Below are 110,373 nucleotides of genomic sequence, written 5' to 3' on the forward strand. Positions count from 1 at the left end.
ACTATCTGGCCTATGAGTATTTCATCGCCCACTGTTACTATGGCTGCTTTCATGGCAGTTGGTAGTCTTTTTTAAGTTCTTTCACCGTAAGCTTTACGCGTTCCTTCAGGCTCTTCACAATTTCTTTTACTTCCTTTTTTTTGCCTTCGGCACGGGTCCAGGCCTCTATCGCAAGCACGTCCTCATACGCCAGGTCCATACCAAGCAGGTCGAGCGTAGGCTTTATCTTATGTGCGGCATGGTAAACTTTTACATGATCCTTGTCCTTGAAGCCACTCTTTATATTCCTGATCTCAGCAGGCACTTCCTCAATGAAAAGCACCACGATCTGCCTGGCAAATTCCACATCATTGTCAGAGATAGCATAAACTTTCGATAAATTGTAATTGATAGCCATTATTTCACCTGTACCTTAAACAATTTCCTACCCTGAAGCGAACCTTCCAGCACATCGCCTGCACTTACCTTTGCCACACCCTCGGGCGTTCCCGTAAAAATGATGTCGCCCGTGCGCAGCGTAAAATATTGCGACACATAAGCAATGATCTCGTCGATCTTCCAGAGCATACTGTGTGTATTGCCCCGCTGCACGACCACATCATTATTTGTCATTTCAAATTCGATGTTATCAAGCTCGCCTAATTCTGATCTATGGATGAACTCCCCCACTACTGCCGAACCGTCGAACGCCTTGGCCTTTTCCCAAGGCAGGCCTTTTTCCTTGAGCTTCGACTGCAGGTCGCGTGCGGTAAAGTCGATACCCAGCCCAATTTCGTCATAATATTTATGGGCGAATTTCGAGTCGATATACTTGCCGACTTTGTTAATCTTCACCAATACCTCCACCTCGTGGTGCACGTCATTACTAAATTCCGGTATTACGAACGGGAACTGCTTTTGCACCACAGCCGTATCGGGCTTCATGAAAATAACAGGTTCTTCGGGCCTTTCGTTCTGTAGCTCTTCAATGTGCTTAGCATAATTCCTGCCAATGCAAATGATCTTCATATCGTATTGGATTTAAGCCAATTTATTATTTAATTTCCGGAGTTTTATCGCCGTTAGTACTTTTTTAGTATAGAGCGGAAAGTCAGCATTCTGGATCCAGCCGTAATAGCCCGGCTCCTGATCAAGCACCTTTTCTACTTTAGCACCTTTGTGTTTCCCAAAGGTAAAGATCTCCTCACCATCCTTATCTTTTGCAATAAAGCCCGCAAAATCCACATTCACCTTTCTGGTAGTGTATTCCGCCAGCGATCTTATGTCATTTTCAAGGTCATCGTACCTGTCTAACTGCGACTTGAGTATCTCGTAAGTAGCATTGGTATCGGCTTCTGCGCTGTGGGCGTTCTCAAGGATCTGCCCGCAATAGAACTTATAGGCAGCACTCAGTGTTCGCTCTTCTTTTTTATGGAAGATCGTCTGCACATCTACCGAAACACGGTTCTTCATATCAAAATCCACTCCTGCCCTCAGCAGCTCTTCGGCCAACAAAGGGATATCAAAACGGTCTGAATTGTAACCCCCAAGATCAGAGTCCTTTATAATATTGTGTACCTGGTGCGCAAGTTCCTTAAATGTTGGCTCATTAGCTACCTTTTCATCAGTAATACCGTGAAAGACTATCGTTTGCGGCGGTATCGTCCTTTCGGGGTTTACCAGCCAGGTGCGGCTTTCCTTATTTCCGTTGGGATATACCTTTAGTATCGATATTTCCACGATACGGTCCTTACAGATGTCGGTACCCGTGGTTTCCAGGTCAAAAAAGCAAATCGGCCTGTTCAGTTTCAGTTCCATATAAAAAAATTAGGAAAACAAAGATACGGGCAAAATTTTAAACCATATCAAACTGTTTTCTTTTCTTTGAACAAATCGGGCAAATGCATAATTTATCGATAAAATTTGTAATATATTTACTTACAAAAAATTAACGCTATGAAATTGAAAATCACTCTTCTCTCTGCATTATTTTGCTCTGCCTTAGGTTATTCCCAGGCTGAATTTGTCAACACCGGCTTCGGGAACAATGGCGTAACCTGTGTAGACATTCCCGGGTTGACCATAAAAATGGCTGATATCAAAAAGATAAACGACACCTATTACGGACTGACTAATTTTACTAATATCAGCCTTGTAAAACTATCATCGAATGGTGACCTGATATCGTCCTTTGGCAATAACGGATATCTCCCGATGAATATTGGCCCTACCGGGGGAAGTGTGTATGGAAAAGACTCTGACATCCTCATTACTCCAAATAATGAACTTATTTTGGTGACTACCCCCAGCGGTATTATTCAGGATAACTTTATGACCAAAACCGACCTGAACGGTACTATTATAACTTCATTTGGAAATAATGGATCCATACCGAATTGGAATAGTGATTTTATATATTATATGTCGGCAGAACTAATAAATAATGAGATCGTATTGGTCGGGGCCGGAGCAATTATTACAGATCCACAGAATATCCAGCGGTACATTTTTGTACGGAAATATGACATTGACGGAGAGCCGGTAAGCTCATTTGGTAACAACGGATCAATAACCGCGCCTATTGATAATTTTGTGTCTCCAAATGGAGCGCATTATTTTCAGGACACCAACCGCGTTGCCATCATTGCCAATTATTTCGATAATGTTCAATATCACGGGATCATAGCAATGTATGATATGAACAATGGTATTGCCGATCCTGCATTTGGCACAGGAGGCTTCATAAATCTTTATCCGACAGGCGATACGACCATTTATCCGATGGTATTACACTGCGACAATAATAACATTTATGTATCCGGAAGGATCAGTACGCCCCCTGTAGAGACCCTATTCGTTAGAAAAATGGATCTTACAGGGCAACCTGACCTAACTTTTGGCTCAGGGGACGGCATATACGAGCGCACAATAGGCAATACCCCTTTTCGATATGTCAGTTCGATAAATGAGACTCAGGGGAAGTTTACGATCACCGGAGCCTTATCATACGAAGGTACAGACTATGATAAGATATTTTTACTAAGGCTTAATGAAAATGGCACTGAAGATACAGGCTTTGGCAACAACGGAATGATCGTTAACCCAATGGATCTTGCTCATATCGGAACAGGTTATGCAACACTGATCGAAGAGCACCATATAACGGTGGCAACACTTTCCCTGGAGTGCACATCTGATGACCAGCCTAAACCGGCTGTTGTACAGTTCCTTGCCGAAACTGAATTAAATAACGAGCAGCATCTTGCCTCTGTGCATTGCCTTTACCCAAACCCGGTCAAAGACATATTGAACTTTACCGCGCCAATTGAAAAGGCAGAAGTGTACGATCTCACCGGAAAGCTTGTCATTTCCAAGAACAGCACCGCAAACAGCATCGACCTTTCACAATTGCAAAAAGGCCTTTACATGGTACGCGTTTCGCAAAATGGCGTTATAACCAACAATAAAATAATAAAGGAGTAATTATTATGGGCAATCCCAAATGAAACTGGCTGTCTCATAGCGCACTTTCTTATGATCGAAGTGCCACCATTCACTGGAAAGCGGGGTAAAGCCTGCTTTCTTCATTATGTTGCGCAGCAGCCTGCGGTTCTTTTTTCCGATCTTAGAAACATTATCACTGTTATAGTGCGATATTTCAGTAAAGTCGTCAAACGTGCCACCCATGTCGAGGAGTTCGCCGTTCTCATCTGCAAGTGCTATATCTACCGCCGCACCACGGTTGTGGTTGGAGCCTTTGCCCGGTGGGGCCACGTAGCGCGGATCGTTAACAATGTCATACATTACCTGCTGGAAAGGATACGGCCTGTAGCAGTCGTATATTACAAGTCTCAGACCTTTATCTTTCGCGATCTCATTCGCCCTTCCTAATGCCACGGCCACTTGAGGACGGAGAAAGCAGCGGGCGCAGGGATAAATTTTGGCATGCATAAAGTTGGCGGTATCGGCATAAGCCATCCGGTTGAGCATCCGGGATGCTTCAAGATCCACCTCTGCCCATTCCGGGTCCACAGAGTCCTTAAATACAGCAATGTCATTTTGAGAATGGAACTTAATGCCCGGGGCTTGCATTCCCGCAGAACAAAGCATGAGCAACAGGCAAAGAAATGACAGGGCTTTAAAGATCTTCATCAGAAATATTTTTGTTATAACAAAGATAGTAGATCGCTATCTAATCCTCATAACCACAAATAGTTTTACCCTGCTTCTCTGCCTCCGACAATTTTACTTTCACGATCTCTGCTTTACAGTTGGACAGGCCACGGCGATCTTTTGTAAAATGGTATTTCTTTCCACCCTTGCTTTGGCAGATGTACACCTCTTTCTCAACGGTAATTGATGTAAGCAGTATGAATGCGACAAGAAGGATAAGCTTTTTCATATCAGGTCTTAGTATGATCAAATATAAAAAGAAAACGCTGAATGTTAATTAACCCTCCACCACGCTCGATCTTCATCATCCCTCGCTATCTTTACACTTTAAACGCTTTCCATGAAAACATTATATATATTCTTTACACTGCTATTGCTGGCAGGCTGCAACGCCGCTTCAACATCTGTTGCCCCACAGTCTTTTTCTTCAGCATCTGAAAAAGGCCTTGCTATAGGCACAATTACTTTTGAGGGCGATACTCCGGTAAACGATATTTATAGATTCTTCTATGGCCCTATATCCGGTGATAAAAAGTTCATCAAACGAAATTCCGGCAAGGTCATGATGCAGTCGGGTCGCGACAATGGCCGGCAATTTACCGGCGACTTTAATAACAATAAGACCTATATGTTCATCATTGAAGCAGAACCCGGAAATTACGCTTTCACCCAATATAATGTACTGGACCACATAGGCCCTACAGGTATGGTACGCTTCAGTAAAAAATTCGCGATCCCATTTGAAGTAAGAAAAGGTGAGATCACTTATATAGGTGAGTTCAATTTTAAGGATAAAGTTGAGGAAGGTTCCCCAAAAATATTCATATCAGGCGCTTACGAACGCGACCTACCCGAATTTAAGAAGAAATTTCCGCATATAGATTGGGATAAAGCTGTTGATAAGACAGTTACCTCAGGAGATAAGGGTGGAGGAATCATAGAATTCTTGTAAGAATTAAGATATTAATTACCTAAATTTAACAAGAATTAAGATATTATTTCAAACATTTTTAGTATACAATGTTAAAATATTAACTTTTAACACTTTTTATTGTAATTATCTCAAATGCACTTCCTACATTTATCACACTAAACTTATATGTGCTTATGGAAAAAATTACTTACGACGGAATGAGGAATTTTATTATCGAAAGAGAACTTACTGACAGTGTTGCGATTGCGCTTCACCCGGACAGTTTCGATGATCTTGTGATGGATTACCTTGACTTTAACGGCAACCAGATCGAACGCCCATTTGAGATCCTTGGCATCGAGATCGTGCAGGATAACAGCGGCAGCGTTCCTAAAAACCTGGTACAGGTGCTGGATATGGCTGAGTAACCTCCAATTCCCATCAAATTACAATAAAGGTCCCGGACGCAACTCCGGGATTTTTTATGAGAAATTTTGTAAGTATTCTGACTTATTGCATAACACACCCCTGCTATAATTTAGCCTTCTTTGCACCTGCTTACTCTCAAAAAAAAGTATTGAATGCACAGCAGATTGATGAGTTTTGACGGAATGCAGGAGTTTATAATTGACAACGAGCTTACCGACAGCGTAATGATCACACTTCATCCTGACAGTTTTGATGCCCTTGCGCTCGATTACATTGGGATACACGAAACCATACAGCGGCCTTTTGAAATACTGGGCATTACCATAGAAGAGGACACTACTGGGGAGGTCCTGAGAAATGTGGTACGGATCGTGGAATTATAAGGTCTTATAAGTTCTCTAAACTTATTGCTTTACCAACTTAGAAACAAGCAGGCCTGTATCGGTCGTAGCTTTAACAAAGTACACCCCAGCTTCTAAGCCTGCAACATCAATGGGTTCAGTGTTTCCTGAACTGATGCAGAGCCTGCCGTTAGTATCATGTATGGCAACCGACCGCAATGAAATATCAGTAACATCTATATGCAGTAGATCCTGAGCGGGGTTAGGATAGATCTTTATTTGCTTTTTTGGAAGGTCACTATTACCCAATGTGCTTTTAATTGAAGCATTATCTATAAGCCAGCCATCACCTCCATTGGTATTCATCCTGAATGCCATATAGATTTGCTGCCCTGAATATGAATCAGGAATAGGCACGCTTACCAATGTATACTCCGCCTGCACAGGATTAAGCTCAGTCTCCGTCCATTGTTCAATTAGCGTATAAGCCTGCGGGTATAATTGTACGTTATGTGTTGATATATAAACTCCGTAGATACTCCCCTGGTCTCCCTCTTGCAGCAATCTGGAATAGAACTGAAGCTGCCTGCCGGCTACAGCTGTAAAGCGCGGGGTCATTAGCCAGTCATCTGTTACTTCTCCCTGAGGCATAGTACCCGGCGGTAGGTATATTGCCATTTCTCCCTGATAAGGGGGCTGTCCCGCGTTCCCGGGTTCAGTAGGCATCCATTTTTCATTGAAACCGGCATCATCCATTAACCCCCATTCGTTGGGAAGCAGTATAAAGTTTTCAAAATCCTGATCAGGAAATTGAGCAAGAGCGCCAAAAGGCAGGAGCGCCAGTGATAGGAATAACTTTATTTTCATGGCTTAAACTTTAAGTTTATTTTATCTTCTCAGCAAATTCCGCCAGGCTTACGCTTTCCTGCGTGCCCGAAGCCAGATCCTTTAGGGTAAATGTCCCGCTTTCCATCTCGGCATCGCCGGTAAGCACCACGAACGGTATACCACGCCTGTCGGCATGTTTAAATTGTTTGTCACGTTTGGCTGCATCCGGATACATCTCCACTTTTATCCCTGATCGCCTAAGTTCATTAATGGCTTTCATACTATAGAGTGCTTCCCTGTCACCTGCATTAAAAAACAGCGCCCTAGTAGCTTCGGTGACCGTAGCCGGAAAGAGACCAAGCTCCTCAAGCACCAGGTAGATCCTGTCGAGCCCGAAAGAGATACCCACGCCGCTCATATTCTTCAGCCCGAAAATGCCGGTAAGGTCATCATACCTTCCGCCACCGCCAATGGAACCCATGGCGACTTCCTTTGGTGCGGTAACCTCGAATATGGCACCTGTATAGTAGTTCAGACCGCGGGCAAGGGTTACATCGAGGTCGAGTTCGCTTTTGCCAAGGCCTATTTCCAAAACATTGTCGCAGATGAAACGCAGCTCTTCCACACCTTTCAGCCCTTCTGCCGAAGAAGCGAGAAGGGTTGCTAGCTTGTCCAGCTTTTCATTTATAGTACCGGTAAAACTGAACAGCGGCTGCACTTTTTCGATGGCTTCCGCAGAAATGCCTTTTTCGGTCATTTCCTTTTTTACGCCGTCCTCGCCAATTTTGTCCAGCTTGTCCAGTGCCACAGTAAAGTCGATGAGCTTGTCCTTTGCCCCGATAACCTCGGCAATGCCCGAAAGCACCTTGCGGTTGTTGATCTTGATGGTTGCCCCGACAAGCCCAAGGGTAGTGAACACACTGTCGTATAACTGCACCAGTTCCACTTCCTGCCAAAGCGAGGTTGACCCCACCACATCGGCATCGCATTGGTAAAACTCACGGAAACGGCCCTTTTGTGGACGGTCGGCGCGCCATACCGGCTGTATCTGGTAACGCTTGAATGGGAATTCGATCTCGTTCTGGTGCTGTACCACATAACGCGCAAAGGGTACCGTAAGGTCATAGCGCAGCGCTTTTTCGGAAATGCGCGATGTGAATTTATTAAGCTCGATAAGCTGTTCCGTTGAGATCGTTTCTGAAGAATTGACTAATAATTCCTCCAACGATAGCGGCAGGTCAATTTTCTTTTTGTCAAAAAAGAAATTGCCGGAATTCAATATCTTAAAAATAAGCCTGTCCCCTTCCTCGCCATACTTACCCATCAGGGTTTCTGAATTCTCAAACGTAGGCGTTTCGATAGGCTGGTACCCAAAAGTCTCAAAATGATGCTTTATTGCCGACATTATGTATTGACGCTTAGCCACCTCTGCTGGTGAAAAATCTCTTGTGCCTTTTGGGATGCCCGGTTTCTGTGCCATTTTTTCTAATTTACGTTTTATGCAAATATACGGAGGCGATTTCAGATTTCAGATTTTAGATTTCAGATTGAGCTTCACTCCTACCCTTTAACAAATATTATGGGATTGAGTGGCAAATCTGAAATCTGAAATCTGAAATTTGAAATGAAATATGTACTTTAGTGCCATAAAAACCATTTCCTATGCTTAGCCTGGCCAGGGAGAATTCCAAAATAGCCTTTGATTCGATTAAGACCCAAAAGCTCCGCACTGCGTTAACCGTGCTTATCATAGGCATCGGCATCTTCGCATTGGTGGGGATCCTTGCCGCAGTGGCGGTGCTTGAAAGCAGCATTACCGGTAACTTCTCTTCTATGGGTGCTAACACTTTCTCTATATCCCGCTATGATTTTTCGCAGCAGATCGAGAATGACCAGATGAAGGTCAACCCCATTATCAGCTACCCGCAGGCTAAGGAATTCCAGGATAAGTTTACCTATCCGTCGGCAGCCACGTCGTTATCCTTTACTGCCGGCAGCAACCTTGAGGTAAAATATGCCGACAAAAAGACCGACCCGGAAATTACCGTTGTAGGCGCCGATGAATACTTCCTGCCCAACTCGGGATTGGAAACAACAAAAGGCCGTAACTTTAATAGCTTTGATATAAGCAACAACAACTATGTGTGCATAGTGGGCTCCGATTTTGAGAAAGGGCTTTTTAAAGATGTGAACCCCATTGATAAAACAATATCCGTAAGGGGTGCGCGATTCAAGGTTATTGGCGTGCTCAAGGAAAAAGGGTCCACCTTTGGCAGCCGCCAGGACCTGAGGCTTATCATCCCGATACAGGTAGCGCGCTCGCTTTTTACTGCTCCCAATATCGACTATGAAATAAAGGTTGCCATAGGCAACAAAGACATGCTTTCGTCATCAGTAGATGAAGCAGAACTGACCATGCGCCGCGTACGCAGGCTCAACCCCGTACAAGAGGATAATTTTGGCATCGAGCGCAGCGACGAGCTTTTACGCCAGATGCTGGAAGAGTTGGAATTCCTGGGCATATCAGCATGGGTTATTGGCATCATAACTATTTTCGGGTCTTCCATAGCGCTCATGAATATCATGCTCGTATCGGTAACCGAAAGGACACGGGAGATCGGTGTGCGTAAATCTTTGGGCGCTACCAAAATGACTATTGCCATGCAATTCCTGACCGAAACGCTCATCATTAGCCTTTTGGGAGGGGTCATAGGGATCATTCTTGGACTTCTTGTAGGCGGCGTGGGGGTTTCTTTGATTTTCGGCATTTCGTTCCCAATGCCATGGGAAGCTATATTATCGGCACTCGCAACCATTCTCATTGTCACGCTGGCCTCAGGACTTGCACCATCAATTAAAGCTGCGGGACTGGATCCTGTGGAGGCGTTACGTTATGAGTAAAGAGAATCCGGATCATGAATGCTGATACCGCAGGTTTATCCTAAAGCCGACACCATCCTGTCATTCCCATAAATATCCTTTTTCAGCGTTACATTCTTATAACCGTAGCTTTCCAGCATTTCTACGGTCTCATTGCCCAGGTATTGGTTGATCTCGAAGTAGAGCATGCCATTTTGGGCAAGGCCAGCTTTCGCCAAAAGCGCTATTTTCCGGTAAAATAAAAGTGGGTCGGTATCTTCCACAAACAGCGCAAGGTGCGGCTCAAACTCCAGTACGTTAGGGCGAATTTCGGCTTTCTCCAGCTCGCGCACATAGGGCGGATTAGAAACAATGATATCATAAGTACCTGGAAGTTCCTCTGTTTCCAGAATATTTTTCAAAAGGAAATGCACTGTAACGCCATTAGCCTCCGCATTTTTTTCGGCTACAGCCAAAGCCTTTTCCGAAACATCTATGGCCGACACTTCCGCCATTAAGAGGTTATTTGCTAAAGAAATGGCAATGCACCCACTGCCAGTACCAATATCGAGTACCTTTATCTTTCCTTTATGCTGGTTCTCTTTAATGATCCACTCCACTAACTCTTCGGTTTCGGGACGCGGGATCAGCGTGTTCTCATTTACTTCGAACTCCAGTCCGTAAAAATGCGTTTTGCCAAATATATACTGTATTGGCCGCTGCTTTTCCAGCTCCTCCAGCACATCGTTCCACTTTGTAATTTCTTCATCAGACAAAACCGCATCGGGGTTCAGCGCCACATCGCTGCGTTTCCATCCTTTAAGTTCGCTAAGTGCAATGCTGAAAAAGCTTTCCGCCTCCATGGCATCATAGAGCGGGGTTAATGTATTGAGGAAATGGGTACGATAGTCTTTTAGTTTCATAGGTCAAATTCAGGGTTTCGGGTTAAGCGTTCCAGGTTCGCACTTCAACCTGAAACTTTAAACCTGAAACAAATTAATCCAACAATTTTATCATCCACACCGGACACGAGCTATGCCCCGTATCGCCCATCGGCGCATCGAGGTAGGTAAATCCGTTCTTTAGATACAGCTTTTGCGCGGCCTGCATGTAGGGCATGGTCTCGAGATAGCATTGTGCAAACCCAAAGGCTGTTGCTGACACTAAGCACTTGTCGATCATTTTTGAGCCAATGCCGAGCCCGCGCACCTCTGCCAAAAAATACATCTTTTGGAGCTCGCAGGTATCTGCCGGGCCATTATCAAGCGGCGCGACCCCAGCCCCGCCAATGATCCTGCCCTCTCTTTCTACAACAAAATATACGGAATTGGGTTTGGTATATGCCTCAAACATGCAGTCCAGCGAAGCATCGGCATAAGCCGTACCTACTTTGGGCACATTGTGCTCAACCAGCACATCTCGTATCACTTTCGCAACAGCGGCATCGTCTCCTTTAGCGATCTTTCTAATGATATAACTCATGATGCAAAACTAATGAATTTGATAACGCGCCGAAACTTTGTAACTTTGAGACTTTATAACTTATGAGCGTGAACCACGAAACCTTTATGCGGCGCTGCCTTGAGCTGGCGCAAAACGGACTGCGTGCCGCAATGCCTAACCCCTCTGTTGGGGCGGTGCTGGTGCATGAGGGCAGGATCATTGGCGAAGGTAATACCTCCCCATACGGCGGCCCGCACGGTGAAGTGAACTGCATAAATTCGGTAACCGAAACTGACAAGCACCTTATTCCCGAGTCGACATTATATGTAAGCCTGGAACCCTGCAGCCATTATGGCAAGACACCCCCCTGCTGTGACCTCATTATCCGCCACGAGATCAAAAATATCATTGTTGGCACTATCGACCCAAATGAGAAGGTAGCGGGTAACGGAATCCGGAAGCTGGAAGAAGCAGGAAAAAATGTGATCGTTGGCGTGTTGGAAAAAGAATGCCGTGAGATGAACAGGCGCTTTTTTACTTTTCACGAAAAACAGCGTCCTTATATTATACTTAAGTGGGCAGAAAGCGCGGATGGCTTTTTAAGTCCGAATCGAATGTTTGATGATCCAACCAATGCATCATTGGAAGAGAAGAAACCGGTATGGATCACCAATCCCTATTCCCGACAATTGGTACACAAATGGCGCAGCGAGGAAGCTGCGATACTGGCAGGGACCCAAACTGTGCTTGACGACAACCCCCAACTTGATGTACGCGACTGGACCGGGCCGGACCCTGTGCGCATCATACTCGACCGGACAGGAAAGATATCAGACAGCCATTCTGTTAAAAATCAAAAAATAAAGACAATTGTCTTGACAGAAAAAACTGATCTCGCTAACTTAGATAACCTGCTTTATGAAACCGTGGCTTTTGACAGCAACCTGCCGACAGCTATTTTGGAAGTGCTGTACAGGCACAACCTGCTATCGGTAATTGTAGAAGGCGGCAGGAAAACACTGCAAACCTTCATTGACGCGGGGTTATGGGACGAAGCCAGGGTTTTTAAAGGCAAAGCTATTTTTAATGAAGGAACAAAAGCACCGGTTTTCGATGTCGTTCCCTATAGAAAGGAGCGCATACTGGATGATGAACTATTAATTTTCAGGAGTTATGGTCAACACGATAATATTTGATTTCGGAGATGTATTTCTAAATAAGAATGGCGAAGCCAAAGAAAAGGCGCTTGCCAAACTGGGGCTGCACGATTGGAATGATGACCTGGAAAAGCTGGAGAAAAAACTGGAAACGGGTAAGCTCGACGAAGAAGGCTTTTTGAAAGGCATCCAACCGTATACAGACAATGCTTCATTAGACCAGATACGTGATGCCTGGAACATGGGCATTGCCGACTTCCCGTTGTACCGACTGGAGTTCCTTCAAAAGCTGGCTGCCAATTACCGCCTGTTCCTGTTAAGCAATACCGACCCGATACATATGGAAAAGTTCGAACAGGATGCGGGCGCATCTTTCTACAGCGATTTTTACCAGTGTTTTGAGCGCATTTACTTTTCGCACGAAATAGGCTATCGCAAACCAGCCGCCGAGGCTTTCAATTACCTTATCAACAACCACGACATACAACCCAAGCGCACACTGTTCGTAGACGACAAAAAGTTCAATACCGATGCCGCCGAAGCTTTAGGCTTCCAGGTTTGGAACCTGCAGGCGGGTGAAGAGGATGTGGTGGATATGTTTGAAAAGAAGATCATTACCCAGGAGGAAATGTAGTTTGAATTTCAGATTCATAGATTAGAGAATCGCAATTGCTAATTTGACGGTCTTGTCAAAAAATAATTATTGCAATGACCAGAAGCATAATTACAATCCCAGCCACCGCGAGATACATCCTGTTTACCTTCCTGCTAATTTCAACATCATACATACCGATCGTATCGGTTGGCGCAATAATTCCCGTACCCATTAAAAAATTATCAATCTGCACTTTATTGCCATCGGGGAGGAAATAACATATACCGCTACCTACTGTAGCCTGATTATCGTCCGTATGGAAAGGAATACCCTCCGCCGATTCAAAAGATATCTTATCTTTCACGCTTACCCATAACTTAAAATGCGGCGCAAGCTTAATATAAAAGGTGTTTATATCCAAGATAACAACCTTTCCACAAGTATAACCATTTCTCATTTACCAACTGAAAGCTAAGTGTAAAATCTTTTTATCTTTGCCCCCCTATGGAAAATGACACCTATAAAACCCTCGCCGCACCATCTGAAGAAACCATGTTCAAGGAAAAGAACAGTAAGTTTTTTAGTTTGGCATTCCCTGTAAGCAGTGAGGAAGAGGTAAAGGCCATTCTTGAAAGTGTCAGGAAACGCCACAGTTCTGCGGGACACTGTTGCTACGCGTTCCAACTGGGCACCGATAAGCTATACTACCGCGCTAATGACGATGGCGAACCTTCCAACACGGCCGGCATGCCCATTTACGGCCAGATACAATCGTTTGGCGTGACCAATGTACTTGTCATTGTCGTGCGCTATTTCGGGGGCGTAAAGCTGGGCGTTGGCGGGCTCATCTCAGCCTACAGGACAGGCGCCCAAATGGCGCTCGAAGCTTCGGATGTCATTGAGAAAACCATAGATGTACATTATACCGTAAAATTCGGGTACCAGGACATGAATAAAGTAATGCGGGTCATTAAGGAAAAGAACCTTGACATCATTTCCCAAAAAATGGACATGGACTGCGAAATTGTCGTTGGCACCCGCAAAAAAAATGCCCCTTCAGTAGAAGAGGCTTTTGGGAATTTATATGGGATCTCCGTTAAGTAAGGGATAGCATTTTGAGGATCGCTATACAGCTATTAACAGAACTATTTTTCACCGGAATTCACCTTCTCAATGATATGGTCGGGTGGCGGGACAGGGCGCCCTGTCTCCATGTTCACGAACACCAAAATGGAGTTGCCCGTTGTTAATAACTCATCGCTTTCGTTGTAAATTTCGTAGTCGAATTCTATCTTAACGGAAGTTAATTTTTTCATAATGGTGCGCACTCTCAAAAGGTCGTCGTACCGGGCCGGTTTTTTATAATTCATTGTCAGGGACACCACCGGCAGCATTATCCCGCTCTTCTCCATATCACTATACCTAACTCCCAGATCTCTAAGCCATTCAACCCTTCCCATCTCAAAATACTGGGCGTAATTTCCATGATACACAACCCCCATCTGGTCGGTCTCTGCATACCTGACACGTACATTAAATTCGTGAAAATTCATAATTCTGAATTGTTAATTTTCTATTAAATTAATCTAAATAATGCTTACAACATTTTTTACTTAAAATCAATACGTCAACAATTTTTTTTTACAATTAATTGTTATCATATTTGTTCTCCCGAACGGATCGAAATTCATTCTTTCCTTTTTGTAAGACAACCTTTTATAAACATCTAAAATTCAGTGTATGACGAAAACTGCGCAATCGGTATGGGAAAACTGTCTTGTATTCATAAAAGACAATATTCAGGATCAGGCCTACAAGACCTGGTTCGAACCGATCAGGGCAGTCGAGTTGACCGATAATGCACTGTACATTCAGGTGCCCAGTAAATTCTTTTACGAATGGCTCGAAGAGCACTATGTAAAACTGCTAAAAGTCGCACTTACCAAAGAACTAGGGAACAGCGCAAAGTTACTGTATAAAATCAAGATGGAAAACACTTATGGCAATAAGCAGCCCTTCACGGAGCAATTGCCAAGCGCCCATCGACAGCCGGTTAAGCCGCAGGAGGTTGACGTACCTTTACAGAACAAGAACCCTGAACTTAAAAATCCTTTTATCATACCGGGCATAAGGAACCTGAAGATCGAATCACAGCTGAATGCCAACTATAGCTTTGACAACTTTTTCGAGGGCGACTCGAACAGGCTGGCACGTTCGGCAGGTTTGGCCGTTGCCAACAAGCCGGGCGGTACATCCTTTAACCCACTCCTTATATTTGGCGGGGTAGGTTTGGGGAAAACCCACCTTGCCCACGCCATTGGTATCGAGATAAAAGACAAATACCCTGAAAAAACAGTGCTGTATATTTCTGCCGAAATATTCACGCAACAATATATCGACTCCGTTAAAAGGAATACCCGTAACGACTTCATCCACTTCTACCAATTGATAGATGTGCTTATCATTGACGACGTGCAGTTCCTTTCGGGCAAGACCGGTACGCAGGATGTGTTTTTCCACATCTTCAACCACTTGCACCAAAACGGCAAGCAGGTGATCCTGACCTCGGACAAAGCGCCGGTAGACATGCAGGACATCGAGCAGCGACTGCTATCCCGCTTCAAATGGGGGCTTTCGGCCGAATTGCATCAGCCTGATTACGAAACAAGGATCTCTATCCTTAACAATATCCTGTACCGCGACGGTGTAGAGATGCCGGCAGAGATCATTGAATATGTAGCAAAAAATATCAAGAGCAATGTGCGCGAACTTGAAGGCGCCATTATATCGCTCATAGCGCAATCATCATTCAACAAGCGTGAGGTTACGCTTGAACTCGCCAAAATGGTGGTTGAGAAATTCGTTAAGAACGTAAAGCGCGAAATATCTATCGACTACATTCAAAAAGTTGTTTCGGATTATTTCCAGCTTGATGTGGATACACTGCAGTCAAAAACCAGGAAGCGCCATGTGGTGCAGGCCAGGCAGCTTGCCATGTTCTTCGCGAAGAAGTTCACCAAAGCATCGCTGGCCAACATCGGTTCACAGATCGGTGACCGCGACCATGCTACAGTACTCCACGCCTGCAAAACAGTAGATAACCTAGTGACTACCGACAAGCAGTTCAGGAAATTCGTAGACGACATCAACAAGAAACTCTCCATATAATTCATGGTTAAGGTATTGATGGTTTGCCTCGGGAACATTTGCCGCTCTCCGCTGGCAGAAGGCATACTGCGATCCAAATTACCTAAGGATAAATTTTTCGTCGATTCTGCCGGAACAGGCAACTGGCATGAAGGCCACCAACCCGACGAACGCTCCATACTTACCGCAAAAAACCGTGGCCTGGACATCAGCTGCCAGAAAGCAAGGCAGATCAAGCGATCAGATCTTTCAGAGTTTGACCATATTTATGTAATGGACAGCTATAACCTGCGTGACGTTACCCAACTTGCATCCGATGCGGAAGCAAAGACAAAGATCAAGCTGATGATGGACGAGATATTCCCCGGACAGAATATTGATGTGCCCGACCCATACCATGGTGGACAGAAAGGTTTTGATAAAGTGTATGATATGCTTGATGAAGCCTGTGAACTGGTCGCAAACAAACTAATAAAGGAACACGCATGACAACATTTGGAAAGCTTTACCTTCTCCCCGTGCCGCTTGGCGATGATGCGGACCCGAAGCAGGTGCTTCCGGATACGGTGGCGCGTACTATTCAGTTTATTGACCATTACATTGTAGAGAATGAAAAGACCGCAAGGCGTTTTATTAAGGCGATACTTCCCACAAAAAAACAGCCCGGGCTTAAGCTCTCATTACTCAATAAGCATACTGAACCGTCAGAACACCTTGACTTCATAAAACCTTGTCTTGAAGGTAAGAATGTGGGCCTGATGTCTGAAGCCGGATGCCCCGGTATTGCCGACCCAGGTGCGGTTATTGTTAAGCTGGCACACGAAAAAGGCATACAGGTAGTACCTATGGTAGGCCCCTCCTCCATCCTGTTGGCCATGATGGCATCTGGCATGAACGGACAGAATTTTGCTTTTAACGGCTATCTTCCCATAGAGAGATCGGACAAGAAAAGCGCGCTGAAAAATTTGGAAAAGCTTTCGCAGGACAAACAACAATCACAGATCTTCATGGAAACGCCGTACCGTAATAATAAATTCCTCGAAGACATCGTAAATACCCTACAGCCGAATACCCATCTTTGCATTGCGGCAGACATTACACTTACTACAGAGTACATTAAGACCAAGACCATTTCCCAGTGGAAAAAAGAGAAAACAGACCTGCACAACAGGCCATGTATTTTCATACTGCATAAATTTTAGAATTGCTAAATGCGAGGCATAATGCCCTACTATATAACAGGTAAAAAGTTATTATTAAAATAACCTGGTCTTTAGGAAACGGAAACATATTTTATGTTAAATTCGTATTCCCAACCTACATCTAAATATGCAATATTTACCTGAGACCTTGATAGCTGTCGCAATACTGCTATTTTTAACTATTTACTTTTTAGCTAAAAAGCCTTTATTCCCAAGAAAACGAAATGCACTGCTAACCACTTTCAAAGAGGTCAGGGCGCGATCATTAAGCCTTCAGGAAGCCCTGTTAAAGCATATTATGGATCACGATGCGCTAAATGAAAATCTCACCGGAACATTAACGTATGGACAGGTCCTCAAGCAGATCAAGAAAGACCATATCACCTATCTTTCGGGGAAAAAGCAGGCCCGGATCTTGGTTACAAACAATATTTTTAAACTAAATAAGACCCAAAATATATTGAAGGAACTGGATAGTTCACTTACCAAAACAGAAAGGGATCTAAATAGCCTCAAAAAATAAGCCCCGCAATTGCAGGGCCTGTAATTAATTGAGCTTTACTTTCGGCTCAGGATGGGCAATGATATTCGAAGTATCATATCCACCGAATTTCTTTATATAACTCTTCAGCGAAGTTCCAAAACCATCACGGAAACCATTTTTACCATTGCTTTTCAGGAAGGCTTTTACCGAACCCGCACCGGCAAGATGCGCTGCTGCAAGCAGTCCTGACTCAGTTATTTTTACGCCTTTAATAACCTTTCCTTCAAACCGGCTTATTTCTTTGCGAAGTTCCCACTTATTCTTAGAAAGTAAGGCTTTGAAAGCACGTTCCTGCAAGTGGGGGTTGTTTAGGAAATCTTTGGTATCGGTGATACCCAGGGCGCGCAGGGCAGACTTACCAAACTGGTACTTGCCCATGTATCCGTAGCGGTTCACAAGCTTATATAATCCTTGCGATTCCTTAATGGCTATTGCCTGTTTAAAACCTGTGTACGATTTTCCGGTAAAAGGGAAATTGAAATTGACGTTTACCGTTTCGTCTACGGTAGGCACGGTATAATTGGTGATCTCGTTTTCTGCTAAGTGAAAACCTTCTATTCTGCCAAATTGTTTTGGATCTTTGGGTTTGAAACCCGAACTAACAACCGCTATGAAAAGCGTTAAACCTGAAAAATATGCCCATCGTTTTATCATGTAATTAAATTTCTCATAACCTGTCACATTATGAATTTCACAGACTGCAAATATACGGCAAACATCCAGTTGATTTACAAGGACTTACAATTTAACCAGACTTTAACAGAATGTTAAGTGTCAAAATTTAAGAAAGAAAATTCCGTAACATCCCTGAAACAAAGGGATTACCCAACAGTTCTCAAGCGAACTACGCACATAAAAAAATCCCGAAAAAAAGTTCATTTTCTTCGGGATCCATCACTAAATAGTGTAAGATTTTACCTCTTTATCCCCATTTTTTCGACCCATGCAACATACTTTTGGCGATTCACCTCATGCTGGGCAGCTGTAACTGCGAACTCATGATAGCCAAAATTGGTCACGCTGGCGCAAAAGTAGATGTAGTTGTGCTTTTCAGGATTAAGTACCGCATCGAGGGCTGTAATATCGGGCATAGCGATAGGCCCCGGGGGAAGCCCTGCATATTTATACATATTGTAAGGAGAGTCGATCACAAGGTCTTTATACAAAACCCTTTTAATAACCTGGTCAAAGTCGCCCGATTCCTTTTTGATGGCATAGATCACTGTGGGATCGGCCTCCAGCTTTATACCTTTTTGAAGGCGGTTGAGGTACACTCCCGCCACACGCGGCCTTTCGTCGGTCTTAGCGGTTTCCTTATGTACGATGGATGCCAGTGCCGATACCTGAAGTGGTGTAAGATCGAGGGCCGCAGCTTTGGCCTCCCTTTCAGGGGTCCAGAACTTACGGTACTCCTTTGCCATTTTATCCCTTACTTTGGTCGCCGAAGTATTCCAAAAGAACTCATAAGTATTAGGGATCATAATGCTTAGTACATTGTCTTCCGTAAAACCGTTATCCTGAAGGAATTTCTTATCGGTAAATGCCTGTAGCAGTGCGAGGCTGTCCGGCTCAAGTTGTTGCGATATCCTGCCCACAGCGCGTTGCAGGGTTTCCTGGTTATTAAAGGAAATGTTCACCGTTACCGGCTGGCGCAGCGAATTGATAATATCATTGGTGTTCATACCTTTTTTAAGGATGAACTTACCTGCTTTTACATTATCGGGATACGATTTTTTGTCGGCTACGGATTCGAACCTGTCCATATCCTCTATGTAAGGAGCTACCAGCTTTTGCACTGCAGCGAAGTCAGAACCTGTAGGAATGAATACTGCCACACGGTCCTCGCTGAATTTTGTATTGGCAGAAAATATCTGCTTGTAGATCATATAACCGTAAATGGTCCCCGCGGTCACCACGACCAACGAAAAGATGCCTATTATCTTTCTTGCTTTCAAGGTAAAGTAATTTTTAATTAACGTATAAGCTGGTATAAAGCCTCGTCATAATAAGAGTTTTCCCTCCTTATCCAATGCTTTTTAATACCTGCCGATCGGAAGCCAAAATTAGCAAAAAGCGATATACTTGCAACATTTGCAGTATCTATATTTGCGTAAAGCTGGTGCAGTTGCAATTTTTGGAAAGCATATTCTATCAAAAGCCCTAGCGCTTCTTTCCCAAAGCCAGCATTGCGGTTATTTTCATCTTCAATGATGACCCCAACACCTGCCCTTTGGTTCACCGGATCGAGATCGAAAAGGTCGATAAGCCCGATGGCATTAAAGCTGTCTTTTTTGCAAATGGCCAGCCTGAGCTGTTTTGCTTCATATATGTCCTGGTGTGCATTCTCAAGGTATTGGCGTATCAGGAAGCGGCTGTAGGGAGTTTGCGTGTTGCTTACCTCCCAAATGCCCTCATTGTTCTCGAGACGGTAAATGAATTCCAGGTCCTCCGGTTCCAGCGCCCTCAGGTAAATGGTATTTCCTGTAAGGGTTACCATTCGATGTCGCCGTTAAAAACAAATGTCGCAGGGCCTTTCAGGTATATTTCCCTGAACTGTTTACCTTCTTCCTGAACGAAGGACACCTCCAGTTCGCCGCCCTGCGTATCCAGTTTTATAGCATTTGTAACTGCTTTACCGAGCACTTTCATGGCAATGGCTACGGCTGTAACACCTGTCCCACAGGAAAGGGTTTCATCTTCTACACCGCGCTCGTAGGTACGCACTGCAAATTTGTCAGTCCCTATTGGCACAACAAAATTCACATTTGACCCTTTGTCGCCATAAAGCCCGCTGTAGCGGATGCTGGCGCCTACTTTTTTAACGTCCAGCCCCTCCAGGTCGTCTACCAGTTCTACATGGTGCGGTGAACCCGTATCCAGGAACACATAATTTTCATATACCGAGATCGTGTGAACGTCCTTCATGTGCAATGAAACGGTATTTCCGGCAATTACCGCATGGTGACGGCCGTCGATCGCAGTGAACTCGGTTTCATTCTCTATAAGCCCGAGCGCATTGGCGAAGGCTACTATGCACCTGCCTCCGTTGCCGCACATGGTACTCTCATTCCCGTCGGAATTGTAGTATACCATACGAAAATCGGTAGCATCGTCGTTCTCCAGTAGTATCAGCCCGTCTGCACCGATGCCAAACCTGCGGTCGCACAGGTGCCCGATGAGTTTGGTATCATTTTTGGGAAATATATTATCGCGGTTATCTACCATCACAAAGTCGTTGCCCGTGCCCTGGTATTTATGGAATGTAAGTTTCATTTATACGATTGTTACAACAAAAGTACGAATATTAATGACATCCCTGATGGCCGGACAGCCGCATCACTATATGTTTTATTCAATAAAATTAAATACTGTTTCACTATGAAGAAATTTTCAGGCTTATTGCTTGTAGGGCTGCTTAGCGGCGCTACTACCCTTGGAGCTTACAAACTGGTATTTGATAATGACACACCCTCATCTGCCTTATCAATAGCTCCTGAACATTATACCCGCACCGTTGGCTACGGCGGCGGTGCAGAGTCGATCGACTTTACCGCGGCTGCTGATAAAGCCGTACACACAGTAGTCCATGTTAAGAATACCTCTTATGCCACAAGGGCAGCCAGTCCATGGGACTTTATGTTCGGTGGCGGTGGCGGTGGCCAGCAATACCAGCAGGTGGGCACCGGGTCGGGAGTAATTATTACCGAAGACGGCTATATCGTGACCAATAACCACGTAGTGCAAAACGCTTCAGAGCTGGAAGTTACACTTAATAACAACCAATCGTATAAGGCTACATTGGTAGGCACTGACTCTAAAATGGACATTGCCCTGCTGAAAGTAGAAACTAAAGACAAACTCCCATTTGCTACTTTCGGCAATTCGGATGATATTAAGGTAGGCGAATGGGTGCTCGCCGTGGGCAACCCTTATAACCTTACCAGTACGGTGACGGCGGGTATCGTTTCGGCGAAAGCCAGGAACTTAAGTAAAGATGGCATACAGTCGTTCATACAGACCGACGCGGCCGTTAATCCCGGCAATAGCGGTGGCGCTTTGGTAAACACCCGTGGCGAACTCGTAGGCATTAACACCATGATCTCGTCCATGACGGGTTCGTATGTAGGCTATTCGTTCGCGGTGCCTTCCAATATCACAAGAAAGATCATTGAAGACCTGATGCAGTTCGGTAACGTGCAGCGAGGAGCGCTGGGTGTAAAAGGCGGCGAGCTGAACAGTGCCCTTGCCAAAGACCTGCGCATTAAAGAGACAAGAGGCTTCTATGTGAATGATGTAATTGCCGAATCGGGTGCGAAGAAAGCCGGCATAAAGAAAGGCGACATCATCACAAAAATTGAAGATAAAGAGATAAACGGGTTCGCTGACATCAACGCTTCTATAGTGACCAAACGTCCGAACGACGTGGTGAAAGTTGCCGTGAACCGTGATGGTAAAATGATGACTATCCCTGTGAAGCTCTCTAAAAATGAGATCAACAGCTTTACCTATGACGGCCTTGAACTGGAGGATGTGAGCGACTCCGAAAAGAAACAGCTTAAAATAGATTATGGCGTAAAGATCAAGGAGATCACCGATGAGGAATGGATGCCGTACTATGACGAACTGAAGGATGGCATCATACTACGCATCGGCAACATGAAGGCAGTAGACATTGAAAGTGTATCTAAAGTATTGGATAATAAAAGGCCCAACCAGAAGATACGGGTGGAAATGCTAACGAAAGCCGGCAGGGTCGTGCAGTTTTTGATATAATCTCTGATGAATTTAAATAGTGAGCCCCCGCATAACGGGGGCTTTATTATTTTAGGCCTGTTGCCAATTGCTGTTTGAATTCCTGAATGTCCTCATATTTAGTAATTCCCAAAAGCTCTATGAGATGAAGGAAATGGAGTTTGCCTGCGATGTGATACGAAATAAGCTGGTCCTTTATCTCCTTAATTTGGCCTTTATAAAGGAGTTGAAATTGATACGTCAACTGCTTATTATCCACCATAAAACTGAATGTATTCCCCACTCCCTGTGACTTCCTGCCCTCAAGTCCTCCCCGGCGTCCAATGTAAAGGTCTTTATGATCGATAATTGCAAAATTGATCTTTGATATGTCATCCAGTTCAAATACCCTATTGTCTACCGAAATACTGTCATTTTCAAAGATGACCTGACCGCTAAGGTCTCCATAAAGCGGCTGATACTTAAAAACGGCCCTTATAGCCAAACCAACACATACCAGAAAACTTAGTATCAAGCAAATCAGGAATACCATTCCTATGATCAGGGAGAGATTCCTGCCAATCAAATTGGAAATCGCAAAACTCGTTACACTCAAGACACCAAAACCAATTAACAAATAAACAATAAGATCATTACTCCGGTAAAACTTCTTTACAGGCGTATAGATCTTAAAGGTATTATTGTCGGTTTTCATCCCCATCCCAATCTTCATCTTCTTCCTCTTCCTCGCCGTCAAACTCATAGAATAATGGCTCGATCATGATCCTGTCGGCAAGCGATTCCACCCTGTCGGTAATGGTGTTGGTAAAGAAAAGGCGCTGGGTTTTGGCAATGCCGTTCGATATCCTCTCAATACGGGTATCGTGGCGCAGCTTTAGTATCTCGTCGGCATCGTCAATGATAAACATTTTTAGCTGGTTAATGTCATATCCCGCAGAGGAGAACATTTCGCCCAGTCGTACCGGCGTACCTACAAGCACGTCGATACCCAGCGATATCTGGTTTTTGTCATAGTCAATATCGCCTTTATCGTGCACTCCGTAAACACGAAGGTCGGTATGGTCGCCATAGGTTTTAAACATTTCCAGCACTTCAAGCACTTTAGCCTTATCCTGCACAAAAATGAGCGCGCGGGGCGATTCCTGGAACTCCTTCTCCAGCCTCTGGATCACATGGATAACCATAGTTGTAGTCTTGGCTTCCTCACGGCCTGCCACGATTACAAGGTCGACGCCACTCTTTATGGTACCGAAGGTTTCTTTCTGCAATGCTGTAGGTTCTGTAAGGCCGGCTTCTTCAAGCGACTGGGCGAGGCCCGGATGTATCTTTTTTAATTTCATTTTTTCATGTAATGTTGAGCCAGGATTTTTATCACAAGGTTCATAAAGATTTTCGCAAAGGTCACAAATTTGAATGAGCAATACAAGGCCACAACGATCTCATTAATCGTTATTATCTTTACGCTCAGGTTTGAGAACTTTGTGTATCCCATTGTGCACCTTGTGTAAAAAAGATCAACCATAAGTGGTCAGCAGATTCCTATTTCCACCATTCTTGCGCTTCCTCCTTTTTGGCGGCTATTGACCTCGCCAGCTCGGGATCACAGCAATAGGCGTCATAATAGCTCTCCCACCCGTTGCCTTTAAATTTTTCGTTAATCATAAATTCACCTGCCCCCAAATCGAGATCGCCGCTTTCAGGTATCCGGTAGTCACCCCAATTGCATTTTTTGGAACGGCCAGTCTTGTAACTGGTCCAGGTCCCGGTAAACTGGTTGTTCCTGTAGCTGTCCGACATCAGCATTAGCGCGTTGTATTCTGCTTTAGCCTTACCATTAAAAATGGCATCGGTAACTAAAACACCCTTAATAATTCCGGAACCGGGTTGCGACTTGTCTTCATATAGTATGACATTACTCACAATAGCAATACCCCGATAATCTGGATCCATAAACTCCTGAATCGAATCGTCATGTTCTACCGCAGTAATTTTAAAAGTACCAGTAAAGCCGCATATATTTCCCTTAACCCTTGTTTTACCTTTCACATCATATACCAACGGATCGGCCTTGCTCTTTTTGAATGAGGTAAAATGAATTTGGAAGCGCTGAAAATTATCGCCAATGTAGCCATAAGGGTCAACGTGCGCTATCATCTCACGGCTGTCATCGCTTATGCTATCGGGATCAATGACTTTCGAAAGGTCGTACCGCTTCATCTGCTCCAGGTAGTCCTGGGCCATTGCGGCATCCGCGAACAGCAACAGCAGGAACAGACATAAAACGGCACCGGTTTTCATACTATCATTTACTTGCAAACAGCTTTACATCGGTTTCCGAAATTTCGCTGCCTCCGAGAATTATAAGGCGCTCCACTACATTACGAAGTTCACGTATGTTGCCTGTCCAGTCGTATTCCTGTAACAGCTTTATGGCATCCGCCGAAAACTTCTTCGGCGCGCTGCCCTGCTCGATAGCTATTTTTTCGGCAAAGTGATCGATAAGGGTCGGGATGTCATCCCTGCGGTCATTGAGCGCCGGGACTTTTACCAGTATTACTGCAAGACGGTGGTACAAATCCTCACGGAAACGGCCTTCGGCGATCTCTTTTTTGAGGTCTTTGTTGGTCGCCGCTACTACACGCACATCCACCTTAATATCCTTCTCAGCACCTACGCGTTGTATCATGTTCTCCTGAAGTGCGCGCAACACCTTTGCCTGTGCCGGCATGCTCATGTCGCCTATCTCATCAAGGAAAATCGTTCCCTTATCTGCAGCCTCAAATTTACCGGCGCGATCTTTCACAGCACTGGTAAACGCGCCTTTCACGTGGCCGAACAATTCACTCTCGATGAGTTCCGAAGGTATGGCCGCACAGTTCACCTCGATGAAAGGCGCAGCAGCACGCTCACTCTTTTCATGAAGCCAGTGCGCCACGAGTTCCTTACCTGTTCCGTTTGGTCCGGTAATGAGCACGCGTGCATCGGTCGGCGCGACTTTTTCAATGATCTCTTTTATGTGGTTGATGGGTTCGCTGCTCCCTACCATTTCGTAGTTTTTGCTTACCTTCTTCTTCAGCATTTTGTTCTCCACCACAAGCACCTTGCGATCCAGCGCATTTCGCACGGTATTAAGCAGGCGGTTCAGGTCGGGAGGTTTCGATATGTAATCGAATGCCCCCAGGCGCATCGTATTAATGGCGGTCTCGATGTCGCCATGCCCCGAGATCATTACAAAAGGTATCTCCGGCTTTATTTTTTTCACGGCCTCCAGCACTTCAACACCATCCATCTTCGGCATTTTGATGTCGCACAGCACCAGGTCGTAATCATCGTTCTTTATTTTTTCGAGTCCTGCGTGCCCATCTTCGGCTTCCTCTACTTTGTAGGTATCGCTCTCTTCAGATAGTATTTTTCCGAGTACCCTGCGGATAGCGGCTTCGTCTTCTATGATAAGTATTTTGGACATCTTTGAATTTTTTATTTTCCATTGGCTATTTTCTATTGCCAATCTGTATAAATTTATTTGATAAACAGGACAGTCCCTAAACCATTAACAAACAATCGCATTTTTTTAACGACATCTCGTAAGTTCTCCCTTTGGGGGTTAGGGGGCTTAATACTTCAGCCACTTGAATATCTCCTTATACGTAGGCTTCTTGCCATACATCAGTATACCGATGCGGTATATTTTCGCCGCGAACCATACTACTCCAAAAAAAGTCATGAATAATATTGCAACCGATAACAGGATCTCCCAAAGTGGTACTCCGAACGGTATGCGCATAAGCATTACGATCGGCGAGGTCAATGGTATCATTGAGAATACCGTTGCCACCGTGCCATGCGGTTCACTGATCACGCTAAAAAAGCCAACGTAAACACCAAGCATTAGCGGAAGGATGATAGGCAGCAGAAATTGCTGGGAGTCAGTCTCGCTGTCTACCGCCGCGCCGATCGCAGCATAAATGGAACTGTAAAGGAAAAACCCGCCTATGAAATATACGAGGAATGAAATGAACATCGTGGCAAGCGGCAGCTTAAAGAATTCACTGATGTACAACTGTGCACCGCTCATTGCCTCCTGTGACGCCTGTTGTACTGCAGCCGTGTTCGATGCAGCACCAACCTGTATGTTAAAGACCATGGTAAGCACTAAAAATAACGTTACCCCAAGTACGGCCCAGATAACGAATTGAAGGATCCCTGCCAGCGATGTACCTATGATCTTGCCCATCATCAGCCTGAAAGGCTTTACAGAGGAGATAATGATCTCGATTATACGGTTGGTCTTTTCTTCTATAACACTGCGCATTACCATATTGCCATAAATGATTATGAACATCATGATCAGGTAGCCCATCATGGCTCCAAGGCCCATTTTCAGGTAGCTGCCTTCCTTATGGCTCTCTTCACCGGAGAATTTGCTTAGGTGCAGTTTCGACTCCGCTTTCGCATTCTCGATCTTGTCATAGTCGAAATTAAGCTCTTTGAGGTTATACTTTGTGACTTTGTCGTCTATCGCATCTTCAATGCCGCCGACCAATTCAAGGTTTGGCGATTCGTTAGACAGGAATTCCACTTTTGAGGTCAGTAGGCTAATGTCTTCCACGGGTGGTACATAAACAAAACCTTCATACTCTTCCGAGGCTGTTTTTTTGGCTACATCCAGCGGTAAGGCGGAAAGATCCGTATATTTAAGTTTGTCGGTACTTTTCAGTTCGTCATGCAGCCAGCCTTTGGCATCGTGTATGGCTACTTTGTTCACCACATCGTTGTTCACGCTGGTAAGGTAAGCAATGAGGCAGCCCATTCCAACAAACAACATCGGGCTCAGGAATGTCATTACTATGAACGACTTATTACGCACTTTGGCGTTGAATTCTCGTTTTATTATAAGGGAAAGGCTCATTATCTTTTGCTTACTGTTTGGATGAATATATCGTTCACGCTCGGTATCTTCTCAACAAAGTAGGTCACGTCGCCATGCCTCAGCAGGTAGTTCAATAATTCTTTCGGGGTAGAACCCTTTGGGACAGTTATCTGTAGTTTCAGTTCGTCGTCAAGAGTTTTAAAGCCGGCCTTTTCACTCGTGTATTGAGTGTTGAGCGCCATGTCGGCAAAGAACTGCTCAATGTTGTTTGGAGCTATGCCAACTTCGAAGGTATTGCTTCGGTATTGCTTCTTCACATCGATAAGGTTGCCCTCAATGAGCTTGTTGGACTGATGGATAAGCGCAATGTTGTCGCACATTTCCTCCACGCTTTCCATGCGGTGCGTAGAGAAGATAATGGTCGCGCCCTTATCGCGCAGGCCGAGTATCTCGTCTTTAATAAGGTTTGCATTCACTGGGTCAAACCCGCTGAACGGCTCATCGAATATCAGCAGCTTGGGCTGGTGAAGCACCGTTACCACGAATTGTATCTTTTGCGCCATCCCTTTGGAAAGCTCCTGTATCTTTTTATTCCACCAGCCTTGTATCTCGAGTTTTTCGAACCAGTATTCCAGTTGGGCTTTGGCTTCTTTTTTAGAGAGGCCTTTCAGCTGCGCCAGGTAAAGCGCCTGTTCCCCTACCTTCATGGATTTATACAGGCCGCGCTCTTCGGGCATGTAACCGATGTGGCTGATGTGGTGCGGGGCAAGTTTTTCACCATCAAGCAAAACTTCGCCGCTGTCGGGCATAGTGATCTGGTTAATGATGCGTATGAGAGAGGTCTTTCCCGCGCCATTAGGGCCAAGCAATCCGTAGATGCTGCCACGCGGTACCTGTAGCGAAACGCTGTTGAGCGCGGTGTAGTCACCATATTGCTTTACAACATTCCTTACTTCTAAAATTGGTTCCATTCCGTTTTATTGATTGTGATGGTAAAAATACCACTATATGATGAATAATGTGGGAAAAAGTTACGCAACAAGGGATGATTATTCCACAAGGTCCGCTAAGAAGGACCAACGTTTTATTATTCACTTCCATGCTATTGTTTACCCGATAGTCTTTACGGTCTTTATGTAATAAACATAATTTAAAGGAAGATGAAAAAAATTTTAAAAAAACTTATTTTTTCAGGTAGGGTAAAACAACTTTCAGCTGTTTAATAAAAAAACCCACCCTTATCTTGCGATGAGGATGGGAAAAATTGCTATGAAAAAGAAAAATTCACTACTTGCATAGTGAATTCCAAATGTATAATAATTTCTTAAATTATGAAAACATATCCTTAACTTTTTCAAAAAAAGATTTTTCTGATTTTTCCGGATGCGGGATAAAGTTCTCATCTGTAAGGGATCTCTCAAAGAACTGACGCTGCTCTTTTGTCAAAGTCTTTGGTGTCCAAACATTTACATGCACAAGCAGGTCGCCCGTACCATAACTGTTCACACTCGGTATACCCTTGCCTTTTAGCCTTAAAATTTTGCCTGACTGGATGCCTTCCTCCAGTTTTATCCTCACTTTACCATTCACAGCCTCAATATCTTTTGATGTTCCAAGCGCTGCTTCGGCAAAACTGATATAAAGGTCCAGGTGCAGGTTCTCACCCTCGCGTTTTAATGTTTCGTGCTCAAGTTCCTCAATAGCCACGATCAGGTCGCCCGGAATACTGTTGCTGCCCGGCGCATCGTTACCTTTGTTACTCACTTTCAGCTGCATACCATCTACAACGCCCGCAGGTATCTTGATAGATACGGTATCGTCCTCCATGATCATGCCCTGCGCATCGGCCTGGCTTGGTTTCGACTCGATCACCTGGCCCGTGCCACCACACTGGTGGCATGCAGTAGCCGTTTGCATACGGCCTAATATGGTGTTGGTTATCTTCATGACCTGGCCCGCACCATTACAGGTCGGACAGGTTTTGTACGTTACACCCTTGGCTTGTACCTTCCTTTTAACCTTTACTTTTTTCTCAACGCCGTTAGCGATCTCATCAAGGGTCATTTTCACCTTGATGCGAAGGTTAGACCCCTTCATTCTGCGCTGGCCTCCGCCGAATCCACCACCAAAACCACCGCTAAATCCGCCGCCGCCGAAAGCACTGCCAAAAATATCACCGAACTGGCTGAAGATGTCGTCCATGTTCATGCCGCCACCGTTAAATCCGCCGCCGCCTTCAAACGCTGAATGGCCAAACTGGTCGTAGCGTGCTTTTTTGTCGGCATCGCTCAGCACTTCATAGGCCTCAGCTGCCGTCTTAAAATTCTCTTCGGCCTGCTTGTCGCCAGGGTTCTTGTCAGGGTGGTATTCAATGGCTTTTTTGCGGTATGCCTTTTTTATTTGCTCCGCGGTAGCGCCTTTCTCTATTCCCAATATTTCGTAATAATCTTTTTTCATCTCTGTCTGTTTTAAATGGCTTAGTTGCCTATCACTACCTTAGGGAAACGGATTATCTTATCACCCAGCTTGTAGCCCTTCTCCAACACGTCCACGATCTTGCCTTTAAATTCCGGCGATGGCGCAGGGATCTGCGTGATCGCTTCGGCAAAATCGGCATTAAAAGCATCACCTGCTTTTACCTCGACCTGCTCAAGCCCTTTGGACACCAGCGTATCTTTCAATTTATTATGAATGAGCTCCACACCTTTCAAAAGCACCTCATCTTCAGACTTGGCAATTTGGGCCAATGCCCTGTCAAAATCGTCCATTACCGGCAAAAGCGCCTGCAAAACTTCCTGGTTGGCAGTCTTAAAAAGCTCCAGCCTTTCTTTAGATGTCCTTTTCTTATAGTTCTCAAATTCGGCAAACAGGCGTAAAAACTTATCTTTTTCCTTAGCTACCTCTTCCCTGAGCTTTTGCTCTTCGGTCAGTTCATCGGCAGACGGTATGCCTGGATCGGTAGTAGTTTCGGTGTTTTCTGCATCATTGATCAATTCTTCCTGCGTTAAGTCTTTCTCCACATTTTCAGAATTCTCCTGGCTCATATTTTTAAAAATTTTCTTAAACATTAAATTTTCGAATGGTTCGCTAAAGCGAAATGCAAAAGTATTGCCAAAAGGAATAAAATGTCAAATTGTCACATTTTATTTTCTGACTGAATAGTACGAAAATTTTATAAAAGTCATCTTGAGAAGTAACGACAAAGCGATCTTCCTTTCAAAACTTGTAAAGAAGATCGCAGAGACTGTAAAAACGTCATTGCCGAAATTTATAAGGTCATCCCAATTCCTGCCGCAACGCTTTTTCTAAAGAAAGGTAGCGGAACTGGTAGCCTTCGCCAATGATCTTTTTGGCGCTAACATTTTGGCTGCTATAGAGAAGTTCGTGCATGTCGCCCAATACCGCCTGCATTATAAACCTCGGGATCCCCGGAAGGAAATAGGGTACATTGAGGGTATTGGCTATTTGTTTTAAAAGCTGTTCCTGAGCAACAGGATAAGGGGCTACCGCATTATACACACCCTCTAAATGATGTGTAAGTACAAAGTGGTAGATACCTACAAGGTCACGAAGGTGTATCCACGACTGGGTTTGCTGCCCATTGCCAAATGCGGCACTAAGCCCAAACTTTATCGGGCGCGTGAGTTCCTTCAGCACACCACCCTTGCCCGAAAGCACGAGTCCCGTCCTTATTTTTGCTACGGAAATGCCCAATTGTAAAAAATGATCGGCGGCCTGCTCCCATTTGGTGACTACCTGCCCGAGGAATGACCTATCTGTTTCAGGACTATCTTCTGAATATATTTTTTCAACGCTGTGAGGGTAGATACCTATGGCTGATGCTGAAATGAAGTGCTTTACAGTATGCGGGTTATTTTTTAGAAGAGTGTAAAGCAGGTTGGCAGAGACCACACGGCTCTCTACTATCTCTTCTTTATAGTTATCGGTCCAGCGCTTAGAGATAGATGCACCGGCGAGGTGGATGATGGCATCGACACCCTCAATGCAGTGCACGTCGATATGGCCTTGTTCAGGATGCCAAAGGAAACCCCTATATTGTGTTTCGTGCTGTATCTTGTTCTCGGACGTGGTCAGGTAGTGTACGTGGATGCCGTTCTTGAGCAGCAGCGATACTAATTCACTCCCTACAAGCCCCGTTGCACCGGTTATTAAAACTTTCATGGCTTTACTTTTTCCTTATTAGTAAAAGTACTGCTTGCGATACTACAGTATTGAAAAACATTAGCGTTTAACTAATGTTTGTGATGCGATCAAATGCTTTTTACCTTAATGCTCCACTCAAATTCCATCTCTGACACCTGGTCGCCGTGTGCATCCGTGCCTATTGACTTCATCCAAAACGTTTGGCCGTCACCTGTTGCTATCGCTTTTTGTATAGCTTGCTCGATCAGGTGGCCTTCATTGCAGGTAAAGATTATCCTCCCCCGCGCCTTTTTCGAGAAATTGCCTTTATTGTTCGCTACAAGCATCGATATCTTTTTACCGCTCTTCTTTATGTGGTACATGACCAAAGCCCCCGTGGTAAGTTCGGCAGCCATTGCCTGTACTGCAAAATACATGGAGTTGAAAGGATTTTGGTTAAACCAGCGGTGCTTTACGGTTGCCACACAATGAGTGGCCGATATTTCCTTTACCCTTACACCACTCCAAAAAGCCGAAGGAAGCTTAAAAAAAAGAAATGTATTGAGCTTTGAAGGCGTGAATTCCATTGTTTACTATATTTTCTGCTAAAATACAGATAATTATCCAAACTCATAAATGTTAATATTTTGTTAAACATAAGTACTTTGTATTGCATAATACCATCCAATAGATATATATTTGCATAGGATATTAACTGATATAAGCATATACTATGGAAACCATCACAAATAAGAACACATCGGTACTGTTACAGCTAAGCGCTTTAACGCAGTATATCTTTCCTTTAGGTAACTTTATTTTTCCTACCCTCATATGGAGCATCAAGAAGAATGATTCTAAATTTGTAGACGAGAACGGTAAGCAGGCTATCAATTTCCAGTTAAGCCTGTTCCTCTACTCTTTGATCATGGGTATCATTGCCGTGCCGATCTTCCTCTACACATTGTTCAGTGATGTAAGCATTCAAATGGTAAATGACAACGACTGGGTTATCGACCAGCTGTCGACAGGAAAGATAACGGGGCTTGTAATCATAGGTGCAGTAGCGGCATTCATTTTCTTCCTGCTCAAGATCGCCGAGTTCTTCCTGATCATCTACGCGGCAGTTAAGAACAGTAATGGAGAACACTATAAATTCCCACTAACAATAAACTTCCTGAAGTGATGAAAAAAATAGCAGCATCAGTAATGCTTCTCTTAGCTATTACCGCCTGTAATTCCAGGTATGAGCAGGAGAATGACGATAAGGGGAACATTGTCCGCAGAACAAGTGAGAGATCACCCTTTTCAGAATATGATTTCGAAATGAAAGGTACTTTTACCTTTGATGAGGACGGTACTGCCATAACAGGGATACCTGCCCAGGGCTATGCGGAGTACAAGTATAACAACATCACGATAAATGCCCGCCCGGCGAAAGATGGCACCCCCATAGTAACCATATTTGAGAAAGGTGAAAAAGTGGAAGCAGGATCTGATAAAGGGAAAGAATACCTTGAAGATGCCATAGGGCGCATGCAGAAGCTGCAGGCAAAATTTAAATAGGATCAGCCGACCGATCATAGTTCAATCATCATCAATCATCATCAATCATCATCAATCATCATCAATCATCATCAATCATCAATCAATCATCGATCAAAAAATGGACAGTTTAATCACATCAAACACGAAAGCTTATGAACATTGAGAATACCAAGGCGCAGATGCGAAAAGGGGTTTTGGAATTCTGTATACTATGCGTGCTCAAGCAAAAGGACGCCTACACATCAGAGATCCTCGACACCCTTAAGAACGCAAGGCTGCTTGTAGTGGAGGGTACTGTGTACCCCTTGCTTACACGATTAAAGAACGATGGCCTACTGAGCTACCGTTGGGAGGAATCTACATCGGGCCCGCCGCGAAAATATTATGGCCTGACCGATGAAGGGCGCGAATTTTTAAAAGAATTAAACGTAACGTGGACGGAACTATCCGACGCAGTAAACATAATAACCAGTCAAAAAGCATAAGTCATGAACAAAACAGTAAGTATAAATTTAGGAGGCCTTTTCTTCCACATCGATGAAGATGCCTATCAGAAGCTGAATCACTACTTCGACGCCATTCGCCGTTCCCTGTCGACAGACGGAAGGGATGAGATAATGAGCGATATTGAAGGACGCATTGCTGAACTTTTGACTGAAAAGCTTAAGAATGATAACCGTGTGGTGAGCCTTCGCGAAGTTGAAGAGATAATCGCAGTAATGGGCCAGCCCGAAGATTACAGGATCGACGATGAGTCGGCCGAAAAAACAAGCAGCAATAGCTACTCCGGCTTCAATCCCAACTACGATTACAACTACAAGACCAGGAAGTTTTACAGGGATGGCGACCGTTCTATTGTAGGCGGCGTATGCGGAGGCATCGCACATTACTTCAGGATCGACCCACTGTGGATAAGGATCATTTTCATCCTGTCGTTGTTCATTACCTTCTCTGCCAGCCTTTTTGTGTACATATTGCTTTGGATACTGATCCCTAAAGCGGTAACAACTACAGAGAAACTGGAAATGACCGGAGAGCCCATCAACATTTCGAATATCGAAAAAAAAGTAAAGGAAGAAATAGGCCAGTTTGGCGAGCGCCTCAAATCGATGGATTATGAAAAATTTGGTGCTAACGTAGGTTCAGGTGCCGAGAAGGTAGGGAACGGTATCGCTACCGTATTCATGGCTATATTTAAAGGCCTTGCCAAAGTTATAGGCGCGGTAATTACTATTTGTTCCGCTCTGGCACTAGGCGGTTTGGTAGTCTTTTTTGTAACAACCTTATTTACATCGGCACTGGTCAACACACCATGGCTTTCCTCAAACCACATCTTTAATTTTACCGACATACCATTTTGGGTAGTAGGATTGCTTATGCTGTTTACTTTCGGTATACCTGTGTTCTTCATGTTCCTGCTGGGGCTTAAGATCATGGTCGAAAATCTCAAGCCTGTAGGCAACGTGACACGTTACACACTACTCGCATTGTGGATAATAGCACTGTCGTCCTCAATATATCTGGGTGTGAGGTACGCTACCGAGATAGCACATGAGGGTAAGGTAATGAAAGAGCTGGCTATAAATCTTCCTCAGGAGGATAACACGCTAAGGGTAAAGCTGCGCCACAATTCGCTTTTCTCAAAGTCGGTAGATAATCGTTACGACTTCCGCATCACCCAGGACTCAACCGATAATGACGTGATATACTCGAACAACGTTGAGGTGCATTTCATTAAAACCGATAAAGAGAAACCATATGTTGAAATAGAGAAACTTGCCGAGGGAAGCTCTCCGTCGGAAGCAAGGAAAAGGGCGGAAAAGATAAATTATAATTTTGATTTTAAGGGAAATACCTTAACTTTAGACAATTATCTGCTTACCGACCTTGACAGCAAATTCAGGATGCAGCGTGTAAAGGTATATGTATACCTTCCGGAATACAGCGTACTTGAGATCGACAGGAATATGAGGGATTATATCCGCAGCGACTATTCTGAGCTTTCTATAAATTACAGCGACAAAGACCAGATGTATCATTTGGAGAATGATGAATTAAAATGCCTGAATTGTGAAGACAATATAGAAGAACCGGTCGAGGTTGAGGCAATTGTCGAAGATGCCGTTAACTTTGAAGTGGACTCGAATGATGAGAACGGCAAGCGCGAGAATGTAAAAGTAAAAATGAAGGCCGACGAGAACGGCCTGCAGATCGAAACTGAAACCAAGAGGAATTAATTAAAGTCGCGCGGTAACTTTACTGTGCCGCGCGGCATACCAATAACAAACAAAAATCCAACCACCATGATCAAAGTTATTGTACACGTGACAAAAGCCATAATTACCGTTGTAGCTTCACTACTGTTATTTTCCTGTAACCTGGACTTTAAAAAAATAGATGGTGACGGCAATGTTGTGACCAAAGAGCGTAAACTGCTAGGCAATTTCACTAAAATATCAGCAGGGACAGGCCTCGAAGTGATCATAGAGCAAGGCAACGGGTATGCCGTAACGGTTGAGGCCGACAGCAATCTCCAGCAGCACATACTGACAGAGGTTAAGAATGGCGAATTGGAGATAAGATCGGATGTGAACATTGGCAATGCGACCTCCAAAAAGGTGATCGTAAGGCTTCCTAAAATTGAAAGTATCGAGTCCGGTAGCGGATGTGCCGTTTCCAGCAGGAATACGCTCAAAGCAGACTCTATCATACTCACTTCCGGCAGCGGCAGCAGCATGACCGTAGCCATTGAGGCTAAAAATGCGACATTAGAGTCAGGAAGTGGCAGCAGCCTTAAAGTGACCGGCAAAGCAGAAAGCCTTACTACAGACTCAGGAAGCGGAAGTACACTTACTGCAAGGGAACTAACAGCACGAAAAGTAACGGCAAAAGCATCGAGCGGCAGTACAACCGTTATAAATGCTACAGAGAGCCTTACCGCAGATGCATCGAGCGGCGCCAGCATCAGTTATGTATCGACTCCCTCTAACCTGAATAAAGAAACCTCTTCAGGGGGATCTGTGGGTCAGGAGTAAAAAACGCCGGGACGCGCATCAGACGACATTACTGTAGACCTTTAGGCAAATTGATCAGAAAAGATCTTTGCATGCATGTGATCCGCGTTCCTTTTAATCATCAACGATCATCGATCACATCACGAACCATGAAACATTTATTCCTGGCTGCCCTGCTATGCCTTTCGTCCATTGGCTACAGCCAAAAGGACCCCGCTTATCCTACAAGCCAAAAAGATCTTGAAACTAAGATACTCGCTCTCGACAAAGAGGTTTTTGAGGCCTACAACACCTGCAACATCGAAGCTTTTAGGGAATTCTTTACCGAAGACCTGGAATTTTACCACGACAAAGGCGGCATGACCAACACCCGCGACGAAATGATCGCCCGCACAAAACAGAACCTGTGCAGCACGCCGGGTTGGAAAATTCGCCGCGAAACCGTACCCGGGACTTTAAAAGTATATCCGCTGGAAGGCTATGGTGCGATACTTACAGGCGAACACCGGTTCTATGTTACCGAGAAAGGCAAAGAAGCACTGGCAGGGCAGGCCAAATTTACCCACGTATTCCTGCTGAAGGACGGGAAATGGAAAATAGCCCGCATACTTAGCTACGACCACGGATAATCAAAATAAACTTCTGATTTTTTTATACTTAGGCCCTTCCCCTATTGCCATTGGGGAGGGGTTTTATTTTTTATAGATCAACAAAATGTCACATTCCGACTGCGCTCGACGTGACATTTTGTTATTTCCAAATTCACATCCCTATTTTATAAATGCCTGTATATCCGTCATAACCGAAGTAGTTATAATGATTAATGGCAAAGTATTTCCCGTCGGGCGACCATACCGGCATCCCGAAAGAAGTGCTGTCAGTCTTGATGTTGTTCATCAGCAGCTTTCCTGTAGCCACTTCGTACACCGTGAGCTTGTCGAAAGACACTACTGTAATATACTTTGCATCGGGGCTAAAAGCCAGCCTGCTGGTGCGCAGGGCAGTATTAATGGTGTGGACGCGCTCTAACGTTTCAGTATTCCAGATGTCCACAAAATGGTACGAGCCGCCACCCATGGCAACCAACTTATCATCTGCTGAAAAGGAAAAGGCCTCCACACAGCCGGGCTGCTCAATGCTGCGGCCGTCGCCAAAGTCGAGGAGGTCATCTTCCCCATACTCTACCGCATATTTTCCGGTACGCGAAAAGCCGCGTGCTGCCGTTTTTGGTATTTTATCCGAAAGGGCTCCTGTGGCAATATCTACCACGCCTGCAATTTTATTATAGCGCGTGATCCATACGATGCCCTGTTCGTCGTCGATCTTCATGTCGCCGAACATATCCTCGAACTTCTGCCTCCAAAGCTCCTGCCAGGTAGCGGTATCATAGCACACGATCTCGTTCTCTGAACTGGAAGCAATGAGTTTCGATGCATCTTTAGTAAATACAAGTACCTCAGTGCCCTGTTCAATACCGGGGAATGGCTCCAAACGGGCGACTTGCGAATCAAAATTCGGCATAAAAGGTGCTGCCACCCCCGGATGTACGTAGGAAACGGTTTGGTAGCTTGTTGTCCCCCAGGACTGCCCTACCTCCAGGTGCTCGAAAAGGCGGGCATCGTGTACGTACACTTCATAATCGGCCTGCACGAGTTTTTCCTCGTCTTTCCAAGGGCCGTCACCGTAATAGAAGTCATGGTAGCCTGTATAATCCTTAAGCGGATGGTTCCTAGTGTTAAGCTGCTTTATTTGGTCGATGTACTTGTAGGCATTTGCATTCACCCAATCTTCATCGAGGAACTCGTCCATCGATATTTTTGTCGCAATGTAAGCATCGCGGTCCCACAGCACACGCAGGAACATGCTCTTATCCGTAGGAAGGGGTTCGTGGCTTTCGTAGGCCACATCATAATATACCACGATCACTTTCATGGTGATCTTCTTTTGGTCCGGCTCCTTTTTCAGGATGCGGATGCCGTAGAGGTCTGTTGACATAGGTTTTGTGTTTGTTTTGGTTGATGGCAAATATATGGGAATTGAGAGAAGAATTTATAGGGTAAGGAAAAGTAGTGTTTTGACATTTCATCATCAGGCTTTGGGTGATAAACCTAGGCTACCCGTTCTTCAACTTTCAAGAATCGCCTTGGGTTTATTTACCACCCTGCTGCCATGTTTTTATAACTATTGGCAGGAGCAACAACTTATTTTGGAAAACTTAAAAGTATTACCGCTATTTTCTTACTTTTATGTTTAACAACTATGCTATGAAAAAACATCTATTCCTTTTCCTATTGATCGCATTTTCCTTTTCTTCCTGCTCCGATGAAGATACTGGTTCTACACAGGACACGAACAATGAGTCCTCTCTTATAAAAATTATACGGCAGACCTATATCGATAATACAGTTTCATTACGATATGAATCGGAATATTCTGAAGGCAGGATAGTTGCCTCTGCAATGTATGCCCCAAACATGATACCGATGTTAAGTCACATAGAGTATACATATAATGAAAATGGCACACTTGCATCAAATATCAGTTACTACGGAATGGATACAACTCTTCTTTTGTCGAGTGCAAATTATACGTATGATAACCAGGGAAGAATATCGGGGATCGCCATTTTCGCTGATAACGGGGAAGCACAGCATAACAATATTTCTTACACATATAATCCTGACAGTACCGTTACTGTGCAAAGCACAAATCCTTTCGATGCGCCCGGGTCAGTTTATTTTATTAACAGTAACGGACTGGTATACAAGCAGGTTGGAGAATTTGGTGATACCTCTGAACTTATATATGAAGGAACAAACCCTGTTTCGATGCTGTTAAACGGAAGCCCTGTGACATTTGATTATGACACTGCACATGATACCTCTCTGCTAGGGCTTGATGCCGGAGCCGGTGACTATATGCCGAATATTGCATTAAGGGCAATGAGCCTTGCAGGGGTTGCCAAAACGTATGCTGCTGATAAATATCTTATTAGAGAAAATCATGGTGAGACAGTATTAGAATACATATATACATTTAATGACGAAGGACTTCCGATAAAGAGGCTTGATTACCGTAATGATGTATTAGAGAGCGAATCGGATTATATTTACGAATAGATCCAGAAATGCAGTAGACCAATGGTTTACCTGAACTACGATTATACTCTGAAATCACCTCTGCATTTAGTTGCAACTACGCCTTTTTAGATCTAAAATACTATATGCTAAAGTAGCCTTGCGGTCGTAGGGCTCCAAGCTCGGGCCAGTAATAATCTAAACACCAGGCCCAACTCGCCCTTAGCCCACGACGGCAGCGGCATCCTCGTAGTGCAACGGAAGGATACAACGAAGAGGGGGGGGGGGGATGCAGCCTGACAGTAAAGCTGTGGCCTATCGTTCCTCATAAAGCTCGATTCTTCATTCTTCCTCACAATGACTGCACCGCACAAAAAAAACCGGACTCTATCAAGTCCGGTTCTATATGTATTCGTTGCGATTAGGCCGACAACTATCAACCAATAACCGTCAACTAGAATTTATAACGCTTCCTGTCGTTCTCCGTAAGGTAGATCTTACGTACACGAAGGCTCTTAGGCGTAACCTCTACGTACTCATCTTTCTGGATGTACTCTAATGCTTCCTCAAGGGAGAAAATGATCGGTGGTATGATCCTCGCTTTTTCGTCATTTCCTGACGAACGTACGTTAGATTGCTTCTTCATCTTGGTTACGTTAACCGTCATATCGTCACTACGGCTGTTCTCACCAATAACCTGGCCTTCATAAATTTCATCGTTAGCATTAACGAAGAATTTACCGCGGTCCTGTAATTTATCGATAGAATATGGGATAGCTTTACCATTCTCCATAGAGATCAGTGAACCATTGTTACGTCCCGGTATCTCGCCTTTGTATGGCTCATAGCCAATGTAACGGTGCGACATGATAGCCTCACCCGCTGTAGCGGTAAGCAATTGGTTCCTTAGTCCTATGATACCCCTTGACGGGATGTTGAACTTCACGATCATACGCTCGCCTTTACCTTCCATCGAAAGCATTTCACCCTTGCGGATAGAAACGAACTCTACCGCACGGCCTGAAAGATGTTCCGGCAGGTCGATAGTAAGCTCTTCGATAGGTTCGCATTTCACGCCGTCGATCTCCTTGATGATAACCTGCGGCTGCCCGATCTGTAGTTCATAGCCTTCCCTCCTCATCGTTTCGATAAGGACTGACAAGTGAAGTACACCACGGCCAAAAACCATGAATTTATCAGCAGAGTCGGTTTCACCGAGCTTCATCGCAAGGTTTTTTTCCAATTCTTTGTTCAGGCGGTCCCTGATGTGGCGTGAGGTAACAAATTTACCTTCTTTACCAAAAAATGGTGAATCATTGATCGTGAACAACATACTCATAGTTGGCTCATCGATAGCAATGGTTTGTAGTGCTTCAGGATTTTCAAAGTCGGCAATTGTATCACCGATCTCGAAACCTTCCACGCCAATAATAGCACAGATGTCCCCGGCAACTACTTCCTGAACTTTTTTACGGCCAAGGCCTTCAAATGTGTGTAGTTCCTTGATCCTTGACTTCATTACAGTTCCGTCCCTCTTTACAAGAGAGATCGGCATGTTTTCCCTTAAAACACCTCTCTCTAAACGGCCGATAGCAATACGTCCTGTAAAGGCTGAAAAGTCAAGTGATGTAATAAGCATTTGCGGCGTGCCTTCGGAAACTTTAGGCGCGGGTACATGTGCAAGTACCATGTCCAGAAGCGGCTCAATATTTTCTGTTTTGTTCCTGAAATCTTCTGACATCCAGTTTTGTTTGGCCGAACCGTATACGGTTGGGAAATCAAGTTGCCACTCTTCAGCGCCAAGCTCGAACATCAGGTCGAACACTTTTTCGTGCACCTCTTCAGGAGTACAGTTCTCTTTATCTACTTTATTGATGACTACGCATGGCTTAAGGCCAAGGTCGATGGCTTTTTGCAATACGAAACGTGTTTGCGGCATTGGGCCTTCAAAAGCATCTACAAGCAGCAATACACCATCTGCCATGTTGAGCACGCGCTCAACTTCGCCACCGAAGTCGGCGTGGCCCGGGGTATCAATGATGTTGATCTTTGTGCCTTTATAGGTTACCGAAACGTTCTTCGACGTAATGGTAATACCCCTTTCGCGCTCAAGGTCGTTGTTGTCCAGGATAAGGTCGCCTGTATTCTCGTTCTCACGGAACAGCTGGCAGTGGTACATGATCTTGTCAACCAGTGTTGTCTTACCGTGGTCAACGTGGGCAATGATCGCAATGTTTCTAATGGGTGTCATACGTATTTTTTTGAAGCCGCAAAGGTACACATTATTTCGACAAAAAAAACTTTAGTTATGAGAGGGTTAGCATAAAGTTACCTTATCTGCCAAAATGTAACGTTAGCGCAACGTAAAACTAACGAGAACGAAAAAATTAACGTCGTGGATCGCAAAACTGTGGCATTAAAGATGCCGCGTCTTTTTAATAATAGCCAAATGTATATATTAGGAGAAATCCATAAAGTAATCTTAAACCTGTTTTATTCAGATCTTAAATATTTAATTTTAAGATTTAACGATGCTTTAACCTGAGAACTCCCATAATAAAGCTACTTTTGTTTAACGTTTATTTAAAAAGAATGAACAATATAAAAAATGTTTTCACAATAAAAGATCTCGAAAATCTGTCGGGCATAAAGGCACATACGATAAGGATATGGGAGAAGCGGTACAGCATACTGCAGCCTCTGCGTACGGAAAGCAATATCCGTTACTATGATGTGGCCAGCCTGCAAAGGATACTTAATATAAGCACCTTGAATTCATTTGGATACAAAATATCGCATTTGGCAAAGATAGCCGATGACGAGATCCCGAAAATGGTAAAGGAAGTATTGGGGGTAAAAAGCCTTAATGGCCATGTGGTAAATAACTTCAAGCTGGCCATGATGAATTTTGACACACAACTGTTCCTGAAAACCTATGATTCCCTCATAAATAAAAAATCGTTCAGGGAAATATTCTATGATTGCTTCATCCCGTTGCTGGATGAGATCGGCACACTGTGGCAGACCAACACCATTACCCCTGCCCATGAGCATTTCATAAGCTATCTCATAAAGCAGAAGCTGGCTTCTGAAACCGAGAAGCTTCCGGCTGATAATGCCAGGGACGGCCGTACTTATGTTCTATATCTGCCGCATGAGGAAATACATGAACTGGGCCTCATGTTCATTAATTATGAGCTTCAGTCCAATGGATATAAAGCTATTTATCTTGGCGAAAGCGTACCCGTGAGCAACATTGCCGACATGAAAAATTATTTTGACAACATCACTTTTATTACCTACATTACCGTAGCGCCAACAATAGACAATATAAACAGTTACGTAAAGGAATTAAAGGAGAAAGTACTTAATGATGGCCATACACAGCTACTCGTTTTCGGGCGAAATACGCAATACATACACGAGAGTTCGCTAAGCGGAAATATTAGGCTATATGATTCTATGAATGCCTTTACAGAAACCCTATACATAGTAAATGAGTAAAAACGTCAAAATGATCGGTTCCGGATTTTCGTCGCTTGCCGCGGCCTGCTACCTCGCGCAGCAGGGCCATGACGTTACCGTTTACGAAAAGAATGCCACCATAGGCGGACGGGCTCGTCAGTTGGAAAGAGATAGCTTTACCTTCGACATCGGGCCGACCTGGTACTGGATGCCCGATGTGTTTGAGCGTTTCTTTGCCGATTTTGGAAAAAAGCCCTCCGATTATTATGAGCTGGAAAAGCTATCCCCCGCTTATAGTGTTTACTTTGCCGAAAAGGACCTTATAACCATTGCCGATAACCTTGACGAGATCGCCAATACTTTTGAAGCTATTGAAAAAGGCAGCGGCAGCGAGCTACGCGAATTCATCGACGAAGCCAGGAGCAATTACGACGTTGCGATAAAAGACCTGGTGTACCGTCCCGGCGAATCGCCTATGGAACTTGTCACACCCCAGACCATGCTAAAGATGGGGCAGTTTTTCGGGAATATCTCCAAAGACATCCGTAAACGCTTTAAAAATAAAAAACTGGTACAGGTGCTGGAATTCCCTGTGCTGTTCCTTGGCGCAAAACCAAGCGACACGCCTTCATTCTACAATTTTATGAATTATGCCGACTTCGGCCTTGGCACGTGGCACCCCAAAGGCGGGATGTACAGTGTGATACGATCGATGGAAACTCTGGCTAAAGATCTGGGGGTTACAATAATTACTAATGCCAACATTGAAAAAATAGGCGTTGAAGAGGGCAAAGCAACGCACCTGATCGTGAATGGCAAAAATATCGATGCTGACATTATTGTGAGCGGCGCCGATTACCATCATACCGAGACACTTCTCGAAAAACGATACCGCGCCTATTCTGAGAGATATTGGGAGAAACGCACTTTTGCCCCGTCATCGCTGCTGTTTTATGTAGGGTTTGATAAGAAGATACAAAATGTGGAACACCATACACTGTTCTTTGATACAGACTTTGACGTGCATGCCAAGGACATTTACGACAACCCAAGATGGCCGGAAGAACCACTCTTCTATGCGAGTTTTCCGTCAAAGACCGATAAAGAGGCGGCACCTGACGGAAAGGAAGCCGGCATTTTCCTGATACCGCTTGCCCCGGGACTGGAAGATACCCCGGAATTGAGGGAACGATACTTTGAAAAAATAATAACCCGTTTTGAAAAGCTGACACAGCAGGAAGTACAAAGTCATATCCTGTTTAAGGAATCTTTCTGTGTAAATGATTTTGTGAGGGAATACAATTCCTACAAAGGCAATGCTTACGGATTAGCTAACACGCTCCTGCAAACCGCATTCCTGCGTCCGAAACTGAAAAGCAGCAAAGTGAAAAACCTGTATTTTACAGGACAACTTACCGTGCCGGGGCCGGGCGTGCCGCCAGCACTCATATCGGGAAAGCTTGTGGCAGGACTTGTCGCAAAGCATTCGAAAAACAACAAACCAACTGAAATACCCAGTCTATGAAATCGATCTTTGATACTATATCGTACGATTGCAGCAGGAACATTACCCGCGCCTACAGCACCTCGTTCTCATTGGCGGTAAAAATGCTGTCGCCGCGCATCCGCAGGGATATTTATAACATTTACGGCTTTGTGAGGCTTGCCGACGAGATTGTGGATTCGTTCCATGATTACGACAAAGAACTGTTGTTCAGGCGATTTGAGACCGACCTTGAAAATGCCCTAAATGATAAGATAAGCCTCAACCCGGTGCTGAATGCTTTTCAGCATACGGTGTACAAATACAATATCGATAAAAGCCTTATCGATGCGTTCATGGCAAGCATGAAGCAAGATCTGATCAAAAAAGATTATGCTACGTTTGCCGAATATAACCAATACATTTATGGCAGTGCCGATGTGGTAGGCCTGATGTGCCTGAAAGTCTTTACCGACAATGACAATGCGAGTTACGAAGTGTTGAAGGCCCCGGCAATGCGGCTCGGTTCGGCTTTCCAGAAGATCAACTTTCTGCGCGATCTTAAGGCCGACATGGAAGGGCTCGAACGCAATTACTTCCCTACCCTCAACCTCAACGAGATGAACGATGAAACCAAGCGCGCCATCGTTGAGGAGATAGAGGCTGATCTGCACGAAGGTTACCTGGGTATTCTGCAGCTACCCGCTGAGGCAAAATTTGGTGTGTATACTGCGTATGTTTACTATCGTACATTGCTAAAGAAGCTGAAGAACACACCACCGCTTGAAATAAAGAACACGCGCATCCGCGTACCGAATTACCAAAAAATGGGGCTACTGGCACGCTGTTATGTGAATTACCGTTTTAATCTATTATAAATTTACAATTATGTGGTGGATATACCTCTTAGTGTTCTTACTAACTTTTGGCATGATGGAATTTATGGCGTGGTTTACGCATAAGTATGTTATGCACGGCTTTCTTTGGTCATTACATAAAGACCATCACCGTAAGGACCACGACTCCTGGTTTGAGCGGAACGATACATTTTTCATATTCTACGCCGTGATAAGCATTGGGTTCTTTTTGCTCTGGCAGTATGATATCCTTCAAATAGGATTAGCGATCGGGCTTGGAATATTTGCGTATGGTCTTACGTATTTCCTTGTGCATGATATTTTCATCCACCAGCGGTTTAAGATATTTCGCAGTGCTACGAGCCGCTATGGCAAAGCCGTTCGCCGGGCCCACAAAATGCATCACAAACATCTTGACAAAGAGCACGGGGAGTGCTTCGGGATGCTGCTGTTCCCTATAAAATATTGGAAGAAATAATTTTTTAGGCTTTTGATTTCGGGATGATCTTTTAATTACATTTATCGCAAAATCATCCAATATGAAAACCATCGTTGCCGGGATATTTCTCTTGGCAGTCCTATTTAGTTTTACCACTCCAAAAAGTAATTTTTCTAAGGCTAAAAATGTTTATTCTATAGCAAAAGCAGATTCAGGCTTTGTGTATAAAGAAGAAGCCATCAAATTACTTTCGCAGGCAAAATACGATCTGGCATACGATATTGAACCCGGGCAGCGTGACACATTAGACCTCAACCTTCATGAGATCGCTGTTAACGACACACTTGGTAAATATTACCGCATGGATAATGGCAACTACCTGGCCTGCCTGCCGGATGTCATCCATCCCGACCGATTTTCTGTACTTGTACTTATTGAATATGATCCGAATGGAAGAGTATTACAGGCAGAGCCATTTTATGGCGGGGTGCATTTCTGCTGTTGGGATACGCACTACGATACCCTTAACAGGCATGAGGAGGGTTATTTCAGTATTACAACTTGTGGTACCGGCTCAGGCCACTGTTCATCCTATATGCATTTGATTAAAGGATTTGGCTCACAAGGCCAGGGAATTTGCAGTTACATATGGACAAGTTGGTGCCAGCCGGGCCGAAGGGCAATGTTAGCCTGCCATCTTACCTCAACTGTGGAAATCAAAAACGACACCGTGACCATGCACTACACCATGGAGCACCTCAAAGAGCGCCGTAACGGCAAATACAAGACAGTATTTTCAGAAAAGTTCGATGTTAAATATGTGGAGCGCGAACAAGGCTGGGTAGCGCTGGACAGCACTAAGATCCAGGATTTTCCGTATTAACTAAAAAATCCCCCGCAAGCCAAAACTCACGGGGGATCCTACTAACCTAAACAAACCTATTTCTTTGTCATTAATTCCTGTAGCGGCTTAAGCTGGTCCAGATTGCCTACAGGTGCCTTTTGCAGCAGCCCGGCAATGGTAAGTATGTTGTTCGGGGTCATGTCCTCACCCATTACACGCACTACGCCAAAACCGTTATCCTCATTGTGCAGGAACACCACAAACTCCTCTATATGCTCACCTTCGCCCTTGGTACTGATGGATGCGCCGCTCTTGCCGTCATTTATTTTTATCAGCTCTTCATACTCCTTTTTCACCAGCGACTTCACGGCATCTTTTTCCTTGTTATACTTCGCATGACTCACATCGAGGCTATCGGTCTTATACACCAGGACATTGAACTTATGCAATGACTTTAATGCCGTTGCTTCTTCCGGGGATAGTTTGATAGTTTTAGTATCGATCAGTGTTGGGGCAACGTCAAGGCTTACAAATCCCGGTGCCGCACCTTTCTCGACATAATACTTTTGCAAAGTAGGCTCATTAGAGCAGGAGGCCAGCAGCAGCATTGCAAATCCGGCTAACAGTATGCGTTTCATGGTTCTTATTTTTTAGTTTTTGAAGCTTTCTTAAGTTCGGTTCCGCCGGGCAGGCTCATTTTGTCTGTAAGCAATGATATTTCGCTAATGTCAAAATTACCTGTAAGCGACATGATAACCGTTTCCTGCTTGCCGCCGTCCATGAACATCAGGAGTTCCCGTACCTGAGAGGCCGTAGTGCCCGACTTCACATAGATCTTGATGTTCCTGCCACCTTCATTAATTCGCATCAGCTCTTCCAATGGGTTTTTCTTCAGGTAGGCATCAACGGTAGCCTTCATGTCAGCACTGTACTTGCCATTAGCCGTACGGAAAACTTTGAGGTTGTCCAGCTTTTTGATAAGGTCAATGTACTGCTGGTAGTTCGCTTTATCGTTGCCGGTAGCCTTTACCTGCGACATTAGCTGGAACATCTTTTTGTTCACGATCACACTTTCAATGCCCGCCTTATCCTCAAATTTGTCAAAGGTGGTTACCTGTGCATAAAATATGGTAGGCATTATGGCAAATACTAAAGCAATTATCAGGTTTTTCATGGTCTTCATTTTTATTTCTTTTGTTTTTGGTGTTTTGGGGACGGATGGGGCTTACTTTTTAAGTCCCTCGATGTCGGCCAGGTCCAGTGTACCGGTAAAGGATACCACTACCATCTCCTTGCCTTCAGCGCCTTCAACATATATCAGGCCCTCCTTTATTATAGATTCTGTTTTGCCCTGTATGGCATAGATCTTCACTTTTTGGCCGTCCTGGTTAACGCTCATCAGCTCGGTAAGCGGACTCTTCTTTACATATTCGGCTACCGTTGCCCTCAACGCGTCCTTATGTTTCTTTTCCTTTGTTGTAAATACCTTCAGGCCTTCTATGTTCTCTGCCATATCGAGGTAGCCCTGGGTCTTTTTATCGTCAGAAACCTTCACTTCGCCCAGCATTTCGAACATCTCCTTGTTCACGGTCATTGATGATATGCCCTCTACATCCTGGAACTTGTCGAATGCCTTGGTTTGTGCGAAGGTTACAAAAGGCATTGCTGCCAGTACTGCTGTAATTATAAACTTTTTCATGATGATTATTCTTTAAAAATTGTTTTTCTTGATCTTTCGTATTCTCCTATGTAATTCACGCTTTCCACACCCACATTTACATTTTTGGAGAGCATGTTCAGCGCTTTCTGCGTTTCCCTGAAGGCTACCTCAGGGTCATCATAAGTACCGAGCTCGCTTTGTGAAGGCTGCCCTTCATTATTAAAAAAGGTAAACATGCCCAGCATTACAACAACACTTGCCGCAACCGATATCAATGGCCTGTAATTCCTTTTGGCCTTTAGTGGCAGCGGCTTGTCAAATTGCTGTGTGCCGGCCTGGGCAAAATACCCGAACATGGACCTGTACTGCTCCAAATGTGGCGCCACATCCGGTGAAGAAAAGTACAGCTGCAGCTGTTTTTCTTCAGCAATACTGGTTTCTGCGTCAAAATATTTCTCCAGTAGTATTTCAATTGTTCGTAGTTCCATAACTGTGTGTTTTTAAAAGTTGCTCCCTCATCGTCTTCCTTGCCCTGGACAGCGCCACCCTTACGGCGGTCTCGTTCATATCCATTATTTTGGCTATCTCTTCAAACTCATACTGTTCAATATCCCTCATCTGTAATATCAGCTTTTGCTGTTCCGGGAGTGTAAGCATTATTTTCTCTGCCCATTCCCAGCTGTCCCTGTCCTCTGCCTGTTGCTGCAGTCCTGCCTGCCTGTCGGTATAGTTGCTGTGCACTATCCGCATCTCGGTTGCCCTTTTAGACTTCAGCTGGTCCAGGCAGTAGTTCTTGGTCATTGTCATTGCAAGGGCTTCAACGCTCGAGTAGCTTTCCAGCTTCGCTTTATTATTCCACAGCTTGACAAGCACCTCCTGCGTAGCGTCCTCGGCCTCCTCGTTACTAACGAGCAGCCGTTTCGCCAGCCGGTACAGCCGGTCCTTAAACGGAGAGATCACTTTTATGAACTCTTTCTGATCCATTACTGATGGTGGTTTGTTATTAGTTTATAAAAGGAAGACGAACAGGCATAACTTTTGTTACAACCTATATCAAAATTATTTAAATTTACGTTTTATAAAAAAGAGCTAAATGAAAAAGATGAGATCACTAATGGCTTCGCTCCTTGTGGGCATGCTCGCCTTCACGGCCTGCGAAGACATGGACGATAATGCCGTACCCGTGCACGACTTTATATGGAAAGGCCTTAACCTGTATTACCTGTGGCAGGCCGATGTGCCGGACCTGTCCGATGAGCGCTTTGCCGACCAGGGGCAGCTTAATTCCTACCTCGAAGGATTTTCCAGCCCGGAAGCCCTTTTTGAAAGCCTGCTTTACCAGCGCGGCACTGTTGACCGCTGGAGTGTATTGGTACCCGATTTCCGTGTGCTGGAAAATGCATTGCAGGGCGTATCAAAAAGCAACGGCATGGAATTCGGCCTTGTATATACCGATGCTACCCAAACAGCTGTTTTCGGCTATGTGCGCTACGTATTGCCCAATACCGATGCTGCCGCAAAAGGCGTGCAGAGAGGTGATATTTTTTATGGCGTGAACGATACACCTCTGACACCCGACAACTACCGCAGCCTGCTTGGCGCCGATACTTACACACTAAACCTTGCTACATACAATAACGGCACGATCACGCCAACAGGGACTACGGTAACGCTCATAAAAAGCGAATATGCGGAAAATCCTGTATATAACGTTCAGGTCACGCAAGTGGACAACCATAGGATAGGTTACTTTATGTACAACGGATTTTATAGCAATTACGATCCTGACCTGAATGCGGCTTTCGGGCAGCTTTCTTCGCAAAATGTTACCGACCTTGTGCTTGACCTACGCTACAATTCGGGAGGGTCTGTACGCACGGCTACCTACCTTGCCAGCATGATAACCGGACAATTTAACGGCGAGCTGTTCGCAAAGCAGCAATGGAACAGCAAGCTACAGGACTATTATGAAGATAATAACCCCGAGGCATTACGCAACCTGTTCACCAACCAGCTATCGGGTGGTACATCCATCAACAGCCTGAACCTTAACAAAGTATACATCCTCACATCCCGATCTACAGCATCGGCAAGCGAACTGGTCATCAACTGCCTCAAGCCGTATATTGATGTGGTGGTTATAGGCGATACAACTACAGGTAAGAACGTGGGCTCGGTAACGCTATATGACTCTCCCGATTTCGGAAGGAGCGGGCGCGACGGAAGCCACCGCTATGCCATGCAGCCTATCGTACTGAAAACGATCAATGCAGACGACTTTGGCGATTACAGCGCCGGGATCACCCCAACTTTAGAATTGATCGAGGACTATGGCAACCTGGGCGTGATAGGCGATCCTGCTGAACCATTGTTTGCCGCTGCCATTGGAGATATTACCGGTAACGGAAGGCCAATGTGGTCTCCTTCTAAAAAGCATAAGAATTTTAAGGACTCAAAAAACATACTCCGCTTTGGCACCGAAATGTACATCGATGAGATGCCTGCGGGTTCTGCGGCTTTGCAGCCGATACCTTAAAGAGCTTCAGATAAATGTAGTGCATTATTTCTTCCCTGGCTCCCTACTCTTTTGGAGAAGGATCGGGGTGAGGTCAAAAAAAAGAGGTTGCCTTTTCAGGCAACCTCTTTTTCATTTATGATAATTGATGATCGAACTTAATCGTTGAAGTAAAATCCTGCCGGAGTTATTCCCACTGTAAAGGTATTTTGAAGCGCTCCTGCCAGCGAGTATACATATACTTTGCCGTTTGAGTTGAAGTCGGTAGCGTCACCTACATAAATGTGGTTTTCTTCCACAGCAAAGGCCGATACGCCATAAACGCCCTGTTCAGTTGTTGTGAATAGTGGTGCTGATGGAAGTGTAGTAGCGTTTTTAGCCATAGTATAAATATCCGAACCTTCGGTAAAATAGATCTTGTCGTCCTCGATCACAAGGTTAGAAGGGTGGCTTGTGCCTGTAAAAGGCAATGTAGAAGTTACCGTATTATTAGACAGGTTGATCACCACAAGGCTGCCCGGTGTTTCAGCCGTTGGCGCCCATGACGGCTTTCCTTCGCACATAACGTAAAGCTTGCCATCTTCCTCTTCCATCATGTTAGGCACATCGCCTACAGCGATAGTAGTAATAACGGCGTTAGATGACCCGTTGATCACCGTAATGCTATTTCCGTAGCCGTAACCACCTTTGTGCGAAACGTAAAGCTTGCCATCTTCTTCAAGTATGCGCTCCGGGCCTTCAGTTACAGCGATCTCAGAAGTTACTGCATTAGTAGAAAGGTTAATCACAGCAACATAGTCATCGGTTTCAACACCGCCATCACCCCAATTGGTAACGAATGCTTTGTTATTGTGAATGGCAATATACCTTGGGTTATCCAGCCCCTGGTTGATAGTGCCTACGTGAGCGAAAGTATAACGGTTTACGATCTCGATCTTGTTTGAAAAATTCAGGACAATATAAGCCAGGTCACCTTTAAAGGCGATGTCCTGAGCAGTATCGCCAAGTATGTGGCCGGGATTGACCGCTGCGAAAATATTGTTCTCAAGCACCAGATCATCGGAAAGGAAAGAAACGGTAGAGTTGCCCTGCCCGAAATTGCCCTGGTTGATGATGAGCATACCATTGTCATAAGCTCCTGATGGCGTATTGCTGTCAGAATCGTCGTCGCTACAGGACACGAAAAGAAGCGAGCCTGCGATCGCTGTAAGGATTAGTTTGTTGATCTTCATTGTATATTAAAATTTAAAATTAAGGTACATATTATAGTAGCGTCCCGGCATTGGACGCATGATCACGTTTTGATATTCTTCGTTCCAAAGATTGTTCACCTGTGCACCAAGGGCAAGGCCCGACAATAGTTTGAGATCATATTCGGCTCCAATGCCCGAAACATTATAAGCATCAAGGTCGTACGCATTATCAGAGCTCGTAAAAACCTCGCCATTGAACATGTGGCGGTAATATCCGGAAAAGCCTTTATACCCATAAGCCAGTGATGCTGTTGCCTTATGCAGCGGCACATAAATAAGCTGCTCGGTCTTGCCATCCTCGCGCGATGTGGTATAGGCATACGTACCGTTGAACTCCAACTGCCCTACGCCAATTTTCTTCTTCCAGTTCAGGATGGATTCAAGGCCGTAAGTGTTCACCTTATCTACATTTTCGGGCCTCCAGATCCCTCCTGTTGAGGGCACCCAACGCAGCATATCCTGCAGTTTGATGTAATAGCCTGTAACAGTAAAAGTGAGATCATCAAAATGGAACACATTGCCAAGTTCCGCCTGGTACGAGCTTTCCGGATCCAGGTTGGGATTTCCTGTACCCTGCCAGTACAGGTCATTAAAAGTGGGTATCCTGAAATTGCGGGAGGCGTTTAGTTTAATAGTGTAAAAAGAAGCAGCTTCAATAGCTGTACCTGCCGAGAACAGCAACGGGCTTTGGTAGGCATTGGTGATCTCCTTGCGGATGCCCAGTTCGTAGTGTATTTTCTGTGCCAGCTGATGCTTCATCAAAAGGCTGCCCGAACCGATGTTCCTCTTTTCAGATACGATGTCGGAGCCTTCACCATCATTTTGGGTATAGTCTACAATGGCATTGAGCTTTATATTATCCGAAACATCATAAGCCAGATCATATTTACCTATGAATGTTTTCACCTTGCCATCAGTGTGATTTTCCTTCTCATGGTTTTCGTAATACAGGTATTCCTCCTGGAGGTAAGCGGCCTTAACCCGTGAGGTAAACCGGTTGTAGTAGCCCGTCCATTCCAGCAAATTACGGGTATTCGTATCATCGTACTTGCTCCGCGAAGGTGCTGCCAATGTGCCCGAAAAATGCCTCTCGCCATCATATGCATAGCTGTACAGCTTCAGGTAATTTTTCTCATTGATCCTGTAGGCAAAAGCGGCATTTATACTGGTGTTATAGTACTGGCCGTTCTCGTTCTTCATGTCCCAGCCCGGGTAATCGTAGTCGTTATCAGAACTGTTACGGCTGATGCTTACATCAGCACTCAGTCTCTCATTTGATGCCTTCAGGTTGTAATTGGCCCCGAACGTATTGAAGCTGCCATAGTCCATGCGCAATTCATTCCGAAAGGTATTGCCGAAAGTCAGTTCACTATCTAAGTGGATGCTGCCGCCAATGGCACTGCTGCCGTAAATGACGCTCCCCCCTCCTGCCCTCACGGTAACAGTGTTGAAGTAGCGGGCATTGATAATATTGAAATCCGTTTGCCCGTTTAATTGTGAATTGATATTAATGCCGTTCCAAATTACGGCCGTTTGCTGCGCTGTCGTACCACGAAAGGACGGCGAAGACACCATCCCCAGCCCATTCTCCTTAAAATAGATCACAGTATTGTATTGCAACAGTGAGGTAAGCGACGACATACTTTTGCCAGTAACGGAATCGTTAAGGCTTTGGGTCGACTGCGTACCCGAAAAGTCACGCAACTGCATATCGGGAACTATAACTTCCTGCAACTGGTAAACAGTATCGTTTTGCGCCAGCATAAGGTGGCACAATAGTAATACGAACGGTAAAATGATCTTTTTATAAGCCATAAATCCCTGAACCTTTTTTCCCGAAGATCCGATATTTGTTAGGCCTAAGGCAGGTCTCCTGGCTTGCGTACTGTTGCTTACCTTCCCACTCGCCAAGGCGAGCAGTGGTTTGTAGTTAACAACAGCCTTCCGATGCTATCGGAATAAGCTTACAGTTGCGGGAACAGCCCGGGATTTTAACCCGGTTCCCTTTTAATGCGGCACGCCGAAAATGCGCCGCAACCTTAAGTTGGCGCAAAGATAGGATTTATATACAAATAAATTTTATTTTTTTAGGCGTGCCGCTTTATCGAGTACACCACGAAAAGTTTGTCGATCCGTGGCAATGAAACATTTCCCTACCTTTGCGGCAATCATCAATTTCATGAAAAAAATATTTTGCATAGCATTTCTCCTTGCCCTGGCTCTCGCCGGATGCAAAGAGGAAAATACAACGAAGGCGGCAACTGCAACCGAAAGCAAAACAGTTACCAACGCTGTAAAGCATGCCTCAGGGCTGGAAATTTACAGGCACGACGGCTACACGATAGTAAAAGTAACCCATCCATGGCCCGATGCAAAAGAGGCGTTTACCTATGTAATGCAAAAGAAGAACGGCATTGTCCCTGACAGCCTGAAAAGCCATACGATCATCCAGGTACCTATTAAAAATGTGGTAGTTACCTCCACTACCCACATTCCGTCGCTGGAAATGCTGGGAGAGGAAAACACGCTGGCAGGCTTCCCCGATATGAATTTTATTTCCTCCGAAAAAACGAGGACACGCATTGATGCCGGGAAAGTAAAGGAAGTTGGAAAGAATGAACAGCTGAATACCGAAGTATTGCTCGACCTTAATCCCGATGCGTTGGTAGGCTTCAGCATCAGCAGCCATAACAAAACGATGGACAACCTGATGCAAAGTGGCATGAAAGTACTGTACAACGGAGACTGGAACGAGCAGTCGCCGCTGGGTAAGGCGGAATGGATAAAATTCTTCGGAGCGCTGTATGACAAGGAAGCCAAAGCCGATGAACTGTTCGCACAAATTGAAAATGATTATAATGCCGCGCTTGCTTTGGTAAAAAAAGCCACAGCCAAACCCACGGTGTTTTGCGGCGCTATATTCCAAAACCAATGGTACATGCCCCAGGGCGGAAGCTGGGGGGCACTCTTCCTGAGGGATGCCGGGGCCAATTACCTATGGGCAGACAGTGAAGGGACAGGAAGCCTGAGCCTTTCGCTGGAAACGGTTCTTGACAGGGCTGAGAATGCCGATGTTTGGATCGGCCCGAGCCAGTACACGTCACTGAAAGAAATGACGGATGCCAACCCGCATTACGCACAATTCAAAGCATTCAAAAACAAGCAGGTATATTCTTCTTCGAATAAAAAAGGAAAAACGGGTGGGATCATTTACTATGAGCTTGCTAATAACAGGCCCGACTTTGTATTGAAGGACCTGATCGCGATCCTGCACCCCGAACTAATGCCGGGCTATCAACTTCAATTCTTTGAAAGGCTGAAATAATGCAAAACAAAAAGCGGAACATAGCTGTTTTTACATTGCTGGGCATTGTCCTGGTGTTCCTCTTTTTAGCCAATATCAGCCTCGGCGCGGTAAAGATACCCCTGGGCGAAGTGTTTGAAACCCTTACTGGTGGCAATGCCTCCAAGCCCGCATGGGACTATATTATACTTAATTACCGTTTTCCGAAAGCTGTTACGGCATTGCTTACAGGTATGGGGCTATCTGTAAGCGGGCTTTTGATGCAGACGCTTTTCCGCAACCCGCTTGCAGGGCCCGATGTACTCGGGCTATCCTCGGGAGCGAGTTTGGGGGTTGCTTTCGTTATCCTTGGTTCGGGGCTGTTGCCGGGCGTCATGGCAGGCTTCTTCCTTTCGCCGTATGGCGTAGTGCTTGCAGCCACATTGGGCAGTTTTTTAGTATTAATGGGCATACTTGTGGTAGCCCAGCGCCTGCGCGATACAATGGCCATACTCATTATCGGGCTGATGTTCTCCAGCTTTACAGGTGCGATCGTGGGTGTGCTTACTTATTTCAGCACCGCCGAGCAATTGCAGAAATATACATTTTGGTCCCTGGGCAGCCTGGGCAACCTGCCATGGAACACGATCCTTATAATGGGAATAGTTGTGGTTACAGGTCTTATCTTATCCGCTGTCTGCATCAAGCCATTGGATGCCTTATTGCTAGGTGAGCGTTATGCCAGAAGCCTCGGTATTAACTTTAAACGCACGCGTTTCATGATCATACTGGCAGCAAGCTTACTAACGGGATGTATAACGGCATTTGCAGGGCCAATAGCGTTTATAGGTTTGGTCGTGCCGCACATTGCCAAGCTGGCCTTCCGTACCAGCAGCCACTTAGTGCTGTTTTGGGCCACCATGCTTTCGGGGGCAATAATACTGCTGGTCTGCGATACGTTTACCCAACTGCCCGGCAGCGAAAATATATTGCCCATAAACGCGATAACATCCATCATTGGCGCGCCGATCGTAGTATGGCTGCTGATGCGAAAACAGAAAGGAGTATTCAGCTGATGGAGAACAGGAGAACCATACTGGCAACAGAAAACCTGGGCATAGGCTATGCGGGGAAAGTGATCGCTACAATTGCGAAAGGCATTGACATATATTTAAAGGAAGGCAGCCTTACCGCACTCATTGGGGCAAATGGCATTGGGAAATCGACATTGCTGCGCACATTGACCGGCATTCAGCGACCCTTATCAGGAAGCGTTTTGCTCAATGGTAAGGACCTATTCTCCTATCAGCCTAAGGAACTCGCGAAAAACCTCAGCATCGTATTGACCGAGGGCCTTCCGCCCAGCAACCTTACCGTGTTCGAGCTGGTAGCGCTGGGCAGGCAGCCGTATACCAATTGGCTGGGGTCATTGTCTGGTGAAGATCTGGCGCAGGTACAAAAAGCATTGCAGCTTACCCAGATCGGGCACCTTTCGGATAAAAAGCATCATGAGATCAGCGACGGGCAATTCCAAAAAGTTTTGATCGCACGTGCACTGGCACAGGACACACCACTCATCATTCTCGATGAGCCTACCACGCACCTTGACCTGCTGCATAAGGTAAACCTCCTGCGTTTGCTGAAAGAGCTGGCTGCCAACGCCGGAAAATGCATACTCTACTCTACACACGACCTCGACCTGGCACTCCAGATGAGCGATGAGATCATTGTAATGAATGGGAAGCTAACCATTCAGGGTACACCGCAATATCTGATCGATCAAAAGGTAATAGATACTTTGTTTGATGATCCCGACATTGTTTTTGACAGGATCAAAGGCGGATTTTTAATTCGGCCCTGACAACGTTTAACATAAGCTAAACACTTATGGGGAAGGGATCTGTTAAATTTACGTATCTAACATAAAAATGATACGTCATGGGACAATTTACAGTAAGCTATCCTGGGGATAAATCCCAGCTATTAAACAAAATAAAAAATACTGTCGGCGACAAAGGCAAAGTTGCCGGAGACGAGCAGCAGGGCAACTTTGAGGGCGAAACGCCCGTGGGCAGCTTTGCGGGCAGCTATACCATTGATGGTGACAATATCAACGTTACTATCACCAAAAAACCTTTTTTAGTGTCTACAGGCATGATAAAGGACGAGTTTGAGAAAGCCCTTAAAAAAGCCTGATATGTACCGGCTGATATTTTTATTCCTGTCGGCAGCCGCTTTGGCGCAACCGCCAAAAATGGAACTGAACCCTAACGGTTTTGACGCCATAGATGTTTCTATTCCTGCTACGCCTAACGAGAAACTCATCGAGATCACAAAGGCGTGGGCTACAAAAGCCAACCAGCGTGAAAAAGGCGCTGATGTAACTGATGTAACCGCAAATTCGCTTACGGTAAGCGCATACAAACGCGATGCCTTTTTTTACAGGGACAGGGGAGAGACCCACAGCCACAGGATACGATACAGCATGAAAATAACATTTTATGAGAACCGTTATACAGTTGCTTTTACCGTAAATGACATTTATATGGATGGCGACAAACTGGTAACCTATAAGCTTCCGGATTATTTTACGTCGGAGGGTAAATTGAAGGAGGGCTACACCGACCTTGAGCAATCTTTGGAACGAACGGTAAACGACCTTGTAACATCACACTATAACTTCATCATCAATTTCAGATAACCTAAAATAATTGCCATGAGTAACGGAGGAACAGACGATCCAAAAGACCTGGGTTCGAAAAAGATCAACGATCAGGAAAAGAAAAGCGACAGGAACGAAGGCTTTAGCGGCGATAACCTGCCGAACAATTACGACCCTTCGGCTGACAAGCTTAAAATGGAGTTGGAAAAAAATGAAGAAGGCGGTATTGAGACCGTTCAGCGCGCACGGGACGTTGATGAAAAGAATGCGCCCCACGTAAGCGATAATGATAAGACTACCCGCGATGACGGACGTGTTGTGGATAAAAGCCGCGGCACTGCCAACGAAGCCGAAGACATTGAAACTGCAGAAAACCGTGATTTCAATTCTGATACAGAAAAAGGACGTGAGCAGGCCGATGATAAGCACAGGGGAAATACCCATGTGGGCGAATAATTAAAACAGTTAGCGCCGAATTACACCAATTTCATTGATCCCTTTCCCATTGTAAATACTATAGAGTATTGGTGAAAAAATAATTGGTGTAATTCGTGGCTAAATTATTCACTATCATTAGTAAACTGGATATTGGCATGCAGCCTGATATCCTCTCCCAAAACCAGTCCCCCGGCTTCGGTCACATCGGCCGAATGGATATCAAAATCATTACGGTTGATCACACCGTTAATCTCAAACCCGGCACGGCTGATACCAAAGCCATCCTTTGCCTCGCCGCCGAAAAGCACATCAAGCACCACTTCTTTAGTAATGCCCTTTATGGTAAGAAGGCCTGTCAACTTATGTTCATCACCTTCAACATGAACGAATGACGTTGACTTAAATTCAATTTTAGGGAAAGCATCAGCATTAAAAAAGTCAGGCGACTTCAGGTGCTCATCCCTGTCACGGTTATTGGTGTCGATACTGTAAACATCAGCCTCCAGCGTAAATATTGCGTTTCCGAAATCATCATGCCGGGCCGTTACCATTGTTCCTGAGAATATCCTGAACTTCCCGGTAATGGTCGAGATCACAAGATGCCTTATTTTAAATTCCAATTCAGAGTGTGCAGGGTCTATTGTCCAGTTATTGGTCGCCATGATGTTTGTGGTTTATTTTATTCAGTATTCACCTATTAAGCTCTCACTAAATTAATTACTCAGCCTGATCTTTACATTATGTTTTGCGTGAATTGTTTGTTAAACTTATCAACCGCCGCCCGATAGCTTCATCTTAAACATCCAGAGAACACAGGGGTTTTTAAAGCATAATTTTTTGTGTGCCAGTCTTTTCGCACCAACGGCGTGTTAATTGGGAGACAATCTGGAAATGGTATCGCGAACTTTGTATCGTAACCTCAAAACAATAACGTCATGGCATCAGACAAACAGACACCGGCACCAAAATCATCAAGCGGCACACCACTGCACAAGCAGGACTCCAAAGAGTTGAAGGACAATTTTGCTGAAGCGGAAAAGGGTGCTTCCAAAAAAACCGCTGCCACTAAAACACCTCAGAAGATACAAGAGGGCAAAACGGCAGCGCATAAGAAAGAATATTAACATCCAAACTATAATACTATGCAAACAGACAACAACGATGGTCGTGACTGGAACAGCCGCGATGACCAAAACCGCAACAGGAATCATAACTCTGGCAACCCTGGTAATGAAAATGACCTACGTATGGGTAACCGTAGCAACGGCATGGACGATTGGGATACTACTGCTGAAGAGTCCCGTAATGCAGGCAGCAGAAGCAATGAAACCTGGCCTGAGGACTCCCGCAATATGAGGAGCGACAACGATGATACAAGTTGGGCAAGGGATAATAGCGATAGCGCTGAAAGCCGCGATATGAATTCCCGAACCTTTAACGAGGATGAAGAAAACTGGAAAGAAGAGCAGCGCACAGAAGGGAGCTCGTCTAATAATGGCACCAAAGGCAACGACTGGGATCATAATGACCAGATGCAGCGTGGCGCAGGGCGTGGTTTCCATGAGGAAGAGAGACGTGATGCCTCTTCCAGCGACTACTATGAAGATGACCGCCAGGACAGGGACACTCCCAACACCGGCCGCAGCAACAACGGAGATGATTTTTAAGGATCAGAGGTACGAACTCTTTTGAATTCCGAACCTGATCCATATAAGAAGAGGGATGGCAAATGCTATCCCTCTTTTGTTTTTTTTTAAAATCTCTTCCTTGAAAATAATACTACACCCTTCTGTTGTCGGCCTTCCAGTTTTGTATCGATCTCTTTATGGCATCCGCCGAAAGGTTCTCGCTAATGGCTTTTTCTGCAAGTGCTGCCAGTTCTTTATCAGGAGCAAAGCGGAGTGCGAAAAGCTGGCCTTCGGATAGTTTTTCTTCCAAAGGTTCGAGCCGTTTTCCTGTTATTACAAAATAGCGGTAGCGCAGTTCGCCTATCACTATACGGTTTTGCAATGTGAGTGCGTAATGCTGCCGAAGCATGAATGCCACCCATATAACCACCGCCGATAATGCCGTAAGGAATAGCCAAAGTGTCCGTTCAGTTTCACTGTAGTATGCCTGATATGCCGAGAAGCTCAGCATAGCCAGCATAAGTGGGTAAAAAACAAAGTGATGCGGCGGGTACCAGCGGACATGGTTTTTATACGATTGTTCTGACATAAATATTTTAAGTTTATAGTTAAGTGATCCTCTTGCCTTCTTTACTCGCAGCCAGCAGCTTTTCAAAACGAGAGCGCTGCGTTTTTTCCTGCTTTGCCGAAACTATCAGGTGGATCACGGCATTCCTGTAGGATGGCGCCTGCTTCATAAAAAATTCCCAAGCGCCATTTTCGGCCCTGAATCCTTTTCCATTTCTGCCGAAAGCTGGGCAGCCTCAGTGCGTTCGTGCGAATAAACACGTGACTTGCTTTCGGTACGTTTTTCGAATGCCGCAAGGCCGGCAGGCTGTACCAGCCCCTTCTTTTGGAGGTCGGCCATCTTATCAATATTGACAGCGCTCCAAATACTGGTGGGCTTGCGAGGGGTAAAGCGAATGGTGTAGCTTTCCTCTCCCAATGATCTGCGCACACCGTCTATCCATCCATAGCACAGCGCCTGATCTACTGACTCCGGCCAGGTCATGCTTGCCTTACCTGTACCGGTTTTGTAAAAGCCTACAAGCAATTCGGTCTTCGTTTCATGGTTCTTATCGAGCCATTTTCGAAAATCGGCAGGGGTTTTGAAAAAATGCGGTTCCATACTGTATTTTTAAGTGATACTGGAAATGACCTGCAATGAAAGGCAGATGCGGATCAGCGGTCCAGTAACGCTATTACTTCCGTAATGCTCACCATCTCCCTGAAGTTATCGTGCTCAATGGTGTGGTCTATCTGCTCGTGCGCCCATGTGGTATGGAACGGAATATGGCATGCGTGCCCTCCCATCTGCAGCACAGGCAACACATCCGACTTGAGCGAATTGCCTATCATCATGAACTCCGATGCCTGTATCTCAAGGCGCTGGAGCATCTTTGTATAGTCTGTCTGCTGCTTATCGGACATCACTTCAATATGGTGGAAATAATGCCCCAGGCCCGACTCGTGCAGTTTTTTGTGCTGGTCCTTGAGATCGCCTTTTGTAGCCACGACCAGCTTGTACTTGCCATGCAGTGCTTTTAGGGTATCCTCTACCCCACCGATCAGCTCAATGGGCTTGTCGAGCATTTCCTTACCAAAGTCCAGTATTTTTTCGATAGCCTCCACGCTAACGGTCTTTTCAGATATCTGCAGCGCGGCTTCGATCATACTGAGTATGTAGGCCTTTATGCCATAGCCGTAAATACCAAGATTAGCGATCTCTACCTTAAACAGCTCCTTGGCCACACTGTGGGCAGGCAGGTAGGCTTCCATGAGCTGGTAGAATTTCTTTTCAGTTTCCTGGAAGAACGGTTCGTTAACCCACAGGGTATCATCGGCATCGAAAGCGATAACTTTAATGTTCATAGTGCGGTTTTGTGCAAAAATAGTGGTTATTTTTTCCTATGGATAATAAATCCGTTGGCAATTTTATCAAAGCCCACTTTGGGGTAGTATTCCATCGCACCAGGGGCAGACAGTAATAGTAGCGTTACCTGTTCGCCCAATTCTTCCCTTGTGATATCGATCAGCTTTGCACCAATGCCTGATTTTTTATAATTATCGGCGACAGCCAGGTCGGATAGGTAGCAGCAATAGCAGAGGTCGGTCAGGGAGCGTGCAATTCCAACAAGCTTTTCGCCATCCCATGCCGAAACGATGAGGTTGGAGCTGCGGTACATTTTGGCAATGCGCGCCGGATCATCGACTGGGCGGTTCAGTCCGGCACTTTTATAGAGCGTAATGATGGCTTCGGTATCCGGAATAATGCCGATCTTATAAATTATTACCATAGCTACGAAACCACCTGTGTAGAATGTGCCGCTACCACCTGCATTCCCTCTCCGATCTCTTTCCATACACGTGTAAAGCGGAAAAAGCCTACCTCGGTATTCCCAAAGAATGAGCCGCTGATCTCCAACAATACCGAAACCACGGCTATATTGCCCATGGGTATTATCACCTGTTCGCTTGGATTTATTTCAAAGATCTCTACGTTGCCTGAGCGGTGTGCATCGAGGTCATCTGCCTTGGTGAACATCTGGCCTGTATGGCCTGTAAATATGAGATCTTCGGCAAGCAGGGCATCCAGCATCAGTATGTTGCTTTCTTTCATTGCTTTAATAAGGCGCTCTTCAAAAACAGCGACCATTTCACGTGTCTGCATATATTATCTTGGTTTTAGCATTTTAAAAAGATTCGGGTAATTGGTCACAAAGCCATCGGCATCAACAATTATATCTGCGGTAAAGTAGCCTCCACCATTTTCAAAGCGGTACACATTCCCTGGCATTCGCGTATATTTTTGTCGGTCGCGGCGGATGTTATTTTCAAGGATGTCAAAATATACCAGATCAAATTCGGCGCTGCTACCCTCACTAAGCTGCAGTGCATTTATGGGGAGCGAATTGGTAAAAGGGGTAAGCGAAATATCCAGAAAACGGCAACCTTGCAGTTCAGGATATGCCTTACCTAAAGTGTCTTTCCAATTACCCCGATCATCGCACTGCAAATGCCAGGAATGCTGATGGTCGCCGATGTGAAATTCGATATCTGCCTTCAGGACTTCCCAGCCCTTCGTCAGGTGCAGCACATATTCGGCATATACCGCCTTATGCGATGCCCAGCCTTCGATCTCAGAGCGTACAATGATCTCTTCACCAAGAAAATTTACAGCGCAGTGTTCCTCGGTATCGTTAGCCAGCCCCTTCCATACGATGCTTTTTTGCATGGCTTATTTTTACTGCAATTTACTAATAAACAGCTTAAAATAAGACCAACACGATGTATTAAATAAATCCTAAAAATACGGTCGCACTATGACTGTTTTGTAATTTAGGCATACTTCTTGGCATTTGCATTTAAAATGAAGTAATAACCAAATTACCTGTATTATGAAAACGATAAAACTCATACTCCCCGTAATAGCTTTTATTACCTGCACGCTTTCACAGGCACAAGTGAGCATTAATGTAAACCTTGGCAACCCTCCTGCATGGGGTCCGGCCGGTTACACTGAAACAAGGTACTATTACCTACCTGATATCTATACGTATTATGACGTTGGCACAAGGGAATACATTTACACACGCAACGGCACCTGGGTACGAACTACTGCACTGCCTGTAGCTTACCGAAACTACGACCTGTACCGTGGACATAAGGTGGTGTTAACCGAATATCGTGGCACAACGCCCTATGTATTTTACAAAACACACAAGGTAAAATATCCTAAAGGGCATAAGCATAAATACCAAAAAACGATAGGGCTGCCACCGGGGCACGCTAAGAAGGCTGCGTTTGTACATACACCATCAGGACACAAGGTAGTAGCGAAGAAGGGTAACGGATACGGCAAACATAAAGGAAAAGGGGAAAAACATAATTAAACTAAAGGGACACTGCGCTATGCAATGTCCCTTTTAATTTTCTATACTCACCTTTTCATTATCCATTGTATGGCAGCCTGCACAGCACTGTCTTTTTCGAGGTCGGTATAAGCTTCAACCCCCATAATTGTTTCATGAGGCGTTACAAATTCGGGCAGGGCTTTTTTGTTCCTGTCGCCAATGTAATGTGTGGAAATGAGGAAGTAGGTCTGGTTGTTATTAAAGGTGAAGCCCAGGGTGGAATTGGCAAAACCGCCTGTATCCCGCCCGAAGAGCCTGCTGTTTTTGCGTTGCCTGAAATTGGAAGCCACACCCTCGCCCGAGCTTGCCGTACCGGGGCCTATAAGCACCGCGACTTTGGCAGTACTCATCGAAGCTATTTTATTTTTGATGGAAGCCTGGGTAATTCCCTCCATCTGGAAATCGCCGTCCGCAAATCCCGAAGGCGCTATGGCATTCCCGTCGCGGTCGATATAATAACTCACAATACCATCCGGAAAAAACATAGCCAGCCCCGCCATCATTGGGCGAATGTTGCCTCCGGCATTAGAACGCACATCGATGATCCAGCCCTTCGGGTTGTTTTTCGACAAACCAGCCACGGCATCATACACCCAGTTGGCATATTTATCAATGTCCTCCTGCCTGCCCACCGCCATGTTCGGGATATTGACATAGGCCACGTCCCCTATCATTTTATTAAGTATCCGGGGGCCTTTCGCCCAGTTGGCCTTGAGCGAATCAGAATAGCGCGCCATAAGTTCGGTATGTGGTATCTGGAACTTTTTGTTGCCACTATAGTACCCCGCATGCTTATCACCTGTTGCTTCAAAAGCTATTACAAGTGCGTCAAATGCATCTTCGGTACTTTGGCTCCCGGCGGCTTTAGCATATACTTTCTTTTCAATTTTCTTCCAGTCGACCTTTTTGCCATACAACGAATTTTGCTTCAGGATGGTGAGGGAACTGTCAATGTATACGCGTACGGGATCGGGCAGTTTTGATGTTTGCGCGGTACAGCCAAAGCAAAGGATCGCAGCAAATAGCAAAAATAGGAGGCGGATGGGCATAGCTTATTTTTTCAACAAATATAAATAACTAACAGAATTAAAAAAGAAACCGCATTAACAGGACATTATGCGGTTTCGGTATTTCCATGAAGTATATTTTGAGCGAAGGTGCCCCTCCTGCTTAAGATACCAATAGCTATGCGGAGAGATGCCCCCCATCATCTGGTTTGCAAGTAACCTATCTTCCTCCCGTTCGCGCCTACCAATGTACCTTCAGAAGCTATGTAAATATTATCCGTTGAAGCTTTATCATCGAGCATGAGCTTGTAGTCCGGCCTGTCTGACTTTTCAAGGCTTGCAATGAGGTATACTTTATCATTGGCCACCTGCACGAGGTTGCCCTTTGTCGTTAGGTAGTATTTGCCCTTCGGGTTGGCATCAAAATGGGCGTCGGAGACCACATTTTTATTTGACGAAGCACTTGCCTGTATTTTCTGTTGGCGTGAAGTCTGCTTGTTAACCGGTTGGCTGCTTCTTGCCGCAACTGTCTGATCAATTACAGGTCGCTGTGTAGCGATTTGGCGCTGTGTGGTTACCGGCCTATTAGCTATGGATGTGTTCCGGGTAATTACAGGCTGCTGTGTTGCTATAGGGGCGATCTTGTTTTCAGCTATCACAGCAGTACTTCCAGCCTCCATGGCGCTCTTCCAGCCTGTGGCAATGTAAGCAAGGCGGTCGTTCTTGGCGGGATGCGTGTGTGAACCTTTCATTGAAGCTATCAACGCCATAGCCGATTGTGCCTCCTCCAGTGTCGCGCCCATTTTACGCAGCACGAAGCCTGAGAACTCATCAGCTTCCAGCTCGGTTCGCGGACGGCTGCCAACCTTATCGAGCGTATGCCCGTTGAGGTGGTGGCCTATCTCGTGTGCGAGTATGCTGATGGCGGCCCACTTATTCCCAGTAGCCGAGTTGATCTTATCCATAAATTCAGGATTGTACAATATGTACCGCTTGCTTTTTAAGATGACAGCTGCGGCATTGGGCACATTAGCGGCGCGCAGCTCAAAGTTGGATTTGAGGCCTATGACCGACATAATGTCCTTCACTACTTTTTCGGCAGTCTTACCGGATTCGTAGGCAGTGATATCGCCCGAAATGGTTTCGCCATAGTAGCTGCACATGGCGGTATATTTGGCCGAGCCAAAGTTTTTTTGCGCTACCGCAGGTACCATGCAGCATAAGGCTGCAATAAGGGTACAGGTTTTTATGCTAATCGTTTTCATCTGGTAAAAGGAAATAATGCAGATTCGTAAATGACTGACTCTATTTCCTGTAACGCAAAACGTTTGCCAAAAAGTATAGCGCTTAGCAATGGCAATATTTTTTAACTAAACTACCTGCGCAGAAGCGTGTTTCCTTGAAAGGTTGGATAGTGCAATGAGCCCGCCTGAAGCAAGGATAGCACCGCCAACAAATGGAAAACCGGCTCCTACCAAATCGGCCATGTTGGAAGAAAAAAGGAACGGAAAGCAAAACAGCATGCCAAAAATACCTGCACCTATTGCCGCAAAAGCGCCAAATCTTGATATGGCTTTCAGGGTGATGGTGTTTTCCCTTACCTGCTTACAGCCAATAATTTCCTGAAGTTTTGTAAGATTACGATGGGCACAGGCTTCAATCGTCCAACGACTAACCGGGACAGTACTTCTTCCCAATAGAAAATCGCGATAAAATACTGGCCAGGAACCCGGAAGGAAAATCATCCCAAACAAAAGTATGGCAAAGCATGGCAGTGTATAATTGCCGTTGCCAAGCATAAACGCCTGCATCCGTACTTCGTCTATTGGTGTCATTTTGTAGCCCAACAGCACATGTTTCAAATCATGGCTTTCAAAACCTTTTACAAGCCGCAGGCCGTGCGTGTCCAGGCAATCAGCAATTCCGCGGCCTAATGTCTCTTCAGGGAGCTTGCGCAATTCATCTGCTTTTTTTTCTAATGGGTCCATATCGCTGCATTTCGCAATAAGCCAAACCGAGAAGTTGAATGCGGTTTCTATGATCCGTGTACCAATCGTATTTTTCATTGAAATAAAGTATATGTAGGTATAGGTAAATGTATTAGAAGTATCATCCAACATATTGGTTTTCCATAATTCATTGTATATTCCAAATATATGAAAAATGGAGCCCCCTAAATTCCGTTAAGGATGTATTAAATTTAAAGAGCGATAAATCACAAGCAGTAAACATTTCATAACACACTAAAAACCAGAAAAATAATTCAACATAAACTAACAAATTAAAATAATTCACCGTAACTTTATGCTATAAATAAGTAATATCATGAAACATATATTACTAATTTTAGCGCTATACTTACTTCCACTCTCACTTTACAGCCAGGGCGACAGCATTTATTTTTCTGATGCTATCAAGATAAACTTCAAGAAATATAAAGATGCTAGCTCCCGTGCCTACCGCAAAGGCGATATTGAAAAAGGCAAATTCCTGTTTGATTCGCTCGTAGAGCACCGCCTTGAAGGCACGACTTTCGACGATTATACCTTTAAAAAATTCAGGGGCGGCAAACTGGAACTCGCTGAGGTTGACAAACCCATTATACTCATAACTTACGCTGCGTGGTGTGTACCCGCTCCCGGGGAGATACCCGCTATCAACAAGCTGGCGCAGCAATACGGGAAGGATGTGAAGTTCGTGGTGCTTTTCTGGAACCGCAGGGTGAATATGAAAAAGACAGCCCGCAAGTTTGGGAGCCGCATAACGGTTTGCTATGCGCACGAGTCCTATAAAAATGACGCGCCTATCATCGCCTCCATGAAGCACACGCTTGGCTTCCCGACCTCTTTTTATTTAGATGAGAACCTTAAAGTGGTCGATATACGTCGCGACAGCAAGCCCGTTGGGCCCAAGAAAAGCAATTACAAAAAAGGCTATGCGCTAAACTATAATTCGGTTGTAGACGGCCTGGGGCAATTGCTCATCAACCGGCAGCTGGCAAAGGAAAGGCTCGCGGGGAATTGAAGCCTCCGTTGTAAACTTCCTCAAATATCCACTACTCCTGTCATTCCAATAATATACGAAGAACAGCGTATGTTATGGCACGGATCTATGCCGCACTTTTGACTTTAAATATTTAAGTCATGAAAAAAGCACTTCTTCTCTTCCTCTTCCAGTTAACTTTCGTAGCTTTTGCGCAAATGCCACAGGCAGAATTCGAAAACATCCTTGCAATACAGCTTGGCAACGATCAGCAAAAAGCCATTTCGAGCCTTGAGGCAGCCGAAAAGAAATACCCGGGAACCGATAAAGTTTATTTTTTGCGTGGTGTTTACCAATATAGGGATGGCGATAATAACGCCGCACTAATGAGCCAGAGCAACGCGATCAAGGCAAACCCCAAATTTGCTTTGGGCTATGACGCCAGGGCTGAATTGCTGTTCATGAGGGGCATGTATGACAAGGCTATTGCCGATGCATCGCGGGCTATTGAGCTTGAACCCAATAATGTAGATTTTATAGTTAGCCGCTTCAGATCTTACCGAGCCAATAAGCAATATAAAGAAGCACTGGCAGATGCGAAACTCAGGATCAGGGTTAATCCCAAGGGCGAGTATGGCTATTATGACGCCGCCGTGGTCAGCAAAGAGGCTGATGCCAATTATAATGCTGATATCTTCTTTGAGCAGGCTTATGCGAATAAGGATATCGACCGCCACATTATAGATGTTTTATTCGGCCAGTTCATGATAAGTCAGGGAAGGTTTGACGAGGCCCGGCAAAAATATGAGACCGCCCTCGCTGCCGGTGATGACTATTTCGGAACTGAAGACCTGCACAACCTTGCCATTACCTATTATAAAACCAGGCAATATGATAAAGCCCTTTTGTACTTTAAGAAAGTAATAGCTCAAATCCCCCAAAATACAGATTTCCGAAATAATATGGCTGCTGTGTACGAAGCACAGCAAAACTGGCAGTTGTTGAAAGAGACCGCGCTTGCCAATCTGGCAATTAATTCTGAAGATCCGTGGGCCAATAAATATTATGCTATAGGGCTTGCCAACACCGGGCAGGAATCCCTGGCTAATGAGTATAATGAAAAGGCCATCAGACTCGGTAAAGAACAAAGTGAAAAATAATAAAAATAAAAATATAAACAAGATCATGAATAAACTACTGATAATTATTGCCTTAGCACTTTTTAATACCATCACGGCACAGGCGCAGAGCCCGATCATCAAAGATCTGAGGGAAGTCATTTCACAGCGGAACAGCAGCTTTAAAACCCTGCAAAAAGAACTTGTGCAGGACAATACAGAAAAGGGCATCAAAGCCTATATGGGTTCTGTAGGGGGATCATCTATATGTAATGCATTTGTTACGCAAAGCAACGGTCAAGGGAGCATGTACATTTTCCTTTTTAGCCTGGAGAATATGGATATAATGCAGACCAAAATTTTTACCGATATGGCACAACAGTATTTAAATGAGCTGAATGACATGGTGAAGACGGGGAACTATAAAGGCCGTGATTATCGCGATGGCGAAAGCCTGGTAACCGAAATTACCGACCTAAATGATAATATAGTGGTTCAATATGTAAGCAACGCTGCTGATCATATGATCATGGTACACGGTATCTAATTATAAAAGCAACATATCATGAATATCTTTAAAATTTTCAAAATGGTATTTTTCCTGTTTTTCGGAATGACACTTTGCGCGCAGGAGGAAATTAACGAAGCGTCATTCCGCAGGAACATTGATTTCCTGATGAAGGATGCTGCAACAGGTTTTCAGGTTAGCCGTGGTGAATACAAGAGCCGCGACTTTATGGGGACTCGTTATGACTGCCTGTACCGCCTGTTCGAAATGGGTGTATCAGAAATTGTCTATAACCCGGAACAGTACTATAAGCATGCCCGCGAAACGATGCCGGAGGTATATTATTTTGCCCAAGGCTTTGAGACTGATAAACCGGAAGGCGCCATATTGGCTATTAATGGCGAGCGGACCTTTGATGAGATCGCAGCCGCACAAGGCCTGAAGAAAGTTGCGAAAAAATACAAGAAAAAGGACCGTGACAACTACCGGAACATTGAATACCTGGATAAGAACGGACGCAGGGTATTGTATTTCTACAGCTCAATAAAGAACAGGATCGCCATGATCGAAGTCCATTCAGACCTGCGGCCTGCCGATCTGCCAAAATATGTGGGGTGCCTTGTGCTCTATAATGTCCAGGGACAGTCGCTGGTAAGTGCCATCGCTTTGTATGTATACGGAGACGGATTTGAAAGTGAGGCCAAGCTATACAGCAATGCGCTGTCAAAAATGACCGGGTCGGGCGCCAGCTACTATAAGCAGTATGAATTCTTTCCCGGTGGCCGTGTGCGGGATGTTGAAGCCAAGCTCGACCAGTTGGGGATAACCTACACTTCGGAACGCATTAACCCCGATGGTTATGGCATAAAATAATAGCACAATGAAAAGATCATATTATATAGTTGGCTTTTTACTGCCTCTTTCAGGGTTCGGCCAGTGCCTTTCGGGCGACTGCGTAAACGGCCACGGAAAGTTCGATTATGGATTTGCTGTATATGAAGGAGAATTTAAAGGAGGTAAAGCAAATGGGCATGGTACAATGGACTATGGCGGCGGCGATAAATTCGTAGGCCACTTTAAAGATGGCAGCGAAGACGGCGATGGTAAGCTGTACAAAAACAACATCCCCCTTGATGTGACCTATGTTAAGGGAAAGGTACAGGTGCGGACAGTTGAAAAAGCTGTTGGAAGGAATGCGCCGGAGGTAAAGGGCTGCCTGCAGGGCGACTGCTTTAACGGCTTTGGCATTGTGCAGTATGACAGCGGCAACCGATTTGAAGGAATTTTTAAAAACGGCCTTATAGGTGAGAGCGGCAAATTTATCTATAAGAATGGCGATCATTATGAAGGTAAGTTTGAAAATGAACTTAACACTGAGGGCAAGTATTACTACGCCGGCGAAAATGTAACCTACGAAGGCACTTTTTATCCCGATGGCAAACAAAGATCGGGTACATACCACTATCCCGTGAACGGATCAAAAGTTGTTGTTACCGATGGTGAGATCACGATGGTAGACAATCCCGTTGCGCGTGAACTTGACAGCCTGCAAGCAGAAAGTGAAAAACCGCGAACTTGCAGTAAATGCGCAGGTAAAGGAATGTTTGCCGGAGGGTCGTACATGCAGACCACCCAAAGCTATTATTCGATAAATTATGTGAACAGCAGCGGGAACACGGTAAGCACCAGCTCGGGTAATGTAGGCAGCCGAACCACAATGGTGAGCAGCCCGCCTACAGTTTGCACAGCATGCAAAGGAACAGGTAAGGTTTTTGGCCCCGGCGGAATTATAATTAACTCAGGAAGATATTAATACAAAATAAAAACAAATGAAATCTAAATTTAAATTTACAGTGATCATTATGGTATTCGCTGCCGTGCCTGCGGTTGCACAGGGACTTGTGCGTATGCCATTTTTGGAAGTTGGCGACAGACCTGTAGAAGAAAGGCAAATGATCCCTTATGAGAATGGCAACGGATATTCGGTCTTTGTGTCAAGATCTGACTACTTTGAGAAGGAAGTAAAAGCAGAGATAAAAAAACAGAAGGAAGAAGGATTTAAAAAGTATGACCGTGCAAATTTTATGCTTGCCAATACCCGAAGCCTCGTAGCTACATATCCTGTTGAAGCGGGATATACATATAGGGTCGTATCAATTTTCCAATTAATGGAAGGGACAAATATATTACGTGTAAATGACGCATCGGGGAACGAACTTACTCCCGAAATGCGTACGCAGGAAAAAGTATCAGTGGGTTCTTTTAAAAATTCCGAATTCCGGTCAAAAGATATAACGGTAAGCCAAAACGGCACCATATCCTTAGAAAATGGACTGATGGGCGACAGGACTATCTACTATGCCGTAATATACCTGATATTCAAAAAGAAAATGCAATAACCCTTTTGTTAGATAGCCTGTAATATAAAGCGCCCCTGCACTATGGTACAGGGGCGCTATCATTCCTATGGGTCTTATATTTAATCTCGGCCCCTCATAAAGTTTGTATTATCAATACCCCTTGGTAGGGATCTCCATTACATATGTTTTACCCGGCGCAACGCTGAGTTTCCTGTCGCGTAGCCATGGATTGTGTATCTTAAGTACCTTGTAGTTGATACCCTGTTCTTTGGCATAAATGGCAAGATCGGGAATTGAGGCAGTTATTTCAACTGTTTTGGTTGGAATGAGCGGATAAAGTTCCGCCGCAGTCAGTTCGAAGTTGTATTGGGCCGGATTCTTCATTATCTCTTTTAATGCCAGTATACGGAATACATAACGGGAAGTCTCTTCGGTAAGTAAAAGGTCATAATAGTTATTCACACCCTGGAAGGTGATCTGCTTGTTCACACCTCCAAAGCCGCCGTTGTAGGAGGCAGCCGCCAGTGTCCATGACCCGAATTTCGTCTTGGCATCGAGCAGGTATTTGCAGGCCGCCTCGGTAGACTTTTCGAGATGGTAACGCTCGTCAACGATGTCATTTACCTCAAGCCCTCGCTCTTTGCCGGTTTCAGGCATGAACTGCCATATGCCCCTTGCCCCTGCCGGGGAGACCGCATTGACCAATCCGCTTTCGATCACTGCAAGGTATTTAAAGTCATCAGGTACATTGTATTTTTTCAGTATCGGCTCCATTACCGGGAACACCCGGTTGGCCCGCTTGATGATCAGTTGAGTGGTGGCATGCAGATTGGCGTTCGTCAGTAATTCCCTGTCGAGCCTTTCGCGTACGTCAGCAATGTGCAATGGTGCCTGTTCACCGGCAAAATCTATTTTATCCGGGAATGGGAATTCTTTTTTCACTTCTGCCTTGACGGTTTCGTTCTTTTCAGGCATTCCGTTGATAAGCAACCCGCTTATCAATACTACTGAGGCTATAACGCCGGTTTTTTCGATCAGTTTCATAGTTTATAGTCTTAGTGATTTCTTTATTCGTTATGTTCCCGACTGCGCTCGAACTGACATACATGTCGTTCTTAATGTAAAATTACAAAAATAAGGCCGATCATTCTCCCAAGATCAGCCGCGGCAGGTTTTCGTTGAGCCACTTTGCCTTGTTGATGATCATAATGTGCGTGCCACCCTTTACCGGAATGAAATTTTTAATGTACTTAGGCGGGAATACCTCATCGGCATCGCCATGTATATGGATGACCCCTTGGGCAGGTTCTGTACACGACCAGTTGATTATGGTTTTAAACGCCCAGTCGAGGTATTTCTTATCCCGTACGGAAAGATATTTTTCATATAAATTGAGCCGCCTGGTGATCATGTTGTTCCCCACTGCCAATTTTGCCAGCCAGTCCACGCGTTGCATGAGGCTTGTAGGGAATATGCGATAGGCATGGGTCATTTTCGCAAAGCGCATCCGGCGGGGGAATTCGCCATTGCACTTCACGCTCGAAATGATGATGACTTTCCTGGCTTTTACGACCTTTGCCATTTCCTGTACCAATACCCCTCCGAATGAGACACCAATTAGTACCGGATCCTCATGCCTTATACCTTCGGCCATACGTTTGGCATAGGCTTCGATCGGCTCATCGCCTTCAGGCAGGAACCATTCGAGGAAAAACATTTCGAACCTGTCTTTGGGCAGTTTTATGTTCTCAAATATTTTAGTGCTTGCCGCAAGTCCGGGCATGAAATAAACTGGGATCTTCTCCATCAGGCATCATTTAACGTACGAATGGTGTACGCAATCAAATTTTATTACGAAATTTGTATAAAATTAAAGCTTTTTATCCAAAACCATTTGCATCCGCTTTAATTTATCACTAAATTATCGGGTGTTGCGGCATGCAGTTTAAAAACCAAATATGGAAATAAAAGATAACGTATTCTCAAGGCAGTTCGAAACTACGATCCATGGCAAAATGCTATCGGTAGAGTACTCCATACAGGAGCGCAAGCTGTTCCTTACCAAAGTAAATGTACCCGAAGGCATTGAAGAAGAACCCATTGTAACCGAACTCTTAAAAGAGATAATGGATATTGCCGAAGAGAAAAGGATGAAGGTCATGCCTACGCATCCCAAGGTAGCCGCTTTTTTTCGTAAAAACCCGCGTTACAAGGAGTTGCTCCCCCCCGGTATCAGGCTATGACGCAAATTCCCGATTGCCCTCTTTGTAACGGGACCGCTAAACACTATTATACCCACATAGCAAGGGACTTTTTTCAATGCGGCAATTGCAGATCGGTATTCCTGCACCCAAAAGACCACCTTTCGCCCGAGGCAGAAAAAGCGCATTACCTCTGTCACAACAATGACCCGGAAGATGTGCGGTACCAAAACTTCGTGCGCCCTGTTGTGGATGCCATTTTAAACGATCTTTATCCTGTACATAAAGGATTGGATTTTGGATCCGGTACAGGCTCCCCTATCCTGAAGCTGCTTACCGATGTCAATTACAATATGGTGCAATACGACCTGTATTTCCATAACTATCCGGAATTGCTACAACAGCAATACGACTATATTGCCTGCAGTGAAACGGCAGAACATTTTAAAGAGCCATACAAAGAATTTGAACAACTACGCAATTTGCTGAAGCCGGGTGGAAAGCTGTATATAATGACCGACCGCTTTGAGGAAAGCCGCGACTTTGCTACCTGGTATTATAAAACCGACCCTACACATGTTTACCTTTACCATGAAAAGGCTTTTAAATGGATAAAGGAGGAATTTGGGTTTGGGGAGTTGAGAATTGAAGGAAGGATAGTTGTGCTGGGTTTATAACTGTTCTCGACCGCACTCGAACTGACAATCGCGCATAGAATATTTACGTAAACTCAGTAGTTATCGTTAACATCGGGTATAGTCTGGATCAATTTTACGCCGAAAAACCCTCAAAAATACTTTTGCTAATTGCTACAACCGGCTGTACAAACTCAATGCGCACTGCGCCATCCTCATCGATCTTAGTCAGGGTAACTTCGTGGAGCGTATTCACCAGTTCCGGATTCCATGGGGCTTTTACTTTAACGTAATTCTCGGTAAAACCGTGAATGTATCCTTCCTTGTTCTCTCCTTCAAAAAGTACAGTGCGTGTAGTGCCTATCTGGCTTTCGTAAAAAGCGCGCCTTTTCTTGACTGATAACCCCCTGAGCATCTTGCTGCGTTTGGCACGAACGTTATTTGGCACCTCGCCCGGCATGGACGCGGCAGGTGTGTTATCCCTTTCGGAATACGTAAATACGTGCAGGTACGATATATCCATCTCATTAAGATAGTTATATGTCTCCAGGAAATGCTCGTCTGTCTCTCCCGGGAAGCCTACGATAACATCTACCCCGATGCAGGCATGCGGCATTACTTCGCGTATTTTGTTCACACGCTCTGTATAGACCTCTCGCAGGTAGCGGCGGCGCATCAGCTTCAGGATGTCGTTGCTGCCGGATTGCAACGGTATATGGAAATGCGGTACAAAAGTGCGGCTTTGCGAAACGAATTCGATGGTCTCATTCTTAAGAAGGTTCGGCTCTATAGATGAGATGCGCAGGCGCTCAATGCCCTCCACCCTGTCCAGTTCCTGTACCAGCTCATAAAATGTATGCTCGTGCTTTTTGTTGCCAAACTCGCCTTTGCCATAGTCGCCTATGTTCACCCCGGTAAGCACTATCTCTTTTATATTTTGCTGCGAGATCTCCTTTGCATTCTTCAGCACGTTTTCCAGAGTATCACTACGGGAAATCCCCCTGGCCAATGGAATAGTGCAGTAGGTACACTTGTAATCGCAGCCGTCCTGGACTTTCAGGAAAGCACGGGTACGGTCGCCAATGGAATAGCTGCCTACATAGAAGTCAGCTTCGGCTATTTCGCATGAATGCACCTCCCCCATATCATTCTTGGAAAGGTCATTGATATAGTCGGTGATCTTGAATTTTTCAGTGGCGCCCAATACAAGGTCAACACCATCTACGGCGGCAAGCTCTTCGGGCTTTAGCTGTGCATAGCAACCCACTGCGGCAACAAAAGCTTTGTCGTTATTCTTCAGTGCTTTCTTTACGATCTGCTTGAACTGCTTGTCGGCATTTTCGGTCACCGAGCAGGTATTGATAACGTAAATGTCGGCGATCTCCTCGAAATCAACGCGGTCGAAACCTTCGTCCTGGAAATTGCGGGCGATAGTGGATGTCTCTGAAAAATTCAGTTTGCACCCAAGCGTGTAAAAAGCGACTTTTTTCTTTTGTTCCATTGTGTACACTGCGTTTTAAGCAGCAACTTTAATTATATTTACCTCTTTAAAAAAGAGTTGGCAAAGTTACGCACAAAAATCGATTTGATGAAATCATTAATTTACTATATATCAATTTGTTGCTTATTATCACTTTCGGTCGCATGTGGCAATAAACGAACGGAATCCCACGACAGCCTCGTTTTCCGCTATAACGAGAACGCCGCGGTCAATTCACTGGATCCGGCATTCGCTAAGATACGCCCGTCCATCTGGGTATGCAACCAACTGTTCAATGGATTGGTGCAGCTTGACGATACCCTTGGCATACAGCCCGACATCGCCAGGTCCTGGGATATTTCGCCCGATGGAAAAACGTATACCTTTATCCTTCGAAAAGATGTGTATTTTCATAAAAGTGCATTATTTGGAAAGGACAGTACGCGAACTGTTGTAGCCAAAGATCTTGAGTACAGCCTCAACCGCCTTTTGGATGAAGACATTGCCGCACCCGGGCGCTGGATACTACAGAACGTGGAAAAATTTTATGCTGTAAACGACACCGTATTTCAGGTAAAATTATCTAAGACATTTCCCGCATTTTTGGGATTGCTGACCATGAAATATGCTTCGGTAGTACCGCATGAAGCGTTTGATAAAGCGGGCTATGATTTCCGGTCGCATCCCATTGGCACAGGGCCGTTCCAATTCAAAATATGGGAAGAGAACGTAAAGCTCGTCCTCCGCAAAAACCCGCTGTACTTTGAAAAGGACGAGAAAGGTGTGCAGCTTCCTTACATGGAAGCCGTTGCCATTACGTTCCTGCCCGACAAGCAGAGCGGCTTCCTGCAATTCGTACAGGGCAAGCTGGATCTTGTATCCGGCCTTGACCCATCTTACAAAGACGAAATATTGACACCTAAAGGCGAGTTGGCACCTAAATACCGAAAAGATGTGAAGATGATCACCGGGCCCTACCTTAACACTGAGTATTTAGGCTTTCGTCTCGACGGTACTGATAAGGCTGTGAAAGACAAACGTATCCGACAGGCTATGAACTATGGCTTTGACCGCAACAAGATGATACTCTTCCTGCGCAATAACATGGGTATTGGCGCTACAAGCGGTATGATCCCGGCAGGACTGGGAGGCTTTGGGTCCAAAGGATATGACTTTGACCCGGCAAAAGCCAAAGCCCTAATAGCCGAGCACAAAAAACAAACCGGGAACAGCAACCCGAAGATAATGATGAGCACCTCGGCGTCTTATCTTGACATTGCCGAATACCTGCAGCGTGAATGGCAGAAGATCGGCCTGAATGTAGAGGTAGATGTGAATCCGCCGTCGACACTTACGCAGTCCATATCTACAGGAAAAGTATCTTTTTTTAAAGCCAGCTGGATCGCCGATTACCCCGATGCGGAGAATTACCTGTCGCTTTTTTATAGTAAGAATTTTTCGCCCGGCGGGCCCAATTACACGCACTTTAAAAATGAGCGATTCGACAAGCTCTATGAAGCCGCTTTTCTTGAAACTGACGACAATAAGCGCTACGAACTCTACAAGCAAATGGATGCACTTATCATGGAAGAAGCACCTGTTATCCCTTTATTTTATGATAAAGCTTCACGGTTTACACGGAGCAATGTAACGGGGTTGGGTATCAATCCATTAAATTTACTGGTTTTGAAGAGAGTGAAGAAGGATTGATACCATAATTGTCACAATATGATATACAGAGGTAGTGCGTCGCTCTACTAAAAAATTTAAAACTAATTTGGTCAGGCATAGATCGCATTCCTAATTGTTTCCAAAATCACCTGCGTTCTTGCGGCGTTAATCAGTATATTTGATATGACACTAACGCAAATAGGCATGAAGATCCTTATCATAGAAGATGAGCAAGGGCTGCGGGAAGTGATCCGCGAGTCATTGGAAAAGGAAAAATACATAGTAGAAACAGCGTACGATTACATTTCGGGCCTTGAGAAAATTGGCGTGTACGATTATGACTGCATCCTGATCGATATCATGCTGCCCAACGGGACCGGGCTTGACCTGGTTCGCGAGCTAAAGGCCATGCGCAAAAAAGAGGCCGTGATCATTATATCGGCCAAAGACTCTGTAGATGATAAGGTAGCAGGGCTGGACCTGGGCGCTGATGACTATCTTGCCAAACCCTTCCACCTTGCCGAACTGCATGCCAGGATAAAATCGGCCATACGGCGAAAGAACCATGGCGGCAACACCGCGATCGTTTGGAACAATATAAAGCTCTCGCCTGAACAACGTTCGGTAAAGGTAGATGATCTTCCACTTACGCTCAACCGCAAGGAATTTGACCTGTTGTACTATTTTATCATCAACCCTAACCGGCTCATCAACAAGACAGCCTTAGCCGAATCGGTATGGGGCGACTATACCGACCAGGCCGACAATCTTGATTTTGTATATTCGCAAATAAAGAACCTACGCAAAAAACTGAAGGATGCCGGTGCCGAAGCCGATATCCAGGCTGTATACGGCATGGGATATAAAATGAGCTGATGAAACTACAAACCTATACACTGCGCTACCTTGTTGTTGCCCTGCTGGGAGTTATCGCGGTATGGGCAGCCCTCTTCTATGTAGTGATCCTTGATGAAACGTATGACAACATTGACGACGGGCTGAAAAATTCGAAGATCATAGTAATTCGCCATGCGTATGCCAACAATAAGCTCCTGAACACTCCAGAATTCGGTTTTAACCAGTTTAAGATAACACCGCTCCCAAAAGGTGTTAAGTACGATCATACCGACCATTTTGAAAGCACTTTCGAATTTATGGAATACGACGGTGAAGATCAGCCCGTCCGACTGCTGAAGACCGTTTTTGACGATGCTAACGGCGACCCATACAGCCTTACCATACGGGCATCTATGGTAGAAGAGGACGAACTGCTGCAAGACCTGCTGCTGGCACTTGCAGTATTGTACGTAATGCTGGTGATAAGCATTGCCTTGCTGAACCACATCATACTGAAAAAAGTATGGCGATCATTTTACACACTGCTCGACGGTCTTAAAAGCTTTAAGTTGGGCAATGGATCAAAGTTCATGGCACCGGGATCGCCGGTGCAGGAATTCAGGATACTGGGCACAGAGATCGAAGATATGCTGAAGCGCAATGACGAGATCTACGTCAGCCAAAAGCAATTCATAGAAAATGCGGCACATGAGCTGCAAACCCCTTTGGCCATTAGCCTTAATAAACTTGAGCTTTTTGCAGAGAACAACCAGCTGCCGGAAGAACAGATGATGGAACTCGGCAAAATAAGCGATACATTGCACAGGTTAGTACGACTGAACAAATCGCTGCTCATGCTGTCGAAAATTGAGAACAGGCAGTTCGCAGAGGAAGATGTGGTAGATTTTAACCAGATTGTAAAACAATTGGTTGAGGATTATTCCGACCTTGCCGAGTACAAAAATATCTCAATTACCATTGACGATCGCGAACAGCTTCATTTTGTCATGAACAAAGGGCTTGCGCTTACACTGGTAAGCAATCTCCTCAAAAATGCTATTGTGCACAATAGCAACGGTGGTAGTATTGCCATAAAATTGAACGCTAACAGCATTATGATTAAAAACACCGGCAGCACTGTTGCCCTGAATGCCGCGCATATCTTCAAAAGGTTTACCCACAACCCCGAGAACGAGCAGTCTATTGGCCTTGGGCTTTCTATTGTAAGCTCGATCATTTCCAATTACAGGCTAAAAGTAGATTACTCATTTGATGGCAGCCACATCTTTACGGTCACTTTCCCGAAATAATTTTTTGTTTTCCCAATTGTTTCCAGATTCAGTATAGAGATTTGCTATAGAATTTGAAAATGATGAGTTATGAGAACGAAACAGAATTATTCAAAGATCCTTGTGCTTACAGCATTGCTTTTTGGTTTTTTGGCGAATGCCGCGACCGTTAACCCAAAGCTCCCCGAGCCGGCGCTTGACTTCCTGAAAATGCATTTTACAGGATACAGCATAAGCCAGGTCGAGACCGGGGTTATATCCGACAACTTATACCGGGTCACACTTTCTGACGGGATAAGTATAATGTTCGATAAACGCGGTAATTGGAAAGGCATAAATGGAAATTACCGTCCGCTCCCAAAAACAATATTGCCAAAAGGCATAAACAGCCATATAAAAGATAATTTCAAGTCGCAGATGGTGGTTAAAGCCGACAAAAAGACCTGGGGCTACAAAATCCTCCTGATGGATGGAAAAACAGTGGAGTATAACAATACGGGAAAATTTTTAAGGATCAATAAATAACTAAAAACGTAAACTATGAAAAAAATGTTTTTAATGGCCCTTGCGGCTACAGCACTTATGGGCGCAGCGTGCAGCGATGATGATAACAACGGGACAGAAACTGTGATACAGGCTACCGAGCTTCCGCAGGCGGCGCGTAATTTTGTGGAAACACATTTTCCCGGCATTACTTATACAAGGGTTGAAAAACAGTCGAAGGCCGATAGGGATGGTTCGATCTACGATGTGCATTTATCCAACGGGTTTGAGATCGACTTTACAGCCGATGGCGCATGGACGGATATCGACGGCAACAACCAGGCTGTTCCTGCTGCTATCCTGCCGGCTTCAATAGCGCAATATGTTACTGCAAATTACGCATCTCGATCGGTAACGACCATAGAGATCGAGAGGCACGGCTACGATGTGGAGCTTTCCAATGATGTTGACCTTGTTTTCAATGCCAATGGCGAGTTCGTAAGGATCGATAGGTAAGTTTAGTAAACGAGAAAGCGCCGCAAATAGCGGCGCTTTTTTTTCTCAAGCGGTGACAGCCTACTTTCTTCTCCGCTCTTTCCGCCATTCCCACGGGGCAACTGGGTCTTTATCAGCCCACAGGCCAAGTTTTTTATCCCTTGCCTGCTCTTCTATGGCATCAAGGGTCTTGCTTTTTGAGTAGTGCTTGTAATGCCAGGCCAGGCCTGCTTTTACCAGTTCTTGATTCACATTGACGCCTTCCTGTGTAGTAATGATGCCTACGACCCTGCCGTAGCGGTCGCGCTTGCCATCGGAAGTAACGATAACCGTTTTGCCGAAACAAAGGTCGGAGGCATACTGCCGGGCGTTCCTGCCAAAAGCCTGCGACTTCTCAGGGCAGTCGATCTGCGCAAGGCGCACGCGTTCGGGGATGCTGTCGTATAATACTTCGAAAGTATCGCCATCTTTTATGCCAATAACCTTACCCTCAAAAACGGTGAGGTAACGGGGCGCCCCTTTCTTCTTTTCCTTTTTGGTTTTCGGAGTTTCTGGAGGTGCTGAAGCAGGTACTTTTTCAGGTAACGGTGCCGTTGTAGGTGCGTTCCGAAAAAAAGCAAAATATACAGCAAAGGCCAGCAGGAACAGTGATGCCACTAATCCTCCCGGCCCTGATCTTCTTTTACGATTTGTCAATGGTTACATTAAAAAATTAAACACGATATATTAATCTTCTTTCCTCCATTTTTTGGTCTCTTCGAATATATGTTCCATGATGGCGGCATCCTGCGTGGTAAATTCCACATGGCGGCGCGACATCACTATCCTTGCGGTTTCAAAGGCTTTTTTAGTTATATAAGTCGAGAATCCCGATGCGCCGCCCCATGAAAAGCTCGGCACGAAATTACGCGGGAAGCCGCTGCCAAAAATATTCGCGCTCACTCCGACTACGGTCCCTGTGTTGAACATCGTATTGATACCGCTCTTGCTGTGGTCGCCCATCATAAGGCCGCAAAATTGCAGGCCTGTCTTCACAAAGCCTTCTTTTTCGTAGTTCCACAGTTTTACTTCCTCGTAATTATTCTTCAGGTTGGAATTGTTAGTGTCGGCACCGAGGTTGCACCATTCGCCCAATACCGAGTTCCCAAGGAAACCGTCGTGCCCCTTGTTGGAATAGCCGAACAGCACCGAGTTATTCACCTCCCCACCAATGCGGCTGTGCGGGCCAACAGTCGTAGCGCCGTATACTTTAGTCGCCAGCTTTACCTGTGCTTCTTCGCATAATGCAAACGGCCCACGGATAACTGAAGCCTCCATGATCTCGGAATTCTTACCTATGTAGATCGGGCCTGTAGAAGCATTTAGGGTAACGAACTCCAGCTTAGCACCTTCTTCAATGAATATATTTTCGGGGGAAATGGTATTAACACTTGCCGGGATGGGCTGCGAAGTGCGGCCTTCGGTAAGCAGCTCGAAATCCTCGCGGATAGCAGCATCGTTCTTCGCGAAAATGTCCCACGGGTTTTCGATCCGCAGGCAGCTTTCGGTATATTCTATGATCTCGTACGTGTCAAAATCCACCTCTTCCTGGGTATCTTTGGTATAAAAGGCAATTACATCCTCCCCGCAGAAGATCGCCTGGTTGGCTTCGAGCGCCTGTACCATTTCCGACAGTACTTCATTCGGCAGGAACGAGGCGTTGACCATTACGTTCTCTTCCATCTCTACCATGGGGAATTTCTCCATCAGGTACTCCTCAGTAAGCGTTGTGGTGGTATAGCCAAGGTATTTTTCCCATTTTTCGCGAATGGTAAGTATGCCCACACGGATATCGGCAACCGGCCTGGTAAAGGTGAACGGCAGCAGCTGGTTGCGCACAGGGCCGTCAAAAAGGATATAGTTCATTTGTTCGCTGGTTTAAGACACGAAAATAGGGCAAAGTTTTAAAGTGGCAAAGTTATCAAGTTGTAAAGTTGCAGCTGTGTTTGAGCGGATTTCCCCCTTTGGGGGGTAGGGAGCTAAAAAAAGCCTCCCGTTTCCGGAAGGCTTCTGTAAGTATAAAAGATAAAACTACTCTTCAGTTTCAGTTTTAGTCTCTTTGCTGAATTTAGCATATTTGTTTTTGAACTTGTCGATACGTCCTGCAGTGTCGATAAGTTTTGATTTACCAGTGTAGAATGGATGTGAAGTCCTTGAGATCTCCATTTTCACTACCGGATATTCAACTCCTTCGTGTGTGATCGTTTCTTTTGTGTCAGCTGTAGACTTTGTGATAAAAACTTCGTCGTTCGACATGTCTTTGAACGCTACCAGCCTGTAATTTTCCGGGTGAATACCTTTTTTCATCTTGATAAATTTTTATTGTTTGGCTGCTGCCTGTCCCGAGGCTTCCTGAAGCGGAAGGTGTAAACGGCTCACAGCTTTTTGTTTAAACTCTTTTTATTTGAGTGCGCAAAAGTACGACTATTTTTTAAAAATCAAAGTAATGTACTTCTTTTTTTCAATGTAACGCAACGGAAATTTTTGCGACTGATAGTGTCATAATTAGTATATTTGTACGTTAAAACAAACTCACCATGAAAGAAAACATTTCTCCTGCAAAGTCTGCCGTATCTTACGGTGTCATTTTTGGGGTCATCATGATCCTTGAATTCGTTATCGCATACGCAATGGATATTGACCCTGTAAAACACGCATGGGTTGGGATCGTTAACAGCCTTTTGAATTACCTTATCCTGCCGATACTCTTTATTATCCTTGCCTGCAACCATTTTAAAAAACACAATGGCGGCTTTATTTCTTTTAGCCAAAGCCTCAAAGCAGGCGTATCAGTAACCGTGATCGCCGGATCGATATTTGCAGTGTTCAATATCATTTTCAACCTGATCTTCCCGGAATTCCAGGACGAAATGTTCGAAAAAATCAAGGAGATAACTGTGATGCAAAATCCGAACATGTCATCAGAGCAGCTTGAAATGACCCTTAAGTGGACCAAAACCTTCATGGACCCTCTTGTTGCCGCACCGTTCACCATAGTAATTTATACGTTCATCGGCCTTATATTTTCCCTGATCATTGGGGCTATCATAAAAAAAGATAATCCGGGAGCTTTTCAACAGTAAATGAATCTATCGATAGTTATACCCCTCCTCAACGAAGAGGAATCACTCAACGAATTACACCAGTGGATCGTAAAGGTCATGACTGATAACAATTTCAGCTATGAGGTCATCTTTATAGACGATGGCAGCACCGACGCATCCTGGCACATCATACAGCAGCTTTCGGCTAAGGACCCGGGCGTAAAAGGCATCCGTTTCCAAAGGAATTACGGAAAATCACAGGCGCTTCATGCCGGGTTTGCCAAGGCTCAGGGCGACGTGATCATAACCATGGATGCCGACCTGCAGGACAGTCCCGACGAAATACCGGGACTATACAGCATGATCACCGCTGAGGGCTACGACCTGGTCTCGGGCTGGAAAAAGAAACGCTATGACTCCATCCTCTCCAAGAACATGCCTTCCAAGCTGTTCAACTGGGCGGCCAGGAAAACATCGGGTGTAAAGCTCAACGACTTCAACTGCGGGCTCAAGGCATACAGGAATGTTGTTGTAAAGAACATCGAGGTTTCGGGCGAAATGCACCGTTATATCCCTGTGCTGGCTAAAAATGCAGGATTTTCCCGCATAGGCGAAAAAGTGGTAATGCACCAGGCACGCAAGTACGGCTCGACCAAATTCGGGATGGAGCGGTTCATCAACGGATTCCTGGACCTTATAACCATCTGGTTCCTTTCACGTTTCGGCAAGAGGCCCATGCATCTGTTCGGCGCGCTTGGGGTACTCATGTTCCTGATAGGGCTGGGTTCGGCCATATACATTGGCGCAGTAAAACTGATCAGGCTGTACCACCACCAGAAAACCATCCTGATCACCGACAATCCGTGGTTTTACATTGCACTTGCTACAATGATCATTGGTACGCAGCTTTTCCTGGCGGGTTTTTTGGGCGAGATCATACTGCGAACCCGCAATAATGAGGAACGCTATAAAATTAGCGAAACTTTATAACTGCAGTATTTTGCCGTTTGGCAAATAATAACAAAATTTATACTATAAAATATAGTTACGATGGAAATCGACAGATCAATACTTGACAAAGTAAATGTGTGGCTAACGCCGGTTTTTGACAATGATACCCATGCTTCATTGCAGGAAATGATGGCCTCTTCGCCAAAAGAGCTGGAGGACAGCTTTTACAAGAACCTTGAATTCGGGACCGGAGGCATGAGGGGCATTATGGGCCCCGGCACCAACCGCATCAACAAATATACCTTAGGTAAGGCAACACAGGGCCTTTCGGACTACCTGAGAACATCATTTCCCGGCGAGGAACTGAAAGTAGCCATTGCCTACGACTGCCGCCATAACAGCGACACGCTGGCTAAAGTGGTTGCCGATGTATTTTCTGCTAACGGCATTAAAGTATACCTTTTCGAGGAGCTGCGCCCGACGCCGGAGCTTTCGTTCGCGGTAAAACACCTTAACTGCCATGCGGGCATCGTGCTTACAGCATCGCACAACCCACCGGAATATAATGGTTACAAAGTATATTGGCAGGACGGCGGCCAATTGGTGCCGCCACAGGATAAAGAACTGATCGCGGTTATTGAAGCGCTGGAATACGGCCAGATCAACTTTAATGCTGATGAAACACTGATCGAATATATAGGAGAGGAAATAGACAGGGCTTTCCTTCGCACGTCTTTGGTCAATGCATCGTTCAACACGCCACAGGAAGCCAAGGACGCACTGAAGATCGTTTACACCCCTCTTCACGGTACATCGGTAAAATCGATACCCGACCTGCTTGAGAACGCCGGCTACAGCAACGTACACATCGTTGCCGAACAGGCCAAACCGGACGGGAATTTCCCAACGGTAAAATCGCCCAACCCGGAAGAGCCGGAAGCACTGGCAATGGCCATAGCACTGGCTGACGAGGTTGACGCCGACATAGTAGTGGGTACTGACCCCGATAGTGACCGCCTGGGTGTAGCTGTGCGTAACGGGAACGGCATCATGACGCTACTGAATGGCAACCAAACCATGGTACTCATGACGCACTTCCTTTTGGAGCAGTGGAAGAAGCAAGGCAGGATCAACGGAAAGCAATTTATAGGGTCGACAATAGTATCCACACCAATGATGATGGAACTGGCTACAGCGTATGATGTGGAATGCAAAGTGGGACTAACCGGCTTTAAATGGATAGCCAAGATGATAAAGGATTTCCCTGAACAGGAGTTCATTGGTGGCGGCGAAGAGAGTTTCGGTTTCATGGTGGGCGACAAAGTCCGCGATAAAGACGCGGTTACCTCTACACTACTGCTTTGCGAGATCGCGGCACAGGCGAAAGCTAACGCAAGCTCACTTTTTCAGGAGCTGCTAAAACTATCTGTTGAATTTGGGTTTTACAAGGAATACCTCATTTCACTTACCAAAAAAGGTAAGGAAGGCGCAGAGGAGATCAATGCCATGATGATACAAATGCGCGAGAACCCGCTTAGCGAGATCAACGGGCAGCGTGTAATAATGGTAGAAGATTATAAGGCATCTACAGCCAAAAACCTGCTTTCTGGTGAGGAAGAAGCGCTTACGCTGCCCAAGAGCGACGTGCTTATTTACTACCTCGAGGACGGCACCAAAATATGTGCGCGCCCAAGCGGTACTGAACCAAAAATAAAGTTCTATTTCAGCGTTAACGAGCCGCTTGACGATGTGAAGAACTTCAAGGCCGTTGAAGCATCGCTGGATGAAAAGATACAGAACATCGTAGAGGAAATGAACCTCAGGTAACATGAGCTACTACAAGAAAATTTATCCTTTTGCCAAGCCATACAAAAAGCAGATATACCTCAATATCTTCTTTAATATACTGTATGCGTTGTTCAGTACGCTTTCGCTCATTGCCGTAATACCGGTACTTAAAGTCATTTTTGACGATAAAAAAGTGGTACCCAAGCCTGTATACATAGATCTTGAACATATAAAAAGTTTCCTTGAGGACTCGCTGAACTATCAACTCGTCACGCAGATACAGAAGCATGGTGAATTTACCGTATTGATGTTCATAATCGGACTTATCATAGTGATCTTCCTGCTCAAGAACTTTTGTAATTACATGGCCTTGTATTTCATTACGCATTTGCGTAACGGAATGGTTAAGGACATACGTACAGAGCTTTACGGAAAGATAACAAGGCTACCACTAAGGTATTATTCCAAAACGACAAAAGGCGATGTGATCGCTAAAATGACAACCGATGTAAATGAATTGAGCAACTCGTTCATGAACTATATGGAAATGATCGTAAAGGAGCCGCTGACCATATTGTTCACGCTCGTATCAATGGCCATATTTAGCTACCAGCTCACATTATTCGTGTTCGTATTCCTCCCAATTGCCGGATTCATCATTTCAAAAGTTGGTAAGTCACTCAAGAAGAAGTCAATGCGCGTGCAGCAGCAGCAAGGGCAAATACTTGCCACCCTTGAGGAAACGGTGGGCGGGCTTAAAGTGATAAAGTCGTTTACCGCTGAGCGCATCTTCAGGGAAAAATTTGCTGCCATCAACATGAAGCTTTTTGGATTCTCTAACTCGGTGTCAAACAGGCAAAACCTGGCATCGCCGCTGAGCGAACTTTTGGGCATCATCGTTATAGGGGTACTGCTTGTTTATGGCGGCTACCTTGTTTTTGAAGACAAGACAATGGAGGCGGGATTCTTTTTAGGCTACATTCTTTTGGCTTACAACATCCTTACGCCTGCAAAAGATATATCGAAGGCTAGCTACAGCCTTAAGCGTGGCAGTGCTTCGGCAGAACGGATAGTAGAACTTCTTGAAACCGATGTAGAGATACACGACAAGCCCGAGGCACTGGAAAGCACATCATTTGAAAAAGGTATTTCTATCGAGAATATCAACTTCCGCTACGAGGAAGACAATGTGCTGAAGGAATTCTCACTTACTGTACCTAAGGGTCAGACAGTAGCACTCGTTGGGCAGTCAGGCAGCGGAAAAAGTACCATTGCCAACCTGCTCACGCGCTTTTATGACGTGCAGGAAGGCAGTATAAAGATCGATGGGATCGACATTCGCGATTATAAAGTACATTCATTGCGCAGTATGATAGGTTTGGTAACACAGGACAGCATATTGTTTAACGACACCATCCGGAACAATGTTTCCCTGGGCAAGCCCGAAGCATCTGATGAAGAGATCATGGCTGCCCTGAAGATCGCCAACGCCTATGAGTTCGTAAAAGACCTTCCGGAGGGCATTAATACCAATATTGGTGATAGCGGGAACAAACTTTCAGGAGGACAGAAGCAGCGTCTCAGCATTGCGCGCGCCGTACTGAAGAATCCTCCAATCATGATACTGGACGAAGCCACCTCCGCACTCGACACCGAAAGCGAAAGGCTGGTACAGCAGGCGCTTGAGAACATGATGCAGAACCGTACTTCCATAGTCATAGCGCACAGGCTGTCAACCATACAGAAAGCTGACAAGATCGTAGTGATGCAAAAGGGCCGCATCGTGGAACAGGGTACGCATGACGAACTGCTCAATCAAAACGGCACGTACAAAAAGCTGGTCATGATGCAGTCTTTTGAATAATGTTGATTTGATAATTTGTTAATGTGGTAATCCGTTGATTTGTTAATACATTTGTTAGTAAGGCTACTACTTCAAATCACTGCCGAATAAACACATCAACGCATCAACAAATAAACTCCTCTATGCCGATAAAAGCCATAATTTACGATCTTGATAATACTGTTTACCCTGTAAGTTCAATTGGCGATAAATTATTCGGTCCATTGTTCGACCTGATCGTTGCGAGTGGCCAGCACAATGATGCCATCGAGGATATTAAGAAAGCCATCATGCGTACGCCATTCCGTTTGGTAGCGCAACGACATGGCTTTAGCGACGAACTAACAGCCAGTGGGATAGCATTGCAGGAAGAACTTGAATATGATAATGCTATTGACACCTTTGAGGATTATTCGGAAATAAAGAATATCCCTGCCGATCGCTACCTGGTAACGACCGGATTTGCGAAAATGCAGCACAGCAAGATCAAACAGATGGGTATTGCCGAAGATTTTAAGGAGATCCATGTAGTTGACCCAACAAAGACCAGCAAGAAAGAAGCATTTGCCGGCATACTGGCACGCCACAATTATCTTCCGGGAGAAGTACTTGTAGTAGGCGACGACCCTGAGTCAGAGATCGCCGCGGCAAAAGCCCTGGGTATCCCAACTGTACTATATGATAAAACCAACATGCATTCGCCCAAAGAGGCCGATCATGCCATTTCCCATTTCAAAGACCTGAAAACCATTTTTGAAAACCGATAGCCAATGTTTGTCCCTAATGACCAGATAACCCTGCCCGATCCTGACACCATTGTGTGGAAGTACCTCGACCTGTCCAAATTCCTGGACCTATTGTTGGGGAATCAGCTGTTCATGTCGCGGTCGGATAAATTCGAGGACCAATACGAGGGAACGTTCAGTGAGCCGACCTTTGAGGAAATGAAGCGGCTTTCTGCCGACAATCCCGACTTTCTGGATTATTACAAAAACCACCGCAAGAATGTGGTGGTGAGCAGCTGGCATATTAGCGAGCATGAGTCCTTTGCCATGTGGCAGATCTTTACAAAGAATAATGAGGGGTTAGCCATACAAAGCACCATAGGCCGTATGCAACAGGCCCTGGAACCGGAGATCCGCTATGAGCAGCACATTGGGGCTGTAAATTACATCGATTACAAAAAAGAATATATCCCGTTCGATAACGACTTTTTCCCATTCCTTTTTAAGCGGAAAAGTTTCCAGTATGAACTCGAGGTGCGGATAGTTGCCGACCTAACCAAACACAACCTTTTCATCAACGAGGGTGTAAAAACGGATGTTGATATCAACATCCTGATCGAAAAGATATACATTCACCCTAAATCAGAGAACTGGTACAAAAAGCTGGTCGTGGAACTGATGCAACGCCTGGGGTTTGACATCCCGGTGGAAAAATCGGACCTGGAGAGTGATATCCTTATTTAGTTGAGAGTTCCGGGTTGCCATACAGCACTTTAAACATTAAACTACAAACCCTGAACCCGAAACTATTTAACCGGTTCATATGCCGTAACCGCCAAATCTGGGGAAAGCAGGTCGGCGTAGTAATAATGTACAAGGTCATTTTTATCAAAAGCGCCATTTTTATTAATGTCCTCAATAGTGCGGAAATAGATGCGGTCCTTTGCTTCGATCAGGCTCCAGTCCACAAGTTCCTGCATGTCGGGCGAAAGTTTTTTAAAACCTTTCCCACTGACATCGCTAATGTATAATGACCGGATATCGTTAGCATCCACCTTACCGTCCTGATTGGTGTCGGCATCCACAAGCGTATAGACCAGCATCTGTTTTTTTGTTTTTTCGGCTACAGTGTTTAGGAAAGTAGCCGTCTGTATCTGTACATTCTTATCGGTAAGGGGTGTCATAGCCGTAGAGTCTATGTGCTGGAACTTCAGGTTCTCAAAATATCCCGTGATCTCGAAGCGGTTGTAATTGGATATCGCATAGCTCACCTGGCTGTTGGTGCGGCTGGTGCCGTAGCTTCGGTTGCTGTCCTCATAGATACTGATATCGCCCACAGGATGGATCAGATACCGTGTGCCCTCCATGTGTACGGGCAGGTCGGCCACCTTGATCTGGGTAGAGTCAACTTTTTTAGGAGCCGTGCGTTCTGCTTTTTCTTCGTAGATCACCTTGGGCTTTTCTTTTTCTTCCTTACAGCTTACGAACAGTACCGATGCAAGCGCTATGGCTATAATGGCAGCTTTTTTCATTTGAGGTCATTAGAGATATACCAAAAATAAGGAAAATGTTTCAATTATTATGTTTAGCTATGAATAAGTCCTCTACCCTGCCGTCCCTAAAAAGAGAATGAGGCGGGACGTGCTGTCCACAATCAATCATCCGCTTAGATCCTTGCCGATAATTTTAGACTGAATACCCGGCTGGTAAGGTAGTTAGGTATACCGTACTGGTTCTTGCTGTACACATCGCGCACCCAGGTATTGGTAATGGCATTCTGGTTATTGAAAAGGTTGAATATCTCCAGCCCCAACGTAAGCTCTTTGAACGGCTTTAGCCATGCCTTTTCCGATCTTATCCTTTTATCCGTTACATCCTGCAGCACATAGGAGAATCCGGCATCTGCGCGTCGATAATCATTAAGGCGGGTTTGGTATACATACGGATCGGCATACGATGGCGAACCACCCGGAAGGCCGGTATTATACACAAGGTTCAGGTACATTTTCAGGCTTGGAATGTTTGGCACATAGTCGGTAAACAGCAAGCCGAATTTCAGCCTTTGGTCGGTTGGGCGGGCGATGTATCCTTTGTTGTTGATGTTCTCCTCGGTACGCATGTAGCCAACCGTGATCCACGATTCTGTACCGGGAACGAATTCACCGTTAAGGCGCATGTCAATCCCGTAAGCATAAGCTACGGCGTTATTATCGGCACGGTAACGTAAACGCACATTTTCGAGCGTATACGTATTCACATCGTCAATATCTTTATAATATACTTCGGTTACCAGCCTGAACGGCCGCAGGGTGTCGCCCACCATCAGCTTAAAGCTGTAATCGTTGGCCAGCACCACATGTATAGAGCGCTGCGCCTTTACGTTAGGGCGCACCATACCAAGGGAATCCCTTAGCTCCCGGTAAAACGGCGGCTGGTAATAAAATCCTCCCGAAAGGCGGAAAAGCATATCGCGGTTACGGCTGGGCTTGATGGCAAATTGTGCCCTCGGGCTGATGACCATCTGGCTCTTGCCATCGATATTATCTCCGGTCACCTGCCATTGGTGCACCCTTGCACCGGCGTTCATGAAAATTTCTGAGTCACCGATAGAATCTTTATAGCTCCACTGTGCGTAGCCCGAAAGGCGGTTGATCTGCGCAAAGTTGGTAGCCCTTGTATTTTGGTACGGCACCAGCGGCCCTGTGTAGGGGCTGTACGGCTGGTCGTTGCGCACAAAGTCGGCAACCGGAGGCCTGATGGAGAAACCGGCAGAGTCGATCACCTCCCACTCCACTATGCGGTCGCGGATGTCTTCGCGGGTATATTTTGCACCCCACTCCACAAAATGTTTTTTCAGGGTATGGTAGCCTTTTAGTTCGGCATTTACGATAAGCGCGTCGAGATCGTTGCGTGCGTGGTTGAGCTGCTTCCCAACGGTAACACAATCGACACATGCGCCATAAGTATCGGAACCGATATTCGTATCTACATTACCCAATGCGTAGGCCGCCTGAATGTCGAAATATTCCTGCTCCTGCGTATGGTACATTGAGCCGATAAGCTTCAGCCTGAAGTTGTCACTAACTTTATATTCAGAAGTCAATGCCCCGAAATACGTTTTATATTCGTCTTTTTCCTGCCCGTCGTAGAATATCTGCAAAGCGATAGGGTCGTCAACGGTACCGAAATTGGTTTGCCTGTACAGCGGCTGGTAATGGTATTTATTTTGCGAAATATTGCCTATGAAACTAAAGTCCCATTTGGCATTCGGCCTGAAATTCACGATCGTCTGTACATCGGCAAATGTTGGCTTGAAATTGGTTTCCGTTTCCTGGCTGTTGACCAAAAGGCTGTTATCGCGGTAGCGGGCGCCAACGATCGCCGACCATTTATCGTCTTTAGAAACACCCTCAAGGGTTAGGCTTCCACCAAGAAAACTCGCGTCGAGCGCCGCAGCATAGCGGGTAGGCCTGCGGTATTTGATATCCAATACTGAAGACAGCTTATCACCAAAACGCGACTGGAACCCGCCTGAAGAAAAATCCACGCTCTCCACCATGTTGCTGTTGGTAAAGCTTAGGCCTTCCTGCTGCCCGGAGCGGATGAGGAACGGGCGGTAGATCTCTACATCGTTCACATAAACAAGGTTTTCATCGTAGTTGCCACCGCGTACGTTGTAAGCGGTACTCATCTCATTATTAAATGCAACGCCAAGACCAATATTCTTAATAATATTTTCTACACCGGCATTTGGACCTACCATTTTAATTATTACTTCCGGTTTGACATATGTCATGCCTTCCACCCTCCGGTCGCGTCCCTGCACTGTGATAACTACATCATCGATCTGTTCCCCACCGGAAAGTATGGAGTTGAATTCCAGCGTATCGTTCCAGTCCATTTTCACGTCATGTATCGCCGAAAGGGCAAAACTCTTATGCTCGAACCAAATGATAACCTTCCTCCCCACCGGCAGCTCCAGTTTGTAAAAACCGGTCTTATCGGTAGTCGTTTTTTTTGTCCCCTCAATATCGGCATAATAGATGCTCACACCCTCTACAGGTTTGTGATTGCCATCGATAAGTACACCGTAAATGATTGGTTTTTTCTGGGCGAAAGCAGTGGTGCCCAGCAATATGATCAGTAGCGTAAGCAGCTTATTTATCTTTTTCAACAGGAGCAGTATTTTGTGTTCTGAAAAAATGCGTTTCAAAGGTAGTGGAATTTCCAACATTATCAGTAACAACGATCTTCAAATCATTTTTCCCCTCGCCCACAATGCCATCACTGAAATTATGGAATATAACGCGTGTTTTATGATCATAGTGCATAAGCGCCCATTTTCCGTTGATAAAAGCATCAAACGTAGCGATACCCGACAGGTCGTCGCTTATCTTACACCAAAAACCATCCTTGTCAGTCAGCCACTTCCCTTCCGTAAAGCTGATATCAAAGATCTTCGGAGGGTTATTATCCTGCGCCAGCTTAAAGTTGCCCAGCTGCTTCACTTTGGCGGTAAGCCTGCCCTCTTTCATTACACTGCTGTTGTACGTCACCTTCTTTTCATTAAAACCTGCGATAAAGGTTTTCTGCAACACATCTTTAGACAAATGGCCCACATCGAACGAGACCTCCACATTTGTATGGATCGGCACCGTGGCATTGTGCAGGTACAGGATAGAATCGCGGACATTGAAGTCCATATAAAAATCTTCGTAGAACGCGTTGGCCGGGATAAAAACCGATACATTGTCCTTGGTATAATTATGATCGTTTCCTGCCTTTACGAAATAAGGCGTGATGTGCTTGGGATCGGCTACCTGCGCCGGGTTTCCTGAATATTCTATACTTCCGTTCACCACAGTTTTATTTCCGTGGAAATCGGCCACTTCTATCCGGTAATTCTTAATGGTGTCGGGCACGATACTGAACTGTCCGTTCGACGGATTGCCCTTCAGTACAGAAAAAGGATACGGCGTTTTGACGAACAATTTCTGGTACCGCTGGCCGGTGGAATAGTAGCGCGGATAATCGATAAAGTTGTTAATGTAGCGTGATTCGTCGAACGCAAAAGTATTGAATGCATAATTAAAATATGGTGATCCGTTGAAGAACGTCTGGACCTTAAAAATACCATTGTTGCCGGTACTTCCGGTAGACTTATCGGATGTTGCGATAGAAAAGCCGACCTTTCCTTTTGCTGCGATCTTATCGGCAATGTAGGTACCGTCCTTTTGGAGATTCAGGTTAATGATGAATGGCTTTTTTGATTCATTTACCACCGCATCGTCACTAAGCGGATATGCAATGAGGCCCTGTATCGTTGGCGCTTTGGTATCCTTCATCTTTTTGTCGAGGCCAAAAAGCAGCGGGTTGATGATCATTTCGGTCTTGGTGTCACGGTACTCAAAATGCAGGTGTGGCCCGCCCGACCCTCCGGAATTCCCCGAAAGGGCTACGAGTTCACCCTTAGTCACCATTAGTTCGCCGGGCTTCAAAAACAGGTCGACATCGAACGACTGCTTTTCGTATTGCTTTGCACGCACGTACTCCTCGATCTTTGGGGCATATTTCTGCAAATGGCCATAGAGCGTCGTAAAGCCATTGGGGTGGTCGATGTATAAAGCAGTGCCGTAACCATAGCTGGAAACGCGCAAACGCGATACATAGCCTTCGGCGGCGGCATATACAGGCAATCCCTCTTTTTGGTTGGTACGATAATCAAGGCCCGCGTGAAAGTGGTTGGTGCGCAGCTCGCCAAACGTTCCTGAGGCATGCAGCGGGAGGTTCATGGGCGATATGAAATAATCCTGCGGATAGGTGGTTTGCTGGGCCACGGCAGCCGTAGCAGATAGTAATAGTAAGAAAAATGATCTCATGGGACTAAAATAGGAAAAACAGACAAATGGGCAACAGGCTTTAGCTTATTCTTATAAAAAGTTAGTTGTTTTTAAGCCTGAAAAAAAAGATCCCGCACTACCATCCTTAACCCCGGCGAATAACATATTACTACAGGGAAATTAATTAAAATTGATAATTTTTCACGAAACAGTTGTTTCTAATTAAAGGAATATTAACTTTGTAAGATCAAGCAATGAAACGTGACTGTAATGAGCGGATTAGCCCAAATTGTTGATTCCCTTGAAAGTAAACTGGAGAAGCTGGCCCAAAAAATGGACAGGCTGCAACAGGAGAACAGGGAGCTGCATAATGGGATATCACGATCTGAAGCAGTCGCAAGGAAGCAAAATGAGGATATAGTGCTGCTGAAACAGCAGAACGAATCCCTGAGGATGGCCAATTCATTGCTGGGCAGTGACGACAATAAAAGAGAAACGAAACTCAAGATAAATTCATTGATCCGCGAAATTGATCATTGCATAGCACAACTTTCTGATTAAGGATGGACGACAAGCTAAAGATCAAAATATCTATCGCCGACAGGGTCTACCCGCTTACGGTAAATCCCGCGCAGGAAGAGGGCCTGAGAAGCGCTTCCAAAAAGATCGACGCGATGATAAAGCAGTTCGAGGAGAACTATGCGGTACGCGACAAGCAGGATGTACTGGCCATGTGCGCCTTACAGTTTGCCGCGCAGGTAGAGCAGAAGCAGATAGATAAGTCGGCCGACTTTGATGAAGCTTTTGCGAAGCTGAAGGACATGGATGAAAAAATTGACGGAATTCTCTTTAAATAAACAAATTACGTTCTTTACATACGTCAACAATACTGCCTACATTAGTACCTTATTTGATAAACTCAACGCCAATTTCTTAAAATGGGCGAATCGCCGCTACTATAGCATGCTGCCCTGAGCAGATCCTTGAACAGCGGGTTAGCTCAAAACTTGTCTATTCGAGTTTATACAATACCTCACTGATGTAGGCTTTTTTATTTTTAAAAATTAAACCAAACTAAACCAATGGATAGTACTTTAATGATAATCATCGGGGCCATCATAGGGCTCGCTGCCGGCTTCGGGATAGCGAAGTTCCTCGAAAAGAAAAATGTTTCGAACCTGGTCCGCAATGCCAAAAAAGAGGCAGCCGGAATACTGAAAGATGCCAATGTACAGGCAGACAATATGAAAAAGGACAAGCTCCTGCAGGCAAAGGAAAAATTCCTTGAGCTAAAGGCCGAGCACGAGCAGGTGATCCTTGGGAAAGATAAGAAGATAGCCGAGGCCGAAAAGCGTACTCGCGATAAAGAATCACAAGTATCAGGAGAACTGGCAAGGGCTAAAAAAGCTGCAGACGATGCAGAGGCAAAAATTGCAGATTACAATACACGCATCGAATTCCTTGACAAAAAACAGCAGGAGATCGACCGCCTTCACAAGAGCCAGGTCACACAGCTTGAAGTGATCTCAGGCCTTTCTGCAGAAGATGCCAAGAACCAACTGGTAGAAAGCCTTAAAGCGGAGGCCAAGACCAGTGCGATGTCTCACATCCAGGATACTATTGAAGAAGCTAAGCTTACCGCGCAGCAGGAAGCCAAGAAGATCATAATCAGTACCATCCAGCGTGTTGGTACAGAGGAAGCAGTAGAGAATTGCGTATCGGTATTTAACATTGAGTCAGATGACGTGAAAGGCCGCATCATTGGCCGTGAGGGACGTAACATCCGTGCGCTTGAAGCCGCTACCGGAGTTGAGATCATTGTGGATGACACGCCTGAAGCTATTATACTTTCGTGCTTTGACCCTGTACGCAGGGAGGTAGCGCGCCTTTCGCTCCACAAGCTTGTGACCGACGGAAGGATACACCCGGCACGTATCGAAGAGGTGGTAGCAAAAACTACTAAACAAATCGAAGAAGAAATAATTGAAGTTGGTAAGCGTACTGTTATCGACCTTGGCATACATGGACTTCACCCGGAACTTATCAAGACAGTGGGCAGGATGAAATACCGCTCATCATATGGGCAAAACCTGCTACAGCACTCGCGTGAAGTATCTAAGCTTTGCGGCCTTATGGCTGCTGAACTTGGACTTAATGTGAAACTTGCCAAGCGTGCGGGACTACTTCACGATATTGGTAAAGTGCCGGATGCTGAAAGCGACCTGCCGCACGCATTGCTTGGTATGCAGTGGGCCGAGAAATACGGCGAAAAGGAAGAGGTTTGCAACGCCATTGGTGCTCACCATGACGAGATAGAAATGAAATCCCTCCTATCTCCTATTGTTCAGGTTTGTGATGCCATATCTGGCGCAAGGCCGGGTGCAAGGAGACAGGTGCTTGACTCCTACATACAGCGCCTTAAAGACCTTGAGGACATTGCTTACGGATTCCAGGGCGTTAAAAGCGCCTATGCTATCCAGGCAGGCCGCGAGCTTCGCGTGATCGTAGAAAGCGAAAAAGTAAGTGATGAGATGGCAGCAGGACTATCGTTTGAAATATCGCACAAGATACAAACCGAAATGACCTACCCGGGCCAGGTGAAAATCACCGTGATCAGGGAGACCAGGGCAGTGAATATTGCAAAATAGGTTCTTAGATAATAGACTGTTAGATAATAGACAAAAAGCTTCCGCGAAAACGGAAGCTTTTTTTGCATTGTTTAAAAAGTAAAGCCAATCTTTAACAATAGAAAGCGTTGAATTAAATTATGTGATGACAATGACCTTGCATAATCAGAAACCAAAACGGTTGAAAACTCCTTGTTATTTGTAAGATTCCTTCCGATTAAAGAGTATTCTAACTTTTTGCTCTTCGATATCAATCTCAACTCTGAATCCAAAAACCAGTAGTTATACCCCAATGATGTATCGGGTGAAATATAATTTAAATTAGCGCTAGCTTTTAAATTATGCCTGATCTTAAGGATTGCCTTAAATGAATTTGTCAAGGTTGTATAATTGTTTTTAGAAAAACCTTCAGCATAGGATGATATGTACATTACAGAGACCTTGTTTTCAAAATTCAAAAAACCTTGAAAACCCGTCCTTCCTGTAAGATCCGAAAAAATAACCCGGGTTTCAATATCACGTAAATCAGACTCATTTACTATATTTTTATTTTGCGCTATAGAGAAATTGGCATTCATTTGCCAGGTAGTCCTCATGAAATGCGTATACTTTTCAGCATTAATATTTAACCCATAATCCCTCGTTGATGCATCAAGTAAAAAATTTGTGATCGTTGATACATAAGGGTCGATTACAGTCTTAAAAGAATAATTGTTGTCTCTAACAGTATGACTGAGAAGTACATTAAAGCTGCTCAACTTATAAAAATCATTGAATCTGTAGCCCAATGCATAACTTTGCGTCTTTAAAAACCTGATATCTATCTGGTTATTGATGAAATTTCTATAATTTGTCATTACAATGCCTTCAAACATATTCTCCTCTCTTGGAGCTGTCTGATTGTATGTATAAGATGCTGTCAATACAGACTTTTTACTAAACTTATATTTAAAATTAAGTGAGGGTACAAATATTAGTTCCCTTTCAAAGATCTTATCTGTTGATGCCTTATCTTCCCGCGCAAAATTAAAATACTGTGCCGATACAGAAGCCCCCGCATAAAAGTTGTTTTGGGAGTACCCAAAACCTGAAGCTATATAGGGAACACTAACTTTATATACGATATCATTGTTGAAATTTTGATACTCAATTATTTCGTTATCCCCATTTATTCCCGACAATCCTGAATTAAACCCTGTCCTGCTTTGCCTATAACCGGCTCCAAATTGAAAACGCGTGTTTTGTTTTAAATTAACATAGTATTCTGCATCTATCGTTAGATATTCTTTTTCAAATTTACTCGATTGATCGCTCTCAATAATATCTGACTGCCCGTTCAATATTACTCCCGGAATAAGCATAAAATGTTGTGGCGATCTGCTTCTTGAGTATTGCCCACTGGTCACAAACGCAGTTTTTTCGTTGATTCGTTTTGTAAAATTCAGGTTATGCTTCGTGAAAAAATTAGCAGTATTTACAACGTTTGATTGCAAAAGCTCGTTGTTTATAGAATTACTGAAATAATTAATATCCTCATAATTCAACTTTCCGATATACTCTAAACTTTGGCTCTCCGACAGTTTATGCAATACCTGCCAGTTGACATTATAAAGCCTGGGCTCTTTATTTATCTTTTCGACTTCATTAACCACAAAGCTTTCTTCATTTACGGAATATTCAGACCGGCTGATATTCGTTCTTTTTAACCTGTCGTCATAAAATCCAGCACCTACCCTAACTTTCGTATTACCCGAGAGCTTATATAAAAAATTAGAATTTATGTATAAGTTATCATTGATCCTGTGATACTTATCTTCCAGTTCAGAATAAAAATTCCCTTGCTGCAATAATTGTGGAGACAATAGTCTTTTATCGGCATTTTGGCCTACCGAAACAATCTCCGAACTGAAGTCATACGGAGTAGGGTTATCCCCTATATTATTATATGAAGCGATGCCAAAACCCTTAATTCGCTTGTTGATGACCAATCCTGTCACTGACATATCATATTTGTCACTAATGCCATATCCCAATTCCGCATTTCCTGAAAAATCTGTTTTCCCTTTTTTCAGCACAATGTTCAATGCTGCATCTTCGCTGTCGACCACATCTTTTAACAGCTGATTATCTATATAGTTTTCTACAGCCTGAACCTGATCTACCATGTCGACACTGATATTACGGCTGCCAATAGTGTATTCTGAGTCAAAAAGGTCATCGCCATCCAAAAGGAATTTCTTTATGCTTTTGCCTTTGTATTTAATTTCTCCATTTTCACCTACTTTCATCCCCGGCAATTTTTTAATGAGGTCTTCAATCACACGCTCAGTCCCATCTTTAAATGCGTTCGGATCATAGGTAACTGTATCGTTCCTAACCACAACCGGCTGATTGTGATCAATAATAACTTCTTTAAGCTCGGTGGTCCTTTCTTCAAGATTAAAATCAATGGTATGTTTCCTGCTATTCTGTACATTGAACAGAAATTTTTGCTGTGGCTCATAGTCTATAGTAGAAACATGGACAATGATAGAATCCAAAGAAGATTTGAGGCTAATTTCATAATATCCGTCGGTATTTGTCGTGGTAAATTGAAAAATTAAATTTGGCGCGCTGATCTTTCTGACACTAACAAATACGTTTTCAATTTTTTCTCCATTACTACCATACACAGTCCCTCCAACTGCCTGCGCCGTACAAATAGTTTGAACAAGCAAAATGAAAAAAAAACAAGGTAAAACATATTTTACCTTGGCAAATTTTAAATCCATTAATAATATTGTAAGATAGAAATTATTTGTCTATAAAATATTCGATACTTCTGTTTGGAATTGCAATTTGGGTGTCAGGGCTAGGTCTGTAAGAAATTGTTGCTTCAAAATAGGCCTTATAAATAGTTTTAAATTCTTCCCAAGAAATTGTTTCTCTTTTTTCATCAAAAGGAAAAGCAATTTCTTCTGCGGTTCTTTTCACCTCTTTAGCTTTAATACTAACTGTGTTATCATCTGAAATAACTTCAAGAATCAGGCCTGGCAATCCGTCAAATTTAAAAGGACCATTACTATAGGGTAATTCAGTTGTAAAATACACTTTATAAGTACGCCCACGGAATTTACCCACGGCTTCCTGAGCTAAGTAACCTAAAATTTTTTTTTGATTTTCATTAATTTCCCAATCAATTTGATAAGTATCATCTTTTATCAACTGCGGATTGTTTCTTAACCCGCCCCTATCTTCTTCGTAATAAATAGTGTTCTTATGAATATCCTTATAAAAAAGCATTTTATAATCACTTGAAGAGCTGCTAACAGAGCCTAGACGATCGCTGGGAACAACAGTATCCTTCGAAACTATAGTATATATACCAGCGCTTTCACTCGTAACAAGTGTTGCATTGTCAAAATAATAATTTCCATAGTCATCGTTTTCATCCAAGAAAAAACTATCATATCTTATAGTCAATGTTTGGGAAATTGAAATATTAGTAATGAAACTTACTAAAAGAAGAATTTTTTTCATAGAAATTTAGAAAAACTCCCCCTAAGGAGGGGGAGGTAATTAAAATTTTACGGAGTTGGCTGCTCAATAGTGTTATTCTTTTTTACTGTCAATGTATATGCCCTTTCTTTAGCCGCATCAGCATCAGCTTGAGCTAACTCACATGCACGCCCTTTTGCGATCTCCTGATCTTTATGGGTATAACATCTCGTGGAAGTCCACTTTTCACTTCCTTGCTTGGCCTCTCGCGTACAGCATTGCTCAATCGGCAGTGCTTCCTTGCTGTCAGATTTCCTTTTCTCTACATTTTTGTTATTGTTTGCAAAACTTGTGGCTACCATTGCTAAGCAAGTTATACCACTTAGTAAAATTTGTTTCATAAATTTAATATATTGGTTATAGGAGCTAAAATAAAAAAAAATATAAATAGGAAATTAATTTTATTGTAAAATTTATATGAAATTACGAAAATAATTAAATGATAAATAATAAAAAATGAAAAATAATCAATATATAATTACCAAACTACATTATATGCAAAAAAAACTTCCGCGAAAACGGAAGCTTTTTTTACATATAATATAGAGAAGCTTATGAATGCTGTAAATCCAGCGCTTCATAAGCCTGATTGCTTTCGATCTCCGGCATTTCGACATAGCGTACGGCAAATATCGATCTCACGATCAAGGCAATGAACGTTATGCAAAGCGCCATTACAACTAAATGTACTATCACTATGGCAAAGCTGTTGTTACCTGCAGAAAGGTTAAAGCCCGATACGGCCAAAAGTGCAAAGGTGGGTAATAGCAGTAATAGTCTCATGGCATATTCCTTTTTGATTACGCATGCAAGTTCCGTTTTTACAATCTTAAATTTTGCCAACCGATCGCTAATAATTACTTAATTTTTAATAGATCATAAAATAGTAATTTTGCATGGCAGGAAACCGGATACTACAGCCCGCCCAAGTCCGTTTGTATAGAAAGCCCGTATATCTTGGCAAAATGACCCGGAAATCGTAAATTTATCGGTATGAAGCTGAATGAGTACAAGCAATTGAGTGAAGAGGAACAGTACCGTATCCTGTGGGATGAGGGTGTACTCATTGATGCCTGCCTGGAAGGCGAAGTAAAAAAACTGCTCTATGCTGTCCATAATTTTTATGTTGAATTATGGAGCCATTCCATGACCAATAAGATACTGTGGAGGCTCAGCTTTAAGCAGGGAAAATTGTTGGAAAAATACCTGAACAAATATCCTGACATACTGAACATCAGTCCGAAAAAATAACACTGAGAGTAATTTTAATAGCTCTTTGGCACTCCCCTGCTTTGTTAATGAATACCTTTAGGTTAAAATAAAGGCCATGGACCTCCACCAGATCATCCTGAAAGTAATGCCTGCGTTCGCAGATATCCGCAAGGACATCGAAATGCTAAAGCAGAAAGAACCCGGTAAGTCACCAGATGAGTTGTCGCGGCTGTACAGCAAAGATATACGGAAAAAATACACCTCTGTAGGAGTAGCAACAGCCCTGCCGGGTATATTTCCCGGGATAGGGACGGCCGCCCAGATAGCAATGGAAGCGGGCGCAGTATCGGCCGACATTGCCCTGATGCTCCGTTGGATGGCAGCGCTATGCTATGGCACGGGACTGATCTACGGCAAGGATACGGAACAGGATTTCGAAGACGACTTCACACTGGTGCTGGGTATCTGGGCGGGAGTTGTGCTTCCCGAAAAAACGGCAGCTGCCAAAGGTGAAAAGATTGGCGTTAAACATTTCGACAAGCACATAACCGACAGGATACGCAATCGCATGAACCAAAAGATAGGACGTAAACTCATCACTAAATATGGTTCAAAACGCGGTGGCGCGGTGTTGGGCAGGCTCGTACCGTTTGGTGTAGGTGCCGTGGTAGGCGGAGCATTTAATTATTTTACCATAGATCGTTTCGGTAAGGTAGCAGATGGTTACTTCAGGAATGAAAATGGTGGCTATTTTGTGCCGGAGTAGTTATTTATTCCCGAAAGCTTTTGATATGAAATACAGCATCGGGATAAAGATCACCGCGAGAACAAAAATAATGAAGTAGCTGCCCAAACCTTCCTGCTTACCCAACGCAACCCTGTAGCTGCCGTATTCGATAGTGCAGAATACAACCAGCACACTTAGCTTGATGGCACGCATCATGCGAACCGAAATACGGTATTGCTTTTCGGCATTCTCCGGAGTAATGGCAACCGGATAATTGAATATGTGAGGCCTAGTACTGAGTACGGTCAGCATGAAATACAGCAATGTCCCTATCACAGGTAGCAGGAAGAGCGTGTTCTTATCACCATAACCGTCGGGATCGCCCACACCATTAAAATGGATAGGTATCGTTTCCGGCAGGTTGGCATAACCAAATACAAGCATGGTCCACAGCACTGCCACCAATACTATCGCCATTGCTTCAAGGATCTTATCCGTTAGTGTCGCATGTATTTTGATGACCGGCCTTTCCTCCATAATGATGCATTTTTGTAAATATAATATCTTTAAGCTATGAAACAAAGCGCGGGCATACTGCTCTATCGAAATACAGAAGGCGAAACTCAATTTTTTCTTGTGCATCCGGGTGGGCCTTTCTTTACCAAAAAGAATGAAGGATGGTGGACCATCCCCAAAGGAGAACTCAATGTAAATGAAGCTCCGCTGGATGCCGCAGTACGTGAATTTGAAGAGGAGACCGGATATCAGCCCCAAGCCCCATTTATAGAACTACAGCCAATCACTCAAAAAGGCGGGAAGAAGGTAATGTGCTGGGCCGCAACGGGAGACCTCGACCCTGAAACCATTACCTGCAACACTTTTGAAATGGAATGGCCTCCAAGATCCGGCCGCAGGGCCACTTATGCTGAAGTCGACAAGGCCGGATGGTTTGCTTTCGCAGATGCAAAGATCCTGATCAATGAAAGGCAGGCGGCATTCCTTGACGAACTTGTTGCCATACTTAACGAATCGTCATTTTAATTCTCATCGAACATATCAAAAAGATTTTTGATCTCCCTTTCCTGGTGAACTATCGCGATCCTCTTTTCATTGGTCAGCTTTTTGAGCCTCCTATGACTTTCAATGATCTGGATAGCGAGTTCATTTTGATCGGAAACCGCCTTTTTGCATAAATTGTTAAAACGCAGCTTTTCTGCCTGTTGTGCATTGAGCGCCTTTAGGTGGTTGTCATAATGCGAAAACCGGAGCGTCTCGATCGTATCGTACACCCAAAGCTCAAACTCCGGATCCAGCCAGGACGCGAACTTAATGGCCAGTTTCCGGTTCATCCAGACCTCAACCAGATCCCTGCCTACCTCACGCCTGAAGCTTGCTGCGCCTAACTTTGCTTCCAATGCTTTTATAAATTCGAGCGTGTGGATGTCAGACAGGAACTCCTCGGGGTCTTTTCCAAATATATCGGCCATTTCAGTGGCATTGACAGTTACATCTTCGCTATTATTAATAAGGAAATGTATCTCTGTCTCCTGATAAATAAACTCTAATGTCTTCATAACTATATCGCTTTGCAATTCGAGTGCAATATAATATTTTATTCTTATATTAGAAGAAATAAATCTTATGATTTTATAAATAAAAAGCCAACCTTATGGCTGGCTTGATCGATATGCTAAAGTTCTTAAATTTGTTTATTTCCATAAGCCCTTCCGAGCATGAAGAAAGCAAGGGAAACAAAAATGCCAAATAGTACGATCTGTCCGCTAAGATAGCCCCAGCCATATTGGGTAAGGCGCTCGGCATCGTTGATCACGATGTCGATGATGTTGATCAGGAATACTACCGACAGGGTAATTGCGATATAAAAAACTGATTTTTTCATAAAATTGAAGATTTAGCAGCCACCTGCTATTTTCGGCTTCATTGCATTTCGCTCAAAATGACAGGTGACCGCTGTTTTACTTACTTGATCACAGTTGTCGTTGTTGGCGTATAAAGCCCGAAAGTAAGCCCGGATACCAGACCTGTAATAAAACTGTGTTTGGTGGTTACTGTGTAGTCCTGCGTACCGTCAGCCATTTCTTTAGCGTCTGATACATCTACCGGTGCAAGACCGAATACTACGTAATGGTTCCACTTTTTAACTTCCTGATGTCCCTGCGCACCTTTTCCGACAACGGTTGTGTACGAATAGCACGATGTTAGCATTAAACCCGCGGCAAATGCTGCCGCTCCCATTTTGATGGTCCTTTTCATTTTGATGTTTGATTTGATTGATGACATACTATTGGATCTATATCCGGTGTAGTAGACGCAATTACAAAACAAATGTTACAGCGATCGTTAATTTTTTTTCTATACTTAAAAATTAATAGATGCACTTTTATAGCCTGAGCCGTTTATTAATGCGTACTTTTACATTTAAACATCTTATAATGAAAAAGTTCAGCATAAATGACGAAGTATATGAAGCAGGAAAGTTCGGACTACGGGTACCCCTATTCGTCTGGAGGATAAACCATGGAAATAATGGTTCCATAAGCTATACCTGTTCTGCATCCAAAGGCAGGGATGAGCATGATTACACTACAAAGCAGATCTATTATCTGGCGGAGTTGTATTGATGACCTATAACCGGGAAACAGGTTCTAATTTCAACACCGTCCTGCTTTTATGATCTTCTAAAAGCAAATGCAATTCATTTTTAATTACATCAACGCTGTCAATAATCGCTCCTACAGGATAACCATCCTTCTGCTGTTCATGATCGTTTCAGTCCGTCTTAGAGGATGCTTAAATTTTACAGGGGATATCCGAAACGCTTTAGCATTAAAGTAGAACAGCTTTTGTAATTCCATGTCATACATAAAGACAGAATCCCTCGGGATCAATGATACGGAAGACCATATATTAGGTTTTTTATTGACGGTGGTGAAAAAATACCTGCCCCTGAATATTTCGTCCAGATAATAGTGGTCAGTTGCATCACCATTGAAAAATTCTTTATCGTTGTGCTTTAAAATAAACCTGCGCCCAACACTCACCTTTGACAAAGAATATCTTTTATCTACAGATACATCCCTGTTAGCCGTGTCATTTTCAAACTGGGGATCATCCAGCACAAAAATTGCCGGATTATCGGCTATCTTATATTTTGGTGTGCAGGCTACCACCAATAAAGAAAACAAGGCGATGTATATGTTTTTCATATTCAGCTGTCAGGACTTTTTCAATAGTAGCTAAAGTACATAAAAAAAGCCCCGACAGAATCGAGGCTCCAATACTATATTTTCCAAAAAATTAATAATCCCTGTTCACATCAAAGGCTTCAAGATAATCGGCTACGCGCTTAACGAATGACCCTCCCAGCGCGCCATCTACCACCCTGTGGTCGTAACTGTGCGAAAGGAACATTTTCTGGCGGATGCCGATAAAGTCGCCTTCAGGTGTTTCAATTACTGCCGGCACTTTACGTATGGCTCCAAGGGCAAGGATACCCACCTGCGGCTGGTTGATGATCGGTGTACCGAACACACTGCCGAAAGTACCTACGTTAGTAACTGTATATGTGCCGCCCTGAGTATCATCCGGCTTCAGCTTGCCGGCTTTTGCGCGGTTGCCAAGGTCGTTCACGGCTTTCGCCATGCCTACGATGTTGAGCTGGTCGGCATTCTTGATCACGGGAACGATAAGGTTACCGTTCGGGAGCGCCGCCGCCATGCCCAGGTTGATATTTTTCTTTTTGATAATATATTCGCCATCTACCGATATGTTCATATCAGGGAAGTCTTTCAGCGCTTTTGCCACAGCTTCCATAAATATCGGCGTAAAGGTAAGCTTCTCACCTTCCCTCTTCTCGAATGCGTTCTTAACCTTATCCCTCCACTTCACAATGTTGGTCACATCTACCTCGATGAACGACTGTACGTGAGCCGATGTCTGCACCGACTGTACCATGTAGCCTGATATCAGCTTGCGCATGCGGTCCATTTCCACGATCTCGTCACCACCGTTAACCGAAACAGGCATTGCTTTTTGAGTTGGTTGTGGGTTGTGGGTTGCCGGTTGGTTTTGAGTTACAGGTTGCGCGTCCACAGTTCCCCCTTTGGGGGTTAGGGTGCGTGATCTCACATAATCAAGGATGTCATTCTTTGTTACCCTTCCTTCCTTGCCGGTCCCGTTGATAGACTCCAGTTCTGCTAAAGATATGCCTTCTTCTTTGGCAATGTTCTTTACCAGTGGCGAGAAGAATTTGTCAGAACCTGAAAAATCTGCCGGGGTTGTAGCGGTTTCCTTAGCCGCCGATACCGATCTTTCAAGCACCTCAACATTGGCTGCGGTAGTTTCCTCTTTCGGGGCATCTACAACTACGCCGCCTTCGGTCTCGATATAAGCTATGGTCTGGCCTACCTGCACCACGTCGTTCACCTGGAAAAGTATCTCCGTAAGCGTACCTGACACTTCAGACGGCACTTCGGAATCCACTTTATCAGTTGCAATTTCCAAAACCGCCTCATCGGCCGCAATGTGGTCGCCCACGTTCTTCAACCAATTGGTAATTGTCGCTTCTGCAACGCTTTCCCCCATTTTGGGTAATTTCAGTTCAAATTTTGCCATATCGTTAACCTAAAGGTAAGATTAGTATTTCAGCTTGCGAAATTAACAAAAAAAACAACCCGATGCCTTTTTGTGAATAAATATTCGCCAACTATAACGTTTTTTCCGGTGCCTCATTATCCATCAATGTCACTTCGCCCCTGCTGTCGCTGCTATCACTGCCAAGTATAAAATCGCACCCTGCAGGCCGTATGCGGAAAGTATAGCATTTGTGCCTGTGGTTCTGCATGATGGCGATGATCTCGCCAAAGGGCAAGAGCTCGTTATCCAGTATTATTTCAGTACAGCTGTTGGTCGAGGGCAGCACATTGCGCTCGTACTGTGCAAAGCGTACGATCTTTTTGCCCGTAGCCATTTCCAGTTGGCGGCAAAGCTCCTCGTCCTTAGAGAACAGCACATAGTTGTCCGCAGGCGAAACAGCAGCTTTTTTTCGCTGTTTGGATCGTATGAACAGTGTGCTGCCCAGCGTGAGGAAGCCATCCATCAGGAATGCCCCCCGGAAATGCTTTTTGTAGAAATCGCGCATTGCCCCGGTGAACCGCTTCGTGTAGGCCGCATCGCGAACTGTGCTTTCACCTTTATAATGTATGATGGCAGTGGAAGGAAAATAATAATTGTGCAACCCCATTTTTTGGAGCGTGTAGGAAAGATCTACATCCTCCCCATACATGAAGTAGCGTTCGTCAAAACCGCCCGCATCGAGGTATACCTGCCGGTCCATGAGCATAAAGGCGCCGGGAAGTATGTCGATCTCGCCGGCCTCATTTTCATTCAGGTGCTGGGCGTAGTATTTGTTGAACAGCCCCCATTTCGGGAACAGTTTGTACAGCCCCGACATCTTGGTCATCGCCACCCAGGGCGTAGGCAGTCCGCGCTTGCTTTCGGGAAGGAAATTGCCGGTACCGTCGATGAACTTTACACCAACCATCCCTAATTTATTTTGCCTTTCGGCGAATGCCAGTGTTTTTGCAAAGGTATCTTCGGCCACTACCGTATCAGGGTTAAGAATGCAGATGTATTTTCCTTTGGCTGCGGCCACACCTATGTTATTTCCTTTCGGGAACCCGGAATTCTCTTTATTTTCGATAAGGTTTATCCCCGGAAATCGCTGCTTTACCATGGCACAGCTGTCGTCGGGCGAATTATTATCCACCACGATGATCTCGCCATCAATGCCTTCCATGGCCTTTTGCACACTGATGATGGATAGCTCCAGGAAGTAGCGGACGTTGTAGTTTAGAATGATCACGGATAACTGCATACGCAAAGATAACAAGTTGCATTGAGAATGCGGTAATTTGGTTGTACGGTAATTTTGGTAGCTCCGGTTAAATAAAACAAAAAGCGCTTCCTGTCAGGGAAGCGCCTTTCAAACCAACCAACCAATTATTATGAGATCTCGATCGATCTTTTAGCTTTAGGCAATGCCTCTTCTTTTTTAGGAAGGACCAACTTAAGGATACCGTCCTGATAAGCGGCATTGATATCGTCTTCCTTTACCGTTTCAGGCAACGTGAACGACCTTTTAAAGGAAGTGAAACTGAATTCCCTACGGGTGAATTTACCGTTTTCATCCGTATTTTCTGCTTTTACTTCAGCAGAGATGGTGAGCAGGTCGTTGTCAACCTCGATATTGAAATCTTCTTTTTTCATACCGGCAGCCATCAATTCTACTGTGAATGACTGCTCTGTTTCGCGAATGTTTACAGGAGGTACAGCCTTGTGGGTGTATTGCGTACCACCTAACAGATCTTTAAACAATTCGTCCATTACTGTTGGAAAAGCCCTGTTTGCCGTGTTGCGTTTTACTAAGTTCATATTGTAATTTTTTAAGTGTTTGACTTTTAAATTTCATAGTGAACAGTCAACTTTTATTCCGATCACATTTTCACAGACAAAAAGTCACTTATGATGACTTTTTGTCTGTTTTGTGATAACGAAAGTATTTATTGTATATTTATACCAAACCAACAAACTAACTGATGGATAAGACATTACAGCGCATTCAATCCATAGACGTGTTGCGCGGCATCATCATGATCTTCATGGCACTGGACCATACCCGTGATTTTTTTCATATTGACGCAATGACCGATCAGCCTGAGAACATGGATACCACAACCCCCGCGCTGTTCTTTACGCGGTGGATCACACATTTTTGCGCGCCGCTGTTCGTGTTCCTTTCCGGCACATCCATCTACCTGCAAAGCCTCCGAAAAACTAAAAAAGAACTGGCGTTATTCCTGCTCACCCGCGGACTGTGGCTCATTGTTGCCGAATTCACCATTGTCGGCTTCGGATGGAGCTTCAATTACATGTTCAATTTCTTTTTCCTGCAGGTAATATGGGCCATTGGCGCGAGCATGGTACTTTTATCTGGACTCATTTTTTTACGATACTGGATGCTCTTTGCCCTTGGCATCCTGATAACCGTGTTACATAATCTGCTGGACACCCACACTTTTACCGACCCGATAATGGACGTGATAGCCAACCTGTTCCTGCTCACCGAATTTGACATGATCCCGCTTGGCGGCGGCGTTGCCCTGATGTGTGCCTACGCTGCCGTGCCATGGACAGGCATCATGCTGCTGGGTTATGCTTTAGGCAAATGGTACCGACCGGAATTCGATCAACTGCGAAGAAGGAAATTGCTGCTCTCTACCGGACTTGGCATCATCAGCCTGTTCGTACTCCTGCGCCTTGTCAACGGTTACGGTGATCCCAAGCCATGGACAGAACAAAAAGATGCCGTGTACACTTTCCTGTCCTTCCTCAACGTAAACAAATACCCTCCCTCCCTCATTTATGCCTGCATGACGCTTGGCCCGGCGATGATCGCACT

General features: G+C 44.7%; 129 protein-coding genes, 1 other RNA gene and 1 riboswitch (2 of these 131 cut by a window edge). Of the genes, 63 read left to right on the forward strand and 67 right to left on the reverse strand.

Annotated features, from left to right (window positions below):
* The 4 genes in view from ACT6R0_RS13480 to ACT6R0_RS13495 are tightly spaced (at most 12 nt apart) and all read right to left on the reverse strand, a layout consistent with a single transcriptional unit that may run on beyond the window.
* Positions 1-53: the 5' end (the start) of a CinA family nicotinamide mononucleotide deamidase-related protein gene (locus ACT6R0_RS13480; protein WP_444654320.1), read on the reverse strand. 1,195 nt of this gene lie to the left of the window's left edge; only the first 53 of its 1,248 coding nucleotides appear in the window; it begins with the start codon at positions 51-53; its stop codon lies beyond the left edge, outside the window.
* Positions 50-397, reverse strand: coding sequence for an Hpt domain-containing protein (locus ACT6R0_RS13485; RefSeq protein ID WP_444654319.1), 348 nt, complete (start codon positions 395-397; stop codon positions 50-52). Before ACT6R0_RS13485 ends, ACT6R0_RS13480 begins: the two co-directional genes overlap by 4 nt.
* Positions 397-1,008, reverse strand: coding sequence for a fumarylacetoacetate hydrolase family protein (locus ACT6R0_RS13490; RefSeq protein WP_444654318.1), 612 nt, complete (start codon positions 1,006-1,008; stop codon positions 397-399). Before ACT6R0_RS13490 ends, ACT6R0_RS13485 begins: the two co-directional genes overlap by 1 nt.
* Before the next feature lie 12 nt (positions 1,009-1,020).
* Complete coding sequence (locus ACT6R0_RS13495) at positions 1,021-1,797, reverse strand: exonuclease domain-containing protein (RefSeq protein ID WP_444654316.1); 777 nt, start codon at positions 1,795-1,797, stop codon at positions 1,021-1,023.
* Between the two features lie 138 nt (positions 1,798-1,935).
* Here ACT6R0_RS13495 and ACT6R0_RS13500 point away from each other — a divergent pair, with 138 nt between their 5' ends.
* Entirely contained in the window at positions 1,936-3,462 is a 1,527-nt protein-coding gene (locus ACT6R0_RS13500; RefSeq protein ID WP_444654315.1) for a T9SS type A sorting domain-containing protein, read from the forward strand.
* Positions 3,463-3,465: 3 nt separating this feature from the next.
* On the opposite strand, the gene ACT6R0_RS13505 is transcribed toward ACT6R0_RS13500, so the two are convergent.
* Both ACT6R0_RS13505 and ACT6R0_RS13510 read right to left on the reverse strand, forming a co-directional pair.
* Positions 3,466-4,131, reverse strand: coding sequence for a M15 family metallopeptidase (locus ACT6R0_RS13505; RefSeq protein ID WP_444654314.1), 666 nt, complete (start codon positions 4,129-4,131; stop codon positions 3,466-3,468).
* 40 nt (positions 4,132-4,171) lie between these two features.
* The gene (locus ACT6R0_RS13510; RefSeq protein ID WP_444654313.1) at positions 4,172-4,381 is read right to left on the reverse strand and encodes a hypothetical protein; all 210 of its coding nucleotides are present in this window, start codon (positions 4,379-4,381) and stop codon (positions 4,172-4,174) included.
* Between the two features lie 111 nt (positions 4,382-4,492).
* Between ACT6R0_RS13510 and ACT6R0_RS13515 the strand changes: the two genes are divergently transcribed.
* The 3 genes from ACT6R0_RS13515 to ACT6R0_RS13525 all read left to right on the forward strand — a co-directional run bounded on the left by ACT6R0_RS13515 (position 4,493) and on the right by ACT6R0_RS13525 (position 5,877).
* The gene (locus ACT6R0_RS13515; RefSeq protein ID WP_444654311.1) at positions 4,493-5,104 is read left to right on the forward strand and encodes a hypothetical protein; all 612 of its coding nucleotides are present in this window, start codon (positions 4,493-4,495) and stop codon (positions 5,102-5,104) included.
* Between the two features lie 155 nt (positions 5,105-5,259).
* Entirely contained in the window at positions 5,260-5,493 is a 234-nt protein-coding gene (locus tag ACT6R0_RS13520) for a hypothetical protein (RefSeq protein ID WP_444654310.1), read from the forward strand.
* A gap of 153 nt (positions 5,494-5,646) precedes the next feature.
* Entirely contained in the window at positions 5,647-5,877 is a 231-nt protein-coding gene (locus ACT6R0_RS13525) for a hypothetical protein (RefSeq protein ID WP_444654308.1), read from the forward strand.
* A 21-nt stretch (positions 5,878-5,898) separates the two neighbouring features.
* On the opposite strand, the gene ACT6R0_RS13530 is transcribed toward ACT6R0_RS13525, so the two are convergent.
* A complete protein-coding gene (locus ACT6R0_RS13530; RefSeq protein ID WP_444654307.1) occupies positions 5,899-6,702 on the reverse strand; it encodes a choice-of-anchor J domain-containing protein in 804 nt (267 codons plus the stop codon).
* A 16-nt stretch (positions 6,703-6,718) separates the two neighbouring features.
* Positions 6,719-8,143, reverse strand: a complete 1,425-nt coding sequence (hisS, locus tag ACT6R0_RS13535) for a histidine--tRNA ligase (protein ID WP_444654305.1) — start codon at positions 8,141-8,143, stop codon at positions 6,719-6,721.
* 182 nt (positions 8,144-8,325) lie between these two features.
* Between hisS and ACT6R0_RS13540 the strand changes: the two genes are divergently transcribed.
* A complete protein-coding gene (locus tag ACT6R0_RS13540) occupies positions 8,326-9,564 on the forward strand; it encodes an ABC transporter permease (protein ID WP_444654303.1) in 1,239 nt (412 codons plus the stop codon).
* A 35-nt stretch (positions 9,565-9,599) separates the two neighbouring features.
* Here ACT6R0_RS13540 and prmC read toward each other — a convergent pair whose 3' ends face one another.
* The gene (gene prmC, locus ACT6R0_RS13545) at positions 9,600-10,445 is read right to left on the reverse strand and encodes a peptide chain release factor N(5)-glutamine methyltransferase (RefSeq protein WP_444654302.1); all 846 of its coding nucleotides are present in this window, start codon (positions 10,443-10,445) and stop codon (positions 9,600-9,602) included.
* Between the two features lie 73 nt (positions 10,446-10,518).
* The gene (locus ACT6R0_RS13550) at positions 10,519-11,004 is read right to left on the reverse strand and encodes a GNAT family N-acetyltransferase (protein WP_444654301.1); all 486 of its coding nucleotides are present in this window, start codon (positions 11,002-11,004) and stop codon (positions 10,519-10,521) included.
* Between the two features lie 62 nt (positions 11,005-11,066).
* Between ACT6R0_RS13550 and ribD the strand changes: the two genes are divergently transcribed.
* Both ribD and ACT6R0_RS13560 read left to right on the forward strand, forming a co-directional pair.
* Positions 11,067-12,161, forward strand: a complete 1,095-nt coding sequence (ribD, locus tag ACT6R0_RS13555; RefSeq protein WP_444667405.1) for a bifunctional diaminohydroxyphosphoribosylaminopyrimidine deaminase/5-amino-6-(5-phosphoribosylamino)uracil reductase RibD — start codon at positions 11,067-11,069, stop codon at positions 12,159-12,161.
* Positions 12,139-12,756, forward strand: a complete 618-nt coding sequence (locus ACT6R0_RS13560; protein WP_444654299.1) for an HAD-IA family hydrolase — start codon at positions 12,139-12,141, stop codon at positions 12,754-12,756. Before ribD ends, ACT6R0_RS13560 begins: the two co-directional genes overlap by 23 nt.
* Before the next feature lie 55 nt (positions 12,757-12,811).
* On the opposite strand, the gene ACT6R0_RS13565 is transcribed toward ACT6R0_RS13560, so the two are convergent.
* Positions 12,812-13,138, reverse strand: a complete 327-nt coding sequence (locus ACT6R0_RS13565; protein ID WP_444667407.1) for a hypothetical protein — start codon at positions 13,136-13,138, stop codon at positions 12,812-12,814.
* Between the two features lie 83 nt (positions 13,139-13,221).
* On the opposite strand from ACT6R0_RS13565, the gene ACT6R0_RS13570 reads away from it, so the two are divergent.
* The gene (locus tag ACT6R0_RS13570; protein WP_444654296.1) at positions 13,222-13,821 is read left to right on the forward strand and encodes an IMPACT family protein; all 600 of its coding nucleotides are present in this window, start codon (positions 13,222-13,224) and stop codon (positions 13,819-13,821) included.
* 41 nt (positions 13,822-13,862) lie between these two features.
* Here ACT6R0_RS13570 and ACT6R0_RS13575 read toward each other — a convergent pair whose 3' ends face one another.
* Positions 13,863-14,270 carry an acyl-CoA thioesterase gene (locus ACT6R0_RS13575; RefSeq protein WP_444654295.1) on the reverse strand — a complete coding sequence of 136 codons (408 nt, stop codon included), beginning with the start codon at positions 14,268-14,270 and terminating at the stop codon, positions 13,863-13,865.
* 187 nt (positions 14,271-14,457) lie between these two features.
* Between ACT6R0_RS13575 and dnaA the strand changes: the two genes are divergently transcribed.
* The 4 genes from dnaA to ACT6R0_RS13595 all read left to right on the forward strand — a co-directional run bounded on the left by dnaA (position 14,458) and on the right by ACT6R0_RS13595 (position 17,589).
* Complete coding sequence (gene dnaA / locus ACT6R0_RS13580) at positions 14,458-15,885, forward strand: chromosomal replication initiator protein DnaA (protein WP_444654293.1); 1,428 nt, start codon at positions 14,458-14,460, stop codon at positions 15,883-15,885.
* Between the two features lie 3 nt (positions 15,886-15,888).
* Positions 15,889-16,353 carry a low molecular weight protein-tyrosine-phosphatase gene (locus tag ACT6R0_RS13585; RefSeq protein WP_444654292.1) on the forward strand — a complete coding sequence of 155 codons (465 nt, stop codon included), beginning with the start codon at positions 15,889-15,891 and terminating at the stop codon, positions 16,351-16,353.
* On the forward strand, positions 16,350-17,066 hold the full coding sequence (locus ACT6R0_RS13590; RefSeq protein ID WP_444654291.1) for an SAM-dependent methyltransferase: 717 nt from the start codon (positions 16,350-16,352) through the stop codon (positions 17,064-17,066). The genes ACT6R0_RS13585 and ACT6R0_RS13590 overlap by 4 nt, the downstream gene beginning before the upstream one ends.
* Before the next feature lie 127 nt (positions 17,067-17,193).
* Positions 17,194-17,589, forward strand: a complete 396-nt coding sequence (locus ACT6R0_RS13595) for a hypothetical protein (RefSeq protein WP_444654290.1) — start codon at positions 17,194-17,196, stop codon at positions 17,587-17,589.
* A 24-nt stretch (positions 17,590-17,613) separates the two neighbouring features.
* Here ACT6R0_RS13595 and ACT6R0_RS13600 read toward each other — a convergent pair whose 3' ends face one another.
* From ACT6R0_RS13600 to dapF, 4 genes are all read right to left on the reverse strand, one after another.
* On the reverse strand, positions 17,614-18,264 hold the full coding sequence (locus tag ACT6R0_RS13600; RefSeq protein WP_444654288.1) for a peptidoglycan-binding protein LysM: 651 nt from the start codon (positions 18,262-18,264) through the stop codon (positions 17,614-17,616).
* A gap of 260 nt (positions 18,265-18,524) precedes the next feature.
* Complete coding sequence (gene mltG, locus ACT6R0_RS13605) at positions 18,525-19,565, reverse strand: endolytic transglycosylase MltG (protein ID WP_444654286.1); 1,041 nt, start codon at positions 19,563-19,565, stop codon at positions 18,525-18,527.
* A 17-nt stretch (positions 19,566-19,582) separates the two neighbouring features.
* Positions 19,583-20,107 (reverse strand): GNAT family N-acetyltransferase, encoded by a 525-nt coding sequence (locus ACT6R0_RS13610; protein WP_444654285.1) that lies wholly within the window; start codon positions 20,105-20,107, stop codon positions 19,583-19,585.
* Positions 20,101-20,883 (reverse strand): diaminopimelate epimerase, encoded by a 783-nt coding sequence (dapF, locus tag ACT6R0_RS13615; RefSeq protein ID WP_444654284.1) that lies wholly within the window; start codon positions 20,881-20,883, stop codon positions 20,101-20,103. The genes ACT6R0_RS13610 and dapF overlap by 7 nt, the downstream gene beginning before the upstream one ends.
* Positions 20,884-20,988: 105 nt before the next feature.
* Here dapF and ACT6R0_RS13620 point away from each other — a divergent pair, with 105 nt between their 5' ends.
* Positions 20,989-22,383, forward strand: coding sequence for a S1C family serine protease (locus ACT6R0_RS13620; RefSeq protein ID WP_444654283.1), 1,395 nt, complete (start codon positions 20,989-20,991; stop codon positions 22,381-22,383).
* Positions 22,384-22,429: 46 nt separating this feature from the next.
* Here ACT6R0_RS13620 and ACT6R0_RS13625 read toward each other — a convergent pair whose 3' ends face one another.
* From ACT6R0_RS13625 to ACT6R0_RS13670, 10 genes are all read right to left on the reverse strand, one after another.
* A complete protein-coding gene (locus ACT6R0_RS13625) occupies positions 22,430-23,056 on the reverse strand; it encodes a hypothetical protein (protein ID WP_444656452.1) in 627 nt (208 codons plus the stop codon).
* A complete protein-coding gene (locus ACT6R0_RS13630) occupies positions 23,040-23,702 on the reverse strand; it encodes a DEAD/DEAH box helicase (RefSeq protein WP_444654281.1) in 663 nt (220 codons plus the stop codon). Before ACT6R0_RS13630 ends, ACT6R0_RS13625 begins: the two co-directional genes overlap by 17 nt.
* 199 nt (positions 23,703-23,901) lie before the next feature.
* Positions 23,902-24,660: a hypothetical protein gene (locus ACT6R0_RS13635; RefSeq protein ID WP_444654279.1), complete on the reverse strand. Its 759-nt coding sequence runs from the start codon at positions 24,658-24,660 to the stop codon at positions 23,902-23,904.
* 4 nt (positions 24,661-24,664) lie between these two features.
* Positions 24,665-25,828 carry a sigma-54-dependent transcriptional regulator gene (locus ACT6R0_RS13640; RefSeq protein ID WP_444654278.1) on the reverse strand — a complete coding sequence of 388 codons (1,164 nt, stop codon included), beginning with the start codon at positions 25,826-25,828 and terminating at the stop codon, positions 24,665-24,667.
* A 147-nt stretch (positions 25,829-25,975) separates the two neighbouring features.
* Positions 25,976-27,274: an ABC transporter permease gene (locus ACT6R0_RS13645; RefSeq protein WP_444654516.1), complete on the reverse strand. Its 1,299-nt coding sequence runs from the start codon at positions 27,272-27,274 to the stop codon at positions 25,976-25,978.
* Entirely contained in the window at positions 27,271-28,203 is a 933-nt protein-coding gene (locus tag ACT6R0_RS13650) for an ABC transporter ATP-binding protein (RefSeq protein WP_444654276.1), read from the reverse strand. Before ACT6R0_RS13650 ends, ACT6R0_RS13645 begins: the two co-directional genes overlap by 4 nt.
* A 358-nt stretch (positions 28,204-28,561) precedes the next feature.
* Complete coding sequence (gene dnaJ, locus ACT6R0_RS13655; protein WP_444654275.1) at positions 28,562-29,689, reverse strand: molecular chaperone DnaJ; 1,128 nt, start codon at positions 29,687-29,689, stop codon at positions 28,562-28,564.
* Positions 29,690-29,709: 20 nt separating this feature from the next.
* Positions 29,710-30,300: a nucleotide exchange factor GrpE gene (locus ACT6R0_RS13660; RefSeq protein WP_444654274.1), complete on the reverse strand. Its 591-nt coding sequence runs from the start codon at positions 30,298-30,300 to the stop codon at positions 29,710-29,712.
* A 208-nt stretch (positions 30,301-30,508) separates the two neighbouring features.
* Positions 30,509-31,414 (reverse strand): TIGR01777 family oxidoreductase, encoded by a 906-nt coding sequence (locus tag ACT6R0_RS13665; protein WP_444654272.1) that lies wholly within the window; start codon positions 31,412-31,414, stop codon positions 30,509-30,511.
* Positions 31,415-31,503: 89 nt separating this feature from the next.
* Entirely contained in the window at positions 31,504-31,962 is a 459-nt protein-coding gene (locus ACT6R0_RS13670; RefSeq protein ID WP_444654271.1) for a DUF4442 domain-containing protein, read from the reverse strand.
* Positions 31,963-32,108: 146 nt separating this feature from the next.
* Between ACT6R0_RS13670 and ACT6R0_RS13675 the strand changes: the two genes are divergently transcribed.
* The 6 genes from ACT6R0_RS13675 (at position 32,109) to ACT6R0_RS13700 (ending at position 36,566) form a co-directional block, all read left to right on the forward strand.
* Positions 32,109-32,561 (forward strand): DUF4870 domain-containing protein, encoded by a 453-nt coding sequence (locus ACT6R0_RS13675; RefSeq protein ID WP_444654269.1) that lies wholly within the window; start codon positions 32,109-32,111, stop codon positions 32,559-32,561.
* Complete coding sequence (locus ACT6R0_RS13680) at positions 32,561-32,941, forward strand: hypothetical protein (protein ID WP_444654267.1); 381 nt, start codon at positions 32,561-32,563, stop codon at positions 32,939-32,941. The genes ACT6R0_RS13675 and ACT6R0_RS13680 overlap by 1 nt, the downstream gene beginning before the upstream one ends.
* Positions 32,942-33,075: 134 nt before the next feature.
* The gene (locus ACT6R0_RS13685; protein WP_444654266.1) at positions 33,076-33,408 is read left to right on the forward strand and encodes a PadR family transcriptional regulator; all 333 of its coding nucleotides are present in this window, start codon (positions 33,076-33,078) and stop codon (positions 33,406-33,408) included.
* Between the two features lie 3 nt (positions 33,409-33,411).
* The gene (locus ACT6R0_RS13690) at positions 33,412-35,160 is read left to right on the forward strand and encodes a PspC domain-containing protein (RefSeq protein WP_444654265.1); all 1,749 of its coding nucleotides are present in this window, start codon (positions 33,412-33,414) and stop codon (positions 35,158-35,160) included.
* Between the two features lie 66 nt (positions 35,161-35,226).
* The gene (locus tag ACT6R0_RS13695; protein ID WP_444654264.1) at positions 35,227-35,958 is read left to right on the forward strand and encodes a head GIN domain-containing protein; all 732 of its coding nucleotides are present in this window, start codon (positions 35,227-35,229) and stop codon (positions 35,956-35,958) included.
* Positions 35,959-36,086: 128 nt separating this feature from the next.
* Positions 36,087-36,566 (forward strand): nuclear transport factor 2 family protein, encoded by a 480-nt coding sequence (locus ACT6R0_RS13700; RefSeq protein WP_444654263.1) that lies wholly within the window; start codon positions 36,087-36,089, stop codon positions 36,564-36,566.
* A 133-nt stretch (positions 36,567-36,699) separates the two neighbouring features.
* Here ACT6R0_RS13700 and ACT6R0_RS13705 read toward each other — a convergent pair whose 3' ends face one another.
* On the reverse strand, positions 36,700-37,932 hold the full coding sequence (locus ACT6R0_RS13705; RefSeq protein ID WP_444654262.1) for a WD40 repeat domain-containing protein: 1,233 nt from the start codon (positions 37,930-37,932) through the stop codon (positions 36,700-36,702).
* 269 nt (positions 37,933-38,201) lie between these two features.
* On the opposite strand from ACT6R0_RS13705, the gene ACT6R0_RS13710 reads away from it, so the two are divergent.
* Positions 38,202-39,056 (forward strand): hypothetical protein, encoded by an 855-nt coding sequence (locus tag ACT6R0_RS13710; RefSeq protein ID WP_444654261.1) that lies wholly within the window; start codon positions 38,202-38,204, stop codon positions 39,054-39,056.
* A gap of 412 nt (positions 39,057-39,468) precedes the next feature.
* Here the strand turns inward: ACT6R0_RS13710 and typA are convergent, their stop codons facing one another.
* A complete protein-coding gene (gene typA, locus ACT6R0_RS13715; protein ID WP_444654260.1) occupies positions 39,469-41,265 on the reverse strand; it encodes a translational GTPase TypA in 1,797 nt (598 codons plus the stop codon).
* Positions 41,266-41,606: 341 nt separating this feature from the next.
* Here typA and ACT6R0_RS13720 point away from each other — a divergent pair, with 341 nt between their 5' ends.
* The 5 genes from ACT6R0_RS13720 to ACT6R0_RS13740 all read left to right on the forward strand — a co-directional run bounded on the left by ACT6R0_RS13720 (position 41,607) and on the right by ACT6R0_RS13740 (position 46,141).
* A complete protein-coding gene (locus ACT6R0_RS13720; protein ID WP_444654259.1) occupies positions 41,607-42,518 on the forward strand; it encodes a MerR family transcriptional regulator in 912 nt (303 codons plus the stop codon).
* A complete protein-coding gene (locus ACT6R0_RS13725; protein ID WP_444654257.1) occupies positions 42,511-44,004 on the forward strand; it encodes a phytoene desaturase family protein in 1,494 nt (497 codons plus the stop codon). Before ACT6R0_RS13720 ends, ACT6R0_RS13725 begins: the two co-directional genes overlap by 8 nt.
* Entirely contained in the window at positions 44,001-44,840 is an 840-nt protein-coding gene (locus ACT6R0_RS13730; protein WP_444654256.1) for a phytoene/squalene synthase family protein, read from the forward strand. The genes ACT6R0_RS13725 and ACT6R0_RS13730 overlap by 4 nt, the downstream gene beginning before the upstream one ends.
* Before the next feature lie 10 nt (positions 44,841-44,850).
* Positions 44,851-45,297, forward strand: a complete 447-nt coding sequence (locus tag ACT6R0_RS13735) for a sterol desaturase family protein (protein ID WP_444654255.1) — start codon at positions 44,851-44,853, stop codon at positions 45,295-45,297.
* Positions 45,298-45,358: 61 nt separating this feature from the next.
* On the forward strand, positions 45,359-46,141 hold the full coding sequence (locus tag ACT6R0_RS13740) for a hypothetical protein (RefSeq protein WP_444654254.1): 783 nt from the start codon (positions 45,359-45,361) through the stop codon (positions 46,139-46,141).
* Positions 46,142-46,197: 56 nt separating this feature from the next.
* On the opposite strand, the gene ACT6R0_RS13745 is transcribed toward ACT6R0_RS13740, so the two are convergent.
* Genes ACT6R0_RS13745 through ACT6R0_RS13765 form a run of 5 tightly spaced genes read right to left on the reverse strand, consistent with a single transcriptional unit; the run spans position 46,198 to position 48,746 of the window.
* Positions 46,198-46,740 (reverse strand): DUF4252 domain-containing protein, encoded by a 543-nt coding sequence (locus tag ACT6R0_RS13745; protein ID WP_444654253.1) that lies wholly within the window; start codon positions 46,738-46,740, stop codon positions 46,198-46,200.
* Between the two features lie 5 nt (positions 46,741-46,745).
* A complete protein-coding gene (locus ACT6R0_RS13750; protein WP_444654251.1) occupies positions 46,746-47,276 on the reverse strand; it encodes a DUF4252 domain-containing protein in 531 nt (176 codons plus the stop codon).
* Between the two features lie 51 nt (positions 47,277-47,327).
* Positions 47,328-47,801, reverse strand: a complete 474-nt coding sequence (locus tag ACT6R0_RS13755) for a DUF4252 domain-containing protein (RefSeq protein WP_444654250.1) — start codon at positions 47,799-47,801, stop codon at positions 47,328-47,330.
* A 5-nt stretch (positions 47,802-47,806) separates the two neighbouring features.
* Entirely contained in the window at positions 47,807-48,250 is a 444-nt protein-coding gene (locus tag ACT6R0_RS13760; RefSeq protein WP_444654249.1) for a hypothetical protein, read from the reverse strand.
* Complete coding sequence (locus ACT6R0_RS13765; RefSeq protein ID WP_444654247.1) at positions 48,231-48,746, reverse strand: RNA polymerase sigma factor; 516 nt, start codon at positions 48,744-48,746, stop codon at positions 48,231-48,233. The genes ACT6R0_RS13760 and ACT6R0_RS13765 overlap by 20 nt, the downstream gene beginning before the upstream one ends.
* A 109-nt stretch (positions 48,747-48,855) precedes the next feature.
* On the opposite strand from ACT6R0_RS13765, the gene ACT6R0_RS13770 reads away from it, so the two are divergent.
* Positions 48,856-50,298 (forward strand): S41 family peptidase, encoded by a 1,443-nt coding sequence (locus tag ACT6R0_RS13770; RefSeq protein ID WP_444654246.1) that lies wholly within the window; start codon positions 48,856-48,858, stop codon positions 50,296-50,298.
* Positions 50,299-50,435: 137 nt separating this feature from the next.
* Here ACT6R0_RS13770 and ACT6R0_RS13775 read toward each other — a convergent pair whose 3' ends face one another.
* Both ACT6R0_RS13775 and ACT6R0_RS13780 read right to left on the reverse strand, forming a co-directional pair.
* On the reverse strand, positions 50,436-51,509 hold the full coding sequence (locus tag ACT6R0_RS13775) for a YncE family protein (protein ID WP_444654245.1): 1,074 nt from the start codon (positions 51,507-51,509) through the stop codon (positions 50,436-50,438).
* Positions 51,510-51,515: 6 nt separating this feature from the next.
* Positions 51,516-53,345, reverse strand: coding sequence for a TonB-dependent receptor plug domain-containing protein (locus tag ACT6R0_RS13780; RefSeq protein ID WP_444654244.1), 1,830 nt, complete (start codon positions 53,343-53,345; stop codon positions 51,516-51,518).
* Positions 53,346-53,376: 31 nt separating this feature from the next.
* Positions 53,377-53,587, reverse strand: a riboswitch (cobalamin riboswitch).
* 122 nt (positions 53,588-53,709) lie between these two features.
* Between ACT6R0_RS13780 and ACT6R0_RS13785 the strand changes: the two genes are divergently transcribed.
* From ACT6R0_RS13785 to ACT6R0_RS13810, 6 genes are all read left to right on the forward strand, one after another.
* Positions 53,710-54,855, forward strand: a complete 1,146-nt coding sequence (locus ACT6R0_RS13785; protein ID WP_444654243.1) for an ABC transporter substrate-binding protein — start codon at positions 53,710-53,712, stop codon at positions 54,853-54,855.
* On the forward strand, positions 54,855-55,889 hold the full coding sequence (locus ACT6R0_RS13790) for a FecCD family ABC transporter permease (protein WP_444654242.1): 1,035 nt from the start codon (positions 54,855-54,857) through the stop codon (positions 55,887-55,889). Before ACT6R0_RS13785 ends, ACT6R0_RS13790 begins: the two co-directional genes overlap by 1 nt.
* The gene (locus ACT6R0_RS13795) at positions 55,889-56,674 is read left to right on the forward strand and encodes an ABC transporter ATP-binding protein (protein WP_444654241.1); all 786 of its coding nucleotides are present in this window, start codon (positions 55,889-55,891) and stop codon (positions 56,672-56,674) included. Before ACT6R0_RS13790 ends, ACT6R0_RS13795 begins: the two co-directional genes overlap by 1 nt.
* Positions 56,675-56,751: 77 nt before the next feature.
* On the forward strand, positions 56,752-57,009 hold the full coding sequence (locus ACT6R0_RS13800; RefSeq protein WP_444654240.1) for a hypothetical protein: 258 nt from the start codon (positions 56,752-56,754) through the stop codon (positions 57,007-57,009).
* 1 nt (position 57,010) lies between these two features.
* Positions 57,011-57,514, forward strand: coding sequence for a hypothetical protein (locus ACT6R0_RS13805; RefSeq protein ID WP_444654239.1), 504 nt, complete (start codon positions 57,011-57,013; stop codon positions 57,512-57,514).
* 15 nt (positions 57,515-57,529) lie between these two features.
* On the forward strand, positions 57,530-57,931 hold the full coding sequence (locus tag ACT6R0_RS13810) for a hypothetical protein (protein ID WP_444654238.1): 402 nt from the start codon (positions 57,530-57,532) through the stop codon (positions 57,929-57,931).
* Between the two features lie 104 nt (positions 57,932-58,035).
* Here the strand turns inward: ACT6R0_RS13810 and ACT6R0_RS13815 are convergent, their stop codons facing one another.
* Positions 58,036-58,575 (reverse strand): YceI family protein, encoded by a 540-nt coding sequence (locus tag ACT6R0_RS13815; RefSeq protein WP_444654237.1) that lies wholly within the window; start codon positions 58,573-58,575, stop codon positions 58,036-58,038.
* 273 nt (positions 58,576-58,848) lie between these two features.
* Here ACT6R0_RS13815 and ACT6R0_RS13820 point away from each other — a divergent pair, with 273 nt between their 5' ends.
* Together ACT6R0_RS13820 and ACT6R0_RS13825 are read left to right on the forward strand one after the other, a co-directional pair.
* Positions 58,849-59,037 carry a hypothetical protein gene (locus tag ACT6R0_RS13820; RefSeq protein WP_444654236.1) on the forward strand — a complete coding sequence of 63 codons (189 nt, stop codon included), beginning with the start codon at positions 58,849-58,851 and terminating at the stop codon, positions 59,035-59,037.
* An 18-nt stretch (positions 59,038-59,055) separates the two neighbouring features.
* A complete protein-coding gene (locus tag ACT6R0_RS13825; RefSeq protein WP_444654235.1) occupies positions 59,056-59,580 on the forward strand; it encodes a hypothetical protein in 525 nt (174 codons plus the stop codon).
* Between the two features lie 112 nt (positions 59,581-59,692).
* Here ACT6R0_RS13825 and ACT6R0_RS13830 read toward each other — a convergent pair whose 3' ends face one another.
* From ACT6R0_RS13830 to ACT6R0_RS13860, 7 genes are read right to left on the reverse strand one after another with little or no spacing between them, the layout of a single operon-like run.
* Entirely contained in the window at positions 59,693-60,130 is a 438-nt protein-coding gene (locus tag ACT6R0_RS13830; protein WP_444654233.1) for a DUF6526 family protein, read from the reverse strand.
* 19 nt (positions 60,131-60,149) lie between these two features.
* A complete protein-coding gene (locus ACT6R0_RS13835; RefSeq protein WP_444654232.1) occupies positions 60,150-60,278 on the reverse strand; it encodes a YdeI/OmpD-associated family protein in 129 nt (42 codons plus the stop codon).
* The gene (locus ACT6R0_RS13840) at positions 60,275-60,709 is read right to left on the reverse strand and encodes a YdeI/OmpD-associated family protein (protein ID WP_444654231.1); all 435 of its coding nucleotides are present in this window, start codon (positions 60,707-60,709) and stop codon (positions 60,275-60,277) included. The genes ACT6R0_RS13835 and ACT6R0_RS13840 overlap by 4 nt, the downstream gene beginning before the upstream one ends.
* Before the next feature lie 53 nt (positions 60,710-60,762).
* Positions 60,763-61,452 carry an HAD family hydrolase gene (locus ACT6R0_RS13845; protein WP_444654230.1) on the reverse strand — a complete coding sequence of 230 codons (690 nt, stop codon included), beginning with the start codon at positions 61,450-61,452 and terminating at the stop codon, positions 60,763-60,765.
* Between the two features lie 26 nt (positions 61,453-61,478).
* The gene (locus ACT6R0_RS13850) at positions 61,479-61,943 is read right to left on the reverse strand and encodes a GNAT family N-acetyltransferase (RefSeq protein ID WP_444654229.1); all 465 of its coding nucleotides are present in this window, start codon (positions 61,941-61,943) and stop codon (positions 61,479-61,481) included.
* Complete coding sequence (locus ACT6R0_RS13855; RefSeq protein ID WP_444654228.1) at positions 61,880-62,251, reverse strand: nuclear transport factor 2 family protein; 372 nt, start codon at positions 62,249-62,251, stop codon at positions 61,880-61,882. The genes ACT6R0_RS13850 and ACT6R0_RS13855 overlap by 64 nt, the downstream gene beginning before the upstream one ends.
* A 3-nt stretch (positions 62,252-62,254) precedes the next feature.
* Positions 62,255-62,815, reverse strand: coding sequence for a putative glycolipid-binding domain-containing protein (locus tag ACT6R0_RS13860; RefSeq protein WP_444654227.1), 561 nt, complete (start codon positions 62,813-62,815; stop codon positions 62,255-62,257).
* Between the two features lie 163 nt (positions 62,816-62,978).
* Between ACT6R0_RS13860 and ACT6R0_RS13865 the strand changes: the two genes are divergently transcribed.
* Positions 62,979-63,473, forward strand: a complete 495-nt coding sequence (locus tag ACT6R0_RS13865) for a hypothetical protein (protein WP_444654225.1) — start codon at positions 62,979-62,981, stop codon at positions 63,471-63,473.
* A 47-nt stretch (positions 63,474-63,520) separates the two neighbouring features.
* Here the strand turns inward: ACT6R0_RS13865 and ACT6R0_RS13870 are convergent, their stop codons facing one another.
* The 3 genes from ACT6R0_RS13870 to ACT6R0_RS13880 form a co-directional block, all read right to left on the reverse strand.
* Positions 63,521-64,543, reverse strand: coding sequence for a S41 family peptidase (locus tag ACT6R0_RS13870; RefSeq protein ID WP_444654224.1), 1,023 nt, complete (start codon positions 64,541-64,543; stop codon positions 63,521-63,523).
* 158 nt (positions 64,544-64,701) lie between these two features.
* Complete coding sequence (locus ACT6R0_RS13875) at positions 64,702-65,766, reverse strand: hypothetical protein (RefSeq protein ID WP_444654222.1); 1,065 nt, start codon at positions 65,764-65,766, stop codon at positions 64,702-64,704.
* 105 nt (positions 65,767-65,871) lie between these two features.
* The gene (locus ACT6R0_RS13880; RefSeq protein WP_444654221.1) at positions 65,872-66,567 is read right to left on the reverse strand and encodes a hypothetical protein; all 696 of its coding nucleotides are present in this window, start codon (positions 66,565-66,567) and stop codon (positions 65,872-65,874) included.
* 259 nt (positions 66,568-66,826) lie between these two features.
* Between ACT6R0_RS13880 and ACT6R0_RS13885 the strand changes: the two genes are divergently transcribed.
* From ACT6R0_RS13885 to ACT6R0_RS13910, 6 genes are all read left to right on the forward strand, one after another.
* Entirely contained in the window at positions 66,827-67,525 is a 699-nt protein-coding gene (locus tag ACT6R0_RS13885; RefSeq protein WP_444654220.1) for a TlpA family protein disulfide reductase, read from the forward strand.
* Between the two features lie 119 nt (positions 67,526-67,644).
* Positions 67,645-68,643: a tetratricopeptide repeat protein gene (locus ACT6R0_RS13890; RefSeq protein ID WP_444654219.1), complete on the forward strand. Its 999-nt coding sequence runs from the start codon at positions 67,645-67,647 to the stop codon at positions 68,641-68,643.
* Positions 68,644-68,668: 25 nt separating this feature from the next.
* Positions 68,669-69,148 carry a hypothetical protein gene (locus tag ACT6R0_RS13895; RefSeq protein ID WP_444654218.1) on the forward strand — a complete coding sequence of 160 codons (480 nt, stop codon included), beginning with the start codon at positions 68,669-68,671 and terminating at the stop codon, positions 69,146-69,148.
* An 18-nt stretch (positions 69,149-69,166) separates the two neighbouring features.
* On the forward strand, positions 69,167-69,982 hold the full coding sequence (locus tag ACT6R0_RS13900; RefSeq protein WP_444654217.1) for a hypothetical protein: 816 nt from the start codon (positions 69,167-69,169) through the stop codon (positions 69,980-69,982).
* A 7-nt stretch (positions 69,983-69,989) separates the two neighbouring features.
* The gene (locus tag ACT6R0_RS13905) at positions 69,990-70,922 is read left to right on the forward strand and encodes a hypothetical protein (RefSeq protein ID WP_444654216.1); all 933 of its coding nucleotides are present in this window, start codon (positions 69,990-69,992) and stop codon (positions 70,920-70,922) included.
* Positions 70,923-70,938: 16 nt separating this feature from the next.
* Positions 70,939-71,508, forward strand: coding sequence for a hypothetical protein (locus tag ACT6R0_RS13910; protein WP_444654215.1), 570 nt, complete (start codon positions 70,939-70,941; stop codon positions 71,506-71,508).
* Positions 71,509-71,619: 111 nt separating this feature from the next.
* On the opposite strand, the gene ACT6R0_RS13915 is transcribed toward ACT6R0_RS13910, so the two are convergent.
* Positions 71,620-72,513 carry a lytic transglycosylase domain-containing protein gene (locus ACT6R0_RS13915; protein WP_444654214.1) on the reverse strand — a complete coding sequence of 298 codons (894 nt, stop codon included), beginning with the start codon at positions 72,511-72,513 and terminating at the stop codon, positions 71,620-71,622.
* Positions 72,514-72,613: 100 nt separating this feature from the next.
* Positions 72,614-73,276: an alpha/beta hydrolase gene (locus ACT6R0_RS13920; protein WP_444654212.1), complete on the reverse strand. Its 663-nt coding sequence runs from the start codon at positions 73,274-73,276 to the stop codon at positions 72,614-72,616.
* Positions 73,277-73,427: 151 nt separating this feature from the next.
* Here ACT6R0_RS13920 and ACT6R0_RS13925 point away from each other — a divergent pair, with 151 nt between their 5' ends.
* Entirely contained in the window at positions 73,428-73,712 is a 285-nt protein-coding gene (locus ACT6R0_RS13925; protein ID WP_444654211.1) for a GNAT family N-acetyltransferase, read from the forward strand.
* On the forward strand, positions 73,709-74,347 hold the full coding sequence (locus tag ACT6R0_RS13930; protein WP_444654209.1) for a class I SAM-dependent methyltransferase: 639 nt from the start codon (positions 73,709-73,711) through the stop codon (positions 74,345-74,347). The genes ACT6R0_RS13925 and ACT6R0_RS13930 overlap by 4 nt, the downstream gene beginning before the upstream one ends.
* A 94-nt stretch (positions 74,348-74,441) precedes the next feature.
* Here the strand turns inward: ACT6R0_RS13930 and mtaB are convergent, their stop codons facing one another.
* Entirely contained in the window at positions 74,442-75,806 is a 1,365-nt protein-coding gene (mtaB, locus tag ACT6R0_RS13935) for a tRNA (N(6)-L-threonylcarbamoyladenosine(37)-C(2))-methylthiotransferase MtaB (RefSeq protein WP_444654208.1), read from the reverse strand.
* Positions 75,807-75,893: 87 nt separating this feature from the next.
* On the opposite strand from mtaB, the gene ACT6R0_RS13940 reads away from it, so the two are divergent.
* The 5 genes from ACT6R0_RS13940 to ACT6R0_RS13960 all read left to right on the forward strand — a co-directional run bounded on the left by ACT6R0_RS13940 (position 75,894) and on the right by ACT6R0_RS13960 (position 80,581).
* A complete protein-coding gene (locus ACT6R0_RS13940; RefSeq protein ID WP_444654207.1) occupies positions 75,894-77,495 on the forward strand; it encodes an ABC transporter substrate-binding protein in 1,602 nt (533 codons plus the stop codon).
* Positions 77,496-77,660: 165 nt separating this feature from the next.
* Positions 77,661-78,332 carry a response regulator transcription factor gene (locus ACT6R0_RS13945; RefSeq protein WP_444654206.1) on the forward strand — a complete coding sequence of 224 codons (672 nt, stop codon included), beginning with the start codon at positions 77,661-77,663 and terminating at the stop codon, positions 78,330-78,332.
* The gene (locus tag ACT6R0_RS13950) at positions 78,332-79,603 is read left to right on the forward strand and encodes a sensor histidine kinase (protein ID WP_444654205.1); all 1,272 of its coding nucleotides are present in this window, start codon (positions 78,332-78,334) and stop codon (positions 79,601-79,603) included. Before ACT6R0_RS13945 ends, ACT6R0_RS13950 begins: the two co-directional genes overlap by 1 nt.
* 69 nt (positions 79,604-79,672) lie before the next feature.
* Entirely contained in the window at positions 79,673-80,107 is a 435-nt protein-coding gene (locus tag ACT6R0_RS13955; RefSeq protein ID WP_444654204.1) for a PepSY-like domain-containing protein, read from the forward strand.
* A 15-nt stretch (positions 80,108-80,122) separates the two neighbouring features.
* Entirely contained in the window at positions 80,123-80,581 is a 459-nt protein-coding gene (locus ACT6R0_RS13960; protein ID WP_444654202.1) for a PepSY-like domain-containing protein, read from the forward strand.
* Positions 80,582-80,641: 60 nt separating this feature from the next.
* Here ACT6R0_RS13960 and ACT6R0_RS13965 read toward each other — a convergent pair whose 3' ends face one another.
* The 3 genes from ACT6R0_RS13965 to ACT6R0_RS13975 form a co-directional block, all read right to left on the reverse strand.
* On the reverse strand, positions 80,642-81,256 hold the full coding sequence (locus tag ACT6R0_RS13965; protein WP_444654201.1) for a thermonuclease family protein: 615 nt from the start codon (positions 81,254-81,256) through the stop codon (positions 80,642-80,644).
* 30 nt (positions 81,257-81,286) lie between these two features.
* Positions 81,287-82,465, reverse strand: a complete 1,179-nt coding sequence (locus ACT6R0_RS13970; RefSeq protein WP_444654200.1) for a GlmU family protein — start codon at positions 82,463-82,465, stop codon at positions 81,287-81,289.
* 165 nt (positions 82,466-82,630) lie between these two features.
* Entirely contained in the window at positions 82,631-82,906 is a 276-nt protein-coding gene (locus ACT6R0_RS13975; RefSeq protein WP_444654199.1) for a type B 50S ribosomal protein L31, read from the reverse strand.
* Between the two features lie 230 nt (positions 82,907-83,136).
* Between ACT6R0_RS13975 and ACT6R0_RS13980 the strand changes: the two genes are divergently transcribed.
* From ACT6R0_RS13980 to ACT6R0_RS14005, 6 genes are all read left to right on the forward strand, one after another.
* On the forward strand, positions 83,137-83,682 hold the full coding sequence (locus ACT6R0_RS13980; protein WP_444654197.1) for a DUF4199 domain-containing protein: 546 nt from the start codon (positions 83,137-83,139) through the stop codon (positions 83,680-83,682).
* Positions 83,683-84,633 (forward strand): glycosyltransferase family 2 protein, encoded by a 951-nt coding sequence (locus tag ACT6R0_RS13985; protein WP_444654195.1) that lies wholly within the window; start codon positions 83,683-83,685, stop codon positions 84,631-84,633. It abuts the gene before it with no gap.
* 60 nt (positions 84,634-84,693) lie between these two features.
* Positions 84,694-86,421 carry a phospho-sugar mutase gene (locus ACT6R0_RS13990; protein ID WP_444654194.1) on the forward strand — a complete coding sequence of 576 codons (1,728 nt, stop codon included), beginning with the start codon at positions 84,694-84,696 and terminating at the stop codon, positions 86,419-86,421.
* A 1-nt stretch (position 86,422) separates the two neighbouring features.
* Entirely contained in the window at positions 86,423-88,246 is a 1,824-nt protein-coding gene (locus ACT6R0_RS13995) for an ABC transporter ATP-binding protein (protein WP_444654193.1), read from the forward strand.
* A 122-nt stretch (positions 88,247-88,368) separates the two neighbouring features.
* Positions 88,369-88,992 (forward strand): HAD family hydrolase, encoded by a 624-nt coding sequence (locus ACT6R0_RS14000; RefSeq protein WP_444654191.1) that lies wholly within the window; start codon positions 88,369-88,371, stop codon positions 88,990-88,992.
* A gap of 3 nt (positions 88,993-88,995) precedes the next feature.
* Positions 88,996-89,694 (forward strand): hypothetical protein, encoded by a 699-nt coding sequence (locus ACT6R0_RS14005; RefSeq protein WP_444654190.1) that lies wholly within the window; start codon positions 88,996-88,998, stop codon positions 89,692-89,694.
* Between the two features lie 62 nt (positions 89,695-89,756).
* Here the strand turns inward: ACT6R0_RS14005 and ACT6R0_RS14010 are convergent, their stop codons facing one another.
* The 3 genes from ACT6R0_RS14010 to ACT6R0_RS14020 form a co-directional block, all read right to left on the reverse strand.
* Positions 89,757-90,482 (reverse strand): hypothetical protein, encoded by a 726-nt coding sequence (locus ACT6R0_RS14010; RefSeq protein ID WP_444654189.1) that lies wholly within the window; start codon positions 90,480-90,482, stop codon positions 89,757-89,759.
* Between the two features lie 134 nt (positions 90,483-90,616).
* Positions 90,617-93,124: a TonB-dependent receptor plug domain-containing protein gene (locus tag ACT6R0_RS14015; RefSeq protein WP_444654188.1), complete on the reverse strand. Its 2,508-nt coding sequence runs from the start codon at positions 93,122-93,124 to the stop codon at positions 90,617-90,619.
* Positions 93,108-94,829: a M23 family metallopeptidase gene (locus tag ACT6R0_RS14020; RefSeq protein WP_444654186.1), complete on the reverse strand. Its 1,722-nt coding sequence runs from the start codon at positions 94,827-94,829 to the stop codon at positions 93,108-93,110. Before ACT6R0_RS14020 ends, ACT6R0_RS14015 begins: the two co-directional genes overlap by 17 nt.
* Before the next feature lie 231 nt (positions 94,830-95,060).
* Here ACT6R0_RS14020 and ACT6R0_RS14025 point away from each other — a divergent pair, with 231 nt between their 5' ends.
* The 4 genes from ACT6R0_RS14025 (at position 95,061) to rny (ending at position 97,438) form a co-directional block, all read left to right on the forward strand.
* A complete protein-coding gene (locus ACT6R0_RS14025) occupies positions 95,061-95,351 on the forward strand; it encodes a hypothetical protein (RefSeq protein ID WP_444654184.1) in 291 nt (96 codons plus the stop codon).
* 2 nt (positions 95,352-95,353) lie between these two features.
* Positions 95,354-95,647 (forward strand): cell division protein ZapA, encoded by a 294-nt coding sequence (locus ACT6R0_RS14030; RefSeq protein WP_444654183.1) that lies wholly within the window; start codon positions 95,354-95,356, stop codon positions 95,645-95,647.
* 60 nt (positions 95,648-95,707) lie between these two features.
* A non-coding RNA gene (gene ssrS / locus ACT6R0_RS14035) (6S RNA) lies at positions 95,708-95,813 on the forward strand.
* Between the two features lie 59 nt (positions 95,814-95,872).
* Positions 95,873-97,438, forward strand: coding sequence for a ribonuclease Y (gene rny / locus ACT6R0_RS14040; protein WP_444654181.1), 1,566 nt, complete (start codon positions 95,873-95,875; stop codon positions 97,436-97,438).
* A gap of 71 nt (positions 97,439-97,509) precedes the next feature.
* On the opposite strand, the gene ACT6R0_RS14045 is transcribed toward rny, so the two are convergent.
* The 4 genes from ACT6R0_RS14045 to ACT6R0_RS14060 form a co-directional block, all read right to left on the reverse strand.
* Entirely contained in the window at positions 97,510-100,188 is a 2,679-nt protein-coding gene (locus ACT6R0_RS14045; RefSeq protein ID WP_444654180.1) for a hypothetical protein, read from the reverse strand.
* A 22-nt stretch (positions 100,189-100,210) separates the two neighbouring features.
* Positions 100,211-100,936 carry a GLPGLI family protein gene (locus ACT6R0_RS14050; RefSeq protein ID WP_444654179.1) on the reverse strand — a complete coding sequence of 242 codons (726 nt, stop codon included), beginning with the start codon at positions 100,934-100,936 and terminating at the stop codon, positions 100,211-100,213.
* Positions 100,937-100,983: 47 nt separating this feature from the next.
* Positions 100,984-101,295: a hypothetical protein gene (locus ACT6R0_RS14055; RefSeq protein WP_444654177.1), complete on the reverse strand. Its 312-nt coding sequence runs from the start codon at positions 101,293-101,295 to the stop codon at positions 100,984-100,986.
* Positions 101,296-101,506: 211 nt separating this feature from the next.
* Entirely contained in the window at positions 101,507-101,737 is a 231-nt protein-coding gene (locus ACT6R0_RS14060) for a hypothetical protein (protein ID WP_444654176.1), read from the reverse strand.
* Between the two features lie 210 nt (positions 101,738-101,947).
* On the opposite strand from ACT6R0_RS14060, the gene ACT6R0_RS14065 reads away from it, so the two are divergent.
* Both ACT6R0_RS14065 and ACT6R0_RS14070 read left to right on the forward strand, forming a co-directional pair.
* A complete protein-coding gene (locus tag ACT6R0_RS14065; protein WP_444654175.1) occupies positions 101,948-102,205 on the forward strand; it encodes a hypothetical protein in 258 nt (85 codons plus the stop codon).
* Between the two features lie 76 nt (positions 102,206-102,281).
* The gene (locus ACT6R0_RS14070; RefSeq protein WP_444654173.1) at positions 102,282-102,932 is read left to right on the forward strand and encodes an EcsC family protein; all 651 of its coding nucleotides are present in this window, start codon (positions 102,282-102,284) and stop codon (positions 102,930-102,932) included.
* Here ACT6R0_RS14070 and ACT6R0_RS14075 read toward each other — a convergent pair whose 3' ends face one another.
* Positions 102,933-103,430, reverse strand: coding sequence for a DUF1648 domain-containing protein (locus tag ACT6R0_RS14075; RefSeq protein WP_444654172.1), 498 nt, complete (start codon positions 103,428-103,430; stop codon positions 102,933-102,935).
* Positions 103,431-103,466: 36 nt separating this feature from the next.
* Here ACT6R0_RS14075 and ACT6R0_RS14080 point away from each other — a divergent pair, with 36 nt between their 5' ends.
* On the forward strand, positions 103,467-103,934 hold the full coding sequence (locus ACT6R0_RS14080) for an NUDIX domain-containing protein (RefSeq protein WP_444654170.1): 468 nt from the start codon (positions 103,467-103,469) through the stop codon (positions 103,932-103,934).
* Here ACT6R0_RS14080 and ACT6R0_RS14085 read toward each other — a convergent pair.
* The 3 genes from ACT6R0_RS14085 to ACT6R0_RS14095 all read right to left on the reverse strand — a co-directional run bounded on the left by ACT6R0_RS14085 (position 103,931) and on the right by ACT6R0_RS14095 (position 105,167).
* On the reverse strand, positions 103,931-104,467 hold the full coding sequence (locus tag ACT6R0_RS14085; protein WP_444654169.1) for a KilA-N domain-containing protein: 537 nt from the start codon (positions 104,465-104,467) through the stop codon (positions 103,931-103,933). The genes ACT6R0_RS14080 and ACT6R0_RS14085 overlap by 4 nt on opposite strands.
* A 125-nt stretch (positions 104,468-104,592) precedes the next feature.
* Positions 104,593-104,793, reverse strand: coding sequence for a hypothetical protein (locus ACT6R0_RS14090; RefSeq protein ID WP_444654168.1), 201 nt, complete (start codon positions 104,791-104,793; stop codon positions 104,593-104,595).
* Positions 104,794-104,873: 80 nt separating this feature from the next.
* Positions 104,874-105,167, reverse strand: a complete 294-nt coding sequence (locus tag ACT6R0_RS14095; RefSeq protein ID WP_444654166.1) for a Bor family protein — start codon at positions 105,165-105,167, stop codon at positions 104,874-104,876.
* Between the two features lie 179 nt (positions 105,168-105,346).
* On the opposite strand from ACT6R0_RS14095, the gene ACT6R0_RS14100 reads away from it, so the two are divergent.
* Positions 105,347-105,535 carry a hypothetical protein gene (locus tag ACT6R0_RS14100; RefSeq protein ID WP_444654165.1) on the forward strand — a complete coding sequence of 63 codons (189 nt, stop codon included), beginning with the start codon at positions 105,347-105,349 and terminating at the stop codon, positions 105,533-105,535.
* A 111-nt stretch (positions 105,536-105,646) separates the two neighbouring features.
* On the opposite strand, the gene ACT6R0_RS14105 is transcribed toward ACT6R0_RS14100, so the two are convergent.
* The 4 genes from ACT6R0_RS14105 to ACT6R0_RS14120 all read right to left on the reverse strand — a co-directional run bounded on the left by ACT6R0_RS14105 (position 105,647) and on the right by ACT6R0_RS14120 (position 109,346).
* Positions 105,647-106,120 (reverse strand): hypothetical protein, encoded by a 474-nt coding sequence (locus ACT6R0_RS14105; RefSeq protein WP_444654164.1) that lies wholly within the window; start codon positions 106,118-106,120, stop codon positions 105,647-105,649.
* 91 nt (positions 106,121-106,211) lie between these two features.
* Positions 106,212-107,528, reverse strand: coding sequence for a dihydrolipoamide acetyltransferase family protein (locus ACT6R0_RS14110; protein WP_444654163.1), 1,317 nt, complete (start codon positions 107,526-107,528; stop codon positions 106,212-106,214).
* A 91-nt stretch (positions 107,529-107,619) separates the two neighbouring features.
* Positions 107,620-108,789, reverse strand: coding sequence for a glycosyltransferase family 2 protein (locus ACT6R0_RS14115; protein ID WP_444654162.1), 1,170 nt, complete (start codon positions 108,787-108,789; stop codon positions 107,620-107,622).
* Positions 108,790-108,917: 128 nt separating this feature from the next.
* Entirely contained in the window at positions 108,918-109,346 is a 429-nt protein-coding gene (locus ACT6R0_RS14120) for an Hsp20/alpha crystallin family protein (protein ID WP_444654161.1), read from the reverse strand.
* A gap of 164 nt (positions 109,347-109,510) precedes the next feature.
* On the opposite strand from ACT6R0_RS14120, the gene ACT6R0_RS14125 reads away from it, so the two are divergent.
* Positions 109,511-110,373, forward strand: partial view of a DUF1624 domain-containing protein gene (locus ACT6R0_RS14125; RefSeq protein WP_444654159.1) — the 5' portion only. It continues 319 nt past the right edge of the window; 863 of the gene's 1,182 nt are visible here — the first part of the coding sequence; its start codon is at positions 109,511-109,513; its stop codon lies beyond the right edge, outside the window.

The organism is Flavobacterium sp. (assembly GCF_052437795.1).
GTDB lineage: Bacteria > Bacteroidota > Bacteroidia > Flavobacteriales > Flavobacteriaceae > Flavobacterium.

Bases quoted from the DNA above. Each gene is read 5' to 3' on its own strand.
- ACT6R0_RS13865 (WP_444654225.1), top strand. From the start codon at position 62,979: ATGAAAACGATAAAACTCATACTCCCCGTAATAGCTTTTATTACCTGC.
- ACT6R0_RS13625 (WP_444656452.1), bottom strand. From the start codon at position 23,056: ATGAAAACCGACAATAATACCTTTAAGATCTATACGCCTGTAAAGAAG.
- ACT6R0_RS13815 (WP_444654237.1), bottom strand. From the start codon at position 58,575: ATGGCGACCAATAACTGGACAATAGACCCTGCACACTCTGAATTGGAA.
- dnaA (WP_444654293.1), top strand. From the start codon at position 14,458: ATGACGAAAACTGCGCAATCGGTATGGGAAAACTGTCTTGTATTCATA.
- ACT6R0_RS13905 (WP_444654216.1), top strand. From the start codon at position 69,990: ATGAAAAGATCATATTATATAGTTGGCTTTTTACTGCCTCTTTCAGGG.
- ACT6R0_RS14100 (WP_444654165.1), top strand. From the start codon at position 105,347: ATGAAAAAGTTCAGCATAAATGACGAAGTATATGAAGCAGGAAAGTTC.
- ACT6R0_RS13930 (WP_444654209.1), top strand. From the start codon at position 73,709: ATGACGCAAATTCCCGATTGCCCTCTTTGTAACGGGACCGCTAAACAC.
- ACT6R0_RS13490 (WP_444654318.1), bottom strand. From the start codon at position 1,008: ATGAAGATCATTTGCATTGGCAGGAATTATGCTAAGCACATTGAAGAG.
- ACT6R0_RS13750 (WP_444654251.1), bottom strand. From the start codon at position 47,276: ATGAAAAACCTGATAATTGCTTTAGTATTTGCCATAATGCCTACCATA.
- ACT6R0_RS13570 (WP_444654296.1), top strand. From the start codon at position 13,222: ATGGAAAATGACACCTATAAAACCCTCGCCGCACCATCTGAAGAAACC.
- ACT6R0_RS13975 (WP_444654199.1), bottom strand. From the start codon at position 82,906: ATGAAAAAAGGTATTCACCCGGAAAATTACAGGCTGGTAGCGTTCAAA.
- ACT6R0_RS13910 (WP_444654215.1), top strand. From the start codon at position 70,939: ATGAAATCTAAATTTAAATTTACAGTGATCATTATGGTATTCGCTGCC.
- ACT6R0_RS14105 (WP_444654164.1), bottom strand. From the start codon at position 106,120: ATGAAAAACATATACATCGCCTTGTTTTCTTTATTGGTGGTAGCCTGC.
- ACT6R0_RS14080 (WP_444654170.1), top strand. From the start codon at position 103,467: ATGAAACAAAGCGCGGGCATACTGCTCTATCGAAATACAGAAGGCGAA.
- ACT6R0_RS13860 (WP_444654227.1), bottom strand. From the start codon at position 62,815: ATGCAAAAAAGCATCGTATGGAAGGGGCTGGCTAACGATACCGAGGAA.
- ACT6R0_RS13665 (WP_444654272.1), bottom strand. From the start codon at position 31,414: ATGAAAGTTTTAATAACCGGTGCAACGGGGCTTGTAGGGAGTGAATTA.
- ACT6R0_RS13940 (WP_444654207.1), top strand. From the start codon at position 75,894: ATGAAATCATTAATTTACTATATATCAATTTGTTGCTTATTATCACTT.
- ACT6R0_RS13850 (WP_444654229.1), bottom strand. From the start codon at position 61,943: ATGGAAAGAGATCGGAGAGGGAATGCAGGTGGTAGCGGCACATTCTAC.
- ACT6R0_RS13765 (WP_444654247.1), bottom strand. From the start codon at position 48,746: ATGGATCAGAAAGAGTTCATAAAAGTGATCTCTCCGTTTAAGGACCGG.
- ACT6R0_RS13550 (WP_444654301.1), bottom strand. From the start codon at position 11,004: ATGAGTTATATCATTAGAAAGATCGCTAAAGGAGACGATGCCGCTGTT.
- ACT6R0_RS13955 (WP_444654204.1), top strand. From the start codon at position 79,673: ATGAGAACGAAACAGAATTATTCAAAGATCCTTGTGCTTACAGCATTG.
- ACT6R0_RS13745 (WP_444654253.1), bottom strand. From the start codon at position 46,740: ATGAAACGCATACTGTTAGCCGGATTTGCAATGCTGCTGCTGGCCTCC.
- ACT6R0_RS13800 (WP_444654240.1), top strand. From the start codon at position 56,752: ATGGGACAATTTACAGTAAGCTATCCTGGGGATAAATCCCAGCTATTA.
- ACT6R0_RS13585 (WP_444654292.1), top strand. From the start codon at position 15,889: ATGGTTAAGGTATTGATGGTTTGCCTCGGGAACATTTGCCGCTCTCCG.
- ACT6R0_RS13700 (WP_444654263.1), top strand. From the start codon at position 36,087: ATGAAACATTTATTCCTGGCTGCCCTGCTATGCCTTTCGTCCATTGGC.
- ACT6R0_RS13835 (WP_444654232.1), bottom strand. From the start codon at position 60,278: ATGAAGCAGGCGCCATCCTACAGGAATGCCGTGATCCACCTGATAGTT.
- ACT6R0_RS13670 (WP_444654271.1), bottom strand. From the start codon at position 31,962: ATGGAATTCACGCCTTCAAAGCTCAATACATTTCTTTTTTTTAAGCTT.
- ACT6R0_RS13595 (WP_444654290.1), top strand. From the start codon at position 17,194: ATGCAATATTTACCTGAGACCTTGATAGCTGTCGCAATACTGCTATTT.
- ACT6R0_RS13795 (WP_444654241.1), top strand. From the start codon at position 55,889: ATGGAGAACAGGAGAACCATACTGGCAACAGAAAACCTGGGCATAGGC.
- ACT6R0_RS13885 (WP_444654220.1), top strand. From the start codon at position 66,827: ATGAAACATATATTACTAATTTTAGCGCTATACTTACTTCCACTCTCA.
- ACT6R0_RS14090 (WP_444654168.1), bottom strand. From the start codon at position 104,793: ATGAAAAAATCAGTTTTTTATATCGCAATTACCCTGTCGGTAGTATTC.
- ACT6R0_RS13510 (WP_444654313.1), bottom strand. From the start codon at position 4,381: ATGAAAAAGCTTATCCTTCTTGTCGCATTCATACTGCTTACATCAATT.
- ACT6R0_RS13690 (WP_444654265.1), top strand. From the start codon at position 33,412: ATGAACAAAACAGTAAGTATAAATTTAGGAGGCCTTTTCTTCCACATC.
- ACT6R0_RS13640 (WP_444654278.1), bottom strand. From the start codon at position 25,828: ATGTCCAAAATACTTATCATAGAAGACGAAGCCGCTATCCGCAGGGTA.
- ACT6R0_RS13485 (WP_444654319.1), bottom strand. From the start codon at position 397: ATGGCTATCAATTACAATTTATCGAAAGTTTATGCTATCTCTGACAAT.
- ACT6R0_RS13820 (WP_444654236.1), top strand. From the start codon at position 58,849: ATGGCATCAGACAAACAGACACCGGCACCAAAATCATCAAGCGGCACA.
- ACT6R0_RS13775 (WP_444654245.1), bottom strand. From the start codon at position 51,509: ATGAAGATCAACAAACTAATCCTTACAGCGATCGCAGGCTCGCTTCTT.
- ACT6R0_RS13725 (WP_444654257.1), top strand. From the start codon at position 42,511: ATGAGTAAAAACGTCAAAATGATCGGTTCCGGATTTTCGTCGCTTGCC.
- ACT6R0_RS13705 (WP_444654262.1), bottom strand. From the start codon at position 37,932: ATGTCAACAGACCTCTACGGCATCCGCATCCTGAAAAAGGAGCCGGAC.
- ACT6R0_RS13675 (WP_444654269.1), top strand. From the start codon at position 32,109: ATGGAAACCATCACAAATAAGAACACATCGGTACTGTTACAGCTAAGC.
- ACT6R0_RS13590 (WP_444654291.1), top strand. From the start codon at position 16,350: ATGACAACATTTGGAAAGCTTTACCTTCTCCCCGTGCCGCTTGGCGAT.
- ACT6R0_RS13960 (WP_444654202.1), top strand. From the start codon at position 80,123: ATGAAAAAAATGTTTTTAATGGCCCTTGCGGCTACAGCACTTATGGGC.
- prmC (WP_444654302.1), bottom strand. From the start codon at position 10,445: ATGAAACTAAAAGACTATCGTACCCATTTCCTCAATACATTAACCCCG.
- ACT6R0_RS13845 (WP_444654230.1), bottom strand. From the start codon at position 61,452: ATGAACATTAAAGTTATCGCTTTCGATGCCGATGATACCCTGTGGGTT.
- ACT6R0_RS13540 (WP_444654303.1), top strand. From the start codon at position 8,326: ATGCTTAGCCTGGCCAGGGAGAATTCCAAAATAGCCTTTGATTCGATT.
- ACT6R0_RS13620 (WP_444654283.1), top strand. From the start codon at position 20,989: ATGAAGAAATTTTCAGGCTTATTGCTTGTAGGGCTGCTTAGCGGCGCT.
- ACT6R0_RS14005 (WP_444654190.1), top strand. From the start codon at position 88,996: ATGTTTGTCCCTAATGACCAGATAACCCTGCCCGATCCTGACACCATT.
- ACT6R0_RS13895 (WP_444654218.1), top strand. From the start codon at position 68,669: ATGAATAAACTACTGATAATTATTGCCTTAGCACTTTTTAATACCATC.
- hisS (WP_444654305.1), bottom strand. From the start codon at position 8,143: ATGGCACAGAAACCGGGCATCCCAAAAGGCACAAGAGATTTTTCACCA.
- ACT6R0_RS13500 (WP_444654315.1), top strand. From the start codon at position 1,936: ATGAAATTGAAAATCACTCTTCTCTCTGCATTATTTTGCTCTGCCTTA.
- ACT6R0_RS14025 (WP_444654184.1), top strand. From the start codon at position 95,061: ATGAGCGGATTAGCCCAAATTGTTGATTCCCTTGAAAGTAAACTGGAG.
- rny (WP_444654181.1), top strand. From the start codon at position 95,873: ATGGATAGTACTTTAATGATAATCATCGGGGCCATCATAGGGCTCGCT.
- ACT6R0_RS13630 (WP_444654281.1), bottom strand. From the start codon at position 23,702: ATGAAATTAAAAAAGATACATCCGGGCCTCGCCCAGTCGCTTGAAGAA.
- ACT6R0_RS13900 (WP_444654217.1), top strand. From the start codon at position 69,167: ATGAATATCTTTAAAATTTTCAAAATGGTATTTTTCCTGTTTTTCGGA.
- ACT6R0_RS13920 (WP_444654212.1), bottom strand. From the start codon at position 73,276: ATGGAGAAGATCCCAGTTTATTTCATGCCCGGACTTGCGGCAAGCACT.
- dnaJ (WP_444654275.1), bottom strand. From the start codon at position 29,689: ATGAAAAAAGATTATTACGAAATATTGGGAATAGAGAAAGGCGCTACC.
- ACT6R0_RS13710 (WP_444654261.1), top strand. From the start codon at position 38,202: ATGAAAAAACATCTATTCCTTTTCCTATTGATCGCATTTTCCTTTTCT.
- ACT6R0_RS14045 (WP_444654180.1), bottom strand. From the start codon at position 100,188: ATGGATTTAAAATTTGCCAAGGTAAAATATGTTTTACCTTGTTTTTTT.
- ACT6R0_RS13950 (WP_444654205.1), top strand. From the start codon at position 78,332: ATGAAACTACAAACCTATACACTGCGCTACCTTGTTGTTGCCCTGCTG.
- ACT6R0_RS13980 (WP_444654197.1), top strand. From the start codon at position 83,137: ATGAAAGAAAACATTTCTCCTGCAAAGTCTGCCGTATCTTACGGTGTC.
- ACT6R0_RS13560 (WP_444654299.1), top strand. From the start codon at position 12,139: ATGGTCAACACGATAATATTTGATTTCGGAGATGTATTTCTAAATAAG.
- ACT6R0_RS13635 (WP_444654279.1), bottom strand. From the start codon at position 24,660: ATGAAAACCGGTGCCGTTTTATGTCTGTTCCTGCTGTTGCTGTTCGCG.
- ACT6R0_RS13825 (WP_444654235.1), top strand. From the start codon at position 59,056: ATGCAAACAGACAACAACGATGGTCGTGACTGGAACAGCCGCGATGAC.
- ACT6R0_RS13505 (WP_444654314.1), bottom strand. From the start codon at position 4,131: ATGAAGATCTTTAAAGCCCTGTCATTTCTTTGCCTGTTGCTCATGCTT.
- ACT6R0_RS14070 (WP_444654173.1), top strand. From the start codon at position 102,282: ATGGACCTCCACCAGATCATCCTGAAAGTAATGCCTGCGTTCGCAGAT.
- ACT6R0_RS13610 (WP_444654285.1), bottom strand. From the start codon at position 20,107: ATGGTAACCCTTACAGGAAATACCATTTACCTGAGGGCGCTGGAACCG.
- ACT6R0_RS13760 (WP_444654249.1), bottom strand. From the start codon at position 48,250: ATGGAACTACGAACAATTGAAATACTACTGGAGAAATATTTTGACGCA.
- ACT6R0_RS13495 (WP_444654316.1), bottom strand. From the start codon at position 1,797: ATGGAACTGAAACTGAACAGGCCGATTTGCTTTTTTGACCTGGAAACC.
- mtaB (WP_444654208.1), bottom strand. From the start codon at position 75,806: ATGGAACAAAAGAAAAAAGTCGCTTTTTACACGCTTGGGTGCAAACTG.
- ACT6R0_RS14055 (WP_444654177.1), bottom strand. From the start codon at position 101,295: ATGAAACAAATTTTACTAAGTGGTATAACTTGCTTAGCAATGGTAGCC.
- ACT6R0_RS13915 (WP_444654214.1), bottom strand. From the start codon at position 72,513: ATGAAACTGATCGAAAAAACCGGCGTTATAGCCTCAGTAGTATTGATA.
- ACT6R0_RS13840 (WP_444654231.1), bottom strand. From the start codon at position 60,709: ATGGAACCGCATTTTTTCAAAACCCCTGCCGATTTTCGAAAATGGCTC.
- ACT6R0_RS14095 (WP_444654166.1), bottom strand. From the start codon at position 105,167: ATGAAAAGGACCATCAAAATGGGAGCGGCAGCATTTGCCGCGGGTTTA.
- ACT6R0_RS13770 (WP_444654246.1), top strand. From the start codon at position 48,856: ATGAAAAAGATGAGATCACTAATGGCTTCGCTCCTTGTGGGCATGCTC.
- ACT6R0_RS13995 (WP_444654193.1), top strand. From the start codon at position 86,423: ATGAGCTACTACAAGAAAATTTATCCTTTTGCCAAGCCATACAAAAAG.
- typA (WP_444654260.1), bottom strand. From the start codon at position 41,265: ATGACACCCATTAGAAACATTGCGATCATTGCCCACGTTGACCACGGT.
- ACT6R0_RS14060 (WP_444654176.1), bottom strand. From the start codon at position 101,737: ATGAGACTATTACTGCTATTACCCACCTTTGCACTTTTGGCCGTATCG.
- ACT6R0_RS13735 (WP_444654255.1), top strand. From the start codon at position 44,851: ATGTGGTGGATATACCTCTTAGTGTTCTTACTAACTTTTGGCATGATG.
- ACT6R0_RS14000 (WP_444654191.1), top strand. From the start codon at position 88,369: ATGCCGATAAAAGCCATAATTTACGATCTTGATAATACTGTTTACCCT.
- ACT6R0_RS13780 (WP_444654244.1), bottom strand. From the start codon at position 53,345: ATGGCTTATAAAAAGATCATTTTACCGTTCGTATTACTATTGTGCCAC.
- ACT6R0_RS13875 (WP_444654222.1), bottom strand. From the start codon at position 65,766: ATGAAAACGATTAGCATAAAAACCTGTACCCTTATTGCAGCCTTATGC.
- ACT6R0_RS13755 (WP_444654250.1), bottom strand. From the start codon at position 47,801: ATGAAAAAGTTTATAATTACAGCAGTACTGGCAGCAATGCCTTTTGTA.
- ACT6R0_RS13575 (WP_444654295.1), bottom strand. From the start codon at position 14,270: ATGAATTTTCACGAATTTAATGTACGTGTCAGGTATGCAGAGACCGAC.
- ACT6R0_RS13685 (WP_444654266.1), top strand. From the start codon at position 33,076: ATGAACATTGAGAATACCAAGGCGCAGATGCGAAAAGGGGTTTTGGAA.
- ACT6R0_RS13650 (WP_444654276.1), bottom strand. From the start codon at position 28,203: ATGGAACCAATTTTAGAAGTAAGGAATGTTGTAAAGCAATATGGTGAC.
- ACT6R0_RS13970 (WP_444654200.1), bottom strand. From the start codon at position 82,465: ATGAACTATATCCTTTTTGACGGCCCTGTGCGCAACCAGCTGCTGCCG.
- ACT6R0_RS14075 (WP_444654172.1), bottom strand. From the start codon at position 103,430: ATGGAGGAAAGGCCGGTCATCAAAATACATGCGACACTAACGGATAAG.
- ACT6R0_RS13740 (WP_444654254.1), top strand. From the start codon at position 45,359: ATGAAAACCATCGTTGCCGGGATATTTCTCTTGGCAGTCCTATTTAGT.
- ACT6R0_RS13830 (WP_444654233.1), bottom strand. From the start codon at position 60,130: ATGTCAGAACAATCGTATAAAAACCATGTCCGCTGGTACCCGCCGCAT.
- ACT6R0_RS13515 (WP_444654311.1), top strand. From the start codon at position 4,493: ATGAAAACATTATATATATTCTTTACACTGCTATTGCTGGCAGGCTGC.
- dapF (WP_444654284.1), bottom strand. From the start codon at position 20,883: ATGAAACTTACATTCCATAAATACCAGGGCACGGGCAACGACTTTGTG.
- ACT6R0_RS13880 (WP_444654221.1), bottom strand. From the start codon at position 66,567: ATGAAAAATACGATTGGTACACGGATCATAGAAACCGCATTCAACTTC.
- ACT6R0_RS13985 (WP_444654195.1), top strand. From the start codon at position 83,683: ATGAATCTATCGATAGTTATACCCCTCCTCAACGAAGAGGAATCACTC.
- ACT6R0_RS13520 (WP_444654310.1), top strand. From the start codon at position 5,260: ATGGAAAAAATTACTTACGACGGAATGAGGAATTTTATTATCGAAAGA.
- ACT6R0_RS14020 (WP_444654186.1), bottom strand. From the start codon at position 94,829: ATGAGATCATTTTTCTTACTATTACTATCTGCTACGGCTGCCGTGGCC.
- ACT6R0_RS13870 (WP_444654224.1), bottom strand. From the start codon at position 64,543: ATGCCCATCCGCCTCCTATTTTTGCTATTTGCTGCGATCCTTTGCTTT.
- ACT6R0_RS14120 (WP_444654161.1), bottom strand. From the start codon at position 109,346: ATGAACTTAGTAAAACGCAACACGGCAAACAGGGCTTTTCCAACAGTA.
- ACT6R0_RS13790 (WP_444654242.1), top strand. From the start codon at position 54,855: ATGCAAAACAAAAAGCGGAACATAGCTGTTTTTACATTGCTGGGCATT.
- ACT6R0_RS13990 (WP_444654194.1), top strand. From the start codon at position 84,694: ATGGAAATCGACAGATCAATACTTGACAAAGTAAATGTGTGGCTAACG.
- ACT6R0_RS14030 (WP_444654183.1), top strand. From the start codon at position 95,354: ATGGACGACAAGCTAAAGATCAAAATATCTATCGCCGACAGGGTCTAC.
- ACT6R0_RS13600 (WP_444654288.1), bottom strand. From the start codon at position 18,264: ATGATAAAACGATGGGCATATTTTTCAGGTTTAACGCTTTTCATAGCG.
- ACT6R0_RS14085 (WP_444654169.1), bottom strand. From the start codon at position 104,467: ATGAAGACATTAGAGTTTATTTATCAGGAGACAGAGATACATTTCCTT.
- ACT6R0_RS13730 (WP_444654256.1), top strand. From the start codon at position 44,001: ATGAAATCGATCTTTGATACTATATCGTACGATTGCAGCAGGAACATT.
- ACT6R0_RS14065 (WP_444654175.1), top strand. From the start codon at position 101,948: ATGAAGCTGAATGAGTACAAGCAATTGAGTGAAGAGGAACAGTACCGT.
- ACT6R0_RS14050 (WP_444654179.1), bottom strand. From the start codon at position 100,936: ATGAAAAAAATTCTTCTTTTAGTAAGTTTCATTACTAATATTTCAATT.
- ACT6R0_RS13855 (WP_444654228.1), bottom strand. From the start codon at position 62,251: ATGCAGACACGTGAAATGGTCGCTGTTTTTGAAGAGCGCCTTATTAAA.
- ACT6R0_RS13680 (WP_444654267.1), top strand. From the start codon at position 32,561: ATGAAAAAAATAGCAGCATCAGTAATGCTTCTCTTAGCTATTACCGCC.
- ACT6R0_RS13525 (WP_444654308.1), top strand. From the start codon at position 5,647: ATGCACAGCAGATTGATGAGTTTTGACGGAATGCAGGAGTTTATAATT.
- ACT6R0_RS13810 (WP_444654238.1), top strand. From the start codon at position 57,530: ATGAGTAACGGAGGAACAGACGATCCAAAAGACCTGGGTTCGAAAAAG.
- ACT6R0_RS13945 (WP_444654206.1), top strand. From the start codon at position 77,661: ATGAAGATCCTTATCATAGAAGATGAGCAAGGGCTGCGGGAAGTGATC.
- ACT6R0_RS13925 (WP_444654211.1), top strand. From the start codon at position 73,428: ATGGAAATAAAAGATAACGTATTCTCAAGGCAGTTCGAAACTACGATC.
- ACT6R0_RS13890 (WP_444654219.1), top strand. From the start codon at position 67,645: ATGAAAAAAGCACTTCTTCTCTTCCTCTTCCAGTTAACTTTCGTAGCT.
- ACT6R0_RS13805 (WP_444654239.1), top strand. From the start codon at position 57,011: ATGTACCGGCTGATATTTTTATTCCTGTCGGCAGCCGCTTTGGCGCAA.
- ACT6R0_RS13660 (WP_444654274.1), bottom strand. From the start codon at position 30,300: ATGTTTAAGAAAATTTTTAAAAATATGAGCCAGGAGAATTCTGAAAAT.
- ACT6R0_RS14110 (WP_444654163.1), bottom strand. From the start codon at position 107,528: ATGGCAAAATTTGAACTGAAATTACCCAAAATGGGGGAAAGCGTTGCA.
- ACT6R0_RS13785 (WP_444654243.1), top strand. From the start codon at position 53,710: ATGAAAAAAATATTTTGCATAGCATTTCTCCTTGCCCTGGCTCTCGCC.
- ACT6R0_RS13695 (WP_444654264.1), top strand. From the start codon at position 35,227: ATGATCAAAGTTATTGTACACGTGACAAAAGCCATAATTACCGTTGTA.
- ACT6R0_RS14115 (WP_444654162.1), bottom strand. From the start codon at position 108,789: ATGCAGTTATCCGTGATCATTCTAAACTACAACGTCCGCTACTTCCTG.
- ACT6R0_RS13720 (WP_444654259.1), top strand. From the start codon at position 41,607: ATGAACAATATAAAAAATGTTTTCACAATAAAAGATCTCGAAAATCTG.
- ACT6R0_RS13530 (WP_444654307.1), bottom strand. From the start codon at position 6,702: ATGAAAATAAAGTTATTCCTATCACTGGCGCTCCTGCCTTTTGGCGCT.
- ACT6R0_RS14010 (WP_444654189.1), bottom strand. From the start codon at position 90,482: ATGAAAAAAGCTGCCATTATAGCCATAGCGCTTGCATCGGTACTGTTC.
- ribD (WP_444667405.1), top strand. From the start codon at position 11,067: ATGAGCGTGAACCACGAAACCTTTATGCGGCGCTGCCTTGAGCTGGCG.